Genomic DNA, 113,691 nt, shown 5'->3' with positions numbered 1-113,691 from the left:
GCTTGCCGAAGTCGGCCGAACTATTGGCGGCGGGCGAGGCGCCCAGCGCTTCCAGGCGCGTCTTGACGTCGGCTTCCGCGCTGACCTTCTGCACGGCGGCGTTCAGCTTGGCCAGGATGGGTTCCGGCAGCTTGGCCGGGGCAACCAGGCCAAACCACGACGAGTCGTTCACGGCCGGCAGGCCGGCTTCGGCGAACGTGGGCACGTCGGGCAGGGCAGCCACGCGCTTGGGCGCGGCGACGGCCATGGCGATCAGGCGGCCCGATTGCACGTGCGGCAGGGTGGACGGCAGGTTGTCATACATGACGTCGACCTGGCCGGCCAGCGCGTCGTTCAGCGCCGGGCCCACGCCACGGTAAGGCACGTGCATCAGGTCGGTGCCCGAGGACATCTTGAACAGTTCGCCCATCATGTGCGACACCGAACCGTTGCCGGCCGACGCGTAGGTCAGCTTGCCCGGCTCGCTCTTGGCCAGCTTGATGAGGTCGGCAATGTTCTTGGCGTTGACCTTGGGGTTGATCGTCATGATGTTCGGCACGGCCGCCAGGTTCGAGATGGGCGTGAAGTCCTTCTCGCCATCGAACGGCAGGTTCGGGTAGATGGCCGGGTTGATGCCGTGGGTGCTGACGGTGGCGATGCCCAGGACGTAGCCGTCCGGTGCGCTGCTGGCAACGAAGGCACTGCCGATCGAGCCACCGGCGCCGCCGCGGTTTTCAACCACCACGGTCTGGCCCAGTTCCTTGCTCAGCTTGTCCGCGAACAGGCGGCCGACGATGTCGGTGGTGCCGCCGGGCGGGAAGGGAACGATCAGGCGGATGGGCTTGCTCGGATACGCGTCTTCAGCGTGCGCGATACCCGAGGTCAGCGGCATGGCCAGGGTCGCGGCAGCGACACACAGGCCCAGTATTACGTTACGGCGTTGCATGGATTCCCCTAATAAATTGGAAAGCGGATGCGCAAAGGCAGACGCAAACGCAATGATTCTTTCCTGGCGGGGCAGTTTGCGCAAACGAAAGTTTCTCCGTAAGCTATGACTTTTTTTCATGCCTCTTGTTTGCCGACACGGATCGAGCGTTACTTTTGTGTAACTTTTCCGTCTCGCGGCGTCATCGCGAAGGCAGGGGATTGCATCCCCGATCAAGCCCCGCTGGGGCGGGAGCCCCACGCTGCGTGGGGGCACAAAATGCGACGTTTCTGTCCCTCATTAACCGATCTGCAGGCGTTTGAAGTCGCCGCGCGACACAGTAGCTTCACGCGCGCGGCGCAGGAATTGTGTGTCACGCAGGGCGCCGTCAGTAAACAGGTGAAACATCTGGAAGAGTTCGTCGGCGTCGAACTATTCCTGCGCATCAGGCAAGGCCTGGTGCTGACCGAGGCCGGCCGCAGTTATCTGACCAAGGTTCAAGCGGGCTTGGGCCAGATCGAAGCCGCCACCGTTGAGCTGATTGCGCATCAGGGGCAGGGCGGCACGCTCAACCTGACCTGTATGCCCACGTTCGGCGCGCGCTGGCTGATCCCGCGCCTGACGGCCTTCATGCGCTTGCGCCCCGACATCCATGTGGAATTCCTGCCGCACCGCCAGGGCTATGATTTTTCCACGCCCGAGCTGGACGCCGCCGTCCGCTTTGGCGAAGGCTTGTGGCCGGGCAGTGGCGCCGACTACATCGTGGGCCGCGAAATCGTGCCGGTGTGCAGCCCGCGCCTGATCCCGGGTGGCTGCCCCTCGCCAGAAGCGCTGCTGGCTTATCCGCTGCTGCACCATACGTCGGCGCTTGAAGGTTGGCGCGATTGGTTCGAGCAGGCCGGCTGCGACAGCCGGCGCAGCCTGGAAGGGGCGCGCTTTGATCAATACGCGCTGTTGTCCCAGGCGGCCGCCGCCGGTTTCGGTGTGGCGCTGATCCCGCGTTGCCTGATTGAAGACGAGCTGCGCGACGGCAAGCTGGCCGTGGCGATGACGCTGCCGATCCGCGCCCGCATGGGCTATTACCTGTGCTATCCCGAGCAGAAAGCCAACCTGCCCACCTTGCAGGCGTTTCGCGCCTGGTTGATGGAAGTCTCCCGGGCGGCCGAGCCGCAGCCCCGGGAAGACGCCGTGTCCGAACTAAAATAGCCGCATCATGAGTCAAATATCCACCAAGAAAGGCCGCGTGGTCGTAGGCATGTCGGGCGGGGTCGATTCTTCGGTCACCGCCTGGCTGCTCAAGCAACAAGGCTATGAGGTCGTCGGCCTGTTCATGAAGAACTGGGAAGACGACGACGATTCCGAATACTGCTCAACCCGCCAAGACCTGTTGGACGCCGCCAGCGTCGCGGACCTGGTTGGCGTTGAGTTCGAATTCGTCAACTTTGCCGCCGAATACAAAGACCGCGTGTTCGCGGAATTCCTGCGCGAATATTCAGCGGGCCGCACGCCCAACCCCGACGTGCTGTGCAATGCCGAGATCAAGTTCAAGGCTTTTCTTGACCACGCCATGGCGCTGGGCGCCGAGCACATCGCCACGGGCCATTACGCGCGGGTGCGCGAAGTGCCGGCGGCCGGCGGCGGCACACAGTTCCAGCTGCTCAAGGCGCTGGACGCCTCCAAGGACCAGAGCTATTTCCTGCATCGCCTGAACCAGGCACAGTTGTCGCGCACGCTGTTCCCGCTGGGCGAAATCCACAAGACCGAAGTGCGGCGCATTGCGCACGAGATCGGTCTGCACAATGCCGCCAAGAAGGACTCCACCGGCATCTGCTTCATTGGCGAGCGTCCGTTCCGCGAATTTCTGAACCGCTACCTGCCGACCGAGCCGGGCCCTATCCTGACGCCGGAAGGCCAGCAGGTGGGCCGCCACGAAGGCCTGTCGTTCTACACGCTGGGTCAGCGCAAGGGCCTGGGCGTGGGTGGCGTGAAGGGGCGCCAGCGCGAAGATGGCACGGCCGAGGCCTGGTACGTGGCGCGCAAGGACCTGGAACGCAACATCCTGTACGTGGTGCAAGGGCATGATCATCCGTGGCTGCTGTCCGGCCAATTGCAGGCGCAGGACGCCAGTTGGGTGGCGGGCCATCCGCCCGAGATCGCGAGCTATGGCGCCAAGACACGCTACCGCCAGGCGGATGCGGCCTGCCGTCTGGATAAGGCTGATGGTGACACCTTCGCCCTGGATTTCACCGACCCGCAATGGGCCGTGACGCCTGGCCAGTCGGCCGTGCTTTACGATGGCGATGTTTGCCTGGGTGGCGGCATCATTCTGTAGTGCGCGCCCCTGGGGGGCGTGTGTGATCAAGCAGGGCCCCGTGGGCGTGATGCCCGCGGGGCCTTGTTCATGAACCCAAGAATTCAAAACGAGAGGAGACGGTTGTGGATGTTTCGATGTTGATTTGCCTGCTGGTGCTGGGCGCTGTGGTCGGCTTTGCCGCGGGCCTGCTGGGCATAGGCGGCGGGATGTTGCTGGTGCCTTTCCTGACGATGCTGTTTGCCTGGCAGGGCATGCCGCCTGAATTGGTGGTGCATGCCGCCATTGCAACGTCGATGACGTCCATTCTGTTCACGTCCGTTTCCAGCGTGCGGGCGCACCAGCAGCGCGGCACGATCAAATGGAACATCGTGTGGGCCATGGCGCCGGGCATCATCATCGGCGGCCTGGTGTCGGGTGGCGCGGTCTTCGCCGCGCTCAGCACCTTGTGGTTGTCGTTGTTCTTCGCGCTGTTCGTCGGCTATTCGGGCTGGAGCATGCTGCGCAACAAGAAGCCCAAGCCGGCTCGCCAGATGCCGGGCGTGGTGGGCACCAGCGCGGCGGGGGCGGGCATCGGGTTCCTGTCCGGGTTGGTGGGCGCGGGCGGCGGATTCCTGTCGGTGCCGTTCATGGTCTGGTGCAACGTGGCCCTGCACAACGCGGTGTCGACCTCGGCGGCGCTGGGCTTTCCGATTGCGCTGGCAAACAGCGTGGGCTATGTGGTGTCGGGCCTGAATGAAGGCACGTCGCGACCCGGCATGCTGGGCTACATCTATTGGCCTGCCTTGCTGGCGCTGGTGTGCACCAGCGTGCTGACCGCGCCGCTGGGCGCGCGGATGGCGCACCGCTTGCCGGTGCAGACGTTAAAGCGCGTGTTCGCCTGCCTGTTGTTCGCCTTGGCGGCGTACATGCTGTTCAAGGCCTGGCAGACTTTCGCGGGGCAATAGGGGCGATAGAGGCAAGAGGTCGGTGGCGGCGGCTTGCCATGCCGCTGCCGCAATGCAAACCGGCCGCGCGTGGCGGCCGGTCGTCAAGTGCGCATGCCTGATAGGCAGGCAGGCGCCCTTCAGGCGGTTTGGGGCAGGGTGTCGATGAACGACTGCCGCTGAGCCAGTTTGTCGTGCAAGCGGGCCAGGTTCAGATGGTTGGCGCGCCAGTCCAACGCGGCAAAGCGCAGATCCAGATAGCCCAGCGCGCAACCGACAGCGATGTCGGCCAGGCTGTAGTTGATGCCCATGCAGTGGGCGTTGTCGCCCAGGCTCTTGTTCATGGCATCCAGGCTGGCGTGGATCTTGCCGAATTGGCGTTCGATCCATTCCGGGCTGCGCTGAGCTTCGGGGCGCTGGTTTTCCTTGACGATGGCCACACAGGCGTCCAGGACGCCATCGGCGATGGCCTCCCAGCATTTGACGGCCGCGCGGTCGCGCCCCTGCTGGGGAATCAGGCGGGCCACGGGCGACAAGGTGTCCAGGTACTCGACGATGACGCGCGAATCAAATAGCGCGCCGCCATCTTCCATGACCAGGCACGGAACTTTGCCCAGCGGGTTGTACGTTTGGATCTGCGTGTCGGCGGACCAGACGTTTTCGAGTTCAAGCCGGTAGTCCAGCTTTTTCTCGGCCATGACGATACGCACTTTGCGTACGTATGGACTGGTAAGCGAGCCGATCAGTTTCATGGAGTCACAAGCGGAGTCGAAAAGCGGCCGAAGTATAGCAGGCCGCATGACGGTCACACCGTCCGCGGGTCGGAATCTTCGCCAGTTTGCCACAATGTTGCATGGCCTCGGATGATAAAATCGTCGGGTTTTCCCATCCGTAGCCATTTCTACCCCAGACCATGCAAATCGCCGATCAGTTGAGCCAACTTAATGCCCTTTCGCCATTGGATGGCCGTTACGCTTCCCGGAGCGACGCGCTGCGCGGTCTGCTGTCCGAAGCCGGCTTCATGGCGCACCGCGTCGAAGTCGAGGTGGCCTGGCTGGTCGCCCTGTCCGACGCCGGCCTGCCCGAGCTGCCCGCCTTTTCCCAGGCCGCCCGCCAGCGTCTGCAGCAGTTGGTGCAGGATTTTTCGGAATCCGACGCCGCGCGCATCAAGGACATCGAGCGCGTCACCAACCATGACGTGAAAGCGGTCGAGTACTGGCTGAAGGAAAAAGTGGCCGACGACGCCGAGCTGGCCCGCGCCGCCGAATTCATCCACTTTGCCTGCACGTCGGAAGACATCAACAACACCTCGCACGCGCTGATGTTGTCGCGCGCTCGCGATCAGGTGGTGGTGCCGCGCCTGCGCGAACTGGCCGCCAAGCTGAACGACATGGCGGTGGCCCAGGCCGACCAGCCGATGCTGTCGCGCACGCACGGCCAGCCGGCCAGCCCCACCACGCTGGGCAAGGAATTCGCCAACGTGGCCGCGCGCCTGAACCGCGCCATCGCCGCCGTCGAGGCCGTGGAACCGCTGGCCAAGCTGAATGGCGCCACCGGCAACTACAACGCCCACCTGTCGGCCTATCCGGAAATCGATTGGCCCGCCTTCAGCCAGCGCGTGCTGACCGGCCTGGGCCTGACCCAGAACCGCCACACCATCCAGATCGAACCGCATGACTGGATGTCGGCCCTGTTCGACGCCATCACGCGCGCCAACATCATCGTGCTGGACCTGGACCGCGACATCTGGGGCTATGTGGCGCTGGGCTACTTCAAGCAGCGCCTGAAGGAAGGCGAGGTCGGTTCGTCGACCATGCCGCACAAGGTCAACCCGATCGACTTCGAAAACTCCGAAGGCAACCTGGGCCTGGCCAACGCCGTGCTGCGCCACTTGGCCGACAAGCTGCCGATCTCCCGCTGGCAGCGTGACCTGACCGACTCCACCGTGCTGCGCAACCTGGGCGTGGGCCTGGGCTATTGCCTGGTCGCGTGGGATGCCTGCATGCGCGGTCTGGGCAAGCTGGAAGTCAATACGGCCGCTATCGATGCCGACATCGACGCTTGCTGGGAAGTACTGGCCGAGCCGGTGCAAACCGTGATGCGCCGCTACGGCCTGCCGCAGCCCTACGAGCAACTCAAGGCCTTGACCCGTGGCAAGGGCATTACCGAGGAAGCCCTGCGCGAGTTCATCCAGGGCCTGGCCCTGCCGGAAGAGCCAAAGGCGCGCCTGTTGGCGATGACGCCTCGGTCATACATTGGACTGGCCGCCGAGCTGGCCCGGGCGGTATAGTCGCCATGCCGCGCGCGTCATGCGCGCGGCATTCTTGATGTACTTACGGGAGATTGCAATGCAGAAGTTGTCCACGCTTGTCGCGTTGGCCTGTATGACCGTGGCGCCGTTGCTAGCGACGACCGCCTCGGCGCAGTTCGCCAAGCCCGAAGACGCGGTCAAATACCGGCAATCGGCGTTGACGCTGATGGCCTCGCACTTTGGTCGCATGGCGCCGGTGGTCAAGGGCCAGGCGCCGTACGACGCCGCGCAGATCAAGGCCAACGTCGAGGTCTTGAAGACCCTGTCGGCGTTGCCGTGGGCGGCTTTCGGGCCGGGTACGGAAGGCGGCGATGCGCGTCCCGAAATCTGGAGCGATGCTGCGGGCTTCAAGCAAAAGCAGCAAGCCTTCCAGGACAATATCGTGAAGCTGTCGGCCGCGGCTGACTCGGGCGATCTCGACAAGCTGCGCGCGGCCTTTGGTGACGTGGGCGCAAGCTGCAAGTCCTGTCACGACTCCTACCGCAAGAAGAAGTAAGGCCTTGCCGTCCGCGGGCGGCATCGGTACTTGCCAAGCAAAAGCCCCTCGATGTATCGAGGGGCTTTTTGTTTTTGGGCTGCCGGATAGGTGCGTGGCGGGCTACGAAAAAGACATGTCGGCGACGACTTCCATCGACCGTATCCACAACACCAGGCCCGTCACACAGGCACCCAGCACGAGGGCGCGCAACCACACGGCGAAGCCGTCTTGCGCGGGGGGCGTGCCGGCGGGCAGGTCCTTGGCGTCGACGTCGCCCGTGATGATGGCCCGCACCAGGCGCTTGCGGCGCACCAGCGCGTACCAGGCCACCGCCAGAAGGTGCAGCGCGATCAGGGCGATGATGACCCACTCATTGAGCTTATGCCACGAGGTCAGGGCGCCGGAGATGGGCGCGCTGACGTAACCGAACAGCGGTCCCTGCGTCATGATGTCGTCGGTGGTGAACAGGCCGCTGACAGCTTGAAAACCGACGGCCAGCAGCAGCGCCAATACCGACAGGGCGCCCAGCGGGTTATGCCCGGCGGGCGCGGCCGCGCCCTTGAGGTATTTGGCCACCGCGCCCGGGCCGCGCACGAAGGTTGCAAAGCGCGCATAGCGCGGGCCGACGATGCCCCACAAGAGGCGGAAGATGATCAGGCCCAGCGCCGTACAGCCAAAGCGCACGTGCCAGTCCATATACAGGCCGCCCAGCTTGACGCTGACAAACGCGCCGACGATACAGACGACAAGCGCCCAGTGGAAGAGGCGGGTGGGAAGGTCCCAGATGCGTACCGCGAGTCGGTTGTTCTGCATGGGGGGATTTACTCAGGCTACGTTGCCAGCGACTTTATCACGCAAGAAATGAAATCGCGGCGGCTGGAATTGAAATCGCCGCGGCTCAGGCGCGGCGAGCGGGCAGAAAAATCGGCGCCGTGGCGCCGATGGTTTAGTGCGAAGCGCTGCGCACCGATTCGATGCGATGCACATGCTCGTGGCGGAAGCGGATCCGTTGGCCGGGCGCCTTCTGCGTGGTATTTCCGCAGGCCACGACTTCCGTCGTGTAGGTCGTCGTGCCGTTGATGGGCGCGTTGAAAATGACCGTTGCGCGGATGGCCGGGCCATTGGCCGGTTGCAGATGAACGATGTCGCCGATGTGAATCGGGGTGTTGTCCAGCGTCGTGTGGGCCGGGCGGCGGATCAGGTCCGAGGTAGTGAAACGAGTATTCATGGTGTGTGTTCTCTTAAGTTCTAGTTATTAGAAAAGCTGCGTGTTGCGCATGCTGCGAAGGGCGGACGTACCAAAAGCGCCTCGCGTCCTCGCGGTTGCCTTGTCGCCGGGTTATTCAGACAGGGCAGGCATGACACTAACGCATAAGTGTTGCCGTCAGTTTGCGCATTCTCATGTTTTTTGCGTGCGCGCGTAACGGGGTGGTGCAACCGATGCCATCAGTCAGTCCTGGACGGTATCGGTTCGGGCTCAAGTGGCGTGCTTGCGGTAGCAGGCGGCCGTCAGGCCCGAGGGGTCGCTCAGAGAGGGTTGGCTCTGGCGGATGCTGTGCGGCCGCCGTCGTGGTTACGACTTGGGCTGCAACGTGTCTTGTTGCTTGTTTTTAAACTTCTTTCCAAACCGGACTGGCGGGATGGTGAAGATGTGCTTGGCTGTTGCCGTGCTTTCCAGGCGGAAGCCGACGATTTGCGTTTTCGCGTTATGGGTTTTCGCAAACCGGATCGAATTTCCGGGTGGTAGGCAGGCTGCCGGCAAAGCGCGCTTGTTGTGGCGCGGTGAGTCTGGTTCACCAGAATCAAGCCGGGTTGTTAGCCTTGGGGTTTAACCCCGGGTTTAGCCAATTTCTTGAATGTTTCCGGCCTATTTATTCTGGGAAATATGGGGGCGCAGAAAACATTAGTCGTCGATATTATCGCAAAAAGAAGGTGGCTGCAAGCCTTTTTTAAAGGCGGCTTGCAAGGCCGCCGTTCCGCTCAGTGCTCAGTCGAGCGGGCCTGGCGCTGCGCCTCGATGATCAAGCCTTCCAGCCGGGGAGACATACGCAACGCCACCTGTGCGCCCACCGATCCGTCCGGCTGGCGTTCGGTTTCCAGCGCCAGGCCGATGCGTTCGTCATTGAACGCCTCGGGCGCGGCTTCAATCTCGACATAGCGTGCAAGCAAGGCGTCCACAGCCTTTTGCGCGTCCGCCAGGGCCTCTTCCGACAATTGGCCCTGTCCCAGGTATTGATTCACAACGCGCGCCAAGTCGTTCATGAAGAACAGCAGGGCGGCCGCGCCGCGGCAATCGGGCTGGGTGAATCCCCAGGGGGCGGAAGTGGCGTGTTGAGTCATGGATAAAGCCGGGTGGGTTGCAAGCGGCCGGGGCCGGATTTCGGCATTTTAAGGGATAGGAACAAGGGCGCCGCCCATTCGAAATTGTGCATGCCATGGGGCATACTTTCGACCCTGATGATCCGACCCGCCCAACCTTGCGACCTGGCCTGCCTGGCCGATATCGAACGCTCTGCCGCGCAACGCTTTCACGGCACCCCGATGGCCTGGGCCGCCGATGGCGACCCGCTGCCGTTGGCGGACCTGACCGCCGCCCAAGCTGCCGGCCTGTTGTGGGTGGCGTCGCGTGATGACGGACAGGTATGCGGTTTCGCGCTGGCCCAGCCTATGGATGGGGATCTGTTCCTGGTTGAAATGTCGGTGGCCTTGCCCTCGCAGGGGCAGGGCTTGGGTCGGGAGCTGATGCAGGCGGTGCTGGCCCACGCAAGGGCGGCTGGGCGCTACGAGGCCGTCGTCCTGACCACAGACCGCGAATTGCCCTGGAATGCCCCGTTTTACCGACGGCTCGGTTTCCGTGAGTTGGCGCCGCCGTATTCGCCCGGCCTCAAGGCGCGCGTGCTGGCCGAGGCCGACGCGGGCCTTGACCCCGGTCGGCGCTGCGCCATGACGTATTCGCTGTCTTCCTGAACAAGGCGAAACTCGAGCCGCCCTGTGTCAACTCGCTTCGATCGCAACAAAATCCGCCCGGGGGCGCTCGCAATCGGACGCTTCGGGATAATCTGCGCTCAGGCGCCCGCCATTGCCGGGGGCGGGCGTCAACCGATTCATCAATCCGCTGTGCGAGGAGGATACGCATGTCACTGTGGCGAGCCTGCCTGACTGGGCTGGCGATGGCTTCGATGCTGGTCATGACGGCCTGCGTCAACAAAGAGCCGCAGGAGCGCGCGGCGTTTATCCAGTTGCTGCAGGCGCGGATGAATAGTGATGCGCTGCTGCCGATCGCCGCCTTGAGCAAGGCCGAAAAAGAGGCGCTGGGCGACTACGCCGACGCTTACGAAGTCATTACCGACTTCCAGCAGGAGATGGCCGAATCGGCCCGGGCCATGCGCGACGTGCTTGCATTGGAGACGATCCGCTCGGTGGGCGAGATCGTTGAGCGCAAGTCTGGCTTCGAAGCGGCGCGCAAGACGCTGGCGGACAGCGCCGGCAAGCTTCAGGAGGCGCGGGAAAAGGCCGACAAGGCACGGGCCGATCTGCAACTGCCGGCCGATCTGGCGCCTGTCTACGACGGCGTGTACGACGAATCCGTCACGGGGCCCACCGTTGAACTGATGCGGGCCGCCTCGCGGATGGACGCCGTGGCGCGCGATGCGCTGGGCATCGCGGACCTGGTGGCCGCCAATGCCGACGAAATACAACTGGTCGACGGACAGGCGCGCGTGGCTACCCCCACGCTGCAGCAGGAATTGAATCTGCGCTTGCAGGGGCTCAACGCGCAGGCGGACGAGCTTGCACAAGCGCGACAGACCATTCTGCTTGCGGCGGGTGGTGGCGCCTGAACCGGCATGCTCGCATGGGCTTAGTACAATGCGCGTCTCGCGGCGTTCGCCGTGCCTGGAACGGAACATGAGCGAATCATCCAGCTTGCACCACAGAACCTTTCTGCTCCTGCTCGTGGTGGTCTCCATCGCGTTCGGCTGGCTTTTGTGGCCTTTCTATGGCGCCGTTTTCTGGGGCGCCATTCTTGCCATCATCTTTGGACCCTTGCAGCGCCGCCTGGTCAAGCGCATGGGTGGCCGGCGCAATCTGGCGGCCGTGATCACCTTGCTGGGGGTCTTGCTGCTGGTCATTCTGCCGCTGGTGGCGATCAGCGGTTCGCTGGTACGCGAAGGTGCAAACCTCTATCAAAGCATCAAGTCGGGTGAATTGAATTTCGGCCTGTATTTCCAGCAGGCGATGGCGGCGTTGCCGCCGTCGGTGCATGACGTGCTGGCGCGCTTTGACCTGGCCGACATTCCCAGCCTTCAGGAAAAGCTCAGCGCGGGGGCGATGCAGGCCAGCCAGTTCCTGGCAACCCAGGCGTTAAGCATCGGCCAAGACACGTTCCAGTTCGTGATCAGCTTCGGCATCATGCTGTATCTGCTGTTCTTCCTGTTGCGTGACGGGCCTGAGCTGTCGGCGCGGATCAAGCGCGCGATTCCGCTGGGCGATGGGCACAAGCAGCATCTGTTCCGCAAGTTCACCACCGTTGTACGCGCCACCGTAAAGGGCAACATCGCGGTGGCGGCGGTGCAGGGCGCGCTGGGCGGCATCATCTTTTCGATCTTGTCGATCCAGGGGGCGCTGCTGTGGGGCGTCATCATGGGCTTCCTGTCGCTGCTGCCGGCAATCGGCGCCGGCCTGATCTGGGTGCCCGTGGCCGTCTATTTCCTGCTGACGGGCGCCGTCGTCAAGGGCGCGGTGCTGATCGCATTTGGCGTGCTGGTCATCGGCATGGTTGATAACGTGCTGCGCCCGATCCTGGTGGGCAAAGACACCAAGATGCCCGACTACGTCGTGCTGATTTCCACGCTGGGCGGCATGGCGCTGTTCGGCCTGAACGGCTTTGTGATCGGGCCGCTGATCGCCGCGCTGTTCATGGCAAGCTGGGATCTTTTCTCGCAGACTTCCGACGGCATGATGGGCCAGAAGGAAGAACCCCCGGTGTCGCGCAGATAACGAACCGGGGGTGTTGCGCCTCTCGTGGGGTCAGCGCAGGCGCAGCAACTGGTCGCCGATCATCAGATCGCGGTCGGCGCGGGGCTGGGTTCGCACCAGCCCCTGCTTCAGCGCCTGCGCAATGTCGTCGACGCCCGTTGCGTCTTGCAGGGGCTGCTCGAAACTCTCTGCGTACAGGTAGCCCAGATGGCGCCATTGGCCGGCGGCGTTCGGCGCAAACGCAATGAACCATTCCCGCGAGCGTCGCTCCCCGCGCTGTTGCGGCGCTACATACAGGATGATCTCTTCCTGCCCGTCGCCGGTCAGGTCAGCGTAGATCACCTGGCAAGGTTGCGTGCTTGATGCGTCATCTGTCGCGGGATCGATGGGTGTTGCGCACACCCGTGCCTGCTCAGCAAACTCGGCCCGCAGAAATCCCCACCACGCCGACGGAACGTCACGGCCCGAGGGCGTGGTCGCAAGCGGCGGTGCGTCGACGGGCGCCGCGTCGGCGGCGGCTTGCCCGGGCTTGTCCCATTGGAAATAGCCGCCCTTCAGGGTTTCGGCCGCCGCGGTGGCTATCCGTGGGTCCCGTGCATTGGCGGCGCCTTCCGCCAGGCGCCGCAGGGCATCCTGCCCCCACCGGCCGTAGTCGTTGCCCATGGCGTAAAAGCTGAAGTCCTGCGGGTCTTTGCGCCCGTCGATCAAGCGCTGGAACTGGCTTTCGGCGGTCAGCTTCATGGGGTTGGCGATCGGCGTGTTGAACGCCAGCAGCAATGCGAGTGTGGCGAAGGCCGCGACCAGGTTGGTGGCCGCGAGCGTTGCGTAGTCATGTTTGCTCCGTAGCGCGGCCCAGGCATAGCCCGCCCCGTACAGCACCAGGATCACGCTGCTGCCCACGCCCCAGGCGCGCAGCACCGTCCAACCGTACTGGTCAACGCGGACCGCCGCGCCGTACAGGGCCACGGCCGCCAACGGCAGCAGGCACGCCATCGCCCAGCGCAGTGCCCGACGCAGGCGCGGGCCGAATGGGGCGGCATTCGGGCTATCTTGCCAGGCGGCGTTGATCAGCTTGATCCACACCAGCGAAAACGCAATCAACGCGCCGGCGGACAACTGCACCGCTTGCAGGCCCAATGCCAGCCTGGCAGCCAGGGCAACGGTGAAGGCCAAGCCTACCAGCGTGACCAGTGGCAGTAGCCAGGCGTTCAAGGTCAGCCACGAACGCTGCAACGTTTCCGTCAGGGCGGGGCGGCGCCGCACGCCCACAAGGCAGGCAGCCAGGATCATCGGCCAGACGGCGAACCGGAACGTCGCGTTTTCGACGAGCCCGCGGACAAGCCGGATGCCGATCATGTCGAACATGGCGCCGGCCGCCGCCAGCAGCAGGCAGACGCACGACGCCAGGCAAAGGCTCAAGCCCAGATGGACTGCGGCACGCCACGCCGCGCGGAATACAGCGGGGTAATCCCACTGTGGCCGGCGCGGGTCCAGCGCTTGCAGCAGCGGCAGCGCCACGAAACCCGCGACGCTCGTCAACAGCAGCGGCATGAAGTAGTCGCCGCGGCTGAGCCATCCTCCGCGTTCGTTGGGCAGTGCGCCATAGGTGGCGGTCAAGCCGTAGGCGGTCACGGCAGGCAGCAGCACGCCGTAGATGGCCAGCGCGGCCAGCCAGCGCCTGGGGCTTTGCATGCTGCCTGACAGCAGGGCGCCGGCAAGCGGCGCCAACGCCAGCCATTGCAGCAGGAAGTACAGGGCAAAGGGATGCCCCCATGGCCACATTCGGTGGGCCATGAGTTGGTGCAGGCACACGCCAAGCAATGCGGCGATGACGCCATACAACAGGACGGTCCGGTCAGGGGCATCCAGCGGGCCTGCGGCGGTTCTATTCAGGGACGGATTCTTCATGCCGCGCATAGTAGCAACCTGGCGGCCGCGCGGCTTTGGGCGGTGATTCGAGCGCGATGAAATCGTCGCCTGGCCGGACATTCCGGAGTAAATTGGGGACGCGATACAGCTTGCCAAAAGGTGCGTTTAGCGCATGCAAAGGCGTCTGAGCGAGGATTGTGCGGTTGCGCGGGTCTGCAATAATTTCTGAATTTCATCCAGCCTGGATGCATCACCGGGCTGGACGTATCGGGAGGCGCATGGGTCCAAGGGGGAAAGCGATGGCTGATGGCGAGAGCCTGGCTGGCGCGAGGGCGCGCCCTCCACACCGGTATTCCATGCGGACCGGTTTGCTGACGCTCGTGTTCGCCTGTATTTCGCCGGCGCTGGTTGTGGCGTCGTTGGCGGTGTACGAAAGCTATATCGTCCAAAAAGATCGGATCTTCCGCGACACGGTTTTTCTGGCTCGCAACCTCACCTCCATTCTTGACCGCGAACTCACGGGCGTTGAAGCCGGCGTGCAGATGCTGGCGTCTTCGCCCGACCTGCTTGGCGGCGACCTGGCCAGTTTTCATCAGCGTGCGCGGGATTCGGTGCGCTTTCAAATCGTGGACAGCTACGCCCTGACCGACCGGGATGGGCGTCAGATCATCAACACCTTGGTGCCCTACGGATCACGCTTGCCTTTGAGCGGTGCGCCGGAAGCGCTGCGCCGGGTCTTCACCACGCGGGCGCCGGTGCTCACGAGCCTGTTCACCGGCGGCGTCACCAAGCGGCCGATCATTGCGATGGGCGTGCCGGTGGTGCGCGACGATAGCGTCATCTACAGCTTGAATGTGGGCTTGTCTCCGGATCGCATCGGCGCCATGCTGGGCCGGCGTGCCTTGCCCGAAGGCTGGGTGGCGGCGGTTCTGGACGAATCCGGAACCATCATCGCCCGCACGCGCGATGCCTCGACGTTCGTCGGCCAGAAAGCCGTGCCGGCCTTGGTGCAGGCGGTGCGGCAGGAAAACGAAGGCGCGTTTGAATCGGTAACCAAAGAGGGAACGCCCGTCTATACCGCCTTCAGCCGTTCGTCGCTGTCGGGGTGGACGGTTGCCGCTGGCGCGCCCATGACCTTGGTCACGACGAACCTGTACCGTTCCATCGCCTGGGTGGCGCTGGGCACGCTGTTCGCGTTCGGCCTGGGGCTATGGCTGGCGCTGCGCCTGGCCAATCGGCTGACCTCGGCGGTGCAAGGGTTGGTGGGGCCGGCGTTGGCGCTGGGAGAAGGGCGCACGGTTGAACTGGCCGGCACCAGCGTCAAAGAGGCCGAGGAAGTGGGCACCGCGCTTTTGCAGGCGTCGCGCATGTTGGCGCATGCCCAGCACCTGGCGCACTACGATCCCTTGACCGGCCTGTGCAACCGCGTGCTGTTCGGAGAACTCATCCTGCGTGAACTGGCCGTGGCTCAGCGCAGCGGCGATTCTTTCGCGCTCCTTGCCATCGACCTGGATGGCTTCAAGGCGGTCAACGACCTGCACGGCCACGCTGCGGGCGACACGGTGTTGAAGGAAGCTGCCGACCGAATGGCGCGCGCCATCCGCGTATCCGACGTGGCGGCCCGGCTTGGCGGCGATGAATTCGCCGTGCTGTTGATGGGCGTGCGCCAAGAGCAGGCGCAGCCGGTGGCCGAGGCCTTGGTCGAAAGCCTGTCGTTACCCTATCCAGGAATCCGCGTAGCCGTGTCGGCAAGCGTCGGCATTGCCGTGTATCCCGACTCGGGCATCACCATGCTCCAGTTGCTGGAACGCGCCGATGTTGCGCTGTACAAGGCCAAGGGGGAGGGCAAGCGGCGGGTGGCGTCGGATGTGTGACGCCGCGCGCGGGTGTGTTCAGGTGTCGGGTTGCGGTGCGGGTGGCGGCGCCAGCGCCGTCAGGACCTCACCCGATGTCAAGCGATACCGCCGTTCGCCCAGGGCGATCACGCCTTCTCCGTCCGACGTTCTGAGGATGTAGCGGGAGGTGGCTTGCGGTCTGGGGCTGGAAGGACCCGGGTCGTCCGCCTGCAAGAAAACCTCTATCCGGTAAAGCCTGCCCGATTCTGTGCTGGCAAGCACATCGCTCAATCGACGTATGGAAATGGCCATGCGGCTAATACTCCCTCTTTTTTGATGTTTCAGTGGGTCTGTCGCGTTTCCCGGCGCGGGTTTCTTCCGTGCCGGCTGGTCACTACGATAACGATAGGTTTTCGCTACACTGCCCGCCTGCTTCCGCGCCAGGGCGGGCGCCAAGCAAGCCAACAAGCAATCAAGCGAAAACGTTAATGCGATCATTTTCCGGCCGGAATGCGGCCACTCTCTTTGGTTTGTTGGCAATCCTGCTGTGGGGGTCGGTCGTCGGGCTGATTCGCGGTGTCAGCGAGAACTTTGGGGCTGTCGGAGGCGCCGCGCTTATTTATACGGTAGGTTCAATATTCCTTGTGTGTCTGCTTGGGTTTCCGACGTTACGGAGTTTTCCACGTCTGTATCTCATCGTGGGCAGTCTGCTGTTCGTTGCCTACGAAATCTGCCTGTCGCTGTCGTTGGGCTATGCCATTGATCGTGGCCAGGCCATCGAGTTGGGCATTGTTAATTACCTGTGGCCTTGCCTGACGGTGTTGTTGGCTATCGTGTTCAATGGCCAGCGCGCCAACGCCTGGGTCGTGCCGGGAATCTTGCTGTCGGTATGCGGCATTGCCTGGGTCGTGGGCGGTTCCGGCTTGTCTTGGGAGCGCACCGTCGCAAACATATCCAGTAATCCTCTCAGCTACGGATTGGCATTCGGCGGCGCCATTATCTGGGCCGTCTATTGCAATGTGACCAAGCGCTTTGCCAACGGCAAGAACGGCGTGGCGTTATTTTTCATGCTGACCGCTGCGGCATTGTGGGCGAAGTACTTTTTCAGCGCCGAGCCGCCATTGGTTTTCTCCGGGCCGGCCACGCTGGAGCTATGCATGACCGGCGGTGCGATGGCTGCCGGTTATGCCCTCTGGAACGTGGGAATACTGAAGGGCAACCTGACTCTGCTGGCGACTGCGTCCTATTTCACCCCGGTGCTTTCCACGTTTTTCGCGGCCCTGTGGCTGTCCACCCGCTTGACCGCCTCGTTCTGGCAAGGCGTGGCAATGGTCACGGCCGGCTCTTTGCTGTGTTGGGTGGCGACAAGAAGCAAATCCGCCCGGGGCGATTAGCCCGGGGCGGCTAAAACGCTTAGGCGGGGCAGTCAGTCGATCAACATGGATTGAGCGACCGCATACCCCAGCGGAATCAGTAACAAAGACGCGAAGGTTGAACTGACAATCGCCGCCGATATCTTCAGCCAGGGCTCAGGCCCCGCGCTTCGAATCGTTTGAATCACCAATCCGACGATACCCATAACCATCAAACAGCTCATTACCACTGCTACGTAAGTCATGTTGTCTCCGTCCTCGCCTGATTAAGGGATTCGGCGCCGCGTTGCGCGGTCTAGATGTTTGTACTGATTGTGCGCCTGTATCAGCGGACTTGGCCCTAGGGTTTTCCTGGCACGATCGTGGCGGTGTGGCGTTTTCGCCGCGGGCCCTGCAGCATGAATCCATGTGCGCGCGCAACATTTCAAACAGCGTGCGAAAGCGTGTTGATGGGCGGGCGGATTGCGCTACGATGGCCCCACAACCTCCACGGAAAATCCAAAAAATGACGCAGAAATTGCGCCCCGGCACGCGCGCCACGCTTCAGGTCAGGCAACTCTTGCCGGGAGAGTTTGCGTGGATCATTACCTTGCTTGATCCCGAAAGCGGCAATGTGCACAGCACCAATTATTCTGAAAAGCGCTACGGCAGCCAGGATGAAGCGTCAGCCGCGGGCAAAGCCGCCGTCGTGGAATTTCTGGGCGCAGGTGCAAAAAATGGCTTGGCGGGGATAAAGGACAACAAGCCGGACGGCAAGCCCAAGCCCTGAGCAAGCCGGATTCGTGAACCGCTGATTGGTGAATCGCTTATGGAAGCCCTCGCAAGAGGGCTTTTTGCTGGGCGTGAACCAAGCGAAGCATGACCACGGCGGGGCAGCATGTGGGAACGGTATTTGCTGAAGGGCTGGTGGCGCGCTTGGCGCCGCCAGAGGAGAACAAGCCATGTCCCAAATTCCGCATCGCGAGCCCGGCTTGCCGGACGACCTGCCGCCGGATGATCCGTCCTTGCCCGGCAACCTGCCGCCCGACGACCCGCTGCCGGATCCGAATCAGCCGCCCGATGATCCGCCGCTCGTGGATCCGACCCCACCCGCGCCGGATCCCCGCCTGCCGGGCGCGATTGACCTGGCCTGAATGCCAGGACCGCGCTAATCGAAGAACTTAAAAGGAGACTGTCATGCGTTCCATTTTGCTGTGGCTGCTTGGCGTGCCTATTCCCATCATCATCCTGCTGGCACTTTTCTGGCATTGACGCCGGGCGGCTTGCGTAGCGGCGCCGTTCGGTATTTTCGTGCGGATGTGCCGATGAGTATTACGCACGGCCGGCGCCACAAAACAATGAACAAGGAATCACCATGGAAAACGCATCATCTTCAAGCCTGGCCTACGGCGGCGCCGTGCCACCGCGTGAGTCGGCAATATCGGGGGTGTCCTGGGCGGCGGTGTTCGCTGGCGCGGTAATCGCGGCGGCATTGTCGCTGGCATTGTTCGCCGGCGGAACGGGCCTGGGCTTCCTGTCCGTTTCCCCGTGGGGCGACGAGGGCATGTCGGCGCCCGCCGTGGGTATCGGCATCATTGCGTGGATGCTGTTCACGCAGATCATTTCGTACGGCATTGGCGGGTACGTGGCCGGACGCTTGCGCACCAAGTGGGTTGATGTGCATTCGGATGAAATCTACTTCCGCGATACCGCGCATGGCTTTCTGGTGTGGGCCCTGAGCGCGGTCGTCAGCGCGGCGCTGCTGGGTTCGGCGCTTGCAACGCTTGCGTCAGGCGCAGCCAAAGCGGGCGCAGCGGTTGCGTCGGGGGCGAGCACGGCGGTCACGGCAACGGCGGCAGCCGGCGCGGCGGGGGCGGGTGGTGGCGGCATGGACCGCGCGACCGAATATTTCACCGATACGCTGATGCGTTCCGATCGGCCTGACGCGGCCGGCGACCGTGGCACGGCCCGCGCGGAAGTGGGTCGTATCGTGGCCATGAGCCTGGCGCGCGGCGATATGACGCCCGAAGACCGCGACTACGTGGTCAAGGTGGTAGCTGCGCAAACCGGCCAGGATCCTGCCGTTGCGCAGCGCCGCGTTGAGCAGACCATCGCCAACGCCAAGAAGGCGGCCGAAGACGCCAAGCAAAAAGCCAAGGAAGCCGCCGACCAGGCCCGCAAGGCCGCCGCCGCGTTCGCGCTGTGGGGCTTCGCATCAATGCTGATCGGCGCCTTTGTGGCAAGCTTGGCCGCAACCTGGGGCGGCAAGCGCCGCGATACGCTGCGGACGCTGTAGTGGTGCTGGTTGCGTTTCGGTTGTGTTGTAGTTTTGCGTTGTAGTTTTGCAGACGCCGTAAACGCAAAAGGCCCTCACCGAAGTGAGGGCCTTTTTAATTCTTGGTGGCGCATCCCTGATTCGAACAGGGGACCTGCGGATTATGATTCCGTCGCTCTAACCGGCTGAGCTAATGCGCCAATCCTTGTTCGTTATTCAGTGTTGCCGCGGCTTCTATTCCGTAGCGCTGATTAACGAAGAACGAAATTCTAGCATGAAACTTTTTTTGTTTGCAAGCGGGCTCGTGGCAAAAAAAACAGGAAGTGATTCAGACGTCCCTGGCCAGGCGGATTCCCGAAAACTGCCAGCGGGCTTCAGGCGGAAAGAAATTGCGGTAGCTTGCGCGGACATGGTCGCGTGGCGTGGCGCAGGAGCCGCCCCGCAGCACGTACTGGTTGCACATGAACTTGCCGTTGTATTCGCCCACGGCGCCGGCGTCGGGCTTGTAGCCGGGGTAGGCGTCGTAGGCGCTGGATGTCCATTCCCAGGTGTCGCCAAACAATTGAACGGGGCCGCCCGAGCCGTTGCGAGCCGGGGCCGGGCGCGGGTCCAGGTGCCCGTTTTCAAGCATGTTGGCGCGGCCGGGAAACGCGGGGTCGGCCAGTTGTCGGGCGGCGTGTTCCCATTCCGCTTCGCGCGGCAAGCGCACGCGCGCCCAGCGCGCGTAGGCGTCGGCTTCGAAGTAGCTCACGTGTGTGACGGGAGCCTGTAGTTCCAGTTCATGCATGCCGCGTAAGGTGAAGACGCGCCAGTCGTCGCGTTGGCCTTCCCAGTAAAGCGGCGCGCGCCAACCTTCGGCGCATACGCGGTCCCAGCCAGCCGACAACCAGAGTTCGGGCCGCTTGTAGCCGCCGTCCTGGATGAACGCCAGGAATTCGTGTTGCGTGACAAGCCGGTCGGCCAGATGGAACGGTGCCAGCAGCACTTCGTGGGCAGGGCCTTCGTTGTCGAAGCCAAAGCCTCGGCCGTCGTGGCCGATGCGCGTGATGCCGCCGCCGTAGCGCGTCCAGCCGGCAGGCGTCGCAGGGGGCAATGCCGGCGAACCCGAGGCCACGTAGGCGGGCTTGAGCGGGTTGAAGGACAGCATGTGCTTCACGTCGGTAAGAATCAGTTCCTGATGTTGCTGTTCGTGGTTCAGGCCCAGCTCCAGCAAGGCGTCGAAGGCCGGATCGTTGCCCCCTAAGCGCGAGATCAGGTCGTGCATGGCGGTGTCGACATGTTGGCGGTACTGCTGCACGTCGGCGAGTGTGGGCCTCGACAGCAGGCCGCGCTGGGGGCGTGGATGCTTGGCGCCGATGGCGTTGTAGTAGGAGTTGAACAGCATGCGGTACTGCGGGTGGAAGGCGCTGTAGGCAGGGTGGAAGTGCGTCAGCAAAAACGTTTCGAAGAACCAGGTGGTGTGCGCCAGATGCCATTTGACGGGGCTGCAGTCCGGCATGGATTGCACTTGGCAATCTTCAGGGCTCAACGGCGCGGCGAGCGCGGTGCTGGTGGACCGCACGGCGTCGTAGCGATCGTGCTGGCCGGCCTGTCCGCCAGCGTAGGGACCGGTGGCGGGATGAGTCAGCAGGCAGGCGGGTTCCATGGCGATCCTCCAGTGGCGTTAAGGGGAAAGCCCACGTTATGCGCGGGCGCTGAAAACCGAAAACCAGCCGCGCGAATCCGACCAGTGGGCAATGTCGTGAAAGCCCGCGCTTTGCAGCAGATCGGAGAAGGCTTGCGGCGTGAACTTGTAGGAATTTTCGGTATGAATGCGGTCGCCAGGGCGGAATTCGCGCACGCCGCCCGGCCAGCACACGCGCACCGCGCGGAGCGCTTCCAGATGCATTTCAACGCGCGAGCGAGCGCTGTTGAAGAGCGCGACGTGACGCCAGTCCGCCACATCGAAATCGGTGTCCAGCACGGTGTTGACGTGCCGCAGCAGATTCAGATTGAAGGCGGCGGTAAGGTGCAGGGCGTCGTCGTAGGCGGGTTCAAGCACCTGCTTGGGCTTGACGCGGTCCACTCCAAGCAACAAGCCGCCGCCTTCACATTGCGCGCGGATACGTTGCAGCATGGCGTGCGCGTCGTCGGGGCTGAGGTTGCCGATGCTGGAACCGGGGTAGAAGAACAGCCGCTGTGCTTCAGGCACGCCGGCAGGCAGTGCCAGCACCTGCGAAAAATCCTGGCCGACCGGCGTGACGTTCAGATCCGGGTACGACAGCCGTAGCCGTTCGACTGCTGTCTGCAGGTAGTCGGCAGAAATGTCGATCGGAATGTAATGCTTGGGTCGAAGCCGAGCAAACAGTCGTTCGGCTTTCACGCAATCGCCGGCGCCCAGGTCGATCATGGATTGCACCGGCCCGACATGGCGCGCGATGTCCTGGCCATGACGCTGGAAAATCTCCGCTTCGCACCGCGTGGGGTAGTACTCGGGCAATTGGGTGATTGCGGTGAACAGCGATGAGCCCAGCGCGTCGTAAAGGTACTTGGGGTCGATATGGGCGGGATCGTCCAGCAGGCCGTCCCGCAGTTCGGCTTGTTCAGGGCTGGGGGCCGACGATGCGCGCTCAAGGAAATCGGAGGCGGCGTGGGCAAGCACTGCGGAAGGGGAAACCATGCGTTCATTCCTTTTTCTGAGGCAGTTGAAGCGCATTGCAAGGGGGTTATTGTGGCGGCCAGGGGGGTTCCGGTGTCAAGCGCCAAGCCGCTGAATGCAATGGACTTTTACGAAATCGGAAAACGGGGGCGGAAAACGCGCGCCCGGGTCCTTGTGACCGCACCAGCAAGTTTCGGTCCGCTGAAATATCGAATTACGGCTGGTTGCGAAAGCTGGAGCGGCGGCGGCGAATGATCGGCACAATGAAGTTCTGGTCAACGGGATGACGTTGCCATGTGCGTCGAAGCACGCGGCGGGCGGCGTCCCAAGGACTCAATATTTTCAAGGAGCGACTATGAATCGAAAGCACCAACGCGCCGAGATGGCTCTGCATCGCGATCGGGTCAACGACAGCTTCCGCGACCTGGTCGCCGGAACTGAAGATCTCTTGCGCTCGACGGCTTCCTACACGGGCTCCGAAATTGAATCCGCGCGCGCGCGCTTGAAGCAGCAACTGGCCGAAGCCCGCCACCACGCGGGTGATTGGGAAGGCGCGGCGCGCGAACGTGCGTATCGCGCCAAGGCCTATGCCGATGAGTACGTGCATGAAAACGCCTGGAAGTCGGTGGGCGTGGCAGCGCTGCTGGGCGCTGTGCTGGGGTGCTTGGTGGCTAGCGGCCGGCGTTAAATCGGGCTTCTCTCATGAAGCCGCCTCCGGCCCTGGGCCGGATTGAACTCGCGCCGGGCAAGCCTGTATGGCTGCCCGGCGCGCGCCGTTGGGCTCGTGCGCTGTTGCTGATCTGTGCCGCCACGGTGGCGGCGGGTTGCGCCAGCGTGCCCGATGCGCAGGAACGCCAGGCGCGCAAGGCGCAGGCCGGCCTGTCCGCTGACGCGGCCCGCGACAGTTACCGCCGCGGGCATGGCATTGCGGCGGATCCCGACACGCCCAAAGACGATTTCCTTGCGCGGCACTTGGCGGTGGAACAAGCCGTCAGCGGCGCGCCGCTGTCAGCCGGCAACCGGGTCAAGCTGTTGGCGGACGGGCCCAGTACGTATCGGGCCATGTTGCAATCCATCGCGCAGGCCCGCCGCTACGTGCACATGGAAACGTACATTTTTGAGGACGACGCGGAAGGCGCCCGCTTCGCCGAGGCCTTGATCGCCGCGCGCAACCGGGGCGCCGAGGTGGCGCTGATGGTGGATGCCGTCGGCACCATCAAGACCCCCGACGCCTTGTTCCAGCGCATGCGCGACGCGGGCGTGCAAGTCGCGGTGTTCAACCCCGTCAACCCCGCCAGCGCGCGTGCCGGCTGGTCACCCAACCAGCGCAATCACCGCAAGGTGCTGGTGGTGGACGGCAAGGTGGGCTACGTGGGTGGCATCAATGTCAGCAGTGTTTACGAGTCGTCGCCAGGCTCGGCCTCGGGCTCCGGCCCGGGCTCGGGCGGCGGGGCCGGCGCGAAGCAAGATGATCCCAAGGCGACGAAGGGCAAGGGTGATGCCAAGGCCTCTCCCTGGCGCGACACGCATCTGCGCATCGAAGGGCCGGCGGTCGAGCAACTGGAACAGGTGATACAGGCGGGGTGGGCGTCGCAGTCAGACGAGCCGATCCAGGGGGGCGGTACCCACGTCGCCGCGCCCGTGGGGTCGACAACCGTGCGCATCCTGGCCAATCAGCCCGATCGCAGCGACGGCTATACCGTTTACCTGACACTGATGTCCGCGTTTGAAAGCGCGCAGAAGTCCATCCACATCACCATGGCGTACTTCGTGCCCGACCCGGCCTTCATCGACGTGCTGTCGGCGGCCGCGCGGCGGGGCGTGGATGTGGTGCTGGTGTTGCCGGGTTTCAGCGATTCGTCGCTGGTGTTCCATGCGGGGCGCTCGCACTACACCGACTTGCTCGATGCGGGCGTGAAACTCTATGAGCGGCGCGACGCCTTGCTGCATGCCAAGACGGCGGTGGTTGACGGGGTCTGGTCCACGGTGGGGTCCAGCAATATGGACTGGCGTAGCTTCGCCTTGAACTACGAAATCAACGCGGTGGTGCTGGGGCCGGAATTCGCGGCTGAAATGGAAGCGCTGTTCCAGCGTGATGTTGCCGACTCGGTGCGCATTACCCCAGAGGCATGGGGCCAGCGCGGTGTCGACGACCGCTTCATGGAAACCTTTTCGCGGATGTTCGAGCGCTGGCTGTAGCCCGCGCATCGCCCATCCGCGAAAAGGGCAAAAACCCTATGCGCGGTGTTCGGCCATCGCCGTGGTGATGTCCTGGGTGGGCTGGAACGACGCCGCTTGCGCCATCGCCCAACCCACGCGGAAGACCTGGTGGCGGAATTCGCCACGCAGCAGTTCACCCGGCGCCAGCTCGGGAAACAGCGCGGACAGCAGACGGATTTCGCTGGGCGAGATGCGGCGCGCGATGTGATGCGGGCGCAACTGGTTCGGGTGGGTCAAGCCCGCTGCGGCCAGAAGTTCGGCCAGTGCGTGCAGTGTATTGCGCTGAAAGTCAGCCACGCGCTGCGCCTTGTCCGGCACCACCAGCGCGCGTTGCCGCAAGGGGTCTTGCGTGGTGACACCGGTGGGGCATTTGCCGGTATGGCAGGCTTGGGCCTGGATGCAGCCGATGGCAAACATGAAGCCGCGCGCGGCATTGCACCAGTCGGCGCCCATGGCCATCACGCGCGCCATGTCGAACGCGGTGATGATCTTGCCCGATGCGCCCAGCTTGATGCGGTCACGCAGGTTCACACCGATCAGCGTGTTGTGCACCAGGCGCAGCGCTTCGCGCAAGGGCGTGCCCACGTGATCCACGAATTCCACGGGCGCGGCACCCGTGCCGCCTTCCGCGCCATCGACCACGATGAAGTCCGGCGTAATGTTGGTTTCAAGCATGGCCTTGACGATGGCAAACCATTCCCACGGGTGACCCACGCAGAACTTGAAGCCCACCGGCTTGCCGCCCGACAATTCCCGCAGGCGCGCCACGAATTTCAGCAGCCCGATGGGCGTGTCGAAGGCCGAGTGGCTGGCCGGGGAATTGCAGTCCTGCCACGCGACGACGCCGCGCGCTTCCGCGATTTCGATCGTGACTTTGCTCGCGGGCAAGATGCCGCCATGCCCAGGCTTGGCGCCTTGGGACAGCTTGATTTCAATCATCTTCACCTGCGGTGTACAGGCGTTCTTGATGAAGGCTTCTTCTGAAAACGCGCCCTGTTCGTCGCGGCATCCGAAATAGCCCGAGCCGATGTTCCACACCAGGCTGCCGCCAGGTTGGCGATGGTAGCGGCTGATGCCGCCCTCGCCGGTGTCGTGCGCGAAGTTACCCTGGCGCGCGCCTTCATTCAGGGCCAGCACGGCGTTGGCCGACAGTGCGCCGAAGCTCATGGCCGACACGTTGAAGGCCGACATGGAATAAGGCTGCGTGCAATCGGGCCCGCCCACCGTCACGCGAAAATCCGTGTCGTTGATGTGCGAGGGCGACATGGAATGGTTGATCCACTCATAGCGGTCGCCGTAGACGTCTTCCTGCGTGCCGAACGGGCGCTTGTCGACTTCGCGCTTGGCGCGCTGGTAAACGATGGAGCGTTGCGCGCGCGAGAACGGCGCCGCATGCGTATCGTCTTCCAGGAAATACTGGCGGATCTCGGGCCGAATGAACTCGAACAGGAAGCGCAGATTGCCAATGACGGGGTAGTTGCGACGGATGGCATGGCGGGTCTGGATCAGGTCGTACACGCCCAGCGCGCCCAGCATTGCCAGAGGAACGGCGGCCCACAGCCACCAGAGCGAACTGGTGAAAGCCAGGACGGCGGTGACGGCAGCGCCGGCCAGGGTCAACAAAAAGGCCGTGTAACGGCCAAGCATCCAACTCATGTTCCTCTCCGTGATGCGGAATTGCAGCAACCATACACCAGCCGGCAGCGCCCCAAAAAGAAAGCCCCCTGAAAACAGGGGGCCGTGCGTGGAACACTGTTTTTCAACAGCGGGGCATCAGCAACTGGAGGCTTGCGAGGTTTTTTCCACCGCCAGGCCGAAAGCGGGGCGCAGGTGCACGCCCAGCGCGCTGCCTGCGAAGGCGGCCGGCAGCCACAGCCAGGCGTGCAGGCTGCCCGACAGGATGCCGCTGAAGTAGGCGCCGATATTGCAACCGAACGCCAGGCGCGAGCCATAGCCCAGCAACAGACCGCCGATGACCGCACCCGCCAGCGAACGCGCGGGTACTTTCCAGACGGGGGCGAACTTGCCCGCAGCACTGGCCGCGGCCAGCGCGCCCAGCATCAAGCCAATGTCCATGACGGTAGTGACGTCCTGGCGCAGGGGAGCGCCCAGCGACGGCTGCTTGGCCCAGTAGGCCCAGCTTGCAACGTCACCACCGACGGCGTTCAAGGTCTTGGCGCCCCACAGGGCGAAGGCCGACGTGATGCCCCAGGGGCGGCCGGCCAAGGCCAACGTGGCGAAGTTCAGCACCACCAGCGCCACGCCGCCCCAGATCAGCGGCCAGGGGCCTTGCAACAAGGACACGGGGCGCGACGTGCGCGATGCGAAGGAAATCACGTGCCCGTGGCGGCGCTTTTCCAGAGCCGTTGCGCCCCAGGCAATCAGCGCGAACACGGCCAGGTTGGCGATCAGCGCGGGCGCCAGGCCCCAGGTCTTGATCAGCGAGGTGGGCGCCAGGGCGGGCAGGGCGGACCACCATTCAAAGTTGGCGGTGGCAACGACCGAACCCACAATGAAGAACAGCAGCGTGACCAGCATGCGGGTATTGCCCCCGCCCACGGCGAACAAGGTGCCGGAGGCGCAGCCGCCGCCCAGCTGCATGCCGACGCCAAAGAGAAACGCACCCAACAGCACCGACACGCCCGGCGGCGACACAAAGCCCGTGACCGGTTGGCCAAACAGCGTGCCCGCTGCCAGGAAGGGGAAGAACAGCAGCACGCCCACGCCCAGCATGAGCATCTGCGCGCGCAGGCCCGCACTGCGGCGGTCAGACACAAACACGCGCCAGGCCTGCGTGAAACCGAAAGAGGCGTGGTACAGCGTGACACCCAACAGCGCGCCGATGGCCCACAGCGCGCCTTGGCGCCAACTGACGGTTTGAAGCAGATACAGCGCGCCGGCCAGCAACAGCAGCAGGGCAATCCACAGGGGCTTGCGGTTGATATGGATGGGCGGCAGGGCCGAGGGCAGGGGCAGGGTCGAGGCGTTGGAGCTCATGGGGTATCCCGGTGGGATCGGATTCGTCAAAGCAAACGGGCGCAATAAGCGGCGCCCGTGGAGATGGATGAAAGTTTACGGCGGCAGTTTAATTGCTCATACCATCAATTAATGCTTGTCTAATAACTAAAAGTAATTAAAAGGCGGCGCAACGGGGATCCCCCGGATTTACTGCAAGCGCCACACCAGCGCTGCCAGAGTCAAGAGCAGCACCGGCAGCGTCAGCACGATGCCCACCTTGAAGTAATAGCCCCAAGTGATGCGCAGCCCTTTGCGCGCAAGCACGTGCAGCCAGAGCAGGGTAGCCAGGCTGCCGATGGGCGTGATCTTCGGACCCAGGTCGCTGCCGATGATGTTGGCGTAGATCATCGCGTCTTTCAGCGGGCCGGTGGCGCTGGTGTCGGCGATCGACAGCGCGCCCACCAGCACGGTGGGCAGGTTGTTCATGATGGACGACAGGAACGCCGTGATGAGTCCCGTGCCCATCGCCGCGCCCCACAGCCCATATTCGGCGCACCAATCCAGCACCCGCGCCAGATGCGCGGTCAGGCCGGCGTTGCGCAGGCCGTAGACAACCAGGTACATGCCCAGCGAGAAGATCACGATGTGCCAGGGCGCTTCGCGCATGATCTTGCGCGTGCCCACGATGTGCTGGCGTCCCGCGATCAAGAGCAGGCCCAGCGCCCCGGCCGCCGCGATGGCGCTGACCGGTATGCCCATCGGTTCCAGCACGAAGAATCCGGTCAGCAGCAAGCCCAGCACGATCCAGCCTGCCCGAAAGGTGATCGGGTCGCGAATGGCCGAGGCGGGCGCGGGCAGTTGGCTGACGTCATAACGCGGCGGAATGCTCTTGCGAAAGAACAGCAGCAGCACCACCAGTGTGGAGCCCACCGCCATCAGGTTCACCGGCAGCATTACCGACGCGTACTCCCCAAAGCCGATGCCGAAGAAGTCGGCCGACACGATGTTCACCAGGTTCGAGACGATCAGCGCAATGCTGCCGGTATCGGCGATGAAGCCCGCCGCCATCACGAAGGCCAGCGACGCGCCCGGCCCAAAGCCCAGCGCCAGCAGCATTTCCATGACGATGGGCGTCAGGATCAAGGCCGCGCCGTCATTGGCGAACAGCGCCGACACGGCGGCGCCCAACAGCACGATCAGCACGAACAACAGCCGCCCGCGTCCGCCGCCCCAACGCGCCACGTGCAGCGCGGACCATTCGAAGAAGCCGGCTTCGTCCAGGATCAAGCTGGTGACGATGATGGCGATAAAGGTGGCGGTGGCGTTCCAGACGATGCGCCAGACATCCGCGATGTCGGCCACGTGGACCACGCCGGTGGCCAACGCCAGGCCGGCGCCGATGACCGCGCTCCAGCCGATGGACAGGCCCCGTGGCTGCCAGATGACGAGCGTGATGGTCAGGATGAAGATGGCGGCGGCAAGCAGCATGACTGGCAATCAGGAAATGGGGTGGGCGCTGATCCAGGCCACCAGCAAGCTGACGGTGAACACGGACGCGACGGTGGAAACGAGAATGGCGCGCGAGGTCACGCGGGCGTCGCGCCCGTACATCTTCGCCAGCATGAAGGGGCCCGTGCCGATGGGAAGCGCGCTCATCAGCACGGCGGTCCAGGCCCACAGCGGCGGCATCGAAAACACATAGAAGGCCAGCACCGCGGTAACGGCGGGCTGCAGCAGCAGTTTGCCGACCACCAGGCGCAGTACGCCGGGGCCCGCGGTGGCGGTTTCAGTCTGCGCCAGGAACAAGCCGATGGTGACCAGCGCGCAAGGGCTGGCCGACGCGCCCAGCAGTGCGACGTAGCGGTCGATGCCTTCGGGCAACGTCAGGCCGGTAGCGGCCCAGGCCAGGCCGAGCACCGGCGCGGCCAGCAAGGGGTTGCGCATCAACGCGCGGCCCACCTTGAGCAGCGTGACGCCGACGTTGGGCGCTTGTTGCCGGTCGAACTCGATCAGGGCGATGGCAAAGCCGAACAGAACGCTGGCGGTCAGCAGCGTGGTGAACGCGGCGGGCGCCAGGCTTTCCGCGCCAAACAGCGCCACGCACAGCGGGATGCCCATGTAGCCTGCATTGGCATAGGATGCCGCCAGGCCTTCGATGCTGCGGTCGGTGAGCGGGCGCCGTCCACCCCGGCCGGGCAGGAAAGACACCAGGAAGGTGACGGCGATGCCGCCCGCGAAGGCGGCCACAAAGCCCCAGTGCGCCATATGCGCCAGATCCACCTGCGTCATGGCGCGAAACAGCAGCGCCGGCAAGGACAGGTAGACCACGTAGCGGTTCAAGGCGTCCGTGGCGCCGGGTCCCAGCACCTTGCCCCGGGCTGCCAGCCAGCCGGTCAGGATCAGCGCGAAGACCGGCAGGGCGGCAGTGATGACGGCGTTCATGGATAGGGGCGTGGGCGCGGGAAGGCGCTCATTCTACTTGGATGGCTGTGGATTCCGGCGCGCGCTGCGGCTAACCAGCAGAATGCCCGCTGCGGCTAACGCCATGCCTGGCCACGCCAGCGCCGGGATGGGTTCGTCCAGCGCCAACAGCGCAAAAATGGCGGCGCAGGGTGGCACCAGGAAAAAGAGCGCGGACACGCGCGAGGCTTCGCCGTGCCGGATCATGGTCAGCAGCAAGGTGATGGCGACCAGCGAATTTCCCACGACAAGGTACGCCAGCGCGGCCAGCAAGGGGCCGGTCCATTCAATGTGCATGGGTTCCAGCGCGAACGCCAGCGGCGCCGTCACGGCGAGCCCGACGGCGTACTGCACCAGGTTGGACGTGACGGGATGCGTGGCCGCGCCGTAGCGCTTTTCGTAGAGCGTGCCACTGGTGATGCAAAGCAGCGCGCCCACGGCGAACAGCAGCCCTAGCGGCGCGAGCACATCGATGGACGCCTTGGCCACGATGACCAGCGCGGCGCCCGCAACGCCCAGGCCCAGCCCCGCCCAGCGCCGGGCGTCGACCCGTTCATGCGCGATCATGGGCGCCAACAGGCCGATCAGAATGGGTTGCAGCGATGCAATCAACGCAAGCCCGGCGGCGGACATGCCTAGTTTCAGCGACAGGTAGGTGCAGCAGAAATACCCGGCCTGCAACAGCACGCCGACCATGGCCAGATGGCCCCATGCCCGCGCGCCTTGGGGCAGAGGCGGGCGCATGATCAGCATGAATGGCGCCAGGATGAGCACGACGCAGGCGTAACGCACGGCCAGGAAGGTCAGAGGGTCGGCGTAAGCCAGGCCGATCTTCAGCACCACGAAGCCGCTGGACCACAACAACAGGAAAAGCGCGGGGGCGGCTTTCAACCAGGTCGGGGGTGCGGCGGGCGTCATGTTGGGTGCGGGCAACGTGGGCAAGCCGCGATCGTACCCCTTTTCGTCTCGTTGTCATCCCTGCGAGAATGCGGCGTAGGATATTTATTGTTGATCTGCCGCACGCGAGGAAATGGAGATGTCGACCAACAAGCAATCAGCGGTGCGTATTGCCCTGGGTACCTGGGACCGCCTGCGCGATGATGCCTATTCGGTCCGCCACGAGGTGTTCGTGGTTGAACAGAAGGTGCCGCCGGAGGTAGAGCTGGATGACGACGACGCCGTGTCGGTGCATGCGGTGGCCTATGGCCCCGACGGCACGCCGATGGGTACGGGTCGCCTGTTGCCTGATGGGCACATCGGCCGCATGGCCGTTCACAAACGGGCGCGTGGCATGGGGGTGGGCGGTCAGTTGCTTAACGCCCTGATCGAACAGGGCCATGGCGACGGGCACCGCATGCTGGTGCTGCACGCGCAAAAGCATGCCGCTGGCTTCTACGAGGCGCACGGCTTCACCGTCGAGGGTGAAGAATTCATCGAAGCCGGCATTCCGCACGTCGTGATGACGCGCGAACTGAAGTAGGGCGACCTGAAGTAGCGCGATCCGGCCAACGTAGGCGAATCGAAGTTGGTCGACAGCGCCGCCCCGCAATGTCGGCGCGCGAAAAAGAAAAAACCCCGGTCGTTTTCACGAACGGGGTTTTTCTTGGCGCATCACGACAGGTACCTCGTGATGTAATAATTGGTGCCCAGGAGAGGACTCGAACCTCCACACCTTGCGGCACACGGACCTGAACCGTGCGCGTCTACCAATTCCGCCACCTGGGCTATGTTGCTCTTCCCTATTGCTTCACATGTTTCGTCGCTTGCGCGGCGTTTCTTGTTCAGCAGCAGAGAAGCGAGATTATGCACATTTTTTTTGGCGTGCGCAAGCAAGAGTTTATTGGCCAGAGTTTATAGTGTCGCCCCATGTCTCGAGCCCTATGCACGCGTTGCCTGCGCCCCGAATCCCACTGTCTGTGCGCGCTTATCCCCACCTTGTCATGCCGCACCCGTCTGTTGGTGCTGCAGCATCCCAGTGAAGTGCGTCATGCCTTGAACACGGCCAGGTTGGCGGTGCTGGGTTTGGCCGGCGCGCGGCGCGTGGTGGGCGAAACCTTCACGCCGGATGTGTGGGAAAAGCCGGGCTACGCGCCCCGTCTGCTGTTTCCAGGGCCTGCCGCCGAAGTCTTGACGCCCGGTTATGGCCGGGATCTGGATCAGCCGATTCAACTGATCGTGCCGGACGGCACCTGGGGGCACGCGCGCAAGCTGCTGCACATCAACCCGGAGCTGGCGGCGCTGCCGCGTGTGATGCTGCCGGCGGGGCTGACGACACGCTATCGCGTTCGCCATGCCGACATTCCGGGCGCACTGTCCACCATTGAAGCGGTGACGCACGCCTTGAACGCAATCGAATCCCCGATGAATGTCGACACCTTGTTGCGGCCGTTCGAAGCGCTGATCGACGGGCAGATCGAAGGGATGGGTGAGGATCTTTATGCGCGCCATCATTTGCAGCGCAAGGTGCCGTGGCGTTAATGTCTTCACCCATGGCTAGGTGGGAAGAGGGTGAATAATCAAATCGGCTGGGCGCAAATCGGGTGCATCGGATAATGCGCCCGATGTATCGATTGTCAGCCCCGAATGTCAGCCCCGATTGTCAGCCCCGATTGTCAGCCCCGAATGTCAGCCGCTTGCGCTTATTGGCGCGCATAAAGCAAAAGCCCCGAGCATCTTTCGATATTCGGGGCCTTCAGCCTTGCTATCAACCCAGCGCAAACGCTGTTCTGACTTATATGCGGGTGGTGCCCAGGAGAGGACTCGAACCTCCACACCTTTCGGCACACGGACCTGAACCGTGCGCGTCTACCAATTCCGCCACCTGGGCACTGGAAGAGCTATTTGCTCTAGCAGGTTTGCTGCTGGTACTACTTTTACTGCTGCTTCATGCTATCCAACCCGTTTGAAAACGGATTCGATTTAAATTCCGTGGTGCCCAGGAGAGGACTCGAACCTCCACACCTTGCGGCACACGGACCTGAACCGTGCGCGTCTACCAATTCCGCCACCTGGGCACTGAGAGATACTTGTCAGAACTATGTGATACGCTGCGGCCCTAGTTGCATTGTTTTTATTAAGTGCTGTATGTGGATTTCAACTTGCGTTGTTTTCAACATACTGACTTAACTAAAACATGCGTCCTGAGCGCACTTGGTTTTACAATGTGGTCTTTCGACCTAGGGTGGCAAGCTTGGTTTTGACACCTGATTTGCAACCCTTCTGACCATTTCTGCTTCAGTGTTCAGCCTTGGGCGAACCACAGAAGCTGCGCATTATATACGGAAATTTCAGCTTTGGCAAAACGATCGAATAACGAATCGAAAAACAACAGATCAACATCCTTGCCCGAAGCGCCGCCGGACTTCGACCCTGACGTCCCGTCCCGTGAAGCCATTCTGACCGCGCTGCGTTCCGCAGGTTCGCCGTTGTCTCCGGTGGAATTGGCCGAACGCATGGGCGTCGAGCGCGCGGCGACGATGGTCGGATTTGAACGCCGCCTGGGCGCCATGGAGCGCGACGGCCAGCTTATGCCCAACCGCAAGGGCGTCTTGCTGCTGGCCACCAAATTGGACTTCGTGGCCGGCAAGGTGCTGGGTCACCGCGACGGCTTCGGATTCCTGCTGCGCGATGATGGCGGGCCGGACCTGTTCCTGTCCCCGCGCGAAATGCTCAAGGTGCTGCATGGCGACCGCGTGCTGGTCAAGCCCACCGGCGAATACCGGGGCAAGCCGGAAGGCACCATCGTTGAAGTCATTGAGCGCCGCACCAATAAGCTGGTGGGCCGTTTCCTGCACGAGCATGGTTTGTCCATCGTTGTGCCGGAAGACCAGCGCATCAAGCACGACATCCTGATTCCTCCCAGCGATACCAATGGCGCCCAGCATGGGCAGGTGGTCGCGGTTGAAATCATTGAGCAGCCCACTCGCCACACGCAGCCGCTGGGCCGTGTGGCTGAAGTGCTGGGCGAAATCGACGACCCCGGCATGGAAATCGAAATTGCCGTGCGCAAGTTCGACGTGCCGGTCGAGTTCTCGGAGGCGGCCCGCAAGCAGGCTGCCCGCCTGCCTGACGTGGTGCGCAAGAGCGACCTGAAAGACCGCGTTGATTTGCGTGACGTGCCGTTGATCACTATCGACGGTGAAGACGCGCGCGACTTCGACGACGCCGTGTATTGCGAACCTGTCGAACTCGGCACGGGCCAACGCAAGCGTCCTGGCTGGCGCCTGCTGGTGGCCATTGCCGACGTCAGCCATTACGTGCGTCCCGGCGATGCGCTGGATGATGACGCCATCGAACGCGGCACCAGCGTGTACTTCCCGCGCCGCGTCATTCCGATGTTGCCGGAATCCCTGTCCAACGGACTGTGCTCGCTGAACCCCGACGTAGACCGCCTGGTGCTGGTGTGCGACATGGTGATCCCCGCGACGGGCGCCAAGGCCGGCACGGTCACGGCCTATCAGTTCTATAACGCGGTGATGCATTCGCAGGCCCGCACCACCTACACGAACATCTGGGCCGCGTTGCAGCAGCCTGGTGGCCCCGCCGCCGCCGCGATGCGCAACGTGTTGCCGCATGTCCAGCACTTGTATGAGCTGTTCCAGTTGCTGGTGCAGGGCCGCAAGAAGCGGGGCGCCATTGATTTCGATACCGTCGAAACCAAGATTGTCTGCAACGAACTGGGCCGCATTGAACAAATCGTGCCGTCGGTGCGCAACGACGCCCACAAGCTGATCGAAGAATGCATGCTGGCCGCCAACACCTGCGCGGCCGATTTCATGACGCGCAGCAAGCATCCTGGCCTGTACCGTATTCACGAAGGTCCCACGCCGGAACGCCTGCAGTCGCTGCGCGAATTCCTGCGTACGATGGGCCTGTCGTTGGGCGGGGGCGATATGCCCACGGCCAAGGACTACGGCGACTTCCTTGATACTGTTCGCGGCCGTCCTGATTACCAGCTGCTGCAGTCCATGTGCCTGCGATCCATGCAACAGGCCGTCTACAGCCCTGACAACATGGGCCACTTCGGTTTGGCCTATCCGGGCTACAGCCACTTCACGTCGCCCATTCGCCGCTATCCCGACCTGCTGACGCACCGTGTCATCAAGGCGCTGTTGGCCGGGCAGCGCTATGTGCCCAGCCTGGACGACCACGCGGTGGTCATCGGGCGTACGCAGAAAGAACATGAACAGGCCATCTGGGAAAAGATGGGCCTGGTGCTGTCGGCCACCGAACGCCGCGCCGACGAGGCGTCTCGCGACGTCGAGGCCTGGCTCAAGTGCTGGTTCGTTAAAGAGCGCGTGGGCGAAGACTTCAGCGGCACCGTAACCGGCGTGGCCAGCTTTGGCATCTTCGTTACGCTGGATACGCTGCACGTTGAAGGGCTGGTGCACGTGTCCGAACTGGGCGGCGAGTACTTCCAATTCAACGATGGGCTGCATGAACTGCGCGGTGAGCGCACGGGCATGCGCTACCGCCTGACCGACAAGGTGCAGGTGCAGGTGGCGCGTGTTGACCTGGAAGCGCGCCGTATCGAGTTCCGTCTGGTGCAGGGCACGAGTTTCGACGCCTTGCGTAAGGCATCCGCCCGGGGTCCTGACGAGCCGGTGCGCCGCGTGAAAAAGGCGGCGGCGCCGAAGCCGGCCGCGCTGAAAGGGCAGACCGCCAAGGAACGCCGCGCGGACGCCAAGAAAGCGGGCAAGCCGCCTCGGACGGCCAAGCGCGCCGCCCCGGCAAAAAAGGCGACGCACAAGCGCCATTGACCTCCGGGTTGATGGTCCCTTCATGGTCGGCCCGCCGTAGGGCGGTAAGGCCATAAGGGGTAACATTGCGTTGATGGCCGGCTTGGTCCGGTGGCCCGCCCCCTTTGGGGCGGGTATTCGTTTATCTAAAGGTATTGCATTTATGGCGTCGACCCAAGTTCTAGCCGGGTTTCACGCGGTTGTCGCGCGGCTGCGCCACGCGCCCGAGTCGATCAAGGAAATCTATGTCGAGGCCTCGCGCCGCGACAAGCGCATGCAGACGTTCATCGAACAGGCCGAGAAGGCGGGTTGCCGCGTGCATCCGGTTCCGATGGAACGCCTGGACGGGCTGTCGCGCGGCACGCGCCACCAAGGCGTGGTTGCCCTGGCCGACGAGCGCCAGTTGGCGGTGGACGTGGACGAAGTGCTCGACGTGATCGAAGGGCCGCCGCTGCTGTTGATTCTGGACGGTGTGACAGACCCGCACAATCTGGGCGCCTGCCTGCGTACGGCTGATGCGGCGGGCGTGCACGCCGTGATCGCACCGCGTGACCGCGCGGTGGGTTTGAACGCCACCGTGCAGCGCGTGGCTTGCGGCGCGGCGGATACTGTTCCCTATCTGATGGTGACCAATCTGGCGCGCACCATGCGCAGCCTGAAGGATCGCGGCGTGTGGCTGGTGGGCACCGATGACCAGGCCACCGAGAGCATGCACCAGATCGACGCGCGTCAGCCCATGGCGTGGGTGATGGGGGCCGAAGGCGAGGGCATGCGACGCCTGACCCGCGAAACCTGCGACCAGTTGGTGAACATTCCGATGCTGGGTTCGGTGGAAAGCCTGAACGTCAGCGTGGCCAGCGCCGTCTGCCTGTACGAAACCGTGCGTCAGCGCAAAGCCTGACCGGTCCGTCCGACTTTTAGGCCCGACCTTTTTTCCAGATCTTTCTTTATTCAGCCCATCATGCACCAGAACGGCTTTACCACCACGATCCTCCATTCCGACCGCCAGCAATCCGTCGAGCACGGAGCGGTGCACAAGCCGATGCATCCGTCATCGGAATTCGCCTACGACGACGCGCGTGAGCTGGCCGCGGTTTTCCAGGGCAAGGCGGGCTTTACGTACGCACGCCAAGGCACGCCCACCACCACGGCGCTGGAAGCCAAGATCAACCACATGGAAGGCGGCAAGGGCACCGTCAGCTTCGCCACGGGCATGGCGGCGCTGTCGGCCATCTTCACGACCCTGCTGCGCCGCGGTGACCACATGGTGTCCAGCCAGTTCGTGTTCGGCAATACCAACAGCCTGCTGGGCACGCTGCTTGAGTTGGGCGTCGAGATCACCTTTGTTGACGCCACGGACGCGGCGCAAGTGCGCGCGGCCATTCAACCGAACACGCGCATGGTCTTCACGGAAACCATCGCCAACCCGGGCACGCAAGTGGCCGACCTGGCGGTGATTGGCGAGATTTGCCGCGAAAAGAATCTGGTCTACGTCGTGGACAACACCTTGACGTCGCCCTGGATGTTCCGCCCGTCAACGGTGGGGGCGTCGCTGGTGATGAATTCGCTGTCGAAATACATCGGCGGCCATGGCAACGCGCTGGGTGGCGCGGTGACGGACACGGGCCTGTATGACTGGGCCGATTACTCCAACATCTACGACGCCTACCGCAAGGGTCCGTCCACCAGTTGGGGTCTGACCCAGATCAAGAAGAAGGGCTTGCGCGACATGGGCGGCACGCTGGCGGCCGAGCCCGCGCACCGCATCGCGGTGGGCGCCGAGACGCTGGCGCTGCGCATGGCCAAGCACTGCGCCAACGCGCTGGCGCTGGCCCGCTTTCTGAACGAACACCCTGGCGTGGCCAAGGTGCATTACCCCGGCCTGGCGGGCCACGCGCAGCATGCGCGCGCCGCCGCCTTGTTCGGCTCGCGCTTTGGTGGCTTGCTGGGCGTGGAGCTGGCCGATGGGGTGGACTGCTTTGATTTCCTGAACCGCCTGCGCATTGTGCTGATGGCAACGCACCTGGGCGACACCCGCAGCCTGGCTCTGCCTGCCGCGCACACCATCTATTACGAGATGGGTGCCGAACGCCGCAAGCAAATGGGCATCGCGGACAGCCTGATCCGTGTGTCGGTCGGCATCGAAGACGAGGCCGATCTGCTGTTTGATTTCGATCAGGCGCTCAATGCTTGCCTGAAGGGATAATTCGGCAACGGCGTGCCGGACGTCTTTGCGACTGGCACGTTTCAAGGACTCCGGCTCATGCTTATACAGATTGCAGACGTTTTCACGCCCGACGAGGCGGCTGATATCCGCCAGCGGCTGGATGCCTCCGAATGGGTGGACGGCAAGGTCACGGCGGGCTATCAGTCCGCCGAGGTCAAGCGCAACCGCCAGTTGCCCGAACAGCATCCGCTGGCCCAGGAACTGGGCAACCTGATCCTGCAGCGGCTGGCCACGAACAACCTGTTCATGTCAGCCGCCTTGCCGCGCAAGATCTTCCCGCCCCTGTTTAACCGCTATGAAAGCGGCGAGGCCTTTGGCTACCACGTCGATAACGCGGTGCGGGGCATCACGGGCACGGCCGAGCGCGTGCGCACGGACTTGTCCGCCACGCTGTTTTTCTCGGAACCTGATTCCTATGATGGCGGTGAACTCGTCATCGATGACACCTATGGCCCGCGTGCGGTGAAGCTGCCCGCGGGGCATATGGTGCTGTACCCGGGCACCAGCCTGCATAAGGTGAACCCCGTGACGCGCGGTGCGCGTGTCAGTTCGTTTTTCTGGATGCAAAGCCTGGTGCGCGAGGATAGCCAGCGCGCATTGCTGCTGGACATGGACGTGGCCATACAGCGGCTGAATCAGGACGTGGCGGGGCATGCATCGATCGTGCAACTGACCGGCATTTATCACAATTTGCTGCGCCGCTGGGCGGATGTTTGATTCAGGCTTGAAGTGTTTTCTTTGGTGTCGCGCAAACCCCGAAATGCGCGTTTGTGTTTATTGCGAAAGCGGCTAAAAGCTAGTATTGGCGCGGGTTGTGGTGAGGTTTTTGCTTGACAGCGGCTCTGCGCCAAGGCCTAATACACCTCTGCGTCGCTGACGGTTTGAAGGCATTTATGCCATCAAATCCTAAGCGGCGCAGCAGTTTAAAAGTTGTGCTTTTGCAGCGCAAGAAAAGTCTATCCACTGTCTGTTCGTCGTTTGTCGGACCTTGCGATTAGTTGGTGGCGTCCCCTCATGACAGCCATGAACCCCACGGTCTCGCCAGACTCCATACCTTGTGAGGGGTACACCTGAATGAACAAAACTGAACTCATCGATCACATCGCCAGCAAGGCCGATATCTCCAAGGCTGCCGCCGGCCGTTCGCTCGACGCCCTGATCGGTGCCGTCAAGACCACGCTGAAGAAAGGCGGCACGGTAACGTTGGTTGGCTTTGGCACGTTTGCCGTGTCGGCTCGCGCTGCTCGCACCGGCCGTAACCCGCGTACGGGCGAGACCATCAAGATCAAGAAGGCCAAGGTGCCGAAGTTCCGTCCGGGCAAAGCCCTGAAGGACGCCGTCAACTAATTGACGGCAAGGCAATCGCCGGGCACCGGCCCCACGCGATTTGCCGACAATGACGCGGTCCGGTATACTCCGGCCCGCGTATTGCTTTTGAGTACCCCGAGTTGGCTGCGAATTGGTCACTGCCTTGAACGAGTCATCGTGTTCAAGCAGCACTGAAAGTGTCAGGATCGGGTGCTTAGCTCAGTTGGTAGAGCGGCGCCCTTACAAGGCGTAGGTCACAGGTTCGACCCCTGTAGCACCCACCAAAAGCAACATTCGCATTTCTGCCAGTTCTCCAAGCGAAACCCGCACACCTCAACGTGGCGGGTTTTTTGCTTTTGGCGCCGCGCCAGGCTCGTTCGCCTGCCTTCTTTGCGCTTGCGCAAGCTTTCTTGTTCACGTTTTGAGCTTTCTGGTTTGACCCGGTAGGGCAGTGTTACGCTATTCCAGACGAAATAGAACGTGCGAATCATTCGCATTTAAGATATTATGATCGGCTTGTACCGGCTGGCAGATGCCGCTTTTTTTTGGGCGGCGTCTTCGTCTAGCTGGCCGGATAAGTCAATGCACCCTGGCTGATTCATGCCTAGTTTTCAACGCGGTTCGAATTCCTCTTCGCCGTCTTCATTTGGTATACGCGCTGGCGCCGGGCTGGCGGTTGTCGCACTTCACGCGGCTGTGATCGGAGCCATTTTCATGGCGCCCACGACTCGTCCTGAGCTTGAGGAACCCGAGGCCGTCATGGTCAGCTTGGTCGATGCGCCCATTCCGCAGGTCGCCAAGGCTGAACCCACGCCCGAACCGCCGCAGCCGGTGGTTGAGCCTCCGCCCGAGCCGCAGCCCGAAATCGAGCCGGAACCCGAGCCCGAACCCGAGCCTGAATTGAAGCCCGAACCGGAACCCGAGCCCGAGCCGGTGGTTGAAAAGCCGCCGATGCCGGCGCCGAAGCCCAAACCCAAACCAAAGCCCAAACCCAAGCCGCAACCCAAGCAGGAAGTCAAACCCGAGCCCAAGCCGGAGACGCCGCCGCCACAGACACCGCCCACGGGCGCGGTCGATGGCGCCCAGGCTTCGGCAAGCCCGCAGCAGGGTCCGCCGCCCGATCAGCCTGTGCTGGTGTCTAGCATCGAATTCCAGGGCGCGCGGCCCATGCCTACCTACCCGATGGCTTCGCGCCGCATGCGGGAAGAGGGGCGGGTGCTGGTGCTGGTGGAGATCAATACGCAGGGCCTGGTGGAACGCGCAACGATCGACACGTCGTCGGGCTTCGCAAGGCTGGATGAATCCGCGCTGACCGCGGCTCGCAAGGCCAAGTTCAAGCCCTATACCCGTAACGGCGTGGCCTATCCCGCCAAAGCCAAAATTCCGTTCGATTTCGTAATGAGGAACTGAGATGTCCAACGCACTGCATGGCGCCACCCTGGTGGCGCAGGCGACGACAAGCCCGGCCGCACCGGCTGCCGCCGCCGCTGCGCCCGCAGCCCAACAAGCCGCCACGGCCGGCGCCGGCGTCGTTCAGCAATCGGCTGATGCGCTGCAAAGCGCCGCCGCCACGCTGCCGTCGCTGCCCGCGCCCGCCCCGGTCGCCACCCCCGACATGGGCTTCCTGCACTTTGTCGCCCAGAGCGACTTCGTGGGCAAGAGCCTGTTCGTCATCCTGATCCTGATGTCGCTGGTGACCTGGTACCTGATCCTGGTCAAGGCCGCCAGCAATGTCAGCATGCGCAAGCGTTCGGCGGACTTCCTGAACAAGTTCTGGAACGCCAGCTCGCTGGAGCAGGTCGAGCACGAAATCAGCACGCACGGCGCGCGCGATCCGTTCTCGCACCTGGCCAGCCACGCCATGCACGCGCAGGCGCACCACAATAAGTTCGGCGCCACCAAGCTGGAAGAGTCGGGCAGCAACTCCGATTTCGTCACGCGCACCATGCGCAAGGTGATCGACGAAGAAACCGCCAAGCTGGAAAACGGCCTGACGGTGCTGGCCTCGGTGGGTTCCACCGCGCCGTTCGTCGGCCTGTTCGGCACGGTGTGGGGCGTGTATCACGCTCTGGTCGGTATCGGCCTGTCCGACGGCGTGACCATCAACCGCATCGCCGGTCCGGTGGGCGAAGCCCTGATCATGACGGGCCTGGGTCTGGCCGTGGCCATTCCCGCGGTGCTGGCGTACAACACCTTCGTGCGCAACAACCGCGTGTTCCTGTCGCGCCTGGACGCCTTTGCCCATGACCTGTTCGCGTTCCTGACCACCGGCCAGCAAGTGATGCTGTCCGACGGCAAGGTGCGCGCCCTGCGCCGCCAGAACGGTAACGGCGCCGCGGTTCAACGCGGGAGCGAATAATGGCCTTTGGCAGCTTCGAGGGAAAAGGGTCCGGAAGCCATACGGTTTCCGAGATCAACATGGTGCCCCTGATTGACGTCATGCTGGTGCTGCTGGTGATCTTCATCATCACGGCCCCGCTGCTGGCGCATTCGATCAAGATCAACATGCCCCAGGTGGCCGCCGAGCAGATCGAGGAAGAACCCAAGACGGTCGACCTGGCCATTGATGCCAGCGGCGCGCTGTTCTGGGACGAAAAGCCGGTCAATATTGACGACCTGCCCAACCGCTTCAAGTCGATCGCCGGCACCAAGCCGCAACCTGAAATCCGCATTCGCGCCGATCAGAACACGCGCTACGAAACGCTGGCCAAGGTGATGGCCGCGGCGCGCCGTTCGGGCATGTCGCGCATCGGGTTCATCACGACGCCGCCCTCCAGCGGCGCCGCGACTGGCGAAGCGCCGGCTGGGGCAACCCCGGGCAGCGCCACCCCGGCTCCTGCCGGGGCGCCGTCCGGCGGGTGAACGAATCCAGGGAAGGGGCGCATTTCGCGCCCCTTTTTTTTCGGATCGCGCTAGAATCGCGGCATGCGAGTTCTGGTAATCGAAGACGACACCACCCTGGGCCATGCGCTCCAGGAATTCCTGGCCGACCAGGGTTATGCGGTCGACTGGCTGACCGAAGGCGACCGAGTGCTGGGCGCCTTGGCTGGCCAGCCTTACGACCTCATGCTGCTCGACCTAAATTTGCCCGGCATGAGCGGGCTAGATGTGCTGCGGCAGTTGCGCCAAGACGGCAATCAAGTCCCCGTACTGATCCTTACCGCGCGCGACGGAATCGAAGACCGCGTTGCGGGCCTGGACGCCGGCGCCGACGATTACGTCACCAAACCCTTTGAACTGCCCGAGCTGGCGGCGCGCGTGCGTGCCTTCGGCCGGCGGCGCGCGGGCCAGGCGCAACCCCTGATCGAAGTCGGCCCGCTGGTGTTCGACACGGTCGGCCGCGAGGTGCGCGCCAATGGCCAACGCCTGTCCTTGTCGGTGCGCGAGCTCTCCGTGCTGGAAATGCTGATGGCCCGCGTGGGCCGTGTCGTCACCAAGCGCCAGATTGTGAACTCCCTGTCCGCCTGGGATGCCGATTTCAGCGAAAACGCGGTCGAAGTCTATGTCTACCGCCTGCGCAAACGCCTGGAAGGCACCGGCGCCAGCATCCAGACGGTGCGCGGCTTCGGCTACATGCTGGATGTGGAAACGGCCTGACGGGCCTGGCGCCGCCGGCAGGTTCCGGCTGCGCCCTTTCATCCGCCCAAGCGAGGGTATCGCGTCATGACGCACGAACGCACTCCTTCTGCTCCCACGCCCACTCGCCCCTTGCTCCCTTCCCGCTCGCTTGCCCGGCATCTTGTCATTCGCTTGATGCCCCCGATTCTGCTGCTTGTCCTGCTGGACCTGGCGGCCACATGGGTGATCACGCACAAGATCGACATGTCGCTCTGGATGCTCGAAGATTTCTTCTGGCTGATGGTGGTGGGGCAGATTGCGCTGATTGCGCTGTTCACCTGGGTGGTGGTGCAGGGTGTGCGGTCCGGGCTGCGCTCGGTGAACCATCTGTCCGAGGAAATCCGGCAGCGCTCCATTGACGACATGCAGCCCCTGGAAGTGGCCGGCGTGCCGGTCGAGATCGAGCCCCTGGTTACGCACACCAATGACATGCTGCTGCGCCTGGATGCCTCGCTGGCGGCGCAGCGCCGCTTTATCGGCCATGCCGCGCACCAACTGCGCACCCCCTTGTCCGGCCTGAGGTTGGAATCCGAACTGATGCTGGCGCGCCCCTTGCCCGACGATGTCCGAGCGCGCGCCGAACGCATCAAGGCCGTGAGCGACCGCATGATCCGCCTGGGGCAGCAATTGCTGGTGCTGGCGCGCGCCGACCCCAATGCCCGGCCGCAAGACAGCTTTGTGCGCATCGACCTGTGCGAATGGGTGCGGGTGCATGGCGCCGAGTGGTTTCCGCGCGTGCGCGAGGCGCGCTACGAACTGGATCTGGTGGCGCCGGACGCCCCGATCTGGATCGATGCCGACCCCTTGCTGCTGGCCGAGCTGCTCAGCAACCTGATCGACAACGCCTTGCGCTATGGCAACGAAACCGGCCGCATCACGCTGATTGTGGGCGCCAACCCGCCGTCGTTGACGGTCGAGGACGACGGCCCCGGCATTCCGCCCGAGGAACGCGACCGTGTGTTTGAAGCGTTTTACCGTTCGCCCACCGCCACGGCCGGCGGCTCGGGCCTGGGGCTGGCCATCGTGCGCGAGATCGCGCACGCCCATGGCGCCTGGTGGAAGCTGACCAGCCGCCCCGACTTCTCTGGAACACGGCTGTCCGTCGTGTTCCCCGGCCCCCGCAAAGGGGCTCAACTTACTCGTCAAGAACTCCGATCATGAGCCAAGCCTCGGCTGGTGTCCCTTCCCCGACCGGCGCCCATGCGGGCGGCGTGCATGCGCCGTCGTCGCGCGCGGCGCTGATCCTGGGGGCCTTGGGCGTTGTGTATGGCGACATCGGCACCAGCCCGTTGTATACGCTGCGGGCCTGCCTGACCGGCCTGAGCGTGCACACCGACCTGGAGCCCGCGCACTTGCTGGGCGTGCTGTCCATCCTGTTCTGGATGCTGATGCTGGTGGTGTCCCTGAAGTACGTCACGCTGGTGCTGCGCGCCGACAACCGCGGCGAAGGCGGCACGCTGGCGTTGCTGGAATTGGCGGTGCGGGCACGCGAAGGCAAGCTGCGCTGGGTACTGATCGTGCTGGGGATATTCGGCGCGGCGCTGTTCTATGGCGACAGCATGATCACGCCTGCCATTTCGGTGCTGTCCGCGCTGGAAGGCATCGGCATCGTGTCGCACACACTGGATCGCTGGGTGGTGCCGATAGCGCTGGTGGTGTTGGTGGCCTTGTTCGCGATTCAATCGCATGGCACGGGCTTGATGGGCAAGCTGTTCGGCCCGGTCATGCTGCTGTGGTTCGGCACGCTGGCCGCCTTGGGCGGTTGGCAGATCTGGCAGACCCCGGAAGTGCTGGCGGCCTTGAACCCCATGTGGGGCCTGCGCTTTGTCGTCGAATTTCCGCTGATCAGTTTCGTGCTGCTGGGCGCCGTCGTGCTGGCGCTGACGGGTGCCGAGGCCTTGTACGCCGACATGGGCCACTTCGGTCGGCCCGCCATACGCGGCGCCTGGTTCAGCATGGTGTTGCCGGCCTTGACGCTGTGTTATTTCGGCCAGGGCGCGCTGTTGCTGCGCAACCCGGAGGCCATCCGCAACCCGTTCTTCCTGATGGCGCCGGACTGGGGTCTGGTGCCCTTGGTGGCACTGGCCACCATCGCCACCATCGTGGCGTCGCAAGCCGTGATTTCCGGCGCGTATTCCGTCACGCGCCAAGCGGTCCAACTCGGCTTTTGGCCGCGCATGCAGATCCTGCATACCTCCGCCGTGGAAAAGGGCCAGATCTATCTGCCGCAGGTCAACGCGCTGCTGCTGTGCGCGGTGCTGGTGCTGGTGCTGTTGTTCCGCAATTCCGACAACCTGGCCGCGGCCTATGGGTTCGCGGTAACGGGCACGATGCTGACCACGTCGGTGCTGGCTTTCGCCGTGCTGCCGCGCGGTACGACGGGCATCAAGCGCATGGCGTGGTTCGCTGTCCTGGGCTTCTTGCTGCTGTTTGATGTGCTGCTGTTTTCGGCCAACGTGTTCAAGATCCACGAAGGCGGCTGGCTGCCGCTGCTGGTGGCCATTGTGGTGTTCACGCTGATGATGACGTGGCGTCGCGGACGCCGCCTGCTGTCGGACATGCAGCAACGCGACCGCCAGCCGCTGAAGGAATTCATGGAGCAACTGGAGCAATACCCGCCATCGCGCGTGCCGGGCACCGCGATCTTCATGACGATGAATTCGGGCAACGTGCCGCCCGCGCTGCTGCATAACCTGAAGCACAACAAGGTGCTGCACGACCATGTGCTGTTCCTGACGATCCTGGTGGCCGACGTGCCGTACATCTCGCCCGAAGAGCGTTTCGTGGTGAACAAGCTGTCGTCGTCGAGTTGGACGGCAACGGTGAATTACGGCTTCAAGGAAGATCCGGATGTGCCGGAGGCGCTGCGCTTGGTGGCCGAAGCGTATCCCGAGCTGGATCTGGAGCCGATGCGCACCTCGTATTTCCTGTCGCGCCAAACGGTGGTGGCCGCACGCAAGCCCGCGCTGTTGCGTTGGAGGCGCGCCGTGTTTTCCTTCATGGCCCGGAACTCGACGCGCAGTACGAAGTTCTTCAAGATTCCCGCCAACCGCGTGGTGGAAATGGGCATGCAGGTAGAGCTGTAGCGGGCCGATCAGTTCATCGTGCGTCGGCTGCCATGGCGATGCCGGCGCAATAAAAAAAACCCCTCGATGAGAATCATCGAGGGGTTTTTTGTTGGCGCTGAAGAGTTACTTCTTCTTGGCCGCGTCTTTCAATTGGGGCAGCGACGTGCCGCTGGACGCCAGCAAACCGGTCTTCACGTAGGTGAAGAGCTTTTCGCGGGTGTCGACGATGTCGAGGTTGCGCATGGTCAGTTGGCCGATGCGGTCGGCCGGCGTGAACGGGGCGTTTTCAACCTTTTCCATCGACAGGCGTTCCGGCGCGTACGTCAGGTTGGCCGATTCGGTGTTCAGCAGCGAATAGTCATTGCCGCGACGCAGTTCAATGGTGACTTCGCCGGTGATGGCGCGGGCAACCCAGCGCTGGGCCGTTTCACGCAGCATGATGGCTTGCGGATCGAACCAGCGGCCTTGGTACAGCAGGCGGCCCAGCTTGCGGCCGTTTTCGCGGTACTGCTCGATGGTGTCTTCGTTGTGGATGCCGGTGACCAGGCGTTCGTAGGCGATGAACAGCAGCGCCAGGCCCGGGGCCTCGTAGATGCCGCGGCTCTTGGCCTCGATGATGCGGTTTTCGATCTGGTCGCTCATGCCCAGGCCGTGGCGGCCGCCGATGCGGTTGGCTTCCAGCAGCAGTTCAACCGGGTCGCTGTATTCCACGCCGTTCAGGGCAACCGGCTGGCCTTCCTCGAAGCGAACCGTGACTTCTTCGGCCTTCACGGCCACGTCGTCGCGCCAGAACGCCACGCCCATGATGGGCTTGACGATACGGATGCCGGAATTCAGTTGTTCCAGGTCCTTGGCTTCGTGGGTGGCGCCCAGCAGGTTGGAATCGGTCGAGTAGGCTTTTTCGGCCGACATCTTGTAGTCGAAGCCGGCTTGGCGCATGTATTCGGACATTTCCGAACGGCCGCCGAGTTCGTCGATGAAGCGCTGGTCGAGCCAGGGCTTGTAGATCTTCAGGTCCGGGTTGGTCAACAGGCCGTAGCGGTAGAAGCGCTCGATGTCGTTGCCCTTGAACGTGCTGCCGTCGCCCCAGATGTTGACGTCGTCTTCCTTCATGGCGGCCACCAGCATCGTGCCGGTGACGGCGCGGCCGATGGGCGTCGTGTTGAAGTAGGTGATGCCGGCCGTCGAGATGTGGAACGCGCCCGCTTGCAGGGCGGCAATGCCTTCAGCCACCAACTGCGCGCGGCAGTCGATCAGGCGGGCATTTTCAGCGCCGTAGGCCAGGGCCTTGCGGGGGATCTCGTCGTAGTCGGATTCGTCAGGCTGACCCAGGTTGGCCGTGTAGGCGTAGGGGATGGCGCCGTTGTTGCGCATCCACAGCAGGGCCGCGCTGGTGTCGAGACCGCCGGAAAAGGCGATGCCGACCTTCTGGCCGGTAGGAAGGTTCGGGAGGATAGTGGTCATTGTTTGAGGTGAGACGCCAACAGGACTTTGACAAAAGGCTTTGACAGCAGCAAGCCGCCAAACAAGAAAGAGTGCGGGCATTTTAACTCTTTTGCCTGGGGCGACCAGATCCACGCCGGTATTCCCCATTCCGCGACGCCCCACGCGAGCGCTCAGGCCCCCGGCGCGAACAGCTTGGATAAATCCAGTTGCCGGATCAGTTGCCCGGTGGCTGTCGCCAGGCGGGTGGCGGGCCGGTGGCGGGCGCTGGCCAGCACGAGATTGTTGGTGATGGTGGGTGAGCCGATGTCGCAGAGCGACAAGGCATGTTCGGCGGCCGGGCCGCGCGCGGCCGAGCGCGGAAGAATGGCATAGGCGTCGCCTTGCGCGGCCAGTTCCACGATGGTCTGCACGGCGTCCACCTCGGCGGCCACCTTCAGGCGCACGCCCTGCGCGCGGCACACGCTTTCGACCAGCGTGCGGATGGCGTTGGGCAGGCTGGGCAGCACCAGCGGATAGTCGCCCAACTGCGCCACGGCAACGCGCGCGGGCAGCGGCGGCTGGTGGCCGGCGGCGGCGGCCAGCACCAGGTCTTCGCGGAACAGCGATTCGTAGGCAAGCTGGGGCGAGGGCGCGGGGTCATACAGCAGCGCCAGATCGACCCGCCCGGCCAGCAGCCATTCGCGCACCTGGGCGCTAAGGCCTTCGGCGACCGCGATAGAGGCTTCGGGGAAGCCGCGGCGAAAGGCCTGCACCAGCGGCGGAGTCAGCACGCGGGCGATACGCGGGGGCAAGCCCACCACAACCTTGCCCGTGGGCGTGGCGCGCAGCGTTTGCAGATCTTCCTTGGCGCGCTCGGCCAGGGTCAGCAGGGCGCGCGCATGCTCCAGGAAGCGCAAGCCGGCCTCGGTGGGTTCGGCGCCACGGCCGTTGCGGTAGAGCAGGTGCTGGCCAAGCTCCAGCTCCAGCAGGCGCACCTGGCGGCTCAAGGTGGGCTGGGCGACGTCCAGCATTTCGGCGGCGCGCGAGAAACTGCGTCGTTCCGCCACCCTGACGAAGTATTCGATCTGCTTCAGATCCATGGGATATTTGAATTATCTATATCTGAAATCAAAGATATAGCATTGTTCGGCACGCGGCAATCCGCGACGATGGCGTTTTCCCAGCAGGAACTCACTGTGCCCGATTGCCGTCCTCCGCTTGCGTCTCCGTCCCGTCCTCGCCACACGCTGCCGCCGGGCGCTTGCGACACGCACTGCCATGTGTTCGGGCCGGGCGATGTGTTCCCGTATGCCGAGGGCCGGTCGTACACGCCGCCCGATGCGCCGTACGCGGCCATGGCCGCGCTGCATGCGCACCTGGGCATCGAGCGCGCGGTGGTGGTGCAGGCCAACTGCCACGGCTCGGACCACAGCGCCTTGCTGGATGCGCTGGCGCAAAGCGGCGGGCGCTATCGCGGCGTGGCCTTGCTGGGGGCGGACGCCACGGCGGCCAGCGTCCAGCAATTGCATGATGGCGGCGTGCGCGCCGCGCGCTTCAACTTCGTGCCGCACTTGGGCGGCGCACCAGACCCGGCCGTGTTCGATCACGTGGTCGCCTTGATTGCGCCGCTGGGCTGGCACCTGTGCCTGCACGTGGACGGGGCGATGTTGCCCGACCTGTTGCCGCGCTTGCTGGCGCTGCCGGTGCCGTTTGTCGTGGACCATATGGGGCGCCTGAAGGCGGCCGATGGGCTGGAATCGCCCGCAATGCGGGCCTTGCTGAGCCTGGCTGATGTACCCCAGGCCTGGGTCAAGGTGTCGGGCATTGACCGTATCGCGTCGGGCAAGCGCCCGTTCGCCGAAGGCATCCCGTTTGTGCGCGCGCTGACCCAGGCCATGCCGGACCGCAGTCTATGGGGCACGGACTGGCCGCATCCCAACGTGGCGGGCGACATGCCCGATGACGGTGAACTGGTGGACACGTTCTTTGAAGCGTGCCCGGATGCCGGACTGCGCCAGCGGGTGCTGGTGGACAACCCGGCAAGACTGTACGGATTCGTGTAGACGGCAGGCGGCTGCGCGGCAGCGCGGTGGCCGGCCGAGCAGTAAAAATTTCGAGCCATAAAAATTCGATTCAACGAGGAGACACCATGTTCAAGAAAGTGCTTTCAGCCGCCGTGCTGAGTTTCGCCGCCTTTGGCGCGGCGCATGCCGACGGCCCCGTTCGCCTGATCATCGCGTTCCCGCCCGGCGGTCCGGTGGACTTGGTGGGGCGCGTGCTGGCCGAGCAGTTGGGCAAAGAGCTCAAGCAGCAGGTCATCGTCGAAAACAAGGCGGGCGCCAATGGCAACATTGCCGCCGCCTATGTGGCCAAGGCGCCGGGCGATGGGTCGGTGCTGTTCCTGACCAGCGTGGGCGCGGTGGCGATCAGCCCGGCGCTCTACAAAGACATGCCCTACGATCCGGCGCGTGATTTCGCGCCGGTCTCGCGGGTGGTGAACAACGCCACGGTGTTCGTGGTGAACCCGTCCAACCCGGCGACGGACGCGGCCGACTTCGTCAAGCGCTCGCAGGCGGCGTCGCAATCGGTGGCGATCGGCTCGTCGGGCATCGGCAGCATTCCGCACCTGACCTTGGAAATGTTCGAAGACGCCAGCAAGGCCAACGTGCTGCACGTGCCGTACAAGGGCGCCGCGCCCGTCATCAACGACGTGATGGGTAACCAGGTGGCCGGCTTCTTCGGCGACGTGCCGGGCCTGATCGGCCATATCCAGGGCGGCAAGCTGAAGCCGCTGGGCATTGCGGCGCCCACTCGTCATCCGCTGCTGCCGGACGTGAAGACACTGGCCGAGCAAGGCATTGCCGGCGTGGAATCCAACAACTGGTATGGCATCGTGGCGCCCGCGTCCACGCCGGCCGCCACCGTCGACAAGCTGAACCAGGCCGTGCGCGCGGCGCTGGGTAATGAAGCGGTGCGCAGCAAGCTGGAAAAATTCGGTGCGCAAGCGGCGCCCAGTTCGCCGCAAGAACTGGCCGACCTGATCGCGTCCGATCGCGCCAAGTGGACCGCGCTGATCCAGCGCAAGAACATCCGTCCGGAGTAAGCATGAGCGCCAGCCGAGTGACGCCCGTTGAACCGGGCACCCGCGCGGAACTGGCCACGCTGGAGGCGCGCATCAGCGCCGCGCGTGGTCGCATATCGCCGCTGTACCAGGTGCTGCTGAACAGCCCCGCCGTGGTGGAAGGCTGGGAAGCCATGCTGACCGCGATCCGCCAGAAGACGTCGTTGTCGCCGCGTCTGCGCGAACTGATCATCTTGCGCGTGGCCACCTTGAACAATGCGCCGTACGAGTTTGACGCGCATGTGCCGCATGCCTTGGCGGGCGGCATGCCGCAGGAAGTGATCGACGCCTTGCGTGCCAACCCGGCGCCTGGCGACGTGCAGGGGCTGGCGCCCGGCGAGGCCGACGTGCTGGCGCTGACCGACGCCATGACGCGCGACATCGAGGTGCCTGACGCGGTGTTCGCGCCCGTGCGCGCCCGTTACGATGACGCGCAATTGGTCGAACTGGCGGCCACGGTGGGCGCGTACAACATGGTGTCGCGCTTTCTGGTGGCGTTGCGCGTCGGGCATTGAAAGGAGAAAAGTGTGCAGGAAATGCTGGAAGGGCAGGAAATGCAGCAAGGGATATTGCTGGTGTCGCTGGGCGAGCGTTTTGACAACGCGCGTGCGGCCGACCTGGCGCAGCGCCTGACGACGGGGCTGGACGGTGTGCGCGTCAATGCGTTCGCCGCGCTGGAAGAAGAAGACACCTACGTGTACCTGCGTGGCGCGGCGGACTCATTGCCGGAAATCCAGGCGCGGCTGGCCGAGCACTTTCCAGGCGCCCGGGCGCGTGTGTTGCATCAGACTCTGGACTTGGCCGGTGCCTCCGCCGGCCAGGATGCGCCGTGGCACTACATCGTGGAAACCGATGTACTGCCCGACGCCGAGGCGGACTTGAACGCCTGGTATGACCAGGAACATCTACCCGGCCTGGCGTCGGTGCCGGGTACGGTGCGCGCGATGCGCTACGAATGCCGCGATGAATCGCCGCGATATCTGGCCTGCTACGACCTGCACACCCGCGAAACCTTCGGCAGCCCGCCGTGGCTGGCCGTGCGCGCCACGGACTGGAGCAGCCGCGTGCGGCCATCGTTTCGCAATACGCGCCGCACGATGTTCAAGAAAATCCTGTGAATGCCAAGCCGGTGGAATGCCGGCAAGGAGACATGATGATGAAGCAACTGCTGACCGGCCTGACGATCACCTGCGCGTTCGCCGCGGTGTCGCCGGCGCTGGCCGATGCGCCCAAGCGCGTCAACGTGCTGGTGGGGAACGGCGCCACCATCGAAGTGCTGGACCAAGGGCAGGGGCCCGCGCTGGTGCTGTTGCCGTCGCGCGGGCGCGGCGCGCAGGATTTCGATGAACTGGCCGAACGTTTCGTGCAGGCCGGCTACCGCGTGCTGCGTCCGCAGCCGCGCGGTATCGGCGGCAGCACCGGGCCCATGTCGGGCATCACGCTGCATGACCTGGCCGATGACCAGGCCGCGGTGATCCGTAACGTGGCGCGCCAGCCGGTGGTGATGGTGGGCCACGCTTTTGGAAATTGGGTGGCGCGTACGACGGGGGTGGATCACCCTGAACTGGTGCGCGGCGTGGTGATCGTGGCGGCCGCGGCCAAGCAGTATCCCAAGGGCTTGAGCGAACACGTGGATCGCAGCGCGAATTTGTCGCTGTCGGATGGCGAGCGCTTGACGTCTATCCAGCATGCGTTTTTTGCGCCGGGTAACGATGCGCGTGTTTGGCTGAATGGTTGGTATCCCCAGGTAAGCGAGAGTCAGCGGATGGCGGGCAAGGCCACGCGGCAGTCTGATTGGTGGTCGGGCGGGGACAAGCCCTTGCTGGATTTGCAGGCTGAACTTGATTTGTTCAAGCCGCCTGCGACCCGGAACGAGATTCGCGATGAGTTTGGTGGTCGCGTGTCGGTGGTGGTGATCGGGGGGGCTGGGCACGCGTTGGTGCCGGAGAAGCCGCAAGAGGTGGTGGAGGCTGTTGCGGGGTGGGAGCGTGGGTTGCGGTGAGGGGGCGGTTATTTGCGCGGGGTGATGGGTTGCGCGCGATCGGGGGTGGCTCTGTGGCCGGTACCGTCGCGCGGTTGACCCATCCACGGTGTGAACCGCCGCGCGGGTCACACTTGCCCGAGTAGCAGGAATTCCATCAGTGCTTTTTGCACGTGCAGGCGGTTTTCGGCTTCGTCCCAGACCACGCTTTGCGGGCCGTCGATGACTTCACCGGTGACTTCTTCGCCACGGTGGGCCGGCAGGCAGTGCATGAAGACGGCTTGCTCGTCGGCGGCGGCCATCATTTCGGCGTCCACGCACCAGTCCGCAAACGCCGCGCGGCGCTCTTCGTTCTCGGCTTCGTAGCCCATGCTGGTCCAGACGTCGGTCGTGACCAGGTGCGCGCCCTGGCAGGCCTCCATGGGGTCCTTGAACTGGCGCAGCACCTTGTCCGAAGGCGTGCCGATGCGGGACGCTTCGAGCTCGTAGCCGGCGGGCGTGGACACATGCAGCGTAAAGCCCAGCATCTCGGCCGCGTGCAGCCAGGTGTACGCCATGTTGTTGGCGTCGCCCACCCAGGCCACCGTCTTGCCCGCGATGGGGCCGCGATGTTCGATGTAGGTGAAGATGTCGGCCAGGATCTGGCAGGGGTGGAATTCGTTGGTCAGACCGTTGATGACGGGCACGCGCGAGTGCGACGCGAAGCGCTCGATGCGGGTTTGCTCGAACGTGCGGATCATGACGATGTCGACCATGCGCGAGATAACGCGCGCCGTGTCTTCGATGGGCTCCGAGCGGCCCAGTTGCGAGTCATTCGAGGTCAGGTTGATGACCGACCCGCCCATTTGGTACATGCCGGCTTCGAACGAGACGCGGGTGCGGGTGCTGGCTTTTTCGAACACCATCGCCAGCGTGCGGTCGTGCAGCGGCATGTGGGGTTCGTAGCGCTTGAACTTTTCCTTGATGATGCGAGCGCGGTCCAGCACGTAGGCGATTTCCGCGGGCGAGAAGTCCTTGAACTGAAGAAAATGCCGCAACGGGCCGTTTTGAGTCGTGGGAGGAGTCATGGTGTTGTCGCAGGTCATTGGGCCCGGCCAGGCTCAACGCCGGGTCGGGACAGGGATGATGAATTTTCAGCCAGAAACTGTTGGATGAGCGGGACCAGGGTGGCGACGATCTGGTCCGCCTCTTGCTTGTTCAGGATCAGCGGGGGCAGCAGACGCACCACGCGGTCGCGGGTGACGTTGATGAGCAGGCCCGCTTCCAGGGCGCGCAGCGCCAGCACGCCGCAGGGGCGCGCCAGCTCAATACCCAGCATCAGGCCACGGCCACGTACCTCGGTCACGCCGGCGGTGCCCGCCAAGGCGGCGGCAAGCGCGTCCTGCAGATAGCTGCCCACGGTGTGGGCGTTGTCCAGCAGCTTGTCGGATTCCAGCGTGTCCAGCACGGCCAGGCCGGCCGCGCAGACCAAGGGCCCGCCGCCGAACGTGGTGCCGTGGCTGCCCGGCGTGAAGACGCCCGCCGCGGGGCCGGCCGCCAGCATCGCGCCGATGGGCACGCCGCCCGCCAGACCCTTGGCCAGCGTCATGACGTCGGGCTTGATGTCGGCCCATTGGTGCGCGAACCATTTGCCGGTGCGCCCGATGCCGGATTGCACTTCGTCGATCATCAGCAGCCAGCCGCGTTCGGTGCAAAGTTGGCGCAGCGCTTGCAGGTACGTGATGTCGGTCGGGCGGATGCCGCCTTCGCCTTGCAGCACTTCAAGCAGCACCGCCGTGGTGCGCTCTTCGGCGTCGCCGGCCGCGCGCACGGCGGCAAGGTCGTTGTAGGGCACCTGGATGAAGCCGGTGGGCAGCGGTTCGAAGCCCTTGCGCGCCTTCTCGCTGCCAGTGGCCGCCAGCGTGGCCAGCGTGCGGCCATGCCAGGACGAATCCATGGTGATGATGTGGGCGTGCTTGTTGCCTTGCTGGTAGGCGTAATAGCGCGCCAGCTTGATGGCGGCTTCGTTCGCTTCCGATCCGCTATTGCAGAACGCCACTTCCCGCATGCCGGACAAGGCCGTCAAGCGGGCGGCCAGCGCCTCTTGCTGGGGAATGTCGTAGATGTTGGACGTGTGGATGACGCGCGCCGCTTGCTCGCTGATGGCGGCCACCAGCTTCGGATGCGCGTGGCCCAGGCAGGAAACGCCAATGCCGGCCAGCGCGTCCAGGTATTTGCGCCCGTTTGCATCCCACAGCCATACGCCCTGGCCGTGCGAAAACGCAACCGGCAGGCGAGCGTAGATATTGGCCAGAGGCGAGGTCATTGCGGATCCTCCTGGGGGATGACCAAAAAGCCGGTCCTTGATTCGATGAATCCCCAGGCGAAAGCGGGGCGGAATCGGCTTTTGGAAGAGAGCAAAGGATCAATCATATACAATTCGCGGCGCAGGGCGCATGTTTGATCACGCCGAAGATCCGGCTTTCGTGAAAGGCGCGCTGTAGTGAAGAACTCATGGCAACTAGCGTCAGACAATTCGTAATTCATGGCGTTACCGAAAGCGGTAGCCGATTCCGCCCCAGCGATTGGGCGGAGCGGCTCGCTGGCGTAATGGCTCAGTTCCGGCCCGCCGGCTGTGCCGGTAACCACCTCACCTATTCGCCTTATGTGCTGCCCGTCGTTATCGACGGCGTGCGCGGAATCGTGGTCGACTTGCGTTTGCGCGACCTGGAACCGCTGGCGTACAAGTTCGTGGTGGATTTCGCTCGCGACAACAACCTCAAGACGGAAGAACGCGAAATCTAAGTCCCGGAACGAAAAAGCGCCCCAACCGGGCGCTTTTCTCATTCGTGGGGAAAGTGGCTCGCCCATCGGGCGGGCTTGAGGCTACGCCGCGCGCGTGCGCATCACGTGCCGTAGCGATCCAGAATCTTGCGGATATCGCGCACGCCCGTTCCGTCGGTGCTCAGCAGCGCCCGCGCGGTGACGGATTCCAGATGGTGTTCAAGCAGATGCAGCACGTGCTTTTCGTCACGCGCGCGCAGGCCTTCCACAATTTCCATATGTTCGCTGACCGCGCATTCGCTGGAATGCGGCCGTCCGTAAAGCGCCAGGATCAGCGAGCAGCGCGACACAATTTCGTTCACGTAGCGGGCATAGACCGCGTTGCCCGATAGTTCGGCCATCAAGATGTGGAATTCGCCCGACAGCCGGATGGATTCATTCGTGCTGTTGCGTTTGCGGGCCGCTTCCTCTTCTTCCACATGCCGTGCCAGGCGTGTCAGCCCGGCTTCGGTGATGTGTTGCAACAGCCGCCGGGCGACGTCGCGTTCCAGGCAGCGGCGCGCTTCGAAGATGTCGTGCGCTTCTTCCAGGCTGGGGCGCGCCACCGCCGCGCCGCGATTGGGGCGCAGGTCGACCAAGCCTTCACTGAACAAGCGCGTCAACACACTGCGGACGATGGTGCGGCTGACGCCGAAGCGTTCACCGATGATGTCTTCCGGCAGCTTGTCGCCGGGCAGCAGGGCCTGCTCGATGATGGCGCGGCGCAAATTTATGTATACGATTTCGCTGCGATTTACGTCTTTCTTCGGGGGCTCGTTGGCCGATGGCGCGAGAGGTTTCATCTTCTTCCTTGGCTCCTGGACCTGCGCGTATTTTTGTAATGCATAGGGGCCACGGAACCCGCGGCACCGCGCTGCGCGGGGCGTAAGCAAGCATAGTACAACGCCGCTAAGGGTTAGCGATAGCTTGAAGCCTGGCCTGAGGCGCGTACATTGTCGGCATAAATCGTATACAAACATTTATACAAAATCTCCAACTACTCAGTGAGTTGTTGACCTGTTTCGTATACAAACTTGCCGAGGTTTGTTTCATGTCAGCCATGCCCGACGCCGTGTCCCCGGACCGGCCCGCCTTCACGCCGTACCGCCTGCTGGTGGTCAACGGCAACACTACGTCCAGCCTGACGGACCGCCTTGCCGCGCAAGCGCACAGCTTTCTTGGCGGCGCCGCGCACATACACGCCGTGACCGCCGTGTTCGGGCCGCCCTATATCGCCAGCCGGGTCGAGGCCGCGGTGGCCGCCCATGCCGTGCTGGAAACCGTGGAGCGCGAGGTGGCCCTGGCCGACGCGCCCTTTGACGCCTGCCTGCTGGCCTGTTTTGGCGAACCCGGTATCGGCGCGGTGCGCGAATGCCTGACCGTGCCCGTCGTCGGCATGGCCGAAGCGTCCATCATGGCCGCCATGCAGCGGGGCGACCGCTACGCCATCGTCACGGTCGGCCAGCGCTGGCCGGGCATGCTGCGCGAACAGATCCGCCAGCTCGGGCTGGAAGCCCGCTGCGCCGCCATCATCGCCTTGCCCGGCAATGCGCTGGACTACGTGTCGCAAACGCCGGAGTCGGCCGCCCAGGTCAGCCTGGCGCTGGACGCCGCCGTGGCGCAAGGCGCCGACGTCATCATCGTGGCGGGCGCCGCGCTGGCGGGTTATCTGCCGGTGCTGACGCGCCGGCCCGCCGTGCCGGTCATCGATTCCTACCGCGCCGCGCTGGCGCAGGTGCTGGCCCTGGCATCGCTGGATCGGGTGCAACGCCAGTGCGCGTGGACCTGATCCGCCTTCCTGGCACAGCCGCCATGCCCATGGCGCCAGGCCAGGCCGGGGTGCAGCCGCAGACCGCAAGCCGCAAACCACACATCACAAACCACAGATCGATAGACAAGGGAGAGTTGCAGCCATGAAGACGTTGCTTAAATGGACCGCCGGCGCCGTGATCGCGCTGTCGGCAATTACCGGGGCTTCGGCCGCCAACACGCTGAAGTGGGGCGCCGCGCGCGACCTGGATTCGCTGGACCCGTATTCCTACGGCAGCACCTTCAATCTGGCGTTCCTAAACCATGTGTACGAAGCGCTGATCCGCTACGACGACAAGTTCAACATCACCCCGGCGCTGGCCGAATCCTGGGAAGCCACGTCGCCCACCGTGTTGCGCTTCAAGCTGCGCCAGGGCGTGAAGTTCCACAACGGCGCGTCGTTCACGGCGGACGACGTCGTGGCCTCGATGACCCGCGTGTCCGACGATGCCTCGCCGCTGAAGGGCAACCTGCCGGCCTTCAAGGCCGTGAAGAAGGTGGATGACTACACCGTCGACATCGAAATGACGCATCCGTATCCGCTGATGCTGAACGACCTGACCAACATCTTCATCTTCAACCGCCAGTGGCTGGTGGACAACAACAGCACCAAGCCGACCGACGCCGCCAAGAACATCGAAGGCTACGCCACGCACCACGCCAATGGCACCGGCCCCTTCAAGGTGGAGTCGTACCGGCCCGACACGCGCACCGTGCTGGTCGTGAACAAAGACTGGTGGGACAAGCCCCGTCACAACCTGGACCGCATTGAATTCACGCCCATCGCGTCCGCGCCGACGCGTGTGGCGGCGCTGCTGTCGGGCGATATCAACTTCACCGAAAACGCGCCCTTGCAGGATCTGGACCGCCTGCGCGCCGCGTCCAACGTGAAGGTGCTGGCGGCCACCGAACTGCGCACGCTGTACTTCGGCTTCAACCTGGGCGACAAGCTCGTCGGGTCGAACATCACCGACAAGAACCCGCTGAAAGACGTGCGCGTACGCCAGGCCCTGTACATGGCCCTGTCGCCCGACCTGCTGCAAAAGCGCGTGATGCGCGGCCTGTCGCGCACCACGGGCGCGCTGGTGGCGCCGTCCATTCCCGGCTACGAGGCCAAGCAGGAAACGCGCTTGCCGTTTGACGCGGCCAAGGCGAAGGCGCTGCTGGCCGAAGCGGGCTATCCCAACGGCTTCACCTTGTCGCTGCTGTGTTCCAACGACATGTTCGTGAACGAGGAAGAGCTGTGCCAGGCGGCGGCGTCGATGTGGGCGCGGATCGGCGTGAAGGCCTCGCTGGCCAGCGGCCCCCGTTCGTTGCAGAACCCCAAGCGCTCGCGCGGCGAGTTCGACATCACCATCCACGGCTGGGCCAACGAGCCGCAGATCGATGCGCTGTCGATCTTGCTGCAAGTGATGCATAGCCGCACCGGCCCTGCCGGCGTCTTCAACTGGGGCCAGTGGGGCGATGCCGCGCTGGACGCCAAGATTGACGCGGCCGCGGCCGAGATGGACCGCGCCAAGCGCATCCAGATGATGGCCGAGGCCTTGCAGACCCTGCATGACGATGTGCGCTTCCTGCCGCTGCACCAGCAGCCCATGGCCTGGGCCGTGGGCGACAAGGTGGGCGACGTGCTGCAAATGCCGGACAACAAGGCGCGTCTGTGGACCGTGCGCATGCAGTAGCGCGCGTTCAGGGGGAACGCTGCGCTCCGCGATGGGCGTGGCGTTTCAAAGTCCGACATCAGGTCTGAAGGAGGCCGCACATGCTGGCATTCATTGTTAGACGGGTCTTCAACGCGGCTGGCGTGATGCTGGCGGTGGCGTTGCTGGCCTTCGTGATCTTCCGTTTTGTCGGCGACCCCGTCGACATGATGCTCAACGAGCAAGCCTCGCAGACGCAGCGCGACGAACTGCGCGAGCGCCTGGGGCTGAACGCCTCGATGGGCATGCAGTACGTCAACTTCGTCACCAACGCGGTGCAGGGCGAATTCGGTATTTCGTACCGCAACCAGCAAGACGTGTTCGCGCTGGTGGCCGAACGCTTTCCCGCCACGTTCGAGCTGGTGATGATGGCCACGCTGCTGTCGCTTGTGATCGGCGTGCCGCTGGGCGTGCTCACCGCCATCTACCGCAAGTCGCGCCTGGCGCAGGCCTTGCAGTTCGTGTCCATCCTGGGTATTTCGCTGCCCAGCTTCGTGGTGGGCATCATGCTGATCCTGATCTTCTCGGTGCAGTTGGGCTGGCTGCCCGGCTTTGGCCGGGGCGAGACGGTGAAGATCGGCTGGTGGTCCACCGGCTTGTTGACGCCGTCGGGCCGCGCCGCGCTGGTGCTGCCGTCCATTACCCTGGCGCTGTTCCAGATCACGCTGATCATGCGGCTGGTGCGGGCCGAGATGCTGGAAACGCTGCGCACGGAGTTCATCAAGTTTGCCCGTGCCCGAGGTTTGCCCGACCGCGTGGTGCACTTTCGGCTGGCGCTGCGCAACTGTCTGATGCCCGTCATCACGGTCACGGGCATGCAGATCGGCAACCTGATCGCCTTCGCGCTGATCACGGAAACCGTGTTCCAGTGGCCCGGCATGGGGCTGCTGTTCATTCAATCGGTCATGTTCGTGGACATTCCCGTCATGGCCGCCTATCTGGTGATCGTGTCTTTCATCTTCGTTACCCTGAACACGTTGGTGGACATGATGTATGGCGTGGTTGACCCTCGCCTGCGCAGCCAGCACGTCAAAGGAGGCGGCAATGCTCACTAATCCCTTTTCGGGCGGCGCGCAAAGCCGGATGTCCCGCTTCCTGCAAAGCGACTTGTGGTGGAGCCTGCGCAACGATTACGTGGCGATGGGCGCGGGCATCGTGCTGCTGGCCGTGGTGTTGCTGGCGGTGTTTGCGCCGTGGATCGCGCCGCAGAACCCCTACGACCTGGCGCAGCTGGACCTGCTGAACGCCGAACTGCCGCCGTTCTGGGTGGAAGGCGCCGACCCGCAATTCCTGCTGGGCACCGATACGCAGGGCCGCGACGTGTGGTCGGCCATTCTGTATGGCTCGCGCATGTCGCTTGCCATCGGGCTGGCAACAGTGGTGCTGTCCTTGGCAATCGGCCTGCTGGTGGGGCTGGCGGCCGGCTATTTCGGCGGCTGGATCGACAACGCGCTGATGCGGGTGGGCGACACCCTGCTCAGCATTCCCACGATTCTTGTCGCCATTTTGGTGACGGCGGTGTTCCGCCAATTGCTGCCCCCCGGCCTGCGCGAAACGCTGTCGGCGGTGATCCTCATCCTGGCCATCTCCATGACCAACTGGGTGCAGTACGCCCGCACGGTGCGCGCCTCGGCGCTGGTGGAACGCGGCAAGGAATACGTGCAGGCGGCGCGGCTGATCCGGGTCAGTCCGTTGCGCATCATGCTGACGCACATCCTGCCCAATACGCTGACGCCGGTGATGGTGACGGCCACGCTGAACCTGGGGCTGGCGGTGCTTATCGAAGCCACGCTGAGCTTTCTGGGCGTGGGCATGCCGCCGACCGAACCGTCGCTGGGCACGCTGATTCGCCTGGGCAACCAGTTTCTTTTTTCGGGGCAGTGGTGGGTGGTGGTCTTCCCCGCGCTGTATTTGAGTCTGATCGTGCTGGTGGTGAACCTGCTGGGCGATTGGCTGCGCGATGCGCTCAACCCCCGTCTGCGCTGAAGGCGCATCTTCAATCGAGGTCAAGCATGGAAAACGCAACGCTGTACACCCAGGTCCGCCCCGCCGGCGGGGAACTCACCACGGTGCTGGTGCGCGACGGCCGCATCCAGGCGCTGGGAGGCGCGGCGCCCGAGGGCGTGCCGGTGGTGGACGGGGGCGGCGCGCTGATGCTGCCGGGGCTGATCGACGCCCACGCGCATCTGGACAAGACGATGTACGGCATGCCCTGGTACCGCAACGAGGTCGGCCCGAGGCTGATCGACAAGATCGAGAACGAACGCGCCGAGAAAAAGCGCCTGGGCATTGACCCGTACCGGCAATCGGCGCGGCAGATCGTGATGTCGATTGCGGATGGCACCAGCCACATCCGCAGCCACGTGGACGTGGATACCGACATCGGCCTGGCCGCCATTGAAGGTGTATTGCGTGCCCGCGAGCAGTACCGCGACCAGATCGACGTGGAACTGGTGGCGTTTCCGCAAAGCGGCCTGTTGATCCGGCCCGGCACGCTGGAACTGATGGACGAAGCGCTGCGCATGGGGGCGGAGGTGGTGGGGGGGCTGGACCCGGCCGGCATGGACCGCGACCCCAAGGGCCATCTGGACGCCATCTTTGCGCTGGCCGACAAGCACGGCAAGCCCATCGACATCCACCTGCACGAAGCGGGCGAGCTGGGCGCGTTTTCGATGCAGATGACCATCGATCGCGTGCTGGCGCTGGGCATGCAGGGCAAGGTCACTTTGTCGCATTCGTTCTGCCTGGGCATGCCCGACACGCAGGCGGTGCAGGCGCTGACGGATGGGCTCTTGCAAGCGGGCGTACACATCATGACGACGGGTTCGGCCTCGCGCCCCGTGCCCAACGTGGCGCGGCTGCGCGCGGCCGGTGTCACCGTCTGTACCGGCAACGACGGCATGCGCGATACCTGGGGGCCTTACGGCAAGCCCGACATGCTGGAACGCACCATGCTGGTGGGCCTGCGCAACAACTTCCGCCGCGACGACGAACTGGCGATGGCGCTGGACGTGGCCACCTATGGCAACGCGCACGTGATGAAGCTGGCGGACTACGGCCTGGCCCCGGGCTGCCACGCCGACTTCGTGCTGGTGGACGCCGAAACCGTGGCCGAAGCCATCGTGGCACGGCCGGTACGCAAGTTGGTCGTCAAGCGCGGCCGCGTCGTGGCGCGTGATGGGCGCGCCTTGGTGAGCGCGCCGTGATGCCCGCCGCCGAAGGCCCCATCCTGCTCACTGCCCGCTGGGTGGTGGGCCACGAAAACGGGCGGCACTGCCTGTACGAAAACGGCGAGCTCGTCTTTGAAGGCGATCGCATCCTGTATGTGGGCCACCGGTATCCCGGGGCCGTCGCGCGCCGCCACGACTACGGCCGCGCGGTGATCGGGCCAGGCTTCGTGGACTTGGACGCCTTGTCGGACCTGGACACCACCATCCTGGGTTTCGACAATTCCCCCGCTTGGCAAAAGGGCCGCATCTGGCCCGAGACCTATATGAAGCAGGGGCCGTACGAGATGTACTCGGCCGCAGAGCTGGCGTTCCAGAAGCGCTATGCCTTCGCGCAGTTGATCCGCAATGGCATCACCACAGCCTTGCCCATCGCGTCGCTGTTCTACCGGGTCTGGGGTGAAACCCGCGACGAGTTCCTGTCGGCCGCCAATGCGGCGGGGGAACTGGGCCTGCGTGTCTACCTGGGACCGGCTTACCGCAGCGGGCACACCTATGTGGATGCCGAGGGCAAGATCCGCTGCCACTACGACGAAGCGCGCGGCATGGCCGGACTGGCCGAGGCGCTGGCGTTTTGCGACGACATCGATGACCGCTACGACAGCCGCTACAACGGCCGCATCCGCGCGATGCTTGCGCCCGACCGCATCGAAACTTGTACGCCGGACCTGCTGCGCGCATCGGCCGCCGCCGCGCGCGAACGCGAAATCCCGATCCGGCTGCATTGCTGCCAGTCGCGCCTGGAATACGACCTGGTGCTGGAACAGCACGGCATGAGCCCGCCGGAATGGTTGCAAAGCCTGGACTTTCTATCGCCACGCGCCTTGCTGCCGCACGGCACGTATGTGTCCGGCTCGCGCCACATTTCGCGCCCGGGCCGAGATCTTGAAATCATCCGCGACGCGGGCGCCAGCATCGTGCATTGCCCGCTGGTGTCCGCGCGGCATGGCGCCGCGCTGGCCTCGTTCGCAAGCTATCGCAAGCTGGGCATCAACATCGGCATGGGCACCGACACCTGGCCGCCCGACATGGTGCAGAACATGCAGGTTGGCATGATGCTGTGCCGGGTGGCGGAAGGGGCCACCGAGGCGGTGCGCGCCGAAGACTATTACGACGCGGCCACGGTCGGCGGCGCCGATGCGCTGGGCCGCCCGGACCTGGGCCGCCTGGCCGTGGGCGCCAAGGCCGACATCGTCGTCTTTGATTTTTCGCACGATCGCAATGGCCAGATGATCGACCCGATCCAGACCTTGATGATCAGCGGCAGCGGCCGCGACGTGTCGCAGGTCATCATCGATGGGCGCTTCGTCATGGTGGATGGCCGCATTCCCGGCTTTGACGCCCGCCTGGCGCAAGAGCAGGCGCAGTCGCAGTTTGACGGCCTGGTGGCGCGCTACCCCGACCGCACCTGGGGCCATCCTCCGGTCGAACAGATTTTTTCTTCCAGCTATCCGCGTCCCGCAAGGAGCCCGTCATGATGGCAGTCGTACCCAACACCGCGCCGCCGCCCGCCGCCATTCCGACCTTGTCGGTGCGTGGCCTGTCGGTTGAATTTCCCACGCGCCACGGCACGCTGGTGGCCACGCGCGACATCAGTTTCGATATCCAGCCCGGCGAAATCCTGGGCATGGTGGGCGAGTCCGGCGCGGGCAAGTCCCTGACCGGTATGGCGGTGATCGGCTTGCTGGAGCCGCCCGGGCGCTTGGGCGCGGGTGAGATTCATCTGGCCGGCAAGCGCATCGACAACCTGCCGCCCAAGGCGCGCCAGCGTTTGCGCGGCAAAGAGATCGGCGCGATTTTCCAGGACCCGCTGACCAGCCTGCACCCGCTGTTCACCGTGGGCGACCAGTTGGTCGAAACCATCCGCCACCACGACAAGGGCTCCGCCACGGCCGCCCGCGCCCGCGCGCTTGAACTCTTGCAGGCTGTGGGCATCCCCGCGGCTGACAAGCGTATCGACCACTATCCGCATCAGTTTTCCGGCGGCATGCGGCAACGGGTGGTCATCGCGCTGGCTTTGGCGGCGCGCCCCGCGCTGATCATCGCGGACGAACCCACGACCGCGCTGGACGTCTCGGTGCAGGCGCAGATCACCGCGCTGCTGCGCCGGCTGTGCCGCGAGCAGGGCACGGCCGTGCTGCTGGTCACGCACGACATGGGTGTGATTGCTGAAACCGCGGATCGCGTGGCGGTGATGTACGCGGGCCGCATTGTGGAAATCGGCCCGGTGCTGGACGTGTTGCGCCGCCCCGGCCACCCGTACACGCAGGGCTTGATGAACGCCATACCCGGCCTGCGCCACCGCGCGGCGCGCTTGAACCAGATCGACGGGGCCATGCCGCGCCTGCACGCCATGCCCACCGGCTGCGCGTTCCACCCGCGTTGCGCGCACGCGGGGCCGCGCTGCACCCAGACTCGCCCGCCCCTGGCGGCATCGCCTTCGGGCGCCACGGTCAGCGCTTGCTGGCTGCATCAGGAAGGAGTGGCTCATGCCGCGTAACGACGATGTGCTGCTGCGGGCCGACGACCTGGCCTGCTGGTTCGATGTGTCGCCGCCCTGGCTGGAACGCACGCTGTCGCGCCAAGCCGAGCAAACGCTGAAGGCGGTGGATGGTGTGTCGCTGGCGGTGCCGCGAGGCACCACCCTGAGCATCGTGGGCGAATCGGGCTGCGGAAAATCCACACTGGCCAAGCTGTTGGTGGGCCTGGTCGCGCCCACGCGCGGCAAGCTGGAATATGGCCGCAACCGATCGGGCGGCGTGCTGCATCCGCAAATGATTTTCCAGGATCCCTATGCCAGCCTGAACCCGCGCTGGCGCGTCGGCAACATCGTGGCCGAGCCCATCATCACGCTGGGCCTGCGCCAAACGCCGGCGGACACGCGCCGCCGCGTGGACGAGCTGCTGGAACTGGTGGGCCTGTCCGCCAGCGACGCGGGCCGCTTTCCGCATGAGTTCTCGGGCGGGCAGCGGCAACGCATTTCGATCGCGCGGGCGCTGGCGACCGAGGCGGAATTCCTGGTGTGCGACGAGCCGACGTCCGCGCTGGACGTGTCGGTGCAGGCGCAGATCCTGAACCTGATGGGCGATCTGCAAAAGGAATTCGGGCTGACGTATGTGTTCATCAGCCACAACCTGTCGGTGGTGCGCCACGTGTCCGATAGCGTGGCGGTGATGTATCTGGGCAGGATCGTGGAACAGGCCGCGGCGGATCAGTTGTTTGAATCCCCGCAGCATCCGTACACGCGCATGCTGCTGGACACGATTCCCGACCTGGAAGACCCCCGGCGCGACCGGGAGCCCATGGGTGGCGAAGTGCCCAACCCGATCCAGCCGCCCTCGGGGTGTACGTTTCACCCGCGCTGTCCGGAGGCCAGGGACGAATGCCGGGTGGAGGTGCCCGAAGTCAGCCGGGTGGCGGGACGCCAACTGCGCTGCCACGCGGTTCGATGGGACCGGGCGGTGGCGGCATAGCGGCGAGTATCGGGTGGGAGCCGGGCCCACCCCGATACCCGACTATTTCGCGTAGACCATATCTCGCAGGCCCAACGACAAGCCGGGCCAATACGTGATCACCAGCAGGCAGCCGATCACCACCCCCACAAACGGAATCAGCGGTTTGATCAAGCGCTCAAGCGGCAGCTTGGCCACCGCTGACGCCGCGAACAGGTTGACCCCAAACGGCGGCGTGATCATGCCCAGCGCCAGGTTGACCACCATGATGATGCCGAAGTGCACCGGTTCCACGCCGAACTTCAAGGCCACCGGCAGCAGCAAGGGCGCCAGCACCACGATGGACGCGGACGTTTCGATGAACATCCCGATCAGGAACAGCGCCGCGTTCACACCCATCAGGAACGTGAACTTCGTATCGAAGATCTGCGACAGCCACGTGCCCAGCGCGTCGGGGATGCCGGCGCGGTTGAGCAGGAAGCTGAACACGCCCGCGTTCGCGATCACGAACATGATCACGGCGGTGGACACCACCGACTTGTGCAGCGTCACGGACAGTTGCTTGAAGCTCAGGCGGCGATAGATGAACTTGCCCACTACCACCGCGTACATCACCGCCACCACCGACGCTTCGGTGGGCGTGAACACGCCGCCATAGATGCCGCCCAGGATGATGACGGGCATCATCAGCGCCAGCCAGGCGTTCTTGAACGCCGGCCACAGCGGCAGGCGGCCTTCGCCGTCGCGCTTGCCCAGGTTGTTGCGCTTGGCGTAGAACCACACGTAGAACATCAGCGCAACGCCGATCAGGATGCCGGGCATCACGCCGGCAATGAACAGCTCGCCGGTCGATGTGTCGGTGGACACGGCATACAGAATCATCGGAATCGACGGCGGGATGATCACGCCGAGTTCCGCCGCGCTGGCCTGTAGCGACGCGGCGAAGGGGGCAGGGTAGCCGTGGCGGATCATCGCGGGGATCAGGATGGCGCCCACGGCGAATGTGGTCGCCACGCTGGAACCGGCCACCGCCGCGAAAATCATGCAGGTCAGCACGCAGGTGCAGGCCAGGCCGCCCTGGATGCCGCCCACCACGCTCTTGGCGAATTCCACCATGCGTTCGGAAATGCCGCCGGCTTCCATCAGGTTGCCGGCCAGGATGAAGAAGGGAATGGCGACCAGTGGGTACTTGTCCAGCGCGGCGTACAACTGCTGCGCCACCACCACCCAGGGCAGGCCGGAGCTGCCGACTCCCGCCAGGCTGGCCAGACCGATCGACACGGCGACCGGTACCGACAGCCCGAAGAAGATCAGCATCGAGACAATCATTAATTGAGACATGGCGAGTTCTGCTGCGTAGGTTCGTTGGGGGCGGCTTAGCCTTGCGCGTCGTTGCGCACCGGCACGTCGTCTTCTTCGCCCGCGCACCAGCGGGCCAGCACGGCGATGGCGGCAAGCGTCGCGCCAACGGGGATCGCCAGATAGATCCACGAAATCGAAATATCCAGGCTGGGTACGTTCTGGAAGCGCACCCGATAGGTCATGTTGCCGCCAATCCAGGCCAGAAAGCCCAGGAAGCTGGCGCAGATCAGCCCGATCACGGCTTCAAGCACGCGCCGCTTCTTTCCGCCCAACAGGTTGCGCAGCAGCTCCACGCTGATCATCGCGCCATGGCGAAAGGCCAGCGCCACACCCAGCAGCACGGTCCAGATCAGGAGGGCGCGGGTCAGCACCTCGCTCCAGTCGGCGGGCGATTGCAGGATGAAGCGGGCAATGACCTGGTAGAAGGCGGCGGCCGCGGCGGCCACCATCAAGAGTTGGGCAAGAACCGAGACCAGCTTGAACAGGCCGCGGTCGAAAGCGCAAAGCAAACGCATGATGAATCCCGATAGCGATGGGCGCATAGGATGGAAAACGGCAAGCGGCGGGATCAGGATCCCGCCGCTCAAGGCGGTATGCCCCGTGGGGGCAGCGCCGGCTTACTTGGTGTCGCGGATCGCGTCGATCAGCTTCTTGTCGAACTTCTTGTAGTACTCGGGGTAGGCGGGCTCGACAGCGGCGGCGAACGCGGCGCGGTCCACTTCGGTCACCTGCATGCCTTCCTTCTTCAACTGCTCGACACCGGTCTTCTCGATGTTGTCGACGTAGGCGCGCATGGCCATGGCCGATTCCTTGCCGGCCTTGTCGAAGTTGGCCTTGTCGGCGGCCGACAAACCTTCATAGACGTTGGCCGACATCAGCACCAGCGCCGGGCCGTACACGTGGCCGGTCAAGGACAGGTACTTTTGCATTTGCGACAGCTTGGCCGACGTGATCACCGACAACGGGTTTTCCTGGCCGTCGATGGTGCCTTGCTGCAGGGCGGTGGCCACTTCGGGCCAGGCCATGGGCGTGGGCAGAATGCCGATCTGGCGGAAAGCCGTGATGTGGATGGGGTTTTCCGTGGTGCGGATCTTCAGGCCCTTGGCATCAGCCGGGGTCTTGACCGGACGCACGTTGTTGGTCAGGTGGCGAAAGCCCTGTTCGCCCCAGGCCAGGGCGATGATGCCGCGGCTGGGAAACTTGGCCAGCATGTCCTGACCGATCTTGCTGTCCAGCACGGCACGGGCGTGCGGCAGGTCGCGCAGCAGGAAGGGGATATCGAAAACCCCCGTCTCGGGAACAAAATTCAGGGTGGCGCCTGTCGAAACGATGGCCAGGTCGATCGTGCCGATCTGCAGGCCTTCGATCACCTCGCGTTCGCCGCCCAGCGCGCTGTTGGCGAATTGCTGTACTTTGTACTTCCCGCCCGAGGAGGCCTCGATGGACTTGGCCAAGGCGTCGGCGCCGGCGCCATAGTGCGACGAGGTCGACAGGGCGTAGGCCATCTTCAGGGTGGTTTGTGCTGCCGAGGGCAGGGATGTGGCGGCCGCGCAGGCGGCCAGAACCGTGGCCGCAAGCCAGGATTTACGCATTGTCTTCTCCGGTATTAGGTATCTTTAGGGGCGGCGTTGCCTCCCGCCCCGGGATGATATCGGGATTCGGACGCCGTTTAGGCGGTTTTTAACATTGATGAATGATGGATTTCCCTGATATGTCACAGGCCAAGCGCCCCGGTTTCTGGTCCACCCTGCGCCTGGGCGCCAGGATGATGATGCGCGACGCCCGGGCGGGCGAGCTGCGCTTGTTGGTGCTGGCGCTGGTGGTGGCGGTGGCCGCGGTGACCAGTGTGGGCTTTCTGGCCGACCGCGTCAGCCGGGCGCTGGAACGCGACGCCGGCCAGATGCTGGGCGCTGATCTTGTGCTGGATGCCGACGAGCCCGTGCCCGCGCCATTTCTGGATCAGGCCCGCGAACGCGGCCTGACCCTGTCCAGCACGATGCAGTTTCCGTCCATGGTTGGCGCCGGTGACGGCGCGCAATTGGCCGCATTGAAAGCGGTGGAGCCGGGCTACCCGCTGCGCGGCGCCTTGCGCGTGGCCGAGGCCCCGTTCGCCCCTGACGCAGTCACCCGCGACATCCCGCCCGAGGGCGCGGTGTGGGTGGATGCCCAACTGCTGTCGCTGCTGAACCTGAAAGTGGGCGACACGCTGAACGTGGGCGACGCCCACCTGCGCGTGGACCGCGTCATTACGTACGAGCCCGATCGCGGGATGCAGTTCGTCAACGTGGCGCCGCGCGTGCTGTTGCGCGCCAGCGACTTGCCGGCTACCGGCCTGATCGCGCCCGGCAGCCGCATCGGCTACGCCATGCTGGTTGCCGGCCAACCGGACGCCGTGGCGGGCTACGCCACGTGGCTGAATCAAAACTTAAAGCGCGGGCAAAAAGTGGCCACCCTGGAGTCGGGCCGGCCTGAGGTGCGCCGCACGCTGGACCGCGCGCAGCGCTTCCTGTCGCTGGTTGCCTTGCTGGCGGTGCTGATATCCGCCGTGGCGGTGGCGCTGGCGGCGGGCCGCTACATGACCCGGCATCGCGACGGCATTGCCGTCATGCGTTGCCTGGGGGCGGTGCAATCGCAGATCTCGCGCATGCTGACGCTGGAGTTCGCCCTGGTGGGCCTGTTTTCATCGGCCGCGGGCTGCCTGCTGGGCTTTGCCGTGCACCAGGTGCTGGTGATGCTGCTGGGTTCCTTGATCGACACCAGCCTGCCCGCGCCGTCCGCCATTCCCGCCTTGCAAGGCGTGTTGACCGGCTTGTTGCTGTTGCTGGGCTTTGCCTTGCCCGCGCTGGCGCAACTGCGCCATGTGCCGCCCGCCCGCGTGCTGCGGCGGGATGCCGACACGCTGAGCGCCCGCAGCGCGTTCGGCTACGTGGTGGGCGCCACGGGCTTTGCGCTGCTGATCTGGTGGTTCGCGGGTGATGCCAAGCTGGGCGCGGTGGTGGCGGGGGGCTTTCTGGGCGCCTTCGCCGTGTTCGCGCTGGTGGCGTGGTTGTGCGTGCTGGGTTTGGCGCGTGTGCGCGGCTTGGCCTCGGGGCTGCCCGCGCTGCGTTTCGCGCTGGCGGGCGTGGTGCGCCGCCGCGCCGCCACCATCACGCAGGTTTGCGCGCTGGCCGTCGGGCTGATGGCGCTGCTGCTCCTGACCATGACGCGCACCGACCTGATCCAGGGCTGGCAGCGCACCATGCCGGCGGACGCACCCAACCGATTCCTGATCAATGTGCAGCCCGACCAGCGCCAACCCGTCAGCGACGCGCTGGCTCGCGAGGGCTTGGGCGGCATCACGCTGTCGCCGATGGTGCGCGGGCGCTTGATCGCCATCAACGGCAAGCCCGTGGGCCCGGACGACTACGAAGAACCCCGCGCCAAGCGCCTGGTGGACCGCGAGTTCAACCTGTCCTATGACGACGAGATGCCGTCGTCCAACAAGATCGAGCAGGGCCGTTGGCTGTCCCCGGACGCGACGGCGCCCGAGGTGTCGCTGGAGTCGGGTCTAGCCAAGTCGCTGGGCCTGAACCTGGGCGACAAGATGACCTTCGACGTGGCGGGCCAGCAGGTAGAAGCGACCGTCACCAGCACCCGGCGGGTGGATTGGGATACGATGCGCGTCAACTTTTTTGCCATCCTGAGCCCCGCCGCGCTGGCCGACATGCCCCAAAGCTGGATCACGTCCTTTTACCTGCCGCCTGAAAAAGCGGCGGTGCTGCCCGCGCTGGTGCGCGAATTTCCGAACCTGACCGTGTTCGATGTCAGCGCCATTCTGCAGCAATTGCAGTCGGTGCTGAACGAAGTGGGCAAGGCGGTTCAGTTGCTGTTTCTGTTCACGCTCGCCGCCGGCGTGCTGGTGCTGTCGGCGGCGCTGACGGCTACCCGCGACGAGCGCATGCGCGAAGCCGCGGTGCTGCGGGCGCTGGGCGCCACGCGCACGCAATTGGCGCGCTCGCAGCGAATTGAACTGTGGGCGGTGGGCGGCCTGGCCGGCCTGTTGGCGGCAGCCGGCGCCACCGCCATTGCCTGGGTGCTATCAACCCAGGTGTTTGACTTCACCATTACCCTGAGCCTGTGGCCGTGGCTGACCGGCATCGGCGCGGGCATGTTGGGCGCCTGGGCGGGCGGCGCCCTGGCCCTGCGCGGCGTGTTGCGCACGCCGCCCCTGGTCACCCTTCGAGAAACCTGATGACGACCCGCGTTCATACCATTAGCGAACCTGTGGAAAATTCCAGCAGCATTTTTGACCTTCTTGGCGGCGAGCCCGGCGTGCGCGCGCTGGTCGACCGTTTCTATGACCTGATGGACATGGAGCCCGACCTGAAAGAACTGCGCGCCGCCCACGGCCCCAGCCTGGACGAGGCGCGCAACAAGCTGTTCTGGTTCCTGTGCGGCTATTTTGGCGGGCCGGACCACTACATCGAACGCTTCGGCCACCCCCGGCTGCGCGCGCGGCACCTGCCGTTTTCCATCGGCCAGGTCGAGCGCGACCAGTGGGTGACCTGCATCGGGCGCGCCATGGAAGACCAGGGCATCGCCCCGGCGCTGGTGGAGCGGTTGCTGGAATCTTTCTACGGCGTGGCCGACTGGATGCGCAATCGTGAAGGCTGACGGCGCGCGCGCTGTCGACGCGCGATCCGGCGCGCAGCGCCAGTCCTGGGCGGGGCCGCTTGCGGGCGCCATGTTGAGCGATGCGTCGCGCTTGGCGGACGCCGGCCCCGACATTTTCAACCCGTCGCATTACGGCGACCGCGCCCGCCCGGTGGACGCGGGTGGCCGGCAAGCCGCCTGGTTCGTGCAGGGCGCGGGTTGGCAGGGCGTGTTGCGGCGCTACCGGCGCGGCGGCATGATCGCCCGCATCAGCCGCGACGCCTATCTTTGGAATGGCGAGGATCGCACCCGCAGCTTCCGCGAATTCCGCTTGCTGGCCGAGATGCGCGCGCAGGGGCTGGACGTGCCGGCGCCCTTGGCCGCCGCCTACTGGCGCCAAGGCCCGATCTACCGCGCGGCCATCGTGGTGGAACGCATCCCGGGCGTGCGGCCGCTGGCCCACGCGCTGGCCGAGCCGCTCTGGGGCGCGGTGGCGCAGGCCATCGTCCGCATGCACCGCGCCGGCGTCTGGCACGCTGACTTGAACGCCTTCAATATCCTGATCGGTGGCGACAACCGCGTCTGGCTGATCGATTTCGACCGCGGCACGCTCGGTGCGCTGTCCGAACGCCAGCGCCAGGGCAACCTGGACCGGTTGCGCCGCTCGCTCGTCAAAGTAGCGGGCGACGAGGGCGACCGCTTCTGGATGAAGCTGCGCGACAGCTACTGGACGGCTTGGGGCGTGGGCGTCCAACCCTGAACCGCCGCAAAGGGGCGTTGCCGTCGCGATCAGCCTTCAAATGCGCCAATTCGCCGCTAAAGTTGGGCAGGCCATCGCTAAAAGGCTTTATCATTTCGCCTTTTGGTAGTCCTGACATACACGGCATACGGCAAGGGGGCTTGTAATGGAACTAAGGGCGGGAATGCGCTGGGCGCTTGGCGCGGTGTTGGTCGCGGCATCGGCATCGTCGGCGGTCGCGCAGGACAAGGTCGTCAACGTCTACAACTGGGCCGAATACACGGCGCCGGACACGATTCCGGGTTTCGAAAAGGAAACCGGCATCAAGGTCCGCTATGACGTCTATGACAGCAACGACACGCTGCAAGCCAAGCTGCTTGCCGGCAAGTCGGGGTACGACGTTGTTGTCCCCTCCACCCATTACGCCTCGCGCCAGATCCAGGCCGGGCTGTTCCAGAAGCTGGACAAGTCCAAGATTCCCAACTGGAAGTACCTGGACCCGGAACTGATGGCGCTGGTCGCCTCGGTCGACCCGGGCAACGAGCACGCCATTCCGTGGGGCTACGGCACCAATGGCCTGGGCTACAACGTCACCAAGGTCAAGCAGATCATGGGCGACAACGTAGACCTGGCCAACTGGGACATGATCTTCAAGCCCGAGAATGCCGCCAAGCTGAAAGAGTGCGGCATTTCGATGCTGGACGAAGCCGCGCAGGTGTTCCCGGCCGTGCTGAAGTACCTGGGCAAGGATCCCAACAGCACCAACACCGACGACTACAAGGCCGCGCTGGATGTCTTGAAGCAGATCCGCCCGTACATCCGCCAGTTCAGTTCGTCGGGCTATATCGATGAGCTCGCCGTGGGCGACCTGTGCATGGTCTACGGTTTTTCGGGCGACGTGATGATCGCTCGCAAGCGCGCGCAAGAAGCCAAGAAGTCGTATGAAGTGAACTACTTCATTCCGAAGGGCGGCGCGCCCGCGTGGTTCGACCTGATGGTCATTCCGAAGGATGCGCCGCATCCTGAAGAAGCCCTGGCGTTCATGAACTACATCGAAACGCCGCAGGTGCACGCCGCCATCACCAACACCATGTTCTATCCCAACGCCAACAAAGAGGCGCGGAAATACGTGGTGAAGGACGTGGCCGAGAACCCCATGATCTATCCGCCGGCTGAGGTCTCCAAGACCTTGTATGTGATCAAGGCGCTGCCCTTGAACATTCAACGCCTGCAAAACCGGATGTGGTCCGAGCTAAAGTCTGGAAGATAAGTCATCATGAGCGATAGCCGTTACTCGGCGCCGCATACGGTCGACCCGGACGAATTCGTCCGGGTGTCCGATGTGGTCAAGATCTTTGGCGATGTGGTCGCCGTGCGTTCCGTCAACCTGTCCGTCAAGCGCAACGAGATCTTTGCGCTGCTGGGAAGCTCCGGCAGCGGCAAATCCACCTTGCTGCGCATGCTGGCGGGCTTTGAGGACGCCACGTCCGGGCAGATCCTGCTGGACGGCGAGGACATCACCGCCGTGCCGCCGTACCGCCGGCCCGTGAACATGATGTTCCAGTCCTACGCGCTGTTCCCGCACATGACGGTTGAAGCCAATGTGGCGTTCGGCCTGAAGCAGGAAGGCGTGGACCGCGCCGAAATCCACGACCGCGTGTTTGAAGCGCTGGACTTGGTCCAGATGGCCGGCTATTCGCGCCGCAAGCCGAACCAGCTGTCGGGCGGCCAGCAGCAGCGCGTGGCGCTGGCGCGCAGCCTGGTCAAGCGGCCCAAGCTGCTGTTGCTGGACGAACCGATGTCCGCGCTGGACAAGCAGATTCGCCAGAAGACGCAGATCGAGCTCGTGAAGATTCTGGAACAGGTCGGCGTGACCTGCATCATGGTCACGCACGACCAGGAAGAGGCCATGACCATGGCGCACCGCCTGGCCGTCATGACCGAAGGCCAGATCGTCCAGTGCGGCACGCCGCAAGACGTCTATGCCTTTCCGAATTCGCGCTTCGTGGCCAGCTTCATCGGGTCGACCAATATGTTCACCGGCACCATCGTGGTGGACGAGCCCGACCACGTGGCCATTGAATGCGGCGAATTGACGCGGCCGCTGTTCGTGAACCACGGCGTGAGCGAACCGCTGGGCATGGAAGTGCACGTCTCCATCCGGCCCGAGCGCCTGGTGGTGTCGCGCGAGCAACCGCCGGGTGAATACAACTGGGCGCACGGCATGGTCAGCCACATGGCGTGGATGGGCAGCTACGCGCTCTATCAGATTCGCCTGGACTCCGGCAAAACGGTGGAAGCCAGCGTGCCCAGCCTGTTGCTGGCCCAGATGGACGCGCCCGGCATCGACGAAGAAATCTTCGTCAGCTGGGGCGAAGACAGCGCGACGGTGCTGGCGTCATGATCCGCTTTTCGCCCCGCGACTGGTTGCCTTCTGGCCGGGCGCTGGCGGTGGTGCCGCCGTTTGCCTGGCTGGTGCTGTTCCTGCTGCTGCCTTTCCTGCTGGTATTGAAGATCAGCTTTGCCGAAGTGGAATTCGGCATTCCGCCGTATACGCCGCTGGCGCAATTCCAGGACGAAGCGGTGCAGTTCAGCCTGCACCTGCGCGGCTACATCCTGCTGTTCACCGACAGCCTGTACTTCAAGACCTACCTCAGTTCAGTGAAGATCGCCGGCATCACCACGCTGATCTGCGTGCTGATTGGCTATCCCATTGCGTACTACATCGCGCGCTCTTCGCCACGGGTGCGCAACCTGCTGCTGCTGGGCGTGATCCTGCCGTTCTGGACGTCGCTGTTGCTGCGCGTGTATGCGTGGGTGGGCATCCTGCGTAACGATGGCTTGTTGAACAACCTGCTGCAAAGCCTGGGCATTATTTCCAGCCCGCTGGAAATCTATCGCACCGATGTGGCGGTCTACATTGGCATGGTCTATGCGTACCTGCCGTTCTTCATCCTGCCGCTGTACGCCACGCTGGTGAAGATGGACCTGCGCCTGCTGGAAGCCGCGTACGACCTGGGCGCCAAGCCCTGGCAGGCGTTCTGGCAGATCACCGTGCCGCTGTCGCGCCAGGGCGTGATCGCGGGCGCCATGCTGGTGTTCATTCCGGCCGTGGGCGAATACGTCATCCCCGAAATGCTGGGCGGCGCCAACACGCTGATGATGGGCCGCGTCATGTGGAACGAGTTCTTCAATAACGCGGACTGGCCCATGGCGTCGGCGGTGACGTGCGTAATGGTGCTGTTGCTGCTCGTGCCCTTGGTTTACTTCCAGTACAACCAGGTCAAGCAGCAGGAACAAGCCAACGGAGGCCGCAAATGAAGGGCCCCAACAAGACATTGCGCGCCGTGGTGCTGGGGCTGGGATACTTCTTCCTGTACGTGCCCATCATCAGCCTGATGGTGTTCTCGTTCAACGCGTCGCCCACCGTCACGTCGTGGACGGGCTTCTCGTTTCGCTGGTATCACGCGCTGGTCAACGACGACGCGCTCTTGCGGGCCGCGTGGCTGTCGTTTCGCATCGCGGCACTGACGGCCACGGCCGCCGTCATCATCGGCACCTGGGCCGGCTACGTGCTGGGCCGCATGGGGCGCTTTCGCGGCTTTTCGCTGTACGTGGGCATGTTGAGCGCGCCGCTGGTCATTCCGGAAGTGGTGCTGGGCATTTCCTTGCTGCTGATGTTCGTGGAACTGCGCGGCAGCCTGGGCTGGCCCTCTGAAAATGGCGTGTTCACCATCTGGGTGGGGCACGTGACGCTGTGCATGGCGTTTGTGGCCGTTGTCATCCAGACCCGCATCCGCGACCTGGACCGCTCGCTGGAAGAGGCCGCGCTGGACCTGGGCGCAACCCCCATCACCGTGTTCTTCAAGATCACGCTGCCGCTGATCGCGCCGGCGCTGGCCTCGGCCTGGCTGCTGTCGTTCACGCTGTCGCTGGACGACGTGGTGCTGGCGTCGTTCCTGTCCGGCCCCAGCTCCAGCACGCTGCCGATGGAAGTGTTTTCGCGGGTGCGCCTGGGGCTGAAACCCGAGATCAACGCGCTGGCCACCTTGTTCATCCTGGCCGTGGGCACGTGCGTGATCCTGGCCAACCGCCTGCAATGGCGCAAGGAGTCTGAATCCAAATGAAGCAAACCACCCTGTATGGCCTGACCAAGTGCAGCACCTGCGTCAAGGCGCGCGACTGGCTGTCCGAACACGGCGTCGACCACGTGTTCGTGGATTACCGCGATCACCCGGTTGACGCGGCCACGCTGAAATCGTGGTCCGACAAGGTCGGCGGTTGGGAAAAGCTGGTCAACCGCTCGTCGATGACCTGGCGCAACCTGCCGGAAGACCGCAAGTCGGCCGCGACCGACAAGCAATGGAGCGACCTGATTGCCGAATACCCGGCCCTGGTGCGCCGCCCGGTCACCGTGACGACGGACGGCGAGGTCACCGTGGGCTTCAGCGAAAAGCGCTACGGCGAACGCTTCGCCTGACGCCACCCGGCTGCGATGGCGTCCCCCATCCAGGCATCGCGCGGCGCCGGCCAGGCGTTGCCCGATGCCTTTTTTGATCGCGATGCCTGCACCCTGGCGCGCGACTTGTTGGGCAAGGTCATCCGCCATTGCGTGGACGGGCTGTGGCTGTCGGTGCGCATCATCGAAACCGAGGCCTATTACCTGGAAGAAAAGGGCAGCCACGCCTCGCTGGGCTACACCCACAAACGCCGCGCGCTCTTCATGGATGGCGGCGTCATCTACATGTATTACGCGCGGGGCGGAGATTCGCTGAATTTCAGCGCCGCCGGGCCGGGTAATGCCGTGCTGATCAAGTCCGGTTATCCGTGGACGGACGCACTGTCCGGCCCCGATGCGCTGGCGCGCATGCAACAGTTGAACCCGGATGCGCGGGGCATGCCGCGCCCGCCGTCGCGCCTGTGCGCGGGGCAGACGCTACTGTGCCGTTCGTTGGGGCTGAAGGTGCCGCAGTGGGATGCACGCCGCTTCGATCCCGGCGCGCTGTATGTGGAGGACGTGGGTGGCTCACCGCAAGCCCTGGTCTGCACCACGCGCCTGGGCATCCCGCCAGGGCGCGACGAGCATCTGCATTACCGTTTCGTGGATCCGGCCTACGCTGCATTCTGCACACGCAACCCGTTGCGGCGCGGGCAACGCGCCGGCCAGGATTATGTGTGGGTGGACCGTCAGGGCGTCGTGCTGCCCGAGGCACCCGCGTTTCAGATGCCCGAACTCTAGGCGCCCGGAGGCCCGGCGCCCGGAAGCCCGGCGCCCGGAAGCCCGGCGCCCGGATGCCCGGCGCCCCAACGTCCGGCGCGCTAGGCTGCCTTCGCGGCGTCGATGCGCGCTTGCAGGGACTGGCGCATTTCCTGGTATTTGCGCGCAATGCGCTTGCGGTTCAGGCGCTTGCTCCAGGCGTAAAGCGGAATCAGCGGCAAGACCCCGAACCCGTCGATCAGGTACATGCCCTGCTTGCCCTCGGCGTTCTGGCCACAGGCGATATTGCTGGCGGAGATGTCGTGCAGCACGACATGCGCGTCGGCCAGGTCGTTGAAGAATTCGTCCAACTGTTCGAAGAACTGCGCGTCCACCTTGCCCTGCGCGGCCAGGTCGGCCACGGTGGGCGCAATGTTGCCGTCGGCGTCAGTGATCTTTTCCACCACCAGGCCCAGGCCCAGCGAGGTTTGCGCCACGCCCAGGATGCGCGCCATGGGCACTTGCCACACGCCCGACGGGCGGGTGGTGGTGGTGACGTATTCCGATATCTCGTTCAGATAGACGCGGTAGGCGCTTTCACGCTGGTACTGCTTGTACCAACGCTTGAACGGCCGCGCCTCCAGATAGATCGCGCGGGCGCGCATGTCCATGACCTTGACGAGCAGGTCGGGGGAATGCGGATGCTGGAAAATGTGGCGGTCGCCGCCGGTCGCGAGCGGCGTTGCGGCGTCCAGGTCCAGGGGACCGAACACCGATTGGAAGGAGACGCTGGATCGAGAGGAAGAAAGATCAGCTGAATTCAAGTTGTGTCGAACGTTGTATTCAAAGTGCGGGAAGTTTAATCCTGTTGCGCGGCGGCGGCGGCTCGGGTTGCATCAAGGGATGTCGTTTGCTTACAACGTGGCGATGATGCGTCCTACAATTCCGGCTTTGGAGATGCCTCTTTTGAATGACATTCTGCTTTGGGTAGCCGCGGGCGGCGCGGGTCTGGCGTGTTTGATGGCCATGCTGGCCTGGTTGCGTCCGGCCGCGCCAGATGCGCGGCTGGATGCACTGCTGGAAGGCCTGGAACGCACCGAGCGTGCGTTGCGCGCCGATATCGCTGAAGGGCAACGCGGCCTGCGCAGCGAATTTTCAGAGTCCACACGCGCGCTGCGGGTAGAGCTGGCGCAATCGCATGGCGACTTGCGCACCGGCCTGGCGCGCGATGCGCAGGCCGCGCGCGCCGAATCGGCCGAGTCACTGGCCCGCTTTGCGGCCGGCTTTGGCGAACAGTTGCAGGGCCTGATCCAGATCAACGAGCGCCGTCTGATGGAAGTGCGCGCCACCGTGGACCAGCGGCTGCAATCCTTGCAGGCGGATAACAGCGCCAAGCTCGATGAGATGCGCCGCACCGTCGATGAAAAGCTGCATGCCACGCTGGAACAGCGCCTGGGCGAATCGTTCAAGCTGGTGTCGGACCGACTGGAAGCCGTGCACAAAGGCCTGGGCGAGATGCAGGCGCTGGCGGCGGGCGTGGGCGACCTGAAGCGCGTGCTGACCAACGTGAAGTCCCGCGGCACCTGGGGCGAAGTGCAACTGGCCCGCCTGATTGAAGACAACATGACGCCCGACCAGTACGCCAGCAACATCAAGCCCGTGCCGGGCAGCGATGCGGTGGTCGAGTTCGCCATCCGCTTGCCCGGGCGGGGCGACGGCGGCGCGCCCGTGTGGCTGCCGATCGATGCCAAATTTCCCAAGGAAGAATACGAGCGGCTGATGGACGCGCAGGACGCCGCCGACGTGGACGGCGTGAAAACCGCCGGCGCCGCGCTGGGCCGCGCGGTGGAATTGCAGGCGCGGCTGATCGCCAGCAAATACGTGTCGCCGCCGCACACGACCGACTTCGCCATCATGTTCCTGCCCACCGAAAGCCTGTACGCCGAAGTGCTGCGGCGCCCGGGCTTGCTGGACAAGCTGCACGACCTGCGCATCAACGTGGCCGGCCCCAGCAACCTGGCGGCCTTGCTGAACAGCTTGCAGATGGGGTTTCGTACCTTGGCGATCGAGCAGCGTTCATCGGAAGTGTGGCAGGTGCTGCGGGCCGTCAAAACCGAATTCGGCAAGTTCGGCGACGCGCTGGCCAGCGTCAAGAAGTCGCTGGACACGGCCAGTAACAAGATCGGCCAGACCGAGGTTCGCACTCGGGCGATGCTGAAAAACCTGAAGAATGTCGAAGCCTTGCCCGACGCGGAAGCCTTAAGGCTATTGGGCGATGCCGATGCGATGGGCGACGCGGATGAGGCCAATGGCGCCGACGATGACGCCGCCGCCACGCAACCGGTGGCAACGCCGCCCAACACGGCGTCTTCCGGTTCGGCCTGACGCGGCCCGGCCTGACGCGGCCCGGCCTGACGCGGCCCGGCCTGACGCGGCCCGCTCGGCCTAGTCCGGCCGGGCCTGCCTGCCACCGAACCGGCATCGCGCGCGGCAAGCGCGACGTGCCGGCTTGTTGCCCGCGCGGACTGTCGATATCCTGGCATGTGCGGCATTTCGCCGTCGACCCTGGAGCATCGCAAGCATGAGCACCGCTGACCGCCATGATTCCTCACCCCTCGACGCGACGGCGCTGGGCGCCGATATCGCCCAGGGCGTTACCACCGCGCTTGCCGCGATGCAGCAGGCGGTGGACCGGGTGGCGGCGCGCAATCCCGCCATCAACGCTGCTTGCGGCATCGAAGCCGACGCCGGGCTGCGCCTGGCCCAGGCGCTGGACGATGAACTGGCCGGGCTGACGCCTGACCAGCGGCTGGCGCAACTGGACACCCGGCCCTTCCTGGGCGTGCCCACCTTGCTGAAAGACCTGGGCACGGCGGCCCTGGGCTTGCCCAGCGCCATGGGGTCGGTGCTGTATGGGCATGTTGAATGGGATGTGGATGCCGAAATCGTCAAACGCTACCGCCGCGCCGGACTGATTCCGTTTGGCCGCACCACCAGCGCCGAACTCGGCCTGAGCCCCACCACCGAATCGCCCGCCTACGGGCCGCCTACCCAAAACCCCTGGAAGGCCGGCCATAGCGCGGGCGGGTCCAGCGGCGGCGCGGGCGCGGCCTTGGCCAGCGGCATGGTGCGCATCGCGCACGGCAGCGACGGCGGCGGGTCCATCCGCATTCCGTCCTCGTGCTGCGGGGTGCTGGGCCTGAAGCCGTCGCGCGGGCTGATGCCGCTGGGCCCCTTGAAGGGCGAAGGTTGGGGCGGCCTGGCCACCGAACACATGATGACCCTGTCGGTGCGCGACTGCGCCGCGTCGCTGGACATCAGCGCGGGGGCGGACGTGGGCGCGCCCTACGCGGCCCCGGCGCAACCCGAGTCGTACCGGGCAGTGGTGGCGCGGGTCGCCGCCGACCCGCATGGTGCGCCGCGTCGCCGCATTGCCTTCATCAACACCACCTATGAAGGCGGGGCGATCCACCCCGAAGTCGCCGCCACCGTGGACGAGGCGGCGCGCCTTTTCGCATCGCTCGGCCATGAAATGGTGCCGGCCCTGCCGCCGGTGGGGTCCGAAGAAGTGCTGTCGCCCATGCTGCCGCTGATTGCCAGCGCCGCCGCCAATGCTATCGACAGCTTTGTCGCCGAGCGCGGGCGCCGCCTGGCCGCCGACGAGCTGCAACCCACCACGCTGGGTGCGCGCGAATATGCGCGGGCGATATCCGGTGCCCAATACGTGGCCTGCGTGGACACCTGCCACGAAATCACCCGGCGCATCGGCCGCTTCCTGCACCGCGACGGCGCCCACGGCCATGACCTTTTCCTGAGCCCCGTCCTGGCGCAACCGCCCGCGCCCCTGGGCCGGTACGCCATGGACAACGCCGATTACCTGGCCTACCGTCTGGGCAAGAAGGGCGTGATCGGCTATTCGCCCTTTGCCCCCCTGGCCAACCTGACCGGCATGCCGGCCATCTCCATCCCGTTCGGCATGTCATCCGATGGGCTGCCGATCGGCATCCAGGTGATGGGGCCGTTAGGTAGCGAAGCGCTGCTGCTGGAATTGGCGGCGCAGGTCGAGGCCTTGCGGCCCTGGGCGTTGGTGGCGCCCATGGCCAGATAGCGGGCTTTACCGCGGCGGGCGTTACCGCAGCGGGCTTTACCGAGAGCCGGCCCTACCAGGAGCAGCCATGTCGTCGTTTGCCACGCACACCGTGCAAAACCAGGTGCCTCCGCTGGAAGACTATTCGCTGTACGACACCGACCCCGCCTTGCTCGAGGCGGTGCGGCGCGAGGGCGCACAGGCCTGGGAAGGCGACCTGGCCGCGCACGGCGCCTGGCTGGGCCGCGCGCAGACGCTGGCCGCCGGTGCCGAAGCCAACCGCTGTCCGCCCCGGTTGATGAGCTATGACCGCTCGGGGCACCGCATCGACCACGTGGAGTTTCACCCGGCCTGGAACCTGCTGATGACCGGCATCATGGCGCGCGGGCTGCACAGCCGCGCCTGGGCGCAAGCGGTGCCCGGCGCGCAAGTGGCGCGTGCCGCCGCCTATTTGATGCAAGGGCAGGTAGAAGCCGGCACGCTGTGTCCCACCACGATGACGTTTGCCGCCGTGCCGCTGTTGCAGCGCGAACCGTCCGGCGCTGTGGACTTTGCCGGGCAATGGATGCCCGCGCTGTACTCGCGCGAATTCGATGGCGCCGACGCGCCCCTGGCCGCCAAGCGCAGCGCGCTGGTGGGCATGGGGCTGACCGAAAAGCAGGGCGGCTCCGACCTGCGCGCCGTCAATACCCGCGCGGTGCCCTTGGGCGCGGCGGGTCGCGGCAACGCCTATCAGTTGGTGGGGCACAAGTGGTTTTTCTCGGTGCCGCAGGCGGACGCGCATCTGGTGTTGGCGCACACGGACGAAGGGCTCAGTTGCTTGTTCGTGCCGCGCTGGATTCCCGACGGCCCGCGCAACGCCATTCGCGTGCGCCGCTTGAAAGACAAGCTGGGCAACCGCAGCAACGCCAGTGCCGAAGTCGAATTCGAGGATGCCTGGGGCGTGATGGTGGGCGAACCGGGGCGTGGGGTGGCAGTGCTGCTGGAAATGGCGGCCACCACGCGGCTGGACTGCGTGCTGGGCAGCGCCGCGCTGCTGCGCCAGGCGCTGGTGCAGTCCCTGCATCACGCGCAGCATCGGCACGCCTTCGGCAAGCCGCTGATCGCGCAGCCGCTGATGCGTAACGTGCTGGCCGACCTGGCGCTGGAAAGCGAGGCAGCGATGGTGTTGGCGCTGCGGCTGGCGCGCGCGGTTGATGCGCGGACGGATGCCCAGGCCCGCGCGCTGGTGCGTGTGGGCACGCCCGCCGCCAAGCTCTGGATCTGCAAACGCGCCATTCATGCCGTCGCGGAGTGCATGGAGGTCTGGGGCGGCAACGGCTATGTGGAAGAAGGGCCGATGCCGCGCCTTTACCGGGAAACACCGGTCAATTCCATCTGGGAAGGGTCGGGCAACGTGATGGCGCTGGACGTGCTGCGCGCCTTGCAGCGCGAACCCGACGCCTTGCCCGCGTTGGAACAGGAATTCGCGCACGCGGCGGGCCAGTATCAGGCGTTTGACGCGGCGCTGGTGGCTTGGCGGGCGCTGCTGGCCGATAGCGCTCAAGCCGAATTCCAGGCGCGCCGCATCGCCTGCGGCCTGGCGCGGCTGTGGCAGGCCGCCTTGCTGATCCAGCATGCGCCAGCCCCCGTGGCGCAAGCCTTTGTGGCCAGCCGCCTGCATGCCGATGGCGGCGTTTTTGGCGAGCTGGCGGCAGGCGCGGATGCCGGGGCGATCCTGGCACGTGCCTGGCCGCCCGCCGCCGCATGCTAAATTTCCCGGCTTGACCAACCTTTCCGCATTCTTCCCGCCATGCTCTCCCAGCAAGAACTCAAGCAACAAGCCGCCGACGCCGCCCTGGAATTCGTTGAACAGGTCGCCGGCCCGGACGTCATCATCGGGGTGGGCACGGGCTCCACGGCCGATCTGTTCATTGATGGCCTGGCGCGTTTCAAGGGTCGCATCGGCGGCACCGTCGCCAGTTCGGAGCGCAGCGCGGCCCGCTTGGCCGGCCACGGCCTGAAGGTGCTGGACCTGAACGACGTGTCGACCATGCCGATCTACGTGGACGGCGCCGACGAGATCGACGCGAACCTGTCCATGATCAAGGGCGGCGGCGGCGCGCTGACGCGCGAGAAAATCGTGGCGTCGGTGGCGGAACGCTTTATCTGCATCGCCGACGAATCCAAGCTGGTCCAGACGCTGGGCAAGTTCCCGCTGCCGCTGGAAGTGATTCCGATGGCGCGCGAATCGGTGGCGCGCGCCCTGGTGGCCCTGGGCGGCCAGCCGCGTCTGCGCGAGGGCTTCATCACCGACAACGGCAACATCATCCTGGATGTGTCGGGCCTGGCGATCTCGGACGCGCGCGCGTTCGAGGCGCTGGTCAACAACCTGCCCGGCGTGGTCACCTGCGGCCTGTTCGCGCTGGCCGGCGCCGATGTGGCGCTGCTGGCCACGCAAAACGGCATCCGCCGGCTGGACCGCGCAGCGTAAGCAGCCAGCTTCGCGCGGCCCGAGTGTTGCACTTGCCGCCCCGCCTTGCGGGGGGCGGGGCGTCGATTCATAATCCTGTCACACTTGGGTCATAACCTTGCCGGTTGTGCAGGCCCATCTCGTAACTCTCTTATTTCGGGGCAATGCAATGAGACCAACCACGCAGGGAGCCCGGATGACGGAGCATACAAACAAGCAGTTCGACGCCGACCTGGAAAGCGTCCGTTCGCAATTCTTGCAAATGGGCGGCTTGGTGGAAGCCATGATCCAGGAAGCGATCGACGCGCTGGCCACGGGCGACCTGTCGCTGGTGGAGAAAGTTCGCGAGCGGGAAAAGGAAGTCAACCGCCACGAAGTCGAAATCGACGAAAGCATCAGCCGCATCCTGGCCCGTCACCAGCCTACGGCCATCGACTTGCGCATGCTGATGGCCGTGTCGAAGATGCTGACCGACATGGAGCGTTCCGGCGACGAGGCCGAAAAGGTCGCTACCGTTGCCCGTCGCATCCATGAAGCCGAAATGCGCCACATCCCGGTGATCGAACTGCGTCACATGGCCGCCAACGTGCGCACCATGCTGCACCAGGCGCTGGACGCCTTCGCCCGCCTTGACCCCATCCAGGCCGCCGCCGTCGTGCGCAGCGACAAGGAAGTGGACAAGGAATGGAAGGGCGCGCTGCGCCACCTGATCACCTACATGATCGAAGACCCGCGCACCATTTCGCGCGCCATCGACATGATCTTCATCGCGCGCGCGTTGGAACGCATTGGCGACCATGCCAAGAACATGTCAGAACGTGTCATCTACATGGTCAAGGGCGCCGACGTGCGCCACACCGGCGTGAAGAACACCGAGCGCCTGGCGCGCGGCGAGGAAGAGTCGGAAGACGAGGCCTGATCACGCCAGTTTTTTGGCCGACGTGGCCAATAGGTCAATAAGCCAGCAGGTCAACAAAAAGCCCCGACACGGTTGCCGCGTCGGGGCTTTTGCATGGGCAGCACTTCAGCGGCAGCACTACAGCGGCAGCACCGCGCCTTGGCATAGCCGTGGGTCCGGTACGCCGGGTTTGCCGGCGTCGATGCGACCGGCAAGCCGGCGCCCGAAGGCGGGCAGGTCGGGGGCGCTGACTTCAAGGTCGTACCAGCCTTCGCAACCGGCGTACTTCAATTCCATCGCGCCGCCGGCCGGCACATGCGCCATGGCGCGCCAGTTGTCGCCCATATGGGACTCCAGCTTCACCGGCCGTGGCGTGTCGCTGTGGTTGATGAGCCGCACGCGCAGCCCCGACGTGACGGGGACCAGTTGCGCTTCCAGCGTGCCGCCGTCCTGGGAATCGCCCCGGAAGTGACGATGAAAGCCATCCGGGCCCAGCAGCCAGAGGTCGTAGGCGCCGCCCTGGCTCAGCCTCCAACCATCGTCCAGCCGCGCGCCGGCGCCGATGGTGTAGCGCCGGGGCGCGCGCGCCAGGTCGTGGCGGTCGTACACATGCAGCACGGCGGCGGCGCTGCCCGGGTTGCGCAGCGTCAGCCGGTAGTGTTCGCCGTCGGCTGTCATGCGGCCCACCGCTTCCAGCGCGTAGGGCAGCGCGCAGGCGTGGCGGTTGCTGTCGGGATGGTGCGGGCCGCGATCGCCGCTGAAATCAAAGGCCGAGGTCAGGTCGCCGCTTACCGCGCGCCGCCATGCGCTGATGTTCGGCTCAGAAACGCCGAAGCGGGCCTCAAGAAAGCGGATCACCGAGGTGTGGTCGAACACTTGTGAATTGACCCAGCCGCCACGGCTCCAGGGCGATACCACCAGCATCGGCACGCGCGGCCCCACCCCGAAACCGCGGCCATGCAGGTGGGCGGGGTCTTCCTGCGCGGTGCTGTGTCCGAGCCGGGCGTCGTGGTATTCGCCGTCGAGCTCAATGGTGGACAGCCCGCCCGAATGGCTATCGGCGTGGCGTGCGGGCGGGGCGGGCGGAGGCACGTGGTCAAAGAAGCAGTCGTTCTCGTCATAGGTGACAAGAAAAACGCAGCGGCTCCAGGATTCGGGGTTGCTGGTCAGGATATCCAGCACGCGCTCGGTATAGGCGCCGCCCTGGCGTGGCGACGACACTTCGGGATGTTCCGAATCGGCGGTGGGGGCGATGATCCACGACACCGCCGGCAACTGGCCCGCAGCCACGTCGCGCGCCAGATCATCCAGCGTATGGGTCGACAGGGCGCGGTCACGCAAGGGGGCCGAGGCCGCGGTGCTGGCATGCGCCTCGCGGTACTGACGAAAGCCGGCCAGCGGGTTGTCGTGAAAGTTGTCCGCCATGTCCTGGTAAATGCGCCAGTCCACGCCCGCGTCCTGCAGGCGCTCGGGGTAGGTGGTCCAGGTATAACCTTCGTTTGTCGCGCCCAGCCTGTCGTAGTAATTCACCAACGCCGGGCCACCCGCCGCGCCGGTGGGATCGTTCGTGCCGGTCCACAGGAACAGGCGGTTCGGATTGGTGCCGGCGTGCAGGGAACAGTGATAGGCGTCGCACACGGTGAACGCGTTGGCCAGGGCGGCCTGGAAGGGCACGTCGGCGCAGGTATAGGCGCCCAGCCCCAAGCGGCCCTTGGCGGGCAGCCATTGGTCCATGCGGCCGTCGTTCCAGGCCCATTGCGCATCCACCCACGTGTGCGGCGTGATGAAGCCGGCCGGTGTGTCGCTGGCGAGTTCTTGCTGTAGCGCATAGGGGCGGCATTGCGTGGCGCCGTCCGATTGCGTCAGTACGTTGCCGGCCAGGGTGGGCACAAGATGCGGATCGGCAAAACCGCGCACGCCGGGCATCGTGCCGAAATAGTGGTCGAAGGACCGGTTTTCCTGCATCAGGATGACCACGTGCTGTACGTCGTGGATCGTGCCCGTCGTGCGATCAGGCGGGATCGCCATGGCGCGCTGGATGGACGACGGCGGGTCGGCGGGGAGAGGCAAGCGCGATTCTTCTTTCATGACAGCATTAATACGGCCTGCAAACTTCGATCTTAAGGGCAATGTCAGGTCGCGTGCCGGCGTGAGCGCATCGGCGCCGCGTCGGTGCCACGAAAAGCGAAGCCCCTCGCGCGCGAGGGGCTTTCGTGATGGGGCCGCCGCATGGGGCCTGGCGCAAGCGGGGGCGCAGTACGAAGCCGGGCGCCCGTCGCCCAATCAGGCCGAAGGCGGAACGTAGCCGTTGGCTTCGACGGTGCCGTCTTCGAACAGGAAACGCTCCATCTGTTCCTTCAGGTACTTGCGCGCGCGGGCATCGGCCAGGTTCAAGCGGTTTTCATTGACCAGGCGCGTCTGGATGGCTTTCCATTCTTCCCAGGCTTCCTTGGAAATGCTCTGCCAGATCTTGGTGCCGAGCTCGCCGGGATAGGGGGGGAAGTCCAGCCCTTCGGCTTCACGCTTCAATTTCACACAGTTGACGATACGGGACATGGTTCGCTGCCGAAAATAGGAATAACGCCGTATTTTAGCGGGCTTGGCGCCGCACAGGCGCCAAGCCCCTTCAGGTGCTGCGGTCAGCCGTCGCTGCGGTCAGCCGATGCTGCGGTCAGCCGGTGCTGCGGTCAGCCGTCGCTGCGGTCAGCCGATGCTGCCAACGACTTCAGCCGGCATTACAGCTTCTTGATGAACACCAGGCTGTTGCGCGACCGGTTGTAGTTGTTCTGCTTTTCGCGCGGCAGGTCGGTAATGCCGCCTTGCACGAAGCCGCGCTTGATGAACCAGTGCGACGTGCGCGTGGTCAGCACGAACAGCCGCTTGGCGCCGGTGGCGCGGGCGCGCGACTCCATGTGGCGCAGCAGGATTTCGCCTTCGCCAGAGCCTTGCCATTCCGGGTGCACGATCAGGCAGGCCATTTCGGCCATCTGCTCGTCGGCGAAGGTGTGCAGCGCGGCGCAGCCGTAGATCACGCCGTCGTGCTCCAGCACCGTGAAGTTTTCCACGTCGCGCTCGATCACGCTGCGCGGGCGCGGCACCAGGGTGCCGTCTGCTTCCAAGGGTTCGATCAGGCTCAGAATGGCGCCCACGTCGTCAATCGTGGCGGCGCGCAGGTCGTCCAGCGTGTCTTCCACCACCATCGTGCCCACGCCGTCGTGGGTAAAGATTTCCAGCAGCACGCTGCCATCCAGCGCGAACGGCAGCAGGTGGGCGCGGGCCACGCCGCGCTTGACCGCCAGCGATGCGTATTGCAGGAAGGCGTGGGTTTCCTCGTCCAGCTCGCCGCCCGCCAGCAGCGCGTCGGCGTCCACGCGGGCCAGTTCGGTGTCCAGCGTGCCGTCATCGTTCAGCACGCCTTGCGAGCTGGACAGGAAGATCAGCTTTTCAGCGCGCAGCGCAACGGCCACGCTGGTGGCCAGGTCTTCCATGGCCAGGTTGAAGGCGTCGCCCGTCGGCGAGAAACCCAGCGGCGACAGCAGCACCACCGACGAACCTTTCTCGATGGCGAACTTCAGCGCCTCGACGTCGATCTTGCGGACCTGGCCGGTGTGCTTGTAATCGATTCCTTCCAGTACCCCGGTGGGTCGGGCCGTGACGAAGTTGCCGGAAATGACGCGGATGTGCGCGTGCGACATCGGCGTGTTGGGCAAGCCCTGGCTGAACGCGGCTTCGATATCCAGGCGGATTTCGCCCGCGGCTTCCTTGGCGCATTCCAGCGCGGCGGCGTCGGTGGGCGCCAGGCCGCGATCGAACTGCTGCGTGTAGCCCTTCAAGCGCAGTTGCTCATTGACCTGCGGACGCGAGCCGTGCACCAGCACCAGCCGGATGCCCAGGGACGACAGCAGCGACAAGTCCTGCACCAGGGTGTTCAGCGCGCCGGCCTGAACCAGCTCGCCGCCGAACGCCACCACGAACGTCTTGCCTCGGAACGCGTGCACATAGGGCGCGACGTCGCGAAACCATCGGACGAACTGCGCGGCTGCGAATTCCGGGGCTTCAAGGGCGGAGACGGTGTCTGGTTCCAGGTCGGGCATGATGGGCGGAGGGATTCCTGAGAGTCGGTAAAAACGCGGCGCCTTGCCGCGTCATAGCGCCGTCCCATGACGGCGTGGCGAAATTATATGGCCGACGGGGCGATGCGCAGGCGGGAAATCAGCGCTAATTTCGTGCCGGATTTCAACACGCTCGCGCGCGCGTTCAGGCAGGGACGCCATAGAAATTTATAATGCCCGGCTAACCGGACTATCGTACATGCCTGAATCATCCCGCCCGCGGGCGCCCAAAGCGGCTTCCCCGGGGGCCAACGACGCGTCGGCCGCCCCGGCCGAGGCCACCCGCGCGCCCCGCCGGCCTGCGCGCCCGGCGCAGGCCGAACGCCCTGGCCGCCCGGAGCGTACCGAGCGCGCCGAGCGCCCGCCGCGCGCGGATCGACCCGAGCGCCCTGAGCGCCCGCCGCGTGCCGACCGCCCCGAGCGCCCGATTCCCGTCGTGGCCTATCCCGAAGACCTGCCCGTCAGCGCGCGGCGGCAGGAAATCGCGCGCGCCATCGCCGGCCATCAGGTGGTGATCGTCAGCGGGGAAACGGGCTCGGGCAAGACCACGCAGTTGCCCAAGATCTGCCTGGAACTGGGCCGTGGCCGCCAGAAGATGATCGGCCATACCCAGCCGCGCCGCCTGGCCGCCACCTCGGTGGCCAAGCGCATCGCCGAAGAGCTGAACACGCCGATGGGCGAGGTGGTGGGCTACCAGGTGCGCTTTAACGACCGCACCGGCCCCAATGCGTCCATCAAGCTGATGACCGACGGCATTCTGCTGGCCGAGTCGCAGCGCGATCCGCTCTTGCGCCGCTACGACACCATCATCATCGACGAGGCGCACGAGCGCAGCCTGAACATCGATTTCCTGCTGGGCTACCTGAAGCAGTTGCTGCCGCGTCGCCCGGACCTGAAACTGATCATCACGTCGGCCACCATCGACGCAGACCGTTTCGCCAAGCACTTCGCGGCATCGGAAGACAAACCCGCGCCGGTCATCGAGGTGTCGGGCCGCCTGTACCCGGTGGAGGTGCGCTACCGCCCCGTGCGCGAAGAATTGGCCGAGGACGCCGCCGCGCCCGCCGCCAAGCCGGGACGCGACCGCGAACGCATGTCGGGCGACGAAGAGCGCGACCTGATCGACGCCATCGTCGACGCCGTGGATGAGTGCGCCCGCCATGGCCCCGGCGACGTGCTGGTGTTCCTGCCCGGCGAACGCGAAATCCGCGAGTCCGCTGAAGCCTTGCGCAAGCGCCACCCCGCCGGCACCGAAGTGCTGCCGCTGTACGCGCGCCTGTCGCAGGCGGAGCAAGAACAGATCTTCCACCCGCGCACCAACGCGCGGCGCATCGTGCTGGCCACGAACGTGGCCGAAACCTCGCTGACGGTGCCCGGCATCCGCTTCGTGGTCGATAGCGGGTTGGCGCGTATCAAGCGCTATTCGTGGCGCAACAAGGTTGAGCAACTGCGCATCGAGCCGATCAGCCGTGCGTCGGCCAACCAGCGCGCGGGCCGTTGCGGCCGCGTGGGTCCGGGCGTGTGCATCCGGCTCTACGACGAACTCGACTTCAATAACCGCGCGGCGTTCACCGACCCCGAAGTGCTGCGTTCGTCGCTGGCGTCCGTCATCCTGCGGATGAAGTCGCTGAAGCTGGACGACATCGAGCAGTTCCCCTTCGTCGAGGCTCCGCCGGGCCGCGCGGTGGCCGACGGTTATCACCTGCTGCAAGAGCTGGGCGCGATCGAGCTGGCGTCCGCCTCCGATGACGAGGCCGAAGCCTCGCGCACCGGCGCGTCGTTCATCCTGACCGAAACGGGCAACGAACTGGCCAAGCTGCCGGTGGACCCGCGCATCGGCCGCATGATTCTTGCCGCGCGTGAACATCAATGCCTGGCCGAGATGCTGATCATCGCCTCGGCGCTGTCGGTGCAAGACGCGCGCGACCGCCCCATGCAAGAGCGCGAAGCCGCCGAAGCCGCGCACGCCAAGTTCGCCGACGACAAATCGGAATTCATTTCCTTCCTGAAACTGTGGCGCTGGTATGGCGAACAGGTCCAGCACAAGGCGTCGCAGCGCAAGCTGGTGGGGCTTTTGCGGCAGAATTTCCTGTCACCCATCCGGCTGCGCGAATGGCACGACGTGCATACGCAACTGGCGGCGCTGGTGGGCGAGCAGGGCTGGCGCGTCAACCAGGCGGAAGCCACGTACGAGCAACTGCATCTGGCGCTGCTGTCTGGCCTCTTGGGCAATATCGGTTTCAAGAGCGACGAAGGCGGCCATTACCAGGGCGCGCGCGAAATCCGTTTCCACATCCATCCGGGTTCACGCCTGGTGAAGAAGGCGGGCCGCTGGATCATGGCGGCTGAACTGGTCGACACCACGCGCCTGTATGCCCGCTGCGTGGCGCGCATCGATCCCGTGTGGCTGGAAAAGGTGGGTGCGCATCTGATCCGCAAGAACTGGTCGGACCCGCGTTGGGAAAAGAAGGCCGGGCAGGTCGTGGCCAACGAGCGCGCCACGCTGTATGGGCTGACCATCTACACGGGCCGGCGTATCCATTACGGCCGCGTCAACCCGACGCAAGCGCGCGAACTCTTCATCCGTCAGGCGCTGGTGCCGGGCGAGATCGACACGCGCCTGCCGTTCGTGGCGCACAACCGCAAGCTGATTGCCGGCATCGAAAAGCTGGAGCATCAGACACGCCGCCCCGACATCCTGGTGGACGACGAACTGATCTTCGCCTTCTACGACCGCCAGCTTCCGGCCGATATCTCGCAGACCACCTCGCTGGAAAAGTGGGTGTCCGGCCTGGACAAGGCCGCGGCCGCCAAGCTGATGCTGACGCGCGACGAGCTGATGCGGCACGAAGCCGCCGGCGTCACTACCGATGTCTTTCCCAAAAAGGTGGAATGGCAGGGCGTGACGATGGCGCTGGACTACCACTTCGAGCCCGGCTCCCCGCGCGACGGCGTGACCCTGTCGGTGCCGCTGTTTGCGCTGAACCAGATTGACCCGGACCGCTGCGAGTGGCTGGTGCCCGGCATGCTGAAGGAAAAAGTGCACTTGCTGCTGAAGTCGCTGCCGCAAAAGCTGCGCCGCCATTGCGTGCCGCTGCCCGACTACGCGGCCGGTTTCTACGACCGCTGGTTTGAACGGCAGGCCGATCCGCAACAAGGCCTGGTTGACGCGATCATTGCCGACATGTGGGACCAGGTGCAGGTGCGCCCCGCCGTGGGTGACTTCAAGCTTGAGACCTTGCCCGCCCACCTGTTCATGAACTTCCGCGTGGTGGACGAGCACGGCCGCATGCTGGCCGCCGGGCGCAACCTGGCGCAATTGCGTGCGGAATTCGGCAAGCAGGCGCAGGCCACCTTCCAGCAACTGGCCGCCAGCGATACGCAGGTGGCCCAGGCGCTGGCGCACGAAAACCTGACGACGTGGTCGTTCAGCCCCTTGCCCGAAATCATGGAGATCAAGCGGCGCGGCCAATCGGTCATCGGCTATCCCGCTTTGGTGGACCGGGGCGCGCATTGCGACCTGGACGTGTTCGACGACCCGGACGAGGCGCGCAAGCATCACCGCGCCGGTCTGCTTAAGTTGTTCCGCCTGGGGCTGCGCGAGCAGGTCAAGTTCCTGGAAAAGAACCTGACCGACCTGACCAAGATCAGCATGCTGTACATGACGCTGGGTACGCAGGAAGAACTGCGCGACCAGATCATCGATTGCGCGCTGGGCCAGGCGTGCCTGGCCGAACCGTGGCCGGTGAACGAGCAGCAGTTCGACGCCCGCCGCGCCGAAGGCAAGGGGCGGCTGGGGCTGTTGGCGCAGGAAGTGGCCCGGCTGGCCGGCGCGGTGCTGACCGAGTACGCGGCCGTGCAACGCAAGCTGCCGCAAGCCAAGCCGCATGCCTCGGCCTATGCCGACCTGCAACAGCAGTTAAGCGCGCTGATGCCCAAGTGGTTCATCCGCGACACGCCTTATGCGCAGTTGTCCCATTACCCGCGCTACTTGAAGGCGGCCATTGCCCGCATCGATAAACTGCGCGCCGACCCGGCGCGCGACGCCAAGCTGGTGGCCGAGATGGCGCCGCTGCTGACGCAGTACCAGCGCGCCAGATCGGCATTGAAGGGCGCGCCGGACCCGCGTCTGGACGAATTCCGGTGGCTGCTTGAAGAACTGAGGGTGGCGTTGTTTGCGCAAGAACTGCGCACGCCGATGCCGGTTTCGGTGAAGCGGCTGATGAAAAGCTGGGAATCGATCAAGCGCTGAAACTGGCTTGAACGGGCGGGTGGCGCGCGCCAGCGCACGTGTCACCCATCCAATGACGGTGTCTAGTGTTCAGATGGCAATGAAGCCCACGACCACCAGCGCAATCAGGGCGAACTTGGTCACCTTGTAGGCCGTGCGGTTCCACGTCTTGAACGCCTTGCGCTTTTGGTCGATGACCCAGTGCGCGTGCGTCAGCCGGTTGATGGCGCCGGTTTGGTCCCCGCCGTCGTTGGGCGAACTGGCCGCCGACATCACCACGCGCCCGAACCAGCGGTTGAACGCTTCGGCCCAACGCCATTTCAGCGGACGCTCGACGTCGCAGAACAGGATGATGCGGTTCTGCTCCGAGTGGTTGTAGGCCTCGTGCACGTAGGTTTCGTCGAACACCACGCTTTCGCCATCACGCCAGCTATAGGATTCGCCATCGACGATGATGTGGCAGCGGTCATCGTTGGGCGTCACCAGGCCCAGGTGGTAGCGCAGCGATCCGGCAAACGGGTCGCGGTGAGGATTCAACTGGCCGCCGGGGGGCAGTTCGGCGAACATCGCGGCCTTGACCTTGGGCAGCGTCTTCAGAATGGCGACGGTCTTGGGGCAGAGTTCTTCGGCGGAGGGGTGGCGGGCGTCATACCACTTCAGGTAGAACCGCTTCCAGCCATATTTGAAGAAAGAATTGAAGCCGATGTCGTTATGGGCGTCGGCGGCTCGGATCCGCTGCATTTCCGCCATTTGAACGGCTTCTTCGCGGATCGTCTCCCAGTTGTCGTCCAGGACCTTGAGTTCGGCGATTTCGCTGGTCGTCAGGTAGGGGGTGGACGGCACCCGCGAGGCCAACACCATGAAGGCGTTAACGGGGGCCAGCAATACGGAGTGGTCCAGCAGTTGCCGGCCCAGCGGCAGTTTGACTCGGCCTCGGAAGTGCGCAAACAGGATGGCGGCCAGCCATATCCCGGGTATTAACCATTTCATACGTAAACGTCGTCCTGCGACAGATGGGTCAGATCGACCCTGTATTGTTACACAACGTCCCTGAAGTTCGCCTTAAGGTCCCCTTCAGCTTCCGTGCGGCGCCGATTTCGAAATTACGGACGCAGGGGCTTGGACCGTGATCCCTGGGTACAATTCCCGCTATGTCCGAAGCCGTAACAAACCCGACCCCCTTTGTGCATCTGCGTGTCCACTCCGAGTTTTCGGTGGTGGACGGTATTGTGCGCATTCCCGACCTGATCAAGCGCGTGGCCAAGCTGGGCCAGCCCGCCGTGGCGCTGACCGACCTGTCCAACCTTTTCGGCCTGATCAAGTTCTACAAAGGCGCCCGCGGCGCGGGGGTCAAACCCATTGCCGGCTGTGACGTCTGGTTGAGCAATGATGACGACCCGTCCAAGCCTTTCCGCTTGTTGTTGCTGGTGCGCAACCATCAGGGCTACCTGAACCTTTGCGAACTGCTGTCCAAGGCGTTCCTGACGAACCAGGGCAAGGGCCGCGCGGAGGTCCGCCGGGAATGGCTGCAAGGCCAGCAAGGCCTGATCGCGCTGTCGGGCGGCCGCATGGGCGACGTGGGCCAGGCCTTGGACGCCGGCAACGCGGTGTCGGCGCTGGCGTTGGCGCGCCAATGGGCGCATCTGTTCCCAGGCAGCTACTACATTGAATTGCAGCGCGCCGGCATGGACGGCGACGAAGCCTACACGCAGGCGGCCATGCGGCTGGCGGGCGAAGCCGGTTTGCCGGTCGTGGCCACGCACCCCGTCCAATTCCTGGACGAATACGAATTCCAGGCGCACGAGGCCCGCGTCTGCATCGCCGAAGGCGAAATCCTGGCCAACCCGCGCCGCGTGCGCCGCTTCACGAAAGAGCAGTACCTGCTCAGCTCCGAGGAAATGGCGCGCCGCTTCGCCGACGTGCCCTCGGCGCTGGCCAACACGGTTGAAATCGCCAAGCGCTGCAACCTGAGCCTGGTGCTGGGCAAGCCGCGCCTGCCCAACTTCCCCACGCCCGACGGCGTAACGCTGGACGACTACCTGGTCCAGTTGTCGGAAGAGGGCCTGGAAAAGCGCATGGCGTTCCTGTTCCCGGACGATGCTGAACGCGAATCCAAGCGCGAGCAGTACTACGAGCGCCTGCGCTGGGAATGCAAGACCATCATCCAGATGGGCTTCCCGGGCTACTTCCTGATCGTTCAAGACTTCATCAACTGGGGCAAGAACAACGGCGTGCCCGTCGGCCCGGGCCGGGGCTCGGGCGCGGGATCGCTGGTGGCCTACGCGCTGGGCATCACCGACCTGGACCCCATCCGCTATGACTTGCTGTTCGAGCGCTTCCTGAACCCGGAACGGGTCTCCATGCCCGACTTCGATATCGACTTCTGTCAGGACAACCGCGAACGGGTCATCGACTACGTCAAGGAAAAGTACGGCCGCGCCGCCGTGAGCCAGATCGCCACCTTCGGTACGCTGGGCGCCAAGGCCGTGGTGCGCGACGCCGGCCGCGTGCTGGACATGCCCTATATGTTCTGCGACGGCTTGTCCAAGCTGATCCCGTTCAACCCGATGGACCCGTGGTCGCTGGAACGCACCCTGAAGGACGAACCCGCCTTCAAGGACCGCTACGAACAGGAAGAAGAAGTGCGCGCGCTGGTCGACCTGGCCAAGCCGCTGGAAGGCCTGACCCGCAACATCGGCATGCACGCGGGCGGCGTGCTGATTGCGCCCGGCAAGCTGACGGATTTCTGCCCGCTGTATTGCCAGCCGGGCCAGGAAAACAGCGCGGTGTCGCAGTTCGACAAGGACGACGTCGAAGCCGCCGGCCTGGTCAAGTTCGACTTCCTGGGCCTGCGCAACCTGACCATCCTGGACTGGGCCGTGCGCTACGTGCGCCAGTTCAACGAGGACAAGCGCGACTTCGACGTCATGGCGCTTGAACTGGACGACCCGGCCGCCTACAAGATCCTGTGCGACGCCAATACCACCGCCGTGTTCCAGTTGGAATCGCGCGGCATGAAAGAGCTGCTGAAGAAGCTGCGGCCGAACACGTTCGAAGACATCATCGCCATGCTGGCCCTGTATCGTCCGGGGCCGCTGGAATCCGGCATGGTGGACGACTTCGTCAACCGCAAGCACGGCCGCGCCGCGGTGGACTATTTCCACAACGACCTGGAAAGCACGCTGAAAAGCACCTACGGGGTCATCGTCTACCAAGAACAGGTGATGCTGATCTCGCAGATCATCGGGGGCTATTCGCTGGGCGGCGCCGACCTGCTGCGCCGCGCCATGGGCAAGAAAAAGCCCGAGGAAATGGCCAAGCACCGCGAATTGTTCGAACAGGGCGCCAAGGAAAAGGGCCACGACCCGGACTTGGCGGTCAAGCTGTTCGACCTGATGGAAAAGTTCGCGGGCTACGGTTTCAACAAGTCGCACTCGGCCGCCTACGCGCTGATTTCGTACCAGACCGCCTGGCTCAAGGCCTATCACCCCACCGAATTCCTGGCCGCCACCATGTCGTCCGATATGGACGACACGGACAAGGTGCAGATTTTCTGCCGCGACGCCCAGGACAACGGCGTTGAAGTGCTGCCGCCCGATGTCAATTTTTCGGGCTACCGCTTTGAGCCGGTCAAAGACAAGTACACCGAAAAAGGCAAGCCGCCGCGCACCATGCGTTATGGCCTGGGCGCCGTCAAGGGCACGGGGCAGGGCGCGGTCGAAGACATTCTGCGCGCCCGCAAGGAAGGCGGCCCGTTCCTGAACCTGTTCGACTTCTGCCGCCGCGTGGGCAAGCAGGCGGTGAACCGCCGCACCATCGAAGGGCTGATCAAGGCCGGCGCGTTCGACACCATCGAACCGAACCGCGCCGCGATGCTGGCGTCGGTGCCCACCGCGATGGAAGCGGCCGAACAGGCCGCGCGCAGCGCCAACCAGGCTTCGCTGTTCGGTGACGACAGCGGCGACGTCGTGGCGGGCGAACTGGCCAAGGTGGCGCCGTGGGACCTGCACAAGAAGCTGACGGAAGAAAAATCCGCGCTGGGCTACTACTACAGCGGCCACTTGTTCGACGCCTGGCGCGACGAAGTGCGCCGCATCGTGCCGATGCAGTTGGCGCGCGTGGAACCGCAGCGCGATCTGCAATGGATGTGCGGCGTGCTGGCCAGCGTGCGCGTCATGATGACGCGGCGCGGCAAGATGGTGTTTGCCGTGCTGGACGACGGCACCGCGCAGGTCGAGATCTCGGTGTTCAACGAGCTCTACGAAAAGCATCGCAACCGTTTGCGCGAAGACCAACTGGTCATCGTGCAGGGCAAGGTCAGCAATGATGACTACTCCGGCGGCATGCGCATCGTGGCCGAACAGCTGTACGACCTGCAACTGGCCCGCGAAGCGCGCGCCAAGTCGCTGCGCGTCAAGCTCAATGGCTCGGCCGATGCCGCCCGCTTGCGCCAGATGCTGAACCCGTTCCGCGCCGAACCCGAGAACGGCATTCCGGGCGTGCCCGTCGATATCGTCTACACCAAGAACAATTTCAATTGCACTGTGCGCTTGGGCGAAGAGTGGCGCGTACGCATGGCCGACACGCTGCTGGAAAACCTGAATGCCTGGACCAAACCCGATGGGGTTGAGGTGACTTATTGATGCGAAGCCTGCGTATCGTCCATTCGGAAGCGGCCACCAGTTTCGGGGGCCAAGAGGGGCGGATCTTCAAGGAAATGACGGCCATGCGTGCGCGAGGCCACCACGTTGAAGCCATCGTCCAATCGAGGGCCTTGCTGGTCGAACGCCTGACGGACGCCGGCTTCACGGTGCACAAGGTCGACATGGACGGCCCGGTGAATTACTTCAAGGGCGTGGCCGCCGTCCGCCGGATATTGCGGGAAGGGCGCTTTGATGTGCTCAACACGCATAGCCGGCGCGACACGGTCATCGCGGGCATGAGCGGCCGTTTGGCCGGCACGCCGCTGATCGTGCGGACGCGCCACCTGTCGAACAAGGTTGGTTCGATGTGGTCGTACACCTGGCTGCCGCATCGTGTCACGGCAGTCAGCGAGCATGTGCGCAAGTACCTGATTCAGCGTGGCGTGCCCACTAACAAAGTGGCCACGGTCTATTCGCCGATCGTGCTGCCGGCGCCCGTCGAACGCTCGACTTTGCGCGACGAACTCGGCCTGGCCGATGACGATATCGTCGTGGGCTGTGTGGCCGTCATGCGTGCCACCAAGGGCCACAAGGACCTGATCGACGCGATGGTGCCGCTGATGGCAAGCCGGCCGAAGCTGCACCTGGTGTTTGTGGGGGGCGGCTCGCCGGTCTTCGAGCAAACGCAGGAATATGTGGCCAAGCTGGGGCTGCAACATCGCATCCACTTGATGGGCATGCGCCGCGATGTGCCCAATCTGTTGTCGGGGTTCGACGTGTTTGCGCTGGCCACGCAGCAAGAGGCGTCGGGCACGGTCTATGTTGAAGCCCAGGCTAGTGGCCTGCCGGTGGTGGGCACCGACGTGGGCGGCGTATCCGAAATGTTCCGCAACGGCGACACGGGCATCCTGGTGCCGCCGAAGAACCCCCAGGCGCTGACCGATGCGCTGCAACGCCTGATCGACGACCCGGCGCTGCGCCGACGCATGGGCGAAGCCGGCCGCAAGATGGTCTGGGAAGAAGCCGTGTTTTCGCCTGCGCGTCTTGCCGAAACCACCGAAGCCATCTATCTGAAGTGGTTGGCGGAACGCGCCGCATGAACGCGCCCAACGTCCCCGTGCTGATGTACCACCATGTCACCCCCGCGGGCGGCATGATCGCGGCGACGCCCGATGTCTTCGACGCCCAGCTTGCGCGTCTGGCGCGCGCGGGCTACCAGTCGTTGACGGCCGCCCAGTTCGCCGGCTACCTGGCCGGCCAGCCGGTGCCCGAGCGTTCCGTGCTGATCACCTTCGACGACGGCTACCTGAATAACTGGGTGCACGCGCATCCGGCCCTGGCGCGCCATGGCATGCGCGCCGTGCTGTTCACCATTACCGGCTGGATCGGCGACGGGCCGGTGCGGCCGCACGCGGGGCAGGGCGGCGTGCTGCCGGCCACGCCCGACCACGACGCCTGCAAGCAGTTGGTGGCGTCGGGCCGCAGCGACGAGGCCATGCTGCGCTGGAGCGAGATCGAGGCCATGCAGGCCGCGGGCACCTTCGAATTCCATTCGCACACGCACACCCACACCCGCTGGGACAAGGTCTGCGGCAATGACGCGGACGCCAAGCGCGCGCACATCGCGCAAGAACTGCACGATTCCCGCCAGGCCCTGGTGCAGCGCCTGGGTTCGGTCAGCGACCACCTCTGCTGGCCGCAGGGCTATTTCGACGCCGACTACGTGGCGGCCGCCCGGCAAGCCGGTTTTGCGCACCTGTACACGACCGACCCCTTCGGCCAGAACACGCCCGGCGCGGACCCCGAACACATCTATCGTTTCGCCGTGCGCAATCAGGGCGGAAGCTGGCTCAACCGGCGCATCTGGTTGTCGCGCGACCCCTTGTGGGGGCCCCGCTACCATGCCTGGAAAGCCTGGAAAAAGCGTCTTAGGAATCGCGGATGAAGCTATCAGTCATCATCATCACCAAGAACGAAGCGGCGAACATCGCCGCCTGCCTGAAGTCCGTATCCTTCGCCGACGAATTCATCGTGGTGGATTCGGGCAGCACCGACGGCACCGTCGAATTGGCCCAGGCCTTGGGTGCGCGCGTTGAAGTCACGGCCGATTGGCCGGGTTTCGGCCCGCAGAAAAATCGCGCGTTGGATCTGGCGACGGGCGACTGGGTGTTGTCTATCGACGCCGATGAGCGCGTCACGCCCGAACTGGCGCGTGAAATCCAGGACGTCCTGGCCAACCCGCGCGCCGACGCGTACGAGATCGCCCGCCTGTCGAATTTTTGCGGCAAGGACATCCGCCACAGCGGCTGGTGGCCCGACTACGTGCTGCGTTTGTTCAAGCGCGGCACGGCGCGTTTCACCGATGCCGCCGTGCATGAGCGGGTGGTGCCCACCCAAGGCCAGCCGCTGAAATTGCAGGGCTATTTCAACCACTATCCCTACGACAACCTGGACGCGCTGATCAACAAGGTCAACCGCTATTCCTCGGACGCGGCGGCCATGATGTACGCCAAGGGGCGCCGCACGTCGGTGTTTGGCGCGCTGGGCCATGGGTTCTGGACGTTTGTGCGTATCTACCTGATCCGGCGCGGGTTTCTCGATGGCAGGCATGGGCTGGTGTTGGCCGTGACCGCCGCCGCGGGCAGTTTTTTCCGCTATTCCAAGCTGATGTTCCTGGCCGAGAAGCACAAGTGAAGATCCTCTACACGAACTTCCACGGCGGCAATGGTGGGGGGCACGTCACCTACATCATCAACCTGGCCCGCGCCCTGTCGCCCCACCACGACATCACCGTGGCCGCGCCGGCCACCAGCCGGCTGCACCGCTATGCGCGCGCGATTCCCGGCGTGACAGTGGTCGACATGCGCTACACGACGCGCCCGTCATCCTGGTTCAAGGACCGCGCCCAGCTAAGCCGCCTGATCAAGACCGGCGGCTTTGACATCATCCACGCCAACGGCTCGGCCGACCACAAGCAAGTGATGCTGGCCACGCTGGGCATGGCGCGGCGCCCGCGCATTGTGTTCACCAAGCACAACGATCACCCGCTTTCCAGCTTTGGCCACAAGCTGCGGGTAGCGCTGGCTACCGACCACGGCATCGCGGTCAGCGATTACATCCACGGCCTGATGCAGCGTTCGCCCTACCGCAAGCGCCCCATCACCACCATCCGCCACGGCATCGATACCAACTTCTTCGCGCCGCCACCGCCGGAAAGCCTGGACAAGCTGCGCGCGCTGATCTTTGGCGCGGATTGGCAGGGCAAGCTGCTGCTGGGCAGCGCGGGCGGCACCGACTTCGACAAGGGCTGGCTGGACCTGGTGGCCGCCGTGGCGGCCCTGCCCCCCGCGGACAAGGCGCGCGTGCTGCTGATGGTGGCGGGTGACCCGCCCTCCGAGGCCAAGCTGGCGCGCGTGCGCGAGCTGGGCATGATCGATCAGGTTCGCTTTCCCGGGCTGCTTGATGATGTGCGCGCCTCGCTGGCGTCCTGTCACGCGGGCTTCGTGCTGTCGTACCGTGAAGCCCTGTCGTTTGCCTGCCGCGAGATCATGGCCCTGGGCTTGCCGGCGCTGGTGACCAATGCGGGGGGGCTGCCCGAAAACGTGACGGACGGCGTCGACGGCTGGATTGTGCCCGTGCGCGACGTGGCCGCCATGGCGGACAAACTGCGTTTCATGCTGGACCACCCCGACGCGGTTCGCGAGATGGGCGCGCGTGCGCGTGAAACCAGCTTGCGCGACTTCAATCTCGAGCGTTTCGCGGCCGCCACATTGGATGTCTACCAGCGTACGCTGGATGGACGCCGGGCTCTATAATCCCGCCTTATGTCTATTCCAATTCTCATGTACCACCAGATCGGCGAACCCAATCCCAAGGGCACGCCGTTTCGTGGGCTGACCGTGCACCCCGACAGCTTTGCCCGGCAGATGCGCTGGATGCGCCGGCTGGGCTATCGCGGCCTGTCGATGCGCGACGTCATGCCGTATGTGCGTGGCGAACGGCAAGGCAAGGTATTCGGCATCACTTTCGACGACGGCTATCGCAACGTGCATCACAACGCGATGCCTGTGCTGAGCGAATTGGGATTCACCGCCACCAACTATTTCGTTGCCCGCCAATTCGACGGCGGCAACGTCTGGGACTCGCATAAAGGCATTCCGTTTTCCGCCTTGATGACGGTGGGCGAAATGCGCGAATGGGCGCAGGCCGGCAACGAAGTCGGCTCGCATACGCTGGACCACGTCCATTTGCCCGAAATGTCGCCCGACGAAGCGCGTCGCCAGATCGTGGAATCCAAGAACGAACTGGAACAGGCGCTGGGCGGGCCGGTTACCGCCTTTTGTTATCCCTACGGCGATCACGGCCCGGAGCATCGCGCCATGGCGCGCGAAGCGGGCTATGACAACGCCACGCTCACGCAGCGCGGCCTGGCCGCCGCGTCCGACGATCCCTTCGGCCTGCCTCGGGTGACGGTGGCGCGTTCCACCAACATCATCCGATTCCTGCAGAAGTGCCTGACCCGGTATGAAGACACCCGCCGGCGCCGTTGAGCGGCGGCTCCGCATCGCGTTGCTGGTGGACCGCTTCGGTAACCGCTTCGGCGGCGCCGAAGCCTACGGCGTGGAGCTGATGCGGGTGCTGGGCCAGCGCCACGACGTGTCGGTCGTTGCGCGTGACTTCGATAGCGACCTGCCGTTTAGCTTCCTGCCCGTGCGCTTTCCCGCTTGGCTGCCAAGCTGGATGCGCGTGCTGTACTTTGCCTGGCGCGCCGACCGGCTGACACGCGGCCGCTTCGACATCGTGCATTCGCACATGAACGGCTGGGCGGGCGAAATCCAGGTCATGCACGTGACGCCGGTGCGCTACAACCGCGTTGCGCGCGTCAACCTGCTACAGCGCATCAATTCGTGGCTGAGTCCGCGCCTGGCAACCTATCTGCTGCTGGAAAAGTTGCGAGTGCGGCGTGCGCCTGCTCGGCGCGTCGTGGCCGTGTCCGGCTTGATCATGGACCAGTTGCATCGCAGCTATGGCCCCGAGTTGCAGGTGGATATCATCGCGCCGGGGGTCAAACTGCCTTCGGCCGACGTGGCCACAAGGCGTAATGCGATCCGTGCCCGCCTGGGATGGGATGCTGGCACAATCGGCTGCCTGCTGGTGGCTCGCAACCCGCTGCGCAAAGGGCTGCCCGCGCTGCTGGATGCCCTGGCGCAACTGCCCGCCCATTACAAGCTGCTGGTCGTGGGCGCTGACGAGCCCACGCGCGACCGGGTCCGCGCGGCGGACGGCGTGGCGCACCGCGTCACGCTGGTCGACCCGACGCCGGACGTCGCCCCGTATTTCAGCGCGGCGGATATCTACGCGCACCCCACGCTGAATGACAGCTACGGCATGGCGCCGCTGGAAGCGATGTCGCACGGCCTGCCGGTGGTGGTCAGTTCGCCCGCCTACTGCGGCTTTGCGCAGTATCTGTCGGCGGGCAAAGACGCGCTGATCCTGCAAGACCCGCGCGATGGCGCCCAACTGGCCCAGGCGCTGGAGCGGCTGGGGTCCGAGCCGGAACTGCGGGCGGCGCTGATCGCGCGAGGCCTGGAGATTGCCCGCGATCAAAGCTGGGAAACGGTGGCTTCAAGGTACGAAGCGCTGTATGAAAAGGTGCTTCAAGCGCGGCAGGGCGGGTAAGCGGGTTATAGAGTGGCCCGCCCCAGCCGGGTTATCGAGTGACCCGCCCCAGCCGCGCCGGCCTCAATGCGCCGGCGCCGTCGCGCGCTCTAAATCGCCCAGCCACTGGATCGCATGTTCCCGGTTTGGGCCACACATCTCTTGCTGGGGTTGCAGGCCGCCGCAGAAGGCCGGGCGGGAAGGCTGGCCGAAGATGGCGCAGCGCATGTCGGGAAGCAGTTGGATACAGGGCACGCCCGCGGGCTTGCCTTGCGGCATGCCCGGAATAGGCTGGGTGATGGACGGGGCGATGCAGCATGCGCCGCAACCCGCCCGGCAATCCAGCGCCGCGGCCGTCAGGCTCATACCCATCCGCGCAGCCAGTAGACGAACAGGCCGGCGTATTCCTTGATGATGGAGCGGCTGGCGTCAAACGTACGCTGGTCAGGCAGCCAAAGCGGCAGTGAACCGTCAGCAGGCGCCACGATCTGCGGCGGGGCCGGCGCGGCGATGGCTTCCATGCCTTGCTTGGAAAAGGCCGCCATCGCGCGCGGCATGTGCAGCGCGGAGGTCACCAGCAGCACTTTGCTGATGCCGCGCGCCTTGAGCTTGTCTTCGGTCAAGGCCGCATTTTCATAGGTCGTGCGGCTGGAGTTTTCCAGGATCAGCGCGCTTTCGGGCACCCCTTGCTGGCGGATGGAGTGCGCCATGCCACGGGCCTCGGACACATCGCCTTCCAGAGCTCCACCCGACAGCAGCACCTTGGGCGCGCGTCCGGCCAGGTAGAGCTGGGCCGCCGTGTCGATACGGACGACGGCGGTCTCTTTGTCATAAGGCAGGAACCAGTTGGCGCGGCCATTGGCGGTATTGCCGCCCAGCACCACGATGGCGTCGGCCGTGGGTGAATCCGCGGGCGGCAGGTGTGGATAGCGGGTTTCCAGCGCGCCGCCCAACCACAGGGACGTCACCGGCAGCGACCACGCCAAGGCCCAGAGCAGGCCGGCGGCGATGAGGGCGCCGCCCGTCTTGCGCAACCTGAACAGGCCCAACACCAGGCCAATAACGACCAAAGTCACGCACAAGTTGAAAGGAATGATCAGATTTGCGAGATAGCTGGAAAAGGTCATGTGAAAACAGTCCTGATTACTTCGTCCCGTCCAGCAGGTTGGTCGCCTGCTGTTCAACTTCTTCGACGGACGGCCATGCGTGTTCGGATCCGACGCAGACGGCCCGAGGCGACCACGGGCCGGTCCGACCCGGTCGGGTCACGCCAAACAGCGCCAGTTCGCGGGCCGATGCCGCCGCGGCAACGTGGGACACCCCGGAATCGTTGCACACCACCAACGCCGCCCGTGCCGTCAGCGCGGCAAACGCGCCCAGCGGCAAGGGAGGTAGCAATTGCGCCGTGGGTGCATTGCGCCGCGCCTCGTCGGTTTCGGCCGGAGGGGGGCACATTACCACGGTATGGCCGCGGGCCTGCAAGGCGCGCGTCAGTGTATCGAATCCTGGCCAGACCTTGATCTTGCCCTTGTGCAGCCCGGTGGCGGTGGGGGCAATCAGCACAAAACGCTGCGCGCTCAGCCCGGCCGCCCGCAGCGCCTGGTCGGCGGCATCCTGGTGCGCCGCCGTCAGCGGCAGATCAAGCGTGGGCCCCGGTTGCGCCGGGCCGCTGGGCAGGCCCCAGCGGGTCAGGGCCTCGCGGGTCAGATGATGCCAGGACTGCACGGCGTGCAAGGTCTCGGCGGGTTTGGCCACGGGCCAGCGCAGCAGGAAGCTGCGGCCGTCGTCCCGATAACCGGCGCACGGCAGGCCCGCCAGCCGGAAAACCAGTGCGCTGGACAACGAGTCCGGCAGCAACAGGCCTCGGGCACGGCGGCCCAGCGCGCCCAGGCCGCGGCGGTGGGCGCTGACGGCGGCCCGATCGGGGCCGACCTTGCCGCGCATGGGGACGAAATCGTGCTTGGGGACCCCGTCCAACAGGTCGCGGGCCCAGGGCCTTGCGCAGATCACCAGGGGCAGGCCGCTGGCTTCCAACGCCCGCAGGCTGGGCAGGCTCATGCAAACATCGCCCACCCAATTGGGTAACCGGACGTAGATACAGCGGATATCGGACATGGATGGGTGGAGAGGCAAATTAGTCTTATTAGGGGTAGGGCGGCTCAGCGCGGCGGCGCGTAGCCAGTACAATCCTGGGCACAATTGTATAAAAGCGAGTGCTCCCTTTGAATTCTGCCGCACGCAACACACCCGCGGATTCCACTCCCGTCAAGTCCGAACTCTGGAACCGGATCTACAGCCGGGTGGGCGCCTATTGGAAGGGCTTGTTGCTGGCCGTCCTGCTGATGGCGGGCGCGGCGGCAACGCAACCCGTTCTGGCCGTCATTATGAAGCCCTTGCTGGACGGCGGCTTTTCCGGGGCCAAACCCTATTATGTCTGGGCCTTGCCGTTGGCGGTGGTGGGCCTGATCCTGCTGCGCGGCATCTGCAACTTCTTCAGCGATTACTTGCTGGCCTGGGTGGCCAACAACGTCCTGCTGGGCATGCGCCGCGACATGTTCGAGCGCCTGCTGGGCTTGCCCGATGAGGACTTCAAGCGCGGCGACACCGGGCGCCTGCTCAACCGCTTCACCATCGACGCCGGCAACGTCACCGGCTACGCCACCGACGTCATCACGGTGCTGGTCCGCGAAACCCTGGTCGTCATCGCCCTGATCTGCGTGCTGCTTTATATGTCATGGGTGCTTACGCTGATCATCCTGATCATGCTGCCCGTGTCGGTGCTGATCTCGCGCTTTTTCATCAAGCGTCTGCGCCGCATCAACCGCGACACCGTCAACATGAACGCCGAGCTGACCCGCGTGGTCGGCGAAGGCATCGACGGCCAGCGCGTCATCAAGCTGTTCGACGGCTATGAAGTCGAACGCGGCCGCTTCGATTTCGTCAGCCGCCGCCTGCGCCGGTTCGCCATGCGTACCGCCACGGCGGACGCGGCCCTGACGCCCTTGACCCAGGTCTGCATCTCGATTTCGGTGGGCGCGGTCATTGCCGTCGCGCTAAGCCAAGCCAATAGCGGGTCGTTGACGGTGGGCAGCTTCGCCTCGTTCATGGCCGCGCTGGCTCAAATTTTCGACCCCATCAAGCGCCTGACCAACGTGGCCGCCCGCATGCAGAAAATGCTGGTGTCGGCGGAAAGCGTTTTCACGTTGATCGACCAGAAGCCCGAGATTGACACCGGCACCAAGGAACTGGCCGAACCTGTGCGCGGCAAGGTGGAATTCCGCAGCGTCAAACATCGCTTTCCCGACGCCGACCGCGATACCGTCAACGACATTTCCTTCACCGTGGAGCCAGGCCAGACGGTTGCCTTGGTAGGCCGATCAGGCAGCGGCAAGACCACGCTGGTCAACATGCTGCCGCGCTTTGTGCTGGCCGATAGCGGAACCATCCTGGTGGACGACACGCCCATCAACGACCTCACGCTGCGCAGCCTGCGTTCGCATTTGTCCCTGGTCAGCCAGGACGTGGTGCTGTTCGACGACACCATCGCGGCCAACGTGGGCTACGGCGCGCTGGGCAAGTCCAGCGAACAGAAGGTGCGCGACGCCCTGGCGGCGGCCAACCTGCTGGAATTCGTGGAAGGCTTGCCGCAAGGCATCAATACCCAGGTGGGCGAGAATGCCGCCCGCCTGTCGGGGGGGCAACGCCAACGCCTGGCGATCGCGCGCGCGCTGATCAAGAATGCGCCCATCCTGATTCTGGACGAAGCCACCTCCGCCCTGGACAACGAGTCCGAGCGCCAGGTGCAGGCTTCGCTGGAACGCTTGATGAAAGGCCGCACCACGCTGGTCATCGCCCACCGCCTGTCCACGGTCCAGAACGCCGACCGCATCATCGTGCTGGATGCCGGCAAGATCGTCGAACAGGGCCCCCACTCCGAGCTGCTGGCCGCCAATGGCCTGTACGCCTCGTTGTACAAAATGCAGTTCCGCGACGACTGATCCTGAACTCCATCGGCTTTTGCCGCATCCAGGGCGCCAGGCCCGCCATGTAACCAGGAGCGCCCTATGGCTCTGCCTATGGAAGGCAATCAACTCGTCAACGTGGTCGTGCTATTGGGTGCGGCGGTAATCGCCGTTCCCATCTTCAAGCGCCTGGGGCTGGGGTCGGTGTTGGGCTACCTGGCGGCCGGCTTGGCGATCGGCCCATTCGGCATCGGCTTCTTTTCCGATCCCAAATCCATCTTGCATGTCGCCGAGCTCGGCGTCGTCATGTTCCTCTTCATCATCGGGCTGGAAATGCAGCCGTCGCGCCTGTGGAAGCTGCGGGGAGAAATCTTCGGGCTGGGTTTGGCGCAGGTGGTGGTCTGTGGCGGCCTGTTGACGGTAGTCGGCCTGTTGGCCGGCCTGTCGGGGCCGGCGGCCTTCATGGCAGCGATGGGTTTTGTGTTGTCTTCCACGGCCATCGTGATGCAGATTCTGGGCGAACGCGACGACAGCACCAGCGCGCAAGGCCAGCGGATTGTCTCGATCCTGTTGCTGGAAGACCTGGCGATCGTGCCCTTGCTGGCCCTGGTCGCCTTGCTGGCGCCTGCGGGCGGCGGCGCCGAACATGGCAACCCGTGGATGCAGTCCGCCATCGCCGTGGGATGCATCCTGGCCTTGCTGGCAGCCGGACGCTGGTTGCTGAACCCCTTGTTCCGCCTGCTGGCCGCCGCACACGCCCGCGAGGTCATGACCGCCGCCGCACTGCTGGTGGTGCTGGGGGCGGCCTTGCTGATGGAGCTTGGCGGGCTGTCCATGGCCATGGGGGCGTTCCTGGCTGGTGTGCTGCTGTCCGAATCCACCTTCCGCCATCAGTTGGAAGCCGAAGTCGAGCCGTTTCGCGGGATATTGCTGGGCCTGTTTTTCCTGGGCGTGGGCATGTCGCTGGACGTGTCGGCGGTGGTTCGCGAATGGCCCTTGATCCTGGCGGCAGTGGTCGCGTTCATGCTCGTGAAGGCCGTGGGTGTGTATGCGGTGGCGCGCCTGCTGCGCGCCTCGCACTCTGAAGCCGTGACGCGGGCCGCGTTGCTGGTGCAGGGCGGCGAATTCGCTTTCGTGCTTTATGGCGCGGCGGCCACGGCGGGCATTTTCGACGCACACACCGGCGCCGTCCTGACGGCTGTCGTCATTATCTCCATGGCGCTGACTCCCTTGGGCGTGCTGTCGCTGCGGTGGCTCCTGCCCAAACCCGAGCAATCGATGGACGGCGTGGATGTCGCCCAGGATCTGGACGGATGCGCCCTGATCGTCGGGTTCGGCCGTTTCGGCCAGATCGTCAGCCAAGCGATGCTGGCCCGGGGCTTGACGGTGTCTATCCTGGATACCGATACCGACGCCATCCGGGCCGCCGCCAAATGGGGCGTGAAGGTGTACTACGGCGACGGCACCCGCATCGACATGCTGCGCACGGCAGGCGCCGAACATGCCTGCGCCATCCTGATCTGTATCGACGACCCGCGGGCCGTGAATCACATGGTCAAGCTGATCAAGTCCGAATTCCCGCTGGTCCGGGTCGTTGTGCGGGCGTATGACCGGATCCATTCGCTGGCGCTCGCCAAGGAAGGGGTCGATTATCAAATCCGGGAAACCTTGGAGTCCGCCCTGCTGTTCGGCGGAGCCGCGTTGCGCGCCATTGGCGTGCCCGCGGACGAAGCGGAAGAGGTGGTAGAGGACGTGCGCCGGCGCGACGCCGAGCGTTTCGACCTGGAAGTCGCCGGCGGGCTGTTTGCCGGCCGGTCACTCATGTACGGCAATATGACCGGTCCGGCAGACGGTAAAAACGACAAACCCGACCGCGAAGCCGCCCCGGCTGATCTGACCCCGCTCGTGTAACGCTGTATATCTCTATATTTGCATTACTTTACGTATCATTTCACGCGCGGAATCAACGGACTGCGGTAGATTGGATCGCACTGACCCTTCGTCCATGAAGGGCTTTTGCCAGGGGGCTGCCATGCTGCATTCGGACCGGAGTTTCACGACACCGCACGCTGTAGGAGTTGAGCTTGCCCGACGCCAGGCTTTGGCGTTGCGGTGCGGTTTTTCAGCTGACGTCATGCGCCAGTTGCTGTCCCAGGCGGGCAGCGCGGCCCCTGCCTGGGCAATCAGCGCCCAGCGCGAAACGGACAAGGTTCGGGGCGTGCGCGCCTTTCCTTTCCGCATCGGCGCCACGGCAGCGCCTTAGCCGCCTTGCCGGGCCGGCGCGCCCGGCATGCCGACGGATCGTCCACGCTTTGCATTCCCGGTATCTTCCCGTGCGCGCGCGCAACCTTGCGCCGCGCGCCAGGCAGCGGCATTATCTCGCTGGATACCATCCGGATGTAAGCCCCGACACCCCGAACGGCATCGCCAAGGAGCGCCGGTTTGACGTCTCGCAGGTTTGTGCATCGCGCCCTGTACGCGCTGGCCGGACTCGTGGCCATCGGAATCTGTCTGGCGGCGGTCGCATTACTGTGGATCGATCGCCAGGCGACCTGGGTAGCGGCCCACAAGTCAGCACGTAATATCACCGGGGTGTTGGCGGCCGATATCGGCCGCACGCTTCATGTCTACGATTTATCCCTGCAAGGCGTGGTGGAGCGGCTGCGCGAGCCGGGCATCGACCATGTCAATCGCCCCACGCTGCAACGCTTTCTTTTCGACCGCTCGTCCACGGCGGGATACCTGGGTTCCATCCTGGTATTGGATGAGGCGGGAAACATTCGATATGACTCGACCTCGATCGATCCTCCGGCCGTGAATTTTTCCGACCGCGATTTTTTCCAGGTCCATCGCGACGCGCCTGATGTCGGCCTATACGTCAGCCGCCCCTATGTCAGCGTGCTGCGCCCGGGTGATGAAAGCATCGCGATCAGTCGCCGCATCTCTCATCCGGACGGCAGCTTTGCCGGCGTGGTCAACGGCTCATTGCGGCTGGCTTATTTCCGCGATCGCTTCGCCGAACTTTCGATCGGCAAGCACGACGCGATCACGATTTACCGCAATGATGGCGTGGTACTCGCGCGCATTCCGTATTCGGTGGACGACTTTCAGCGCAATGCCGAGGGCTCGCTGGCGTTCCAGCAATTCCTGATCCGCCGCGAGAGCACGTTCGTGGGCGCATGGGCGTCTGATGGCTTCAACCGCCTTCACACCTTTGACAGCATCGATAGGACGCCGCTGGTGATCGACGTAGCGCAGGACGTCGACGACGTGCTGGCGCCGTGGGTGCGGCGCGCGGTATTGGTAGTGCCGGTTACCTTGGCGCTGTTCTTGTCGGTGATGGCACAGATCGTGCTTTTCCGACGCGAAATGCGCTTGCGCGAGGCCTTTGAACAGCAACTGGAAGCGCGCGCGCAAACGGATGGATTGACCGGTATCGCCAACCGGCGCACCTTCGACGAGGCGCTCGAACGCGAGTGGGCGGCGGCGGCACGGGAGGCCGCGCCGCTCTCGCTTCTGTTCCTGGATGCGGACCACTTCAAACGCTACAACGACCGCTATGGCCATCAAGAGGGCGACGAACTGTTGAAGTTGCTGGCCCAGACGCTGATGCAAAAGGCCCGACGCCCGCGCGACTTGGCGGCGCGTTATGGCGGCGAAGAGTTCGTTGTGTTGTTGCCTGGCACCGATAACCGGCAGGCAACGGCCATCGCCGAAGCCATACGCAGCGCCATCGAGGCGCTGAGTGTCCCGCATGATGGGAACGACGGTGGCGTCGTCACGGTCAGCATCGGAGTTTCCACAGCGGTGCCTAGCGCGGACCAGGCTTCGTCGCGCTTGGTCGAGGCTGCCGATGGCGCGGTCTATCGGGCCAAGAAAGCCGGGCGCAACCAAGTCGCCGCGGCGTGATGGCGCAGGTTTATCGGCCCAGCATCAAGGCCTGCATGCGCGTCTGCGCCTGCTGCATGTTTTTCGCCTGATCATTCAGGTCTTGCAGCAGCTTATTCAGCTCGGCCTGCACGGCGGGGTCCTTCACCTTGATGATCGCGCCCGAGATTTCAATCTGCGCCTTGTGGGCTTCAACGTAGTCGGCAACCTTCAAGCCGCTGTCAAAGGTGGCGTTCAGTTCCGGCAGCACGTCGCGCAAGGTATCGGCGGGCAGGCTCACCGTCTTTTCGTAGGCCTTGTCGTACACGGCCTTCAGGTCTGCGGGCTGCTTGAGCTGCGCATGCGCGGCGTCGGCCTTGGCTTGCTGTTCTTTCAAGGCCACGCCCATGTCAGTCAGCGACTGTTGAACGCTCTTCAGGTCGTCGCGCCGCGTCACGATGTCGTTCAAAGAACGCATCGAGCCTTTCTGCATGACGCTCGACAAAGGCTTGATCGATGCTTCCATGCCGGCGTTGAAGTCGGTGATCACAGCGTAGTGCGACGTGTAATCGCCAAACGACTTCGCTTCCTCATCCGTCAGCTTCGGCACGCGCACGCCGGGCTTGTCGACGATGCGGGTCTGCAAGTACTGCGTAAACGCGGCACGTTGCTCGGGCTCCTTGTCGCCGCAAGCGGCCAGCACCAGCGGCAACGCCGCAACCAGCAGCAGGAACGGACGGAATAGGGACTTCATTGCATGAACCTCCGAAAGCATGAAAAAGGGCGCTTCAGGGTAAACCCTGTTAAAGCGCCCGCGAGCTTATCGGCTACTTTTCCCTACCGCCATTCGTTTCAAACTTGTTTTCAAACGAATCGTTAAGACACACAATCTGCGCACATTGAAGTGAATGCCCGCTGATTATCTGTTAAGCGCGCGAGGCATCAGACCAAAATGATGTCGTATTTTTCCTGCGAATACGTGCTCTCGACTTCCAGCGACACGCGCTTGCCAACAAAATCACCCAGCATGGCCAGGTGCTGGCTTTCTTCTTCCAGGAACAAATCCACGACATCTTGCGAGGCCAGGATGCGGAATTCCTTCGGATTGAATTGCCGCGCCTCGCGCAGTATTTCGCGCAGGATCTCGTAGCACACGGTGCGCGGCGTGCGCACATTGCCCCGCGATTCGCACATGGGGCAGGGCTCGCACAACTGATGCGCAAGCGAATCCCGCGTGCGCTTGCGCGTCATTTCCACCAAACCCAGTTGCGTGAAGCCATTGACCGTCATGCGCGTGCGGTCACGCGACAGCGCCTTTTTCAGTTCAGCCAGCACGGTGTCGCGGTGCTCCTGTTCTTCCATATCAATAAAGTCCAGGATGACGATGCCCCCCAGGTTGCGTAAACGCAGTTGCCGGGCAATGGCCTGGGCCGCTTCCAGATTCGTCTTGAATATGGTGTCGTCGAAATTGCGGCCGCCCACAAAACCGCCGGTGTTCACGTCCACCGTGGTCAACGCTTCGGTTTGGTCGATGATCAGGTAGCCGCCCGATTTCAAGTCCACCCGACGGGACAGCGCACGCGCGATCTCGTCGTCCACATTGGCGGTATCAAACAACGGGCGCTCGCCGCTGTAATGTTGGATGCGGTCCACCACGGATGGTGTGTAGATGCGCGCCCATTCCAGCATCGCCGAGCTCGTCGTGCGCGAGTCCACCAGGATCGTACCGGTGTGGGGCCCGACCATATCGCGCAAGACCCGTTGCGCCAGCGTCAGGTCCTGATGCAGAAGGGCGGGCGCGGGCTGGGTGCGCGCGGCTGCCTGCACACTCGTCCACAGCTTGCGCAAGTATTCCAGGTCGGCGGTCAGCTCTTCATTGTTGGCCCCTTCCGCCTGGGTTCGCACAATGAAACCGCCTTTTTCCTCAGGCGGCATCAGCGCCTGAAGCCGTTCCCGCAGTTGGATGCGCTCGGACTCGGTATCGATCTTCTGCGAAATACCAATATGCGGGTCGTGCGGCAGGTAAACCAGCATGCGCCCAGCCATGCTGATCTGCGTCGACAGGCGCGCGCCCTTGGTACCCAGCGGATCCTTGACCACCTGAACCATGAGGGTCTGTCCCTCGAACAGCAGCTTCTCGATAGGCGTGGGAGTCAATCCTTGGCTGCGTTCGCCCCGGTTTTCACGCAGGTCCGCAATATGGATGAACGCGGCGCGTTCAAGCCCAATATCAATGAACGCGCTTTGCATGCCCGGGAGCACACGAACCACGCGACCCAGGTAGATGTTGCCAACATGGCCCCGCTGGATGCTGCGTTCCACATGCAGCTCCTGTACTGACCCCTGTTCCACCAGCGCAACGCGGGTTTCAAACGGGGTCACATTGATCAGGATATCTTCGCTCTGGGCGATGGCTGGGGGCATAGCGTGCTCGTCTCCAAGTAGGTGCGGCGTACAGGCGAATAGTAAACGTACCCCAACGCTAGGCAAGTCCGGCGGAAGACTATCTATATATAGAGGGCTGGCGTGATGCGCCTGGCGATTACGGCGCTTGTCTTCCCGCAGGGCGGGCCGTCTTTGAGGATTCACACAACTTTCTTGCAGAGCTGGCGGGACAGCCCAAAAACTTGTGCTATAGTCTCGCTCCTTCGCAGTTCAGGCAGTTTTTGAACCGCGAAGCCAAGCAAGCACAACAGGCCACCCGGCAAGCGATCCGCAAGGAAACCTACCCCGGCCTGCCGCGAAGCAGCCAGTAGTAGTTATGCAGGCAGCCAAGCGGTTATTGCAAGGATTGCAGCAAATCAGGCAAAAGCCAGTTGCGCAATCTGCAAAAATCGTGCTATAGTCTTGGGCTTGGCTGG

The 113,691-nt window shown here is 64.5% G+C and carries 100 protein-coding genes and 5 tRNA genes (1 of these 105 only partly in view); 68 read left to right on the top strand and 37 right to left on the bottom strand.

Annotated features, from left to right (window positions below; genetic code table 11):
• Positions 1-925, bottom strand: partial view of a tripartite tricarboxylate transporter substrate binding protein gene (locus tag M2361_RS21010; RefSeq protein WP_259251638.1) — the 5' portion only. The gene continues 65 nt to the left of window position 1, outside the view; only the first 925 of its 990 coding nucleotides appear in the window; its start codon is at positions 923-925; its stop codon lies beyond the left edge, outside the window.
• Positions 926-1,183: 258 nt separating this feature from the next.
• Here M2361_RS21010 and M2361_RS21005 point away from each other — a divergent pair, with 258 nt between their 5' ends.
• The 3 genes from M2361_RS21005 (at position 1,184) to M2361_RS20995 (ending at position 4,162) form a co-directional block, all read left to right on the top strand.
• On the top strand, positions 1,184-2,110 hold the full coding sequence (locus tag M2361_RS21005) for a LysR substrate-binding domain-containing protein (RefSeq protein ID WP_259251637.1): 927 nt from the start codon (positions 1,184-1,186) through the stop codon (positions 2,108-2,110).
• 7 nt (positions 2,111-2,117) lie between these two features.
• The gene (gene mnmA / locus M2361_RS21000) at positions 2,118-3,236 is read left to right on the top strand and encodes a tRNA 2-thiouridine(34) synthase MnmA (RefSeq protein WP_259251636.1); all 1,119 of its coding nucleotides are present in this window, start codon (positions 2,118-2,120) and stop codon (positions 3,234-3,236) included.
• Between the two features lie 104 nt (positions 3,237-3,340).
• The gene (locus tag M2361_RS20995; RefSeq protein WP_100857068.1) at positions 3,341-4,162 is read left to right on the top strand and encodes a sulfite exporter TauE/SafE family protein; all 822 of its coding nucleotides are present in this window, start codon (positions 3,341-3,343) and stop codon (positions 4,160-4,162) included.
• A 119-nt stretch (positions 4,163-4,281) separates the two neighbouring features.
• Here the strand turns inward: M2361_RS20995 and M2361_RS20990 are convergent, their stop codons facing one another.
• Positions 4,282-4,893, bottom strand: coding sequence for a glutathione S-transferase (locus M2361_RS20990; protein WP_100857067.1), 612 nt, complete (start codon positions 4,891-4,893; stop codon positions 4,282-4,284).
• Between the two features lie 161 nt (positions 4,894-5,054).
• Between M2361_RS20990 and purB the strand changes: the two genes are divergently transcribed.
• Both purB and M2361_RS20980 read left to right on the top strand, forming a co-directional pair.
• Complete coding sequence (purB, locus tag M2361_RS20985; RefSeq protein WP_259251635.1) at positions 5,055-6,431, top strand: adenylosuccinate lyase; 1,377 nt, start codon at positions 5,055-5,057, stop codon at positions 6,429-6,431.
• 58 nt (positions 6,432-6,489) lie between these two features.
• Positions 6,490-6,948 (top strand): cytochrome c, encoded by a 459-nt coding sequence (locus tag M2361_RS20980; RefSeq protein WP_259251634.1) that lies wholly within the window; start codon positions 6,490-6,492, stop codon positions 6,946-6,948.
• A gap of 102 nt (positions 6,949-7,050) precedes the next feature.
• On the opposite strand, the gene M2361_RS20975 is transcribed toward M2361_RS20980, so the two are convergent.
• The 3 genes from M2361_RS20975 to M2361_RS20965 form a co-directional block, all read right to left on the bottom strand.
• Entirely contained in the window at positions 7,051-7,743 is a 693-nt protein-coding gene (locus tag M2361_RS20975; protein ID WP_259251633.1) for a cytochrome b/b6 domain-containing protein, read from the bottom strand.
• A 133-nt stretch (positions 7,744-7,876) separates the two neighbouring features.
• Positions 7,877-8,158, bottom strand: a complete 282-nt coding sequence (locus M2361_RS20970; protein WP_259251632.1) for a hypothetical protein — start codon at positions 8,156-8,158, stop codon at positions 7,877-7,879.
• A gap of 752 nt (positions 8,159-8,910) precedes the next feature.
• Positions 8,911-9,270: a hypothetical protein gene (locus M2361_RS20965; RefSeq protein WP_259251631.1), complete on the bottom strand. Its 360-nt coding sequence runs from the start codon at positions 9,268-9,270 to the stop codon at positions 8,911-8,913.
• 117 nt (positions 9,271-9,387) lie between these two features.
• Between M2361_RS20965 and M2361_RS20960 the strand changes: the two genes are divergently transcribed.
• The 3 genes from M2361_RS20960 to M2361_RS20950 all read left to right on the top strand — a co-directional run bounded on the left by M2361_RS20960 (position 9,388) and on the right by M2361_RS20950 (position 11,928).
• The gene (locus tag M2361_RS20960) at positions 9,388-9,897 is read left to right on the top strand and encodes a GNAT family N-acetyltransferase (protein ID WP_259251630.1); all 510 of its coding nucleotides are present in this window, start codon (positions 9,388-9,390) and stop codon (positions 9,895-9,897) included.
• A gap of 167 nt (positions 9,898-10,064) precedes the next feature.
• Positions 10,065-10,769 (top strand): DUF3053 domain-containing protein, encoded by a 705-nt coding sequence (locus tag M2361_RS20955; protein WP_259251629.1) that lies wholly within the window; start codon positions 10,065-10,067, stop codon positions 10,767-10,769.
• Between the two features lie 67 nt (positions 10,770-10,836).
• The gene (locus tag M2361_RS20950) at positions 10,837-11,928 is read left to right on the top strand and encodes an AI-2E family transporter (protein WP_259251628.1); all 1,092 of its coding nucleotides are present in this window, start codon (positions 10,837-10,839) and stop codon (positions 11,926-11,928) included.
• A 30-nt stretch (positions 11,929-11,958) separates the two neighbouring features.
• On the opposite strand, the gene M2361_RS20945 is transcribed toward M2361_RS20950, so the two are convergent.
• Positions 11,959-13,815 (bottom strand): DUF4153 domain-containing protein, encoded by a 1,857-nt coding sequence (locus M2361_RS20945; protein WP_259251627.1) that lies wholly within the window; start codon positions 13,813-13,815, stop codon positions 11,959-11,961.
• 260 nt (positions 13,816-14,075) lie between these two features.
• On the opposite strand from M2361_RS20945, the gene M2361_RS20940 reads away from it, so the two are divergent.
• Positions 14,076-15,650 (top strand): sensor domain-containing diguanylate cyclase, encoded by a 1,575-nt coding sequence (locus tag M2361_RS20940; RefSeq protein ID WP_259251626.1) that lies wholly within the window; start codon positions 14,076-14,078, stop codon positions 15,648-15,650.
• An 18-nt stretch (positions 15,651-15,668) separates the two neighbouring features.
• On the opposite strand, the gene M2361_RS20935 is transcribed toward M2361_RS20940, so the two are convergent.
• Positions 15,669-15,923 (bottom strand): 6-phosphofructokinase, encoded by a 255-nt coding sequence (locus M2361_RS20935; protein ID WP_259251624.1) that lies wholly within the window; start codon positions 15,921-15,923, stop codon positions 15,669-15,671.
• Positions 15,924-16,099: 176 nt separating this feature from the next.
• Here M2361_RS20935 and yddG point away from each other — a divergent pair, with 176 nt between their 5' ends.
• Complete coding sequence (gene yddG, locus M2361_RS20930) at positions 16,100-17,005, top strand: aromatic amino acid DMT transporter YddG (protein ID WP_259251622.1); 906 nt, start codon at positions 16,100-16,102, stop codon at positions 17,003-17,005.
• 32 nt (positions 17,006-17,037) lie between these two features.
• On the opposite strand, the gene M2361_RS20925 is transcribed toward yddG, so the two are convergent.
• A complete protein-coding gene (locus M2361_RS20925) occupies positions 17,038-17,229 on the bottom strand; it encodes a hypothetical protein (protein WP_100857057.1) in 192 nt (63 codons plus the stop codon).
• Between the two features lie 227 nt (positions 17,230-17,456).
• On the opposite strand from M2361_RS20925, the gene M2361_RS20920 reads away from it, so the two are divergent.
• The 3 genes from M2361_RS20920 to M2361_RS20910 all read left to right on the top strand — a co-directional run bounded on the left by M2361_RS20920 (position 17,457) and on the right by M2361_RS20910 (position 19,259).
• Positions 17,457-17,753 carry a hypothetical protein gene (locus M2361_RS20920; RefSeq protein ID WP_259251621.1) on the top strand — a complete coding sequence of 99 codons (297 nt, stop codon included), beginning with the start codon at positions 17,457-17,459 and terminating at the stop codon, positions 17,751-17,753.
• A gap of 172 nt (positions 17,754-17,925) precedes the next feature.
• Complete coding sequence (locus tag M2361_RS20915) at positions 17,926-18,117, top strand: hypothetical protein (RefSeq protein ID WP_100857055.1); 192 nt, start codon at positions 17,926-17,928, stop codon at positions 18,115-18,117.
• A gap of 221 nt (positions 18,118-18,338) precedes the next feature.
• Entirely contained in the window at positions 18,339-19,259 is a 921-nt protein-coding gene (locus M2361_RS20910; protein ID WP_259251618.1) for a hypothetical protein, read from the top strand.
• Between the two features lie 102 nt (positions 19,260-19,361).
• Here M2361_RS20910 and M2361_RS20905 read toward each other — a convergent pair.
• From M2361_RS20905 to egtD, 3 genes are all read right to left on the bottom strand, one after another.
• Positions 19,362-19,438: transfer RNA gene (locus M2361_RS20905), tRNA-Met, on the bottom strand.
• Positions 19,439-19,566: 128 nt separating this feature from the next.
• Complete coding sequence (gene egtB / locus M2361_RS20900) at positions 19,567-20,883, bottom strand: ergothioneine biosynthesis protein EgtB (protein ID WP_259251616.1); 1,317 nt, start codon at positions 20,881-20,883, stop codon at positions 19,567-19,569.
• A gap of 36 nt (positions 20,884-20,919) precedes the next feature.
• Entirely contained in the window at positions 20,920-21,897 is a 978-nt protein-coding gene (gene egtD, locus M2361_RS20895) for an L-histidine N(alpha)-methyltransferase (protein WP_259251615.1), read from the bottom strand.
• A gap of 334 nt (positions 21,898-22,231) precedes the next feature.
• Here egtD and M2361_RS20890 point away from each other — a divergent pair, with 334 nt between their 5' ends.
• Together M2361_RS20890 and M2361_RS20885 are read left to right on the top strand one after the other, a co-directional pair.
• Entirely contained in the window at positions 22,232-22,564 is a 333-nt protein-coding gene (locus tag M2361_RS20890; protein WP_050445943.1) for a YqjD family protein, read from the top strand.
• Between the two features lie 14 nt (positions 22,565-22,578).
• The gene (locus M2361_RS20885) at positions 22,579-24,075 is read left to right on the top strand and encodes a phosphatidylserine/phosphatidylglycerophosphate/cardiolipin synthase family protein (RefSeq protein ID WP_259251614.1); all 1,497 of its coding nucleotides are present in this window, start codon (positions 22,579-22,581) and stop codon (positions 24,073-24,075) included.
• A gap of 36 nt (positions 24,076-24,111) precedes the next feature.
• Here M2361_RS20885 and M2361_RS20880 read toward each other — a convergent pair whose 3' ends face one another.
• The 5 genes from M2361_RS20880 to M2361_RS20860 all read right to left on the bottom strand — a co-directional run bounded on the left by M2361_RS20880 (position 24,112) and on the right by M2361_RS20860 (position 30,432).
• Positions 24,112-25,752, bottom strand: coding sequence for an FMN-binding glutamate synthase family protein (locus M2361_RS20880; protein ID WP_259251613.1), 1,641 nt, complete (start codon positions 25,750-25,752; stop codon positions 24,112-24,114).
• Positions 25,753-25,869: 117 nt separating this feature from the next.
• Complete coding sequence (locus M2361_RS20875) at positions 25,870-27,093, bottom strand: YeeE/YedE family protein (RefSeq protein WP_259251612.1); 1,224 nt, start codon at positions 27,091-27,093, stop codon at positions 25,870-25,872.
• A gap of 168 nt (positions 27,094-27,261) precedes the next feature.
• The gene (locus M2361_RS20870; protein ID WP_259251611.1) at positions 27,262-28,542 is read right to left on the bottom strand and encodes an arsenic transporter; all 1,281 of its coding nucleotides are present in this window, start codon (positions 28,540-28,542) and stop codon (positions 27,262-27,264) included.
• A gap of 9 nt (positions 28,543-28,551) precedes the next feature.
• Positions 28,552-29,496 (bottom strand): AEC family transporter, encoded by a 945-nt coding sequence (locus M2361_RS20865; RefSeq protein ID WP_259251610.1) that lies wholly within the window; start codon positions 29,494-29,496, stop codon positions 28,552-28,554.
• 33 nt (positions 29,497-29,529) lie between these two features.
• Entirely contained in the window at positions 29,530-30,432 is a 903-nt protein-coding gene (locus M2361_RS20860) for a DMT family transporter (RefSeq protein ID WP_259252634.1), read from the bottom strand.
• A 112-nt stretch (positions 30,433-30,544) separates the two neighbouring features.
• Here M2361_RS20860 and M2361_RS20855 point away from each other — a divergent pair, with 112 nt between their 5' ends.
• Entirely contained in the window at positions 30,545-30,994 is a 450-nt protein-coding gene (locus M2361_RS20855; protein WP_404976432.1) for a GNAT family N-acetyltransferase, read from the top strand.
• Positions 30,995-31,154: 160 nt separating this feature from the next.
• Here the strand turns inward: M2361_RS20855 and M2361_RS20850 are convergent.
• Positions 31,155-31,239: transfer RNA gene (locus tag M2361_RS20850), tRNA-Leu, on the bottom strand.
• A gap of 141 nt (positions 31,240-31,380) precedes the next feature.
• Between M2361_RS20850 and M2361_RS20845 the strand changes: the two genes are divergently transcribed.
• Positions 31,381-31,992 (top strand): tRNA-uridine aminocarboxypropyltransferase, encoded by a 612-nt coding sequence (locus M2361_RS20845; RefSeq protein WP_259251609.1) that lies wholly within the window; start codon positions 31,381-31,383, stop codon positions 31,990-31,992.
• Positions 31,993-32,256: 264 nt separating this feature from the next.
• Here M2361_RS20845 and M2361_RS20840 read toward each other — a convergent pair.
• Together M2361_RS20840 and M2361_RS20835 are read right to left on the bottom strand one after the other, a co-directional pair.
• A tRNA-Leu gene (locus M2361_RS20840) sits at positions 32,257-32,341 on the bottom strand.
• 102 nt (positions 32,342-32,443) lie between these two features.
• Positions 32,444-32,528 (bottom strand) — tRNA-Leu (locus tag M2361_RS20835).
• Between the two features lie 279 nt (positions 32,529-32,807).
• On the opposite strand from M2361_RS20835, the gene rnr reads away from it, so the two are divergent.
• The 12 genes from rnr to M2361_RS20775 all read left to right on the top strand — a co-directional run bounded on the left by rnr (position 32,808) and on the right by M2361_RS20775 (position 45,491).
• On the top strand, positions 32,808-35,273 hold the full coding sequence (gene rnr, locus M2361_RS20830) for a ribonuclease R (RefSeq protein ID WP_259251608.1): 2,466 nt from the start codon (positions 32,808-32,810) through the stop codon (positions 35,271-35,273).
• 142 nt (positions 35,274-35,415) lie between these two features.
• Positions 35,416-36,153: a 23S rRNA (guanosine(2251)-2'-O)-methyltransferase RlmB gene (rlmB, locus tag M2361_RS20825; protein ID WP_100857043.1), complete on the top strand. Its 738-nt coding sequence runs from the start codon at positions 35,416-35,418 to the stop codon at positions 36,151-36,153.
• A gap of 60 nt (positions 36,154-36,213) precedes the next feature.
• Positions 36,214-37,458 (top strand): cystathionine gamma-synthase family protein, encoded by a 1,245-nt coding sequence (locus tag M2361_RS20820; protein WP_259251607.1) that lies wholly within the window; start codon positions 36,214-36,216, stop codon positions 37,456-37,458.
• Positions 37,459-37,515: 57 nt separating this feature from the next.
• Positions 37,516-38,196 carry a Fe2+-dependent dioxygenase gene (locus tag M2361_RS20815; protein ID WP_100857041.1) on the top strand — a complete coding sequence of 227 codons (681 nt, stop codon included), beginning with the start codon at positions 37,516-37,518 and terminating at the stop codon, positions 38,194-38,196.
• A gap of 357 nt (positions 38,197-38,553) precedes the next feature.
• Positions 38,554-38,826, top strand: a complete 273-nt coding sequence (locus M2361_RS20810) for an HU family DNA-binding protein (RefSeq protein ID WP_003812968.1) — start codon at positions 38,554-38,556, stop codon at positions 38,824-38,826.
• Between the two features lie 169 nt (positions 38,827-38,995).
• Positions 38,996-39,071: transfer RNA gene (locus M2361_RS20805), tRNA-Val, on the top strand.
• A 316-nt stretch (positions 39,072-39,387) separates the two neighbouring features.
• A complete protein-coding gene (locus tag M2361_RS20800; protein ID WP_259251590.1) occupies positions 39,388-40,197 on the top strand; it encodes an energy transducer TonB in 810 nt (269 codons plus the stop codon).
• A 1-nt stretch (position 40,198) separates the two neighbouring features.
• A complete protein-coding gene (locus M2361_RS20795) occupies positions 40,199-41,146 on the top strand; it encodes a MotA/TolQ/ExbB proton channel family protein (protein WP_100857039.1) in 948 nt (315 codons plus the stop codon).
• On the top strand, positions 41,146-41,649 hold the full coding sequence (locus tag M2361_RS20790) for a biopolymer transporter ExbD (protein WP_259251589.1): 504 nt from the start codon (positions 41,146-41,148) through the stop codon (positions 41,647-41,649). The genes M2361_RS20795 and M2361_RS20790 overlap by 1 nt, the downstream gene beginning before the upstream one ends.
• Positions 41,650-41,712: 63 nt before the next feature.
• Positions 41,713-42,384 (top strand): response regulator transcription factor, encoded by a 672-nt coding sequence (locus M2361_RS20785; RefSeq protein ID WP_006218435.1) that lies wholly within the window; start codon positions 41,713-41,715, stop codon positions 42,382-42,384.
• Between the two features lie 66 nt (positions 42,385-42,450).
• On the top strand, positions 42,451-43,566 hold the full coding sequence (locus tag M2361_RS20780; RefSeq protein WP_259251588.1) for a HAMP domain-containing sensor histidine kinase: 1,116 nt from the start codon (positions 42,451-42,453) through the stop codon (positions 43,564-43,566).
• Positions 43,563-45,491: a potassium transporter Kup gene (locus tag M2361_RS20775; protein ID WP_259251587.1), complete on the top strand. Its 1,929-nt coding sequence runs from the start codon at positions 43,563-43,565 to the stop codon at positions 45,489-45,491. Before M2361_RS20780 ends, M2361_RS20775 begins: the two co-directional genes overlap by 4 nt.
• A 105-nt stretch (positions 45,492-45,596) precedes the next feature.
• Here the strand turns inward: M2361_RS20775 and argG are convergent, their stop codons facing one another.
• Both argG and M2361_RS20765 read right to left on the bottom strand, forming a co-directional pair.
• Complete coding sequence (gene argG, locus M2361_RS20770) at positions 45,597-46,937, bottom strand: argininosuccinate synthase (RefSeq protein WP_259251586.1); 1,341 nt, start codon at positions 46,935-46,937, stop codon at positions 45,597-45,599.
• Between the two features lie 152 nt (positions 46,938-47,089).
• Complete coding sequence (locus M2361_RS20765; RefSeq protein WP_100857034.1) at positions 47,090-47,998, bottom strand: LysR family transcriptional regulator; 909 nt, start codon at positions 47,996-47,998, stop codon at positions 47,090-47,092.
• Positions 47,999-48,094: 96 nt separating this feature from the next.
• Between M2361_RS20765 and M2361_RS20760 the strand changes: the two genes are divergently transcribed.
• The 5 genes from M2361_RS20760 to M2361_RS20740 all read left to right on the top strand — a co-directional run bounded on the left by M2361_RS20760 (position 48,095) and on the right by M2361_RS20740 (position 52,021).
• Complete coding sequence (locus M2361_RS20760) at positions 48,095-48,961, top strand: amidohydrolase (protein ID WP_259251585.1); 867 nt, start codon at positions 48,095-48,097, stop codon at positions 48,959-48,961.
• A gap of 86 nt (positions 48,962-49,047) precedes the next feature.
• The gene (locus M2361_RS20755) at positions 49,048-50,001 is read left to right on the top strand and encodes a tripartite tricarboxylate transporter substrate binding protein (RefSeq protein ID WP_100857033.1); all 954 of its coding nucleotides are present in this window, start codon (positions 49,048-49,050) and stop codon (positions 49,999-50,001) included.
• A gap of 2 nt (positions 50,002-50,003) precedes the next feature.
• Entirely contained in the window at positions 50,004-50,534 is a 531-nt protein-coding gene (locus tag M2361_RS20750; RefSeq protein ID WP_259251584.1) for a carboxymuconolactone decarboxylase family protein, read from the top strand.
• Positions 50,535-50,573: 39 nt separating this feature from the next.
• A complete protein-coding gene (locus M2361_RS20745; protein WP_259252633.1) occupies positions 50,574-51,137 on the top strand; it encodes a DUF4286 family protein in 564 nt (187 codons plus the stop codon).
• Between the two features lie 32 nt (positions 51,138-51,169).
• Complete coding sequence (locus tag M2361_RS20740; protein ID WP_404976447.1) at positions 51,170-52,021, top strand: alpha/beta fold hydrolase; 852 nt, start codon at positions 51,170-51,172, stop codon at positions 52,019-52,021.
• A 107-nt stretch (positions 52,022-52,128) separates the two neighbouring features.
• Here the strand turns inward: M2361_RS20740 and argF are convergent, their stop codons facing one another.
• Entirely contained in the window at positions 52,129-53,067 is a 939-nt protein-coding gene (gene argF, locus M2361_RS20735) for an ornithine carbamoyltransferase (RefSeq protein WP_259251582.1), read from the bottom strand.
• Positions 53,068-53,081: 14 nt separating this feature from the next.
• A complete protein-coding gene (locus tag M2361_RS20730) occupies positions 53,082-54,305 on the bottom strand; it encodes an aspartate aminotransferase family protein (RefSeq protein ID WP_259251581.1) in 1,224 nt (407 codons plus the stop codon).
• 188 nt (positions 54,306-54,493) lie between these two features.
• Here M2361_RS20730 and M2361_RS20725 point away from each other — a divergent pair, with 188 nt between their 5' ends.
• Entirely contained in the window at positions 54,494-54,784 is a 291-nt protein-coding gene (locus M2361_RS20725; RefSeq protein WP_100857029.1) for a DUF3579 domain-containing protein, read from the top strand.
• A 101-nt stretch (positions 54,785-54,885) separates the two neighbouring features.
• On the opposite strand, the gene M2361_RS20720 is transcribed toward M2361_RS20725, so the two are convergent.
• A complete protein-coding gene (locus M2361_RS20720; RefSeq protein WP_100857028.1) occupies positions 54,886-55,605 on the bottom strand; it encodes a GntR family transcriptional regulator in 720 nt (239 codons plus the stop codon).
• A 248-nt stretch (positions 55,606-55,853) separates the two neighbouring features.
• Between M2361_RS20720 and M2361_RS20715 the strand changes: the two genes are divergently transcribed.
• The 8 genes from M2361_RS20715 to M2361_RS20680 all read left to right on the top strand — a co-directional run bounded on the left by M2361_RS20715 (position 55,854) and on the right by M2361_RS20680 (position 65,011).
• Positions 55,854-56,591 (top strand): aspartate/glutamate racemase family protein, encoded by a 738-nt coding sequence (locus tag M2361_RS20715; protein WP_259251580.1) that lies wholly within the window; start codon positions 55,854-55,856, stop codon positions 56,589-56,591.
• A 124-nt stretch (positions 56,592-56,715) separates the two neighbouring features.
• Positions 56,716-58,293 carry an ABC transporter substrate-binding protein gene (locus tag M2361_RS20710; protein ID WP_100857026.1) on the top strand — a complete coding sequence of 526 codons (1,578 nt, stop codon included), beginning with the start codon at positions 56,716-56,718 and terminating at the stop codon, positions 58,291-58,293.
• A gap of 80 nt (positions 58,294-58,373) precedes the next feature.
• Entirely contained in the window at positions 58,374-59,366 is a 993-nt protein-coding gene (locus M2361_RS20705; RefSeq protein ID WP_100857025.1) for an ABC transporter permease, read from the top strand.
• Positions 59,356-60,297 carry an ABC transporter permease gene (locus tag M2361_RS20700; RefSeq protein ID WP_259251579.1) on the top strand — a complete coding sequence of 314 codons (942 nt, stop codon included), beginning with the start codon at positions 59,356-59,358 and terminating at the stop codon, positions 60,295-60,297. The genes M2361_RS20705 and M2361_RS20700 overlap by 11 nt, the downstream gene beginning before the upstream one ends.
• 26 nt (positions 60,298-60,323) lie before the next feature.
• Positions 60,324-61,517: an amidohydrolase family protein gene (locus tag M2361_RS20695; protein ID WP_259251578.1), complete on the top strand. Its 1,194-nt coding sequence runs from the start codon at positions 60,324-60,326 to the stop codon at positions 61,515-61,517.
• Complete coding sequence (locus M2361_RS20690; protein WP_259252632.1) at positions 61,517-63,016, top strand: amidohydrolase family protein; 1,500 nt, start codon at positions 61,517-61,519, stop codon at positions 63,014-63,016. The genes M2361_RS20695 and M2361_RS20690 overlap by 1 nt, the downstream gene beginning before the upstream one ends.
• Positions 63,013-64,038 carry an ABC transporter ATP-binding protein gene (locus M2361_RS20685; RefSeq protein ID WP_100857021.1) on the top strand — a complete coding sequence of 342 codons (1,026 nt, stop codon included), beginning with the start codon at positions 63,013-63,015 and terminating at the stop codon, positions 64,036-64,038. The genes M2361_RS20690 and M2361_RS20685 overlap by 4 nt, the downstream gene beginning before the upstream one ends.
• The gene (locus tag M2361_RS20680) at positions 64,028-65,011 is read left to right on the top strand and encodes an ABC transporter ATP-binding protein (RefSeq protein ID WP_259251577.1); all 984 of its coding nucleotides are present in this window, start codon (positions 64,028-64,030) and stop codon (positions 65,009-65,011) included. Before M2361_RS20685 ends, M2361_RS20680 begins: the two co-directional genes overlap by 11 nt.
• Positions 65,012-65,053: 42 nt before the next feature.
• Here the strand turns inward: M2361_RS20680 and M2361_RS20675 are convergent, their stop codons facing one another.
• From M2361_RS20675 to M2361_RS20665, 3 genes are all read right to left on the bottom strand, one after another.
• Entirely contained in the window at positions 65,054-66,331 is a 1,278-nt protein-coding gene (locus M2361_RS20675) for a TRAP transporter large permease (RefSeq protein ID WP_259251575.1), read from the bottom strand.
• A 35-nt stretch (positions 66,332-66,366) separates the two neighbouring features.
• The gene (locus M2361_RS20670) at positions 66,367-66,867 is read right to left on the bottom strand and encodes a TRAP transporter small permease (RefSeq protein ID WP_259251573.1); all 501 of its coding nucleotides are present in this window, start codon (positions 66,865-66,867) and stop codon (positions 66,367-66,369) included.
• Positions 66,868-66,969: 102 nt separating this feature from the next.
• Positions 66,970-67,944, bottom strand: a complete 975-nt coding sequence (locus tag M2361_RS20665) for a TRAP transporter substrate-binding protein (protein WP_259251571.1) — start codon at positions 67,942-67,944, stop codon at positions 66,970-66,972.
• A gap of 101 nt (positions 67,945-68,045) precedes the next feature.
• Here M2361_RS20665 and M2361_RS20660 point away from each other — a divergent pair, with 101 nt between their 5' ends.
• The 9 genes from M2361_RS20660 (at position 68,046) to M2361_RS20620 (ending at position 76,962) form a co-directional block, all read left to right on the top strand.
• Positions 68,046-70,583 carry an ABC transporter permease gene (locus M2361_RS20660; RefSeq protein ID WP_259251570.1) on the top strand — a complete coding sequence of 846 codons (2,538 nt, stop codon included), beginning with the start codon at positions 68,046-68,048 and terminating at the stop codon, positions 70,581-70,583.
• Positions 70,583-71,005, top strand: coding sequence for a group II truncated hemoglobin (locus tag M2361_RS20655; protein ID WP_259251569.1), 423 nt, complete (start codon positions 70,583-70,585; stop codon positions 71,003-71,005). The genes M2361_RS20660 and M2361_RS20655 overlap by 1 nt, the downstream gene beginning before the upstream one ends.
• A gap of 70 nt (positions 71,006-71,075) precedes the next feature.
• Entirely contained in the window at positions 71,076-71,744 is a 669-nt protein-coding gene (locus tag M2361_RS20650; protein WP_259252631.1) for a 3-deoxy-D-manno-octulosonic acid kinase, read from the top strand.
• Between the two features lie 145 nt (positions 71,745-71,889).
• Positions 71,890-72,993, top strand: coding sequence for a polyamine ABC transporter substrate-binding protein (locus tag M2361_RS20645; RefSeq protein ID WP_259251568.1), 1,104 nt, complete (start codon positions 71,890-71,892; stop codon positions 72,991-72,993).
• Between the two features lie 6 nt (positions 72,994-72,999).
• Entirely contained in the window at positions 73,000-74,127 is a 1,128-nt protein-coding gene (locus M2361_RS20640) for an ABC transporter ATP-binding protein (RefSeq protein WP_259251567.1), read from the top strand.
• A complete protein-coding gene (locus M2361_RS20635) occupies positions 74,124-75,044 on the top strand; it encodes an ABC transporter permease subunit (RefSeq protein WP_100857014.1) in 921 nt (306 codons plus the stop codon). Before M2361_RS20640 ends, M2361_RS20635 begins: the two co-directional genes overlap by 4 nt.
• The gene (locus M2361_RS20630; RefSeq protein WP_259251566.1) at positions 75,041-75,850 is read left to right on the top strand and encodes an ABC transporter permease subunit; all 810 of its coding nucleotides are present in this window, start codon (positions 75,041-75,043) and stop codon (positions 75,848-75,850) included. The genes M2361_RS20635 and M2361_RS20630 overlap by 4 nt, the downstream gene beginning before the upstream one ends.
• Positions 75,847-76,203, top strand: coding sequence for a Spx/MgsR family RNA polymerase-binding regulatory protein (locus tag M2361_RS20625; protein ID WP_259251565.1), 357 nt, complete (start codon positions 75,847-75,849; stop codon positions 76,201-76,203). Before M2361_RS20630 ends, M2361_RS20625 begins: the two co-directional genes overlap by 4 nt.
• 15 nt (positions 76,204-76,218) lie before the next feature.
• Positions 76,219-76,962 (top strand): DNA-3-methyladenine glycosylase, encoded by a 744-nt coding sequence (locus tag M2361_RS20620; RefSeq protein ID WP_259251564.1) that lies wholly within the window; start codon positions 76,219-76,221, stop codon positions 76,960-76,962.
• Positions 76,963-77,042: 80 nt separating this feature from the next.
• On the opposite strand, the gene M2361_RS20615 is transcribed toward M2361_RS20620, so the two are convergent.
• Positions 77,043-77,744 (bottom strand): PhoP regulatory network YrbL family protein, encoded by a 702-nt coding sequence (locus tag M2361_RS20615; protein WP_259251563.1) that lies wholly within the window; start codon positions 77,742-77,744, stop codon positions 77,043-77,045.
• Between the two features lie 133 nt (positions 77,745-77,877).
• Here M2361_RS20615 and rmuC point away from each other — a divergent pair, with 133 nt between their 5' ends.
• The 5 genes from rmuC to phoU all read left to right on the top strand — a co-directional run bounded on the left by rmuC (position 77,878) and on the right by phoU (position 84,378).
• The gene (rmuC, locus tag M2361_RS20610; protein WP_404976426.1) at positions 77,878-79,305 is read left to right on the top strand and encodes a DNA recombination protein RmuC; all 1,428 of its coding nucleotides are present in this window, start codon (positions 77,878-77,880) and stop codon (positions 79,303-79,305) included.
• A gap of 196 nt (positions 79,306-79,501) precedes the next feature.
• A complete protein-coding gene (locus M2361_RS20605) occupies positions 79,502-81,028 on the top strand; it encodes an amidase (RefSeq protein WP_259251562.1) in 1,527 nt (508 codons plus the stop codon).
• Between the two features lie 67 nt (positions 81,029-81,095).
• Positions 81,096-82,760: an isovaleryl-CoA dehydrogenase gene (locus tag M2361_RS20600; protein WP_259251561.1), complete on the top strand. Its 1,665-nt coding sequence runs from the start codon at positions 81,096-81,098 to the stop codon at positions 82,758-82,760.
• A gap of 39 nt (positions 82,761-82,799) precedes the next feature.
• Positions 82,800-83,480: a ribose-5-phosphate isomerase RpiA gene (rpiA, locus tag M2361_RS20595; protein ID WP_259251559.1), complete on the top strand. Its 681-nt coding sequence runs from the start codon at positions 82,800-82,802 to the stop codon at positions 83,478-83,480.
• Between the two features lie 175 nt (positions 83,481-83,655).
• On the top strand, positions 83,656-84,378 hold the full coding sequence (phoU, locus tag M2361_RS20590; protein ID WP_259251558.1) for a phosphate signaling complex protein PhoU: 723 nt from the start codon (positions 83,656-83,658) through the stop codon (positions 84,376-84,378).
• Between the two features lie 117 nt (positions 84,379-84,495).
• Here the strand turns inward: phoU and M2361_RS20585 are convergent, their stop codons facing one another.
• The 3 genes from M2361_RS20585 to argA form a co-directional block, all read right to left on the bottom strand.
• Positions 84,496-86,445, bottom strand: coding sequence for a phosphocholine-specific phospholipase C (locus M2361_RS20585; protein WP_259251557.1), 1,950 nt, complete (start codon positions 86,443-86,445; stop codon positions 84,496-84,498).
• Positions 86,446-86,640: 195 nt separating this feature from the next.
• Positions 86,641-86,913 carry an oxidative damage protection protein gene (locus M2361_RS20580; RefSeq protein WP_100857005.1) on the bottom strand — a complete coding sequence of 91 codons (273 nt, stop codon included), beginning with the start codon at positions 86,911-86,913 and terminating at the stop codon, positions 86,641-86,643.
• 179 nt (positions 86,914-87,092) lie between these two features.
• The gene (argA, locus tag M2361_RS20575; protein WP_100857004.1) at positions 87,093-88,451 is read right to left on the bottom strand and encodes an amino-acid N-acetyltransferase; all 1,359 of its coding nucleotides are present in this window, start codon (positions 88,449-88,451) and stop codon (positions 87,093-87,095) included.
• Positions 88,452-88,668: 217 nt separating this feature from the next.
• On the opposite strand from argA, the gene hrpA reads away from it, so the two are divergent.
• The gene (hrpA, locus tag M2361_RS20570; RefSeq protein ID WP_259251556.1) at positions 88,669-92,721 is read left to right on the top strand and encodes an ATP-dependent RNA helicase HrpA; all 4,053 of its coding nucleotides are present in this window, start codon (positions 88,669-88,671) and stop codon (positions 92,719-92,721) included.
• A gap of 69 nt (positions 92,722-92,790) precedes the next feature.
• Here the strand turns inward: hrpA and lpxO are convergent, their stop codons facing one another.
• Complete coding sequence (gene lpxO / locus M2361_RS20565; RefSeq protein ID WP_100857002.1) at positions 92,791-93,690, bottom strand: lipid A hydroxylase LpxO; 900 nt, start codon at positions 93,688-93,690, stop codon at positions 92,791-92,793.
• 161 nt (positions 93,691-93,851) lie between these two features.
• Between lpxO and dnaE the strand changes: the two genes are divergently transcribed.
• The 7 genes from dnaE to M2361_RS20530 are packed head-to-tail and all read left to right on the top strand — an operon-like array spanning position 93,852 to position 103,022.
• A complete protein-coding gene (gene dnaE / locus M2361_RS20560) occupies positions 93,852-97,343 on the top strand; it encodes a DNA polymerase III subunit alpha (RefSeq protein ID WP_259251555.1) in 3,492 nt (1,163 codons plus the stop codon).
• Positions 97,343-98,443 carry a glycosyltransferase family 4 protein gene (locus tag M2361_RS20555; RefSeq protein ID WP_259251554.1) on the top strand — a complete coding sequence of 367 codons (1,101 nt, stop codon included), beginning with the start codon at positions 97,343-97,345 and terminating at the stop codon, positions 98,441-98,443. Before dnaE ends, M2361_RS20555 begins: the two co-directional genes overlap by 1 nt.
• Positions 98,440-99,288, top strand: a complete 849-nt coding sequence (locus tag M2361_RS20550) for a polysaccharide deacetylase family protein (protein WP_259251553.1) — start codon at positions 98,440-98,442, stop codon at positions 99,286-99,288. Before M2361_RS20555 ends, M2361_RS20550 begins: the two co-directional genes overlap by 4 nt.
• Positions 99,285-100,037, top strand: a complete 753-nt coding sequence (locus M2361_RS20545; RefSeq protein WP_259251552.1) for a glycosyltransferase family 2 protein — start codon at positions 99,285-99,287, stop codon at positions 100,035-100,037. Before M2361_RS20550 ends, M2361_RS20545 begins: the two co-directional genes overlap by 4 nt.
• Positions 100,034-101,158 (top strand): glycosyltransferase, encoded by a 1,125-nt coding sequence (locus M2361_RS20540; protein ID WP_259251551.1) that lies wholly within the window; start codon positions 100,034-100,036, stop codon positions 101,156-101,158. The genes M2361_RS20545 and M2361_RS20540 overlap by 4 nt, the downstream gene beginning before the upstream one ends.
• A 9-nt stretch (positions 101,159-101,167) precedes the next feature.
• Positions 101,168-101,893: a polysaccharide deacetylase family protein gene (locus M2361_RS20535; RefSeq protein ID WP_259251550.1), complete on the top strand. Its 726-nt coding sequence runs from the start codon at positions 101,168-101,170 to the stop codon at positions 101,891-101,893.
• Positions 101,868-103,022: a glycosyltransferase family 4 protein gene (locus tag M2361_RS20530; RefSeq protein WP_259251549.1), complete on the top strand. Its 1,155-nt coding sequence runs from the start codon at positions 101,868-101,870 to the stop codon at positions 103,020-103,022. Before M2361_RS20535 ends, M2361_RS20530 begins: the two co-directional genes overlap by 26 nt.
• A gap of 63 nt (positions 103,023-103,085) precedes the next feature.
• On the opposite strand, the gene M2361_RS20525 is transcribed toward M2361_RS20530, so the two are convergent.
• The 3 genes from M2361_RS20525 to M2361_RS20515 are packed head-to-tail and all read right to left on the bottom strand — an operon-like array spanning position 103,086 to position 105,116.
• Positions 103,086-103,367, bottom strand: a complete 282-nt coding sequence (locus M2361_RS20525) for a YkgJ family cysteine cluster protein (protein WP_391442059.1) — start codon at positions 103,365-103,367, stop codon at positions 103,086-103,088.
• Positions 103,364-104,128: a YdcF family protein gene (locus tag M2361_RS20520; RefSeq protein ID WP_259251546.1), complete on the bottom strand. Its 765-nt coding sequence runs from the start codon at positions 104,126-104,128 to the stop codon at positions 103,364-103,366. The genes M2361_RS20525 and M2361_RS20520 overlap by 4 nt, the downstream gene beginning before the upstream one ends.
• Before the next feature lie 16 nt (positions 104,129-104,144).
• Positions 104,145-105,116, bottom strand: a complete 972-nt coding sequence (locus M2361_RS20515; RefSeq protein WP_259251545.1) for a glycosyltransferase family 9 protein — start codon at positions 105,114-105,116, stop codon at positions 104,145-104,147.
• A gap of 107 nt (positions 105,117-105,223) precedes the next feature.
• Here M2361_RS20515 and msbA point away from each other — a divergent pair, with 107 nt between their 5' ends.
• The 3 genes from msbA to M2361_RS20500 all read left to right on the top strand — a co-directional run bounded on the left by msbA (position 105,224) and on the right by M2361_RS20500 (position 110,872).
• Positions 105,224-106,999, top strand: coding sequence for a lipid A export permease/ATP-binding protein MsbA (gene msbA / locus M2361_RS20510; protein WP_259251544.1), 1,776 nt, complete (start codon positions 105,224-105,226; stop codon positions 106,997-106,999).
• 66 nt (positions 107,000-107,065) lie between these two features.
• A complete protein-coding gene (locus M2361_RS20505; protein WP_259251543.1) occupies positions 107,066-108,874 on the top strand; it encodes a monovalent cation:proton antiporter-2 (CPA2) family protein in 1,809 nt (602 codons plus the stop codon).
• A gap of 582 nt (positions 108,875-109,456) precedes the next feature.
• Positions 109,457-110,872: a sensor domain-containing diguanylate cyclase gene (locus tag M2361_RS20500; protein WP_310508923.1), complete on the top strand. Its 1,416-nt coding sequence runs from the start codon at positions 109,457-109,459 to the stop codon at positions 110,870-110,872.
• Positions 110,873-110,882: 10 nt separating this feature from the next.
• Here the strand turns inward: M2361_RS20500 and M2361_RS20495 are convergent, their stop codons facing one another.
• Together M2361_RS20495 and rng are read right to left on the bottom strand one after the other, a co-directional pair.
• Positions 110,883-111,584: a DUF3053 domain-containing protein gene (locus M2361_RS20495; RefSeq protein ID WP_259251541.1), complete on the bottom strand. Its 702-nt coding sequence runs from the start codon at positions 111,582-111,584 to the stop codon at positions 110,883-110,885.
• A gap of 188 nt (positions 111,585-111,772) precedes the next feature.
• Positions 111,773-113,254: a ribonuclease G gene (gene rng / locus M2361_RS20490; protein ID WP_259251540.1), complete on the bottom strand. Its 1,482-nt coding sequence runs from the start codon at positions 113,252-113,254 to the stop codon at positions 111,773-111,775.
• Positions 113,255-113,691: the final 437 nt, after the last annotated feature.

Origin of the sequence: Achromobacter sp. JUb104 (genome assembly GCF_024806975.1) — a bacterium.
In the GTDB taxonomy this organism is placed as follows: Bacteria; Pseudomonadota; Gammaproteobacteria; order Burkholderiales; family Burkholderiaceae_B; genus Achromobacter; species Achromobacter spanius.
Note: the sequence above shows the minus strand (reverse complement) of the source record. Positions and strands in the feature narration are given on the sequence as shown.

Excerpts from the sequence above, each read along its gene's own strand:
- M2361_RS20715 (WP_259251580.1), top strand. The coding sequence starts at position 55,854 with ATGTCAGCCATGCCCGACGCCGTGTCCCCGGACCGGCCCGCCTTCACG.
- argA (WP_100857004.1), bottom strand. The coding sequence starts at position 88,451 with ATGCCCGACCTGGAACCAGACACCGTCTCCGCCCTTGAAGCCCCGGAA.
- M2361_RS20975 (WP_259251633.1), bottom strand. The coding sequence starts at position 7,743 with ATGCAGAACAACCGACTCGCGGTACGCATCTGGGACCTTCCCACCCGC.
- M2361_RS20550 (WP_259251553.1), top strand. The coding sequence starts at position 98,440 with ATGAACGCGCCCAACGTCCCCGTGCTGATGTACCACCATGTCACCCCC.
- argF (WP_259251582.1), bottom strand. The coding sequence starts at position 53,067 with ATGACTCCTCCCACGACTCAAAACGGCCCGTTGCGGCATTTTCTTCAG.
- egtB (WP_259251616.1), bottom strand. The coding sequence starts at position 20,883 with ATGGAACCCGCCTGCCTGCTGACTCATCCCGCCACCGGTCCCTACGCT.
- M2361_RS20945 (WP_259251627.1), bottom strand. The coding sequence starts at position 13,815 with ATGAAGAATCCGTCCCTGAATAGAACCGCCGCAGGCCCGCTGGATGCC.
- M2361_RS20625 (WP_259251565.1), top strand. The coding sequence starts at position 75,847 with ATGAAGCAAACCACCCTGTATGGCCTGACCAAGTGCAGCACCTGCGTC.
- M2361_RS20535 (WP_259251550.1), top strand. The coding sequence starts at position 101,168 with ATGTCTATTCCAATTCTCATGTACCACCAGATCGGCGAACCCAATCCC.
- M2361_RS20875 (WP_259251612.1), bottom strand. The coding sequence starts at position 27,093 with ATGAGCTCCAACGCCTCGACCCTGCCCCTGCCCTCGGCCCTGCCGCCC.
- M2361_RS20520 (WP_259251546.1), bottom strand. The coding sequence starts at position 104,128 with ATGACCTTTTCCAGCTATCTCGCAAATCTGATCATTCCTTTCAACTTG.
- M2361_RS20990 (WP_100857067.1), bottom strand. The coding sequence starts at position 4,893 with ATGAAACTGATCGGCTCGCTTACCAGTCCATACGTACGCAAAGTGCGT.
- M2361_RS20530 (WP_259251549.1), top strand. The coding sequence starts at position 101,868 with ATGAAGACACCCGCCGGCGCCGTTGAGCGGCGGCTCCGCATCGCGTTG.
- M2361_RS20860 (WP_259252634.1), bottom strand. The coding sequence starts at position 30,432 with ATGACGCCCGCCGCACCCCCGACCTGGTTGAAAGCCGCCCCCGCGCTT.
- M2361_RS20730 (WP_259251581.1), bottom strand. The coding sequence starts at position 54,305 with ATGACCTCGCCTCTGGCCAATATCTACGCTCGCCTGCCGGTTGCGTTT.
- M2361_RS20920 (WP_259251621.1), top strand. The coding sequence starts at position 17,457 with ATGGCCCCACAACCTCCACGGAAAATCCAAAAAATGACGCAGAAATTG.
- M2361_RS21005 (WP_259251637.1), top strand. The coding sequence starts at position 1,184 with ATGCGACGTTTCTGTCCCTCATTAACCGATCTGCAGGCGTTTGAAGTC.
- rpiA (WP_259251559.1), top strand. The coding sequence starts at position 82,800 with ATGCTCTCCCAGCAAGAACTCAAGCAACAAGCCGCCGACGCCGCCCTG.
- M2361_RS20585 (WP_259251557.1), bottom strand. The coding sequence starts at position 86,445 with ATGAAAGAAGAATCGCGCTTGCCTCTCCCCGCCGACCCGCCGTCGTCC.
- M2361_RS20525 (WP_391442059.1), bottom strand. The coding sequence starts at position 103,367 with ATGAGCCTGACGGCCGCGGCGCTGGATTGCCGGGCGGGTTGCGGCGCA.
- lpxO (WP_100857002.1), bottom strand. The coding sequence starts at position 93,690 with ATGAAATGGTTAATACCCGGGATATGGCTGGCCGCCATCCTGTTTGCG.
- M2361_RS20940 (WP_259251626.1), top strand. The coding sequence starts at position 14,076 with ATGGCTGATGGCGAGAGCCTGGCTGGCGCGAGGGCGCGCCCTCCACAC.
- M2361_RS20515 (WP_259251545.1), bottom strand. The coding sequence starts at position 105,116 with ATGTCCGATATCCGCTGTATCTACGTCCGGTTACCCAATTGGGTGGGC.
- mnmA (WP_259251636.1), top strand. The coding sequence starts at position 2,118 with ATGAGTCAAATATCCACCAAGAAAGGCCGCGTGGTCGTAGGCATGTCG.
- M2361_RS20780 (WP_259251588.1), top strand. The coding sequence starts at position 42,451 with ATGACGCACGAACGCACTCCTTCTGCTCCCACGCCCACTCGCCCCTTG.
- M2361_RS20665 (WP_259251571.1), bottom strand. The coding sequence starts at position 67,944 with ATGCGTAAATCCTGGCTTGCGGCCACGGTTCTGGCCGCCTGCGCGGCC.
- M2361_RS20635 (WP_100857014.1), top strand. The coding sequence starts at position 74,124 with ATGATCCGCTTTTCGCCCCGCGACTGGTTGCCTTCTGGCCGGGCGCTG.
- M2361_RS20950 (WP_259251628.1), top strand. The coding sequence starts at position 10,837 with ATGAGCGAATCATCCAGCTTGCACCACAGAACCTTTCTGCTCCTGCTC.
- M2361_RS20685 (WP_100857021.1), top strand. The coding sequence starts at position 63,013 with ATGATGGCAGTCGTACCCAACACCGCGCCGCCGCCCGCCGCCATTCCG.
- M2361_RS20745 (WP_259252633.1), top strand. The coding sequence starts at position 50,574 with ATGCAGCAAGGGATATTGCTGGTGTCGCTGGGCGAGCGTTTTGACAAC.
- M2361_RS20695 (WP_259251578.1), top strand. The coding sequence starts at position 60,324 with ATGGAAAACGCAACGCTGTACACCCAGGTCCGCCCCGCCGGCGGGGAA.
- M2361_RS20740 (WP_404976447.1), top strand. The coding sequence starts at position 51,170 with ATGATGATGAAGCAACTGCTGACCGGCCTGACGATCACCTGCGCGTTC.
- M2361_RS20970 (WP_259251632.1), bottom strand. The coding sequence starts at position 8,158 with ATGAATACTCGTTTCACTACCTCGGACCTGATCCGCCGCCCGGCCCAC.
- M2361_RS20870 (WP_259251611.1), bottom strand. The coding sequence starts at position 28,542 with ATGCTGCTTGCCGCCGCCATCTTCATCCTGACCATCACGCTCGTCATC.
- M2361_RS20960 (WP_259251630.1), top strand. The coding sequence starts at position 9,388 with ATGATCCGACCCGCCCAACCTTGCGACCTGGCCTGCCTGGCCGATATC.
- rlmB (WP_100857043.1), top strand. The coding sequence starts at position 35,416 with ATGGCGTCGACCCAAGTTCTAGCCGGGTTTCACGCGGTTGTCGCGCGG.
- M2361_RS20640 (WP_259251567.1), top strand. The coding sequence starts at position 73,000 with ATGAGCGATAGCCGTTACTCGGCGCCGCATACGGTCGACCCGGACGAA.
- M2361_RS20710 (WP_100857026.1), top strand. The coding sequence starts at position 56,716 with ATGAAGACGTTGCTTAAATGGACCGCCGGCGCCGTGATCGCGCTGTCG.
- M2361_RS20580 (WP_100857005.1), bottom strand. The coding sequence starts at position 86,913 with ATGTCCCGTATCGTCAACTGTGTGAAATTGAAGCGTGAAGCCGAAGGG.
- M2361_RS20775 (WP_259251587.1), top strand. The coding sequence starts at position 43,563 with ATGAGCCAAGCCTCGGCTGGTGTCCCTTCCCCGACCGGCGCCCATGCG.
- M2361_RS20750 (WP_259251584.1), top strand. The coding sequence starts at position 50,004 with ATGAGCGCCAGCCGAGTGACGCCCGTTGAACCGGGCACCCGCGCGGAA.
- M2361_RS20925 (WP_100857057.1), bottom strand. The coding sequence starts at position 17,229 with ATGACTTACGTAGCAGTGGTAATGAGCTGTTTGATGGTTATGGGTATC.
- M2361_RS20855 (WP_404976432.1), top strand. The coding sequence starts at position 30,545 with ATGGAGATGTCGACCAACAAGCAATCAGCGGTGCGTATTGCCCTGGGT.
- M2361_RS20605 (WP_259251562.1), top strand. The coding sequence starts at position 79,502 with ATGAGCACCGCTGACCGCCATGATTCCTCACCCCTCGACGCGACGGCG.
- M2361_RS20865 (WP_259251610.1), bottom strand. The coding sequence starts at position 29,496 with ATGAACGCCGTCATCACTGCCGCCCTGCCGGTCTTCGCGCTGATCCTG.
- M2361_RS20795 (WP_100857039.1), top strand. The coding sequence starts at position 40,199 with ATGTCCAACGCACTGCATGGCGCCACCCTGGTGGCGCAGGCGACGACA.
- M2361_RS20670 (WP_259251573.1), bottom strand. The coding sequence starts at position 66,867 with ATGCGTTTGCTTTGCGCTTTCGACCGCGGCCTGTTCAAGCTGGTCTCG.
- yddG (WP_259251622.1), top strand. The coding sequence starts at position 16,100 with ATGCGATCATTTTCCGGCCGGAATGCGGCCACTCTCTTTGGTTTGTTG.
- M2361_RS20890 (WP_050445943.1), top strand. The coding sequence starts at position 22,232 with ATGAATCGAAAGCACCAACGCGCCGAGATGGCTCTGCATCGCGATCGG.
- M2361_RS20955 (WP_259251629.1), top strand. The coding sequence starts at position 10,065 with ATGTCACTGTGGCGAGCCTGCCTGACTGGGCTGGCGATGGCTTCGATG.
- M2361_RS20495 (WP_259251541.1), bottom strand. The coding sequence starts at position 111,584 with ATGAAGTCCCTATTCCGTCCGTTCCTGCTGCTGGTTGCGGCGTTGCCG.
- M2361_RS20680 (WP_259251577.1), top strand. The coding sequence starts at position 64,028 with ATGCCGCGTAACGACGATGTGCTGCTGCGGGCCGACGACCTGGCCTGC.
- M2361_RS20705 (WP_100857025.1), top strand. The coding sequence starts at position 58,374 with ATGCTGGCATTCATTGTTAGACGGGTCTTCAACGCGGCTGGCGTGATG.
- M2361_RS20645 (WP_259251568.1), top strand. The coding sequence starts at position 71,890 with ATGGAACTAAGGGCGGGAATGCGCTGGGCGCTTGGCGCGGTGTTGGTC.
- M2361_RS20650 (WP_259252631.1), top strand. The coding sequence starts at position 71,076 with ATGTTGAGCGATGCGTCGCGCTTGGCGGACGCCGGCCCCGACATTTTC.
- M2361_RS20700 (WP_259251579.1), top strand. The coding sequence starts at position 59,356 with ATGCTCACTAATCCCTTTTCGGGCGGCGCGCAAAGCCGGATGTCCCGC.
- M2361_RS20660 (WP_259251570.1), top strand. The coding sequence starts at position 68,046 with ATGATGGATTTCCCTGATATGTCACAGGCCAAGCGCCCCGGTTTCTGG.
- M2361_RS20915 (WP_100857055.1), top strand. The coding sequence starts at position 17,926 with ATGTCCCAAATTCCGCATCGCGAGCCCGGCTTGCCGGACGACCTGCCG.
- egtD (WP_259251615.1), bottom strand. The coding sequence starts at position 21,897 with ATGGTTTCCCCTTCCGCAGTGCTTGCCCACGCCGCCTCCGATTTCCTT.
- argG (WP_259251586.1), bottom strand. The coding sequence starts at position 46,937 with ATGACCACTATCCTCCCGAACCTTCCTACCGGCCAGAAGGTCGGCATC.
- M2361_RS20820 (WP_259251607.1), top strand. The coding sequence starts at position 36,214 with ATGCACCAGAACGGCTTTACCACCACGATCCTCCATTCCGACCGCCAG.
- M2361_RS20720 (WP_100857028.1), bottom strand. The coding sequence starts at position 55,605 with ATGAAACCTCTCGCGCCATCGGCCAACGAGCCCCCGAAGAAAGACGTA.
- M2361_RS20600 (WP_259251561.1), top strand. The coding sequence starts at position 81,096 with ATGTCGTCGTTTGCCACGCACACCGTGCAAAACCAGGTGCCTCCGCTG.
- M2361_RS20785 (WP_006218435.1), top strand. The coding sequence starts at position 41,713 with ATGCGAGTTCTGGTAATCGAAGACGACACCACCCTGGGCCATGCGCTC.
- M2361_RS20655 (WP_259251569.1), top strand. The coding sequence starts at position 70,583 with ATGACGACCCGCGTTCATACCATTAGCGAACCTGTGGAAAATTCCAGC.
- M2361_RS20790 (WP_259251589.1), top strand. The coding sequence starts at position 41,146 with ATGGCCTTTGGCAGCTTCGAGGGAAAAGGGTCCGGAAGCCATACGGTT.
- M2361_RS20675 (WP_259251575.1), bottom strand. The coding sequence starts at position 66,331 with ATGTCTCAATTAATGATTGTCTCGATGCTGATCTTCTTCGGGCTGTCG.
- M2361_RS20630 (WP_259251566.1), top strand. The coding sequence starts at position 75,041 with ATGAAGGGCCCCAACAAGACATTGCGCGCCGTGGTGCTGGGGCTGGGA.
- M2361_RS20800 (WP_259251590.1), top strand. The coding sequence starts at position 39,388 with ATGCCTAGTTTTCAACGCGGTTCGAATTCCTCTTCGCCGTCTTCATTT.
- rng (WP_259251540.1), bottom strand. The coding sequence starts at position 113,254 with ATGCCCCCAGCCATCGCCCAGAGCGAAGATATCCTGATCAATGTGACC.
- M2361_RS20845 (WP_259251609.1), top strand. The coding sequence starts at position 31,381 with ATGTCTCGAGCCCTATGCACGCGTTGCCTGCGCCCCGAATCCCACTGT.
- M2361_RS20965 (WP_259251631.1), bottom strand. The coding sequence starts at position 9,270 with ATGACTCAACACGCCACTTCCGCCCCCTGGGGATTCACCCAGCCCGAT.
- phoU (WP_259251558.1), top strand. The coding sequence starts at position 83,656 with ATGACGGAGCATACAAACAAGCAGTTCGACGCCGACCTGGAAAGCGTC.
- dnaE (WP_259251555.1), top strand. The coding sequence starts at position 93,852 with ATGTCCGAAGCCGTAACAAACCCGACCCCCTTTGTGCATCTGCGTGTC.
- M2361_RS20765 (WP_100857034.1), bottom strand. The coding sequence starts at position 47,998 with ATGGATCTGAAGCAGATCGAATACTTCGTCAGGGTGGCGGAACGACGC.
- M2361_RS20690 (WP_259252632.1), top strand. The coding sequence starts at position 61,517 with ATGCCCGCCGCCGAAGGCCCCATCCTGCTCACTGCCCGCTGGGTGGTG.
- hrpA (WP_259251556.1), top strand. The coding sequence starts at position 88,669 with ATGCCTGAATCATCCCGCCCGCGGGCGCCCAAAGCGGCTTCCCCGGGG.
- M2361_RS20880 (WP_259251613.1), bottom strand. The coding sequence starts at position 25,752 with ATGAGTTGGATGCTTGGCCGTTACACGGCCTTTTTGTTGACCCTGGCC.
- M2361_RS20545 (WP_259251552.1), top strand. The coding sequence starts at position 99,285 with ATGAAGCTATCAGTCATCATCATCACCAAGAACGAAGCGGCGAACATC.
- M2361_RS20980 (WP_259251634.1), top strand. The coding sequence starts at position 6,490 with ATGCAGAAGTTGTCCACGCTTGTCGCGTTGGCCTGTATGACCGTGGCG.
- M2361_RS20505 (WP_259251543.1), top strand. The coding sequence starts at position 107,066 with ATGGCTCTGCCTATGGAAGGCAATCAACTCGTCAACGTGGTCGTGCTA.
- M2361_RS20555 (WP_259251554.1), top strand. The coding sequence starts at position 97,343 with ATGCGAAGCCTGCGTATCGTCCATTCGGAAGCGGCCACCAGTTTCGGG.
- M2361_RS20815 (WP_100857041.1), top strand. The coding sequence starts at position 37,516 with ATGCTTATACAGATTGCAGACGTTTTCACGCCCGACGAGGCGGCTGAT.
- purB (WP_259251635.1), top strand. The coding sequence starts at position 5,055 with ATGCAAATCGCCGATCAGTTGAGCCAACTTAATGCCCTTTCGCCATTG.
- M2361_RS20885 (WP_259251614.1), top strand. The coding sequence starts at position 22,579 with ATGAAGCCGCCTCCGGCCCTGGGCCGGATTGAACTCGCGCCGGGCAAG.
- M2361_RS20620 (WP_259251564.1), top strand. The coding sequence starts at position 76,219 with ATGGCGTCCCCCATCCAGGCATCGCGCGGCGCCGGCCAGGCGTTGCCC.
- M2361_RS20810 (WP_003812968.1), top strand. The coding sequence starts at position 38,554 with ATGAACAAAACTGAACTCATCGATCACATCGCCAGCAAGGCCGATATC.
- M2361_RS20910 (WP_259251618.1), top strand. The coding sequence starts at position 18,339 with ATGGAAAACGCATCATCTTCAAGCCTGGCCTACGGCGGCGCCGTGCCA.
- M2361_RS20755 (WP_100857033.1), top strand. The coding sequence starts at position 49,048 with ATGTTCAAGAAAGTGCTTTCAGCCGCCGTGCTGAGTTTCGCCGCCTTT.
- rmuC (WP_404976426.1), top strand. The coding sequence starts at position 77,878 with ATGCCTCTTTTGAATGACATTCTGCTTTGGGTAGCCGCGGGCGGCGCG.
- M2361_RS20935 (WP_259251624.1), bottom strand. The coding sequence starts at position 15,923 with ATGGCCATTTCCATACGTCGATTGAGCGATGTGCTTGCCAGCACAGAA.
- M2361_RS20725 (WP_100857029.1), top strand. The coding sequence starts at position 54,494 with ATGGCAACTAGCGTCAGACAATTCGTAATTCATGGCGTTACCGAAAGC.